103 protein-coding genes, 2 tRNA genes and 4 pseudogenes (1 of these 109 running past the window's edge) are annotated in these 114,029 nt (G+C 69.3%); 42 read left to right on the top strand and 67 right to left on the bottom strand.

The genetic code is table 11. The features are described 5' to 3' along the window. Together SPR02S_RS13505 and SPR02S_RS13500 are read right to left on the bottom strand one after the other, a co-directional pair. Positions 1-750 carry the 5' portion of an ABC transporter permease gene (locus tag SPR02S_RS13505; protein ID WP_019057499.1) on the bottom strand. Its footprint begins 600 nt before the window's first position, so the window shows 750 of its 1,350 coding nt (coding positions 1-750); the start codon lies at positions 748-750; its stop codon lies off the left edge, out of view. Further along, the gene (locus SPR02S_RS13500) at positions 747-1,721 is read right to left on the bottom strand and encodes an ABC transporter ATP-binding protein (RefSeq protein WP_019057498.1); all 975 of its coding nucleotides are present in this window, start codon (positions 1,719-1,721) and stop codon (positions 747-749) included. Before SPR02S_RS13500 ends, SPR02S_RS13505 begins: the two co-directional genes overlap by 4 nt. A gap of 405 nt (positions 1,722-2,126) precedes the next feature. Here SPR02S_RS13500 and SPR02S_RS13495 point away from each other — a divergent pair, with 405 nt between their 5' ends. The 4 genes from SPR02S_RS13495 (at position 2,127) to SPR02S_RS64840 (ending at position 4,335) form a co-directional block, all read left to right on the top strand. Beyond that, on the top strand, positions 2,127-2,609 hold the full coding sequence (locus SPR02S_RS13495) for a hypothetical protein (protein ID WP_019057497.1): 483 nt from the start codon (positions 2,127-2,129) through the stop codon (positions 2,607-2,609). A 90-nt stretch (positions 2,610-2,699) separates the two neighbouring features. Further along, positions 2,700-3,686, top strand: coding sequence for a hypothetical protein (locus tag SPR02S_RS13490; protein ID WP_026150500.1), 987 nt, complete (start codon positions 2,700-2,702; stop codon positions 3,684-3,686). Beyond that, complete coding sequence (locus SPR02S_RS63010; protein ID WP_052346974.1) at positions 3,683-3,937, top strand: hypothetical protein; 255 nt, start codon at positions 3,683-3,685, stop codon at positions 3,935-3,937. The genes SPR02S_RS13490 and SPR02S_RS63010 overlap by 4 nt, the downstream gene beginning before the upstream one ends. A gap of 5 nt (positions 3,938-3,942) precedes the next feature. Further along, a complete protein-coding gene (locus SPR02S_RS64840; protein WP_245607560.1) occupies positions 3,943-4,335 on the top strand; it encodes a maleylpyruvate isomerase N-terminal domain-containing protein in 393 nt (130 codons plus the stop codon). Positions 4,336-4,470: 135 nt separating this feature from the next. Here SPR02S_RS64840 and SPR02S_RS64835 read toward each other — a convergent pair whose 3' ends face one another. The 3 genes from SPR02S_RS64835 to SPR02S_RS13465 all read right to left on the bottom strand — a co-directional run bounded on the left by SPR02S_RS64835 (position 4,471) and on the right by SPR02S_RS13465 (position 6,789). Then, a complete protein-coding gene (locus tag SPR02S_RS64835; protein ID WP_245607559.1) occupies positions 4,471-4,911 on the bottom strand; it encodes a DUF6023 family protein in 441 nt (146 codons plus the stop codon). A 41-nt stretch (positions 4,912-4,952) separates the two neighbouring features. Continuing rightward, positions 4,953-5,603 carry a hypothetical protein gene (locus SPR02S_RS63005; RefSeq protein WP_158697810.1) on the bottom strand — a complete coding sequence of 217 codons (651 nt, stop codon included), beginning with the start codon at positions 5,601-5,603 and terminating at the stop codon, positions 4,953-4,955. Positions 5,604-5,904: 301 nt separating this feature from the next. Beyond that, on the bottom strand, positions 5,905-6,789 hold the full coding sequence (locus SPR02S_RS13465) for an aminoglycoside phosphotransferase family protein (RefSeq protein ID WP_019057492.1): 885 nt from the start codon (positions 6,787-6,789) through the stop codon (positions 5,905-5,907). 243 nt (positions 6,790-7,032) lie between these two features. On the opposite strand from SPR02S_RS13465, the pseudogene SPR02S_RS60110 reads away from it, so the two are divergent. After that, positions 7,033-7,158, top strand: a pseudogene (locus SPR02S_RS60110) (RidA family protein); the annotation flags it as partial. Here SPR02S_RS60110 and SPR02S_RS13455 read toward each other — a convergent pair. From SPR02S_RS13455 to SPR02S_RS13440, 4 genes are all read right to left on the bottom strand, one after another. Then, positions 7,155-8,000, bottom strand: a complete 846-nt coding sequence (locus tag SPR02S_RS13455; RefSeq protein WP_019057490.1) for a DMT family transporter — start codon at positions 7,998-8,000, stop codon at positions 7,155-7,157. The pseudogene SPR02S_RS60110 and the gene SPR02S_RS13455 sit on opposite strands and share 4 nt — an antisense overlap. Further along, positions 7,997-8,509 (bottom strand): YbaK/EbsC family protein, encoded by a 513-nt coding sequence (locus SPR02S_RS13450; protein ID WP_019057489.1) that lies wholly within the window; start codon positions 8,507-8,509, stop codon positions 7,997-7,999. Before SPR02S_RS13450 ends, SPR02S_RS13455 begins: the two co-directional genes overlap by 4 nt. 786 nt (positions 8,510-9,295) lie before the next feature. Continuing rightward, a complete protein-coding gene (locus tag SPR02S_RS13445) occupies positions 9,296-9,484 on the bottom strand; it encodes a DUF397 domain-containing protein (protein WP_019057488.1) in 189 nt (62 codons plus the stop codon). Further along, complete coding sequence (locus tag SPR02S_RS13440; RefSeq protein WP_019057487.1) at positions 9,481-10,326, bottom strand: helix-turn-helix domain-containing protein; 846 nt, start codon at positions 10,324-10,326, stop codon at positions 9,481-9,483. The genes SPR02S_RS13445 and SPR02S_RS13440 overlap by 4 nt, the downstream gene beginning before the upstream one ends. Positions 10,327-10,463: 137 nt before the next feature. On the opposite strand from SPR02S_RS13440, the gene SPR02S_RS13435 reads away from it, so the two are divergent. Beyond that, on the top strand, positions 10,464-10,862 hold the full coding sequence (locus tag SPR02S_RS13435; RefSeq protein ID WP_019057486.1) for an ATP-binding protein: 399 nt from the start codon (positions 10,464-10,466) through the stop codon (positions 10,860-10,862). 14 nt (positions 10,863-10,876) lie between these two features. On the opposite strand, the gene SPR02S_RS13430 is transcribed toward SPR02S_RS13435, so the two are convergent. The 3 genes from SPR02S_RS13430 to SPR02S_RS13420 form a co-directional block, all read right to left on the bottom strand. Beyond that, on the bottom strand, positions 10,877-11,431 hold the full coding sequence (locus tag SPR02S_RS13430; RefSeq protein WP_019057485.1) for an isochorismatase family protein: 555 nt from the start codon (positions 11,429-11,431) through the stop codon (positions 10,877-10,879). 141 nt (positions 11,432-11,572) lie between these two features. Further along, positions 11,573-13,795: an MMPL family transporter gene (locus SPR02S_RS13425; RefSeq protein ID WP_019057484.1), complete on the bottom strand. Its 2,223-nt coding sequence runs from the start codon at positions 13,793-13,795 to the stop codon at positions 11,573-11,575. Between the two features lie 136 nt (positions 13,796-13,931). After that, positions 13,932-14,540, bottom strand: a complete 609-nt coding sequence (locus tag SPR02S_RS13420) for a TetR/AcrR family transcriptional regulator (RefSeq protein WP_019057483.1) — start codon at positions 14,538-14,540, stop codon at positions 13,932-13,934. Between the two features lie 200 nt (positions 14,541-14,740). Between SPR02S_RS13420 and SPR02S_RS13415 the strand changes: the two genes are divergently transcribed. After that, on the top strand, positions 14,741-17,968 hold the full coding sequence (locus SPR02S_RS13415; protein ID WP_019057482.1) for a S41 family peptidase: 3,228 nt from the start codon (positions 14,741-14,743) through the stop codon (positions 17,966-17,968). A 156-nt stretch (positions 17,969-18,124) separates the two neighbouring features. Here SPR02S_RS13415 and SPR02S_RS13410 read toward each other — a convergent pair whose 3' ends face one another. The 4 genes from SPR02S_RS13410 to SPR02S_RS55665 form a co-directional block, all read right to left on the bottom strand. Further along, complete coding sequence (locus SPR02S_RS13410; protein ID WP_019057481.1) at positions 18,125-18,322, bottom strand: hypothetical protein; 198 nt, start codon at positions 18,320-18,322, stop codon at positions 18,125-18,127. Between the two features lie 91 nt (positions 18,323-18,413). Then, a complete protein-coding gene (locus tag SPR02S_RS13405) occupies positions 18,414-19,313 on the bottom strand; it encodes an SDR family oxidoreductase (RefSeq protein ID WP_019057480.1) in 900 nt (299 codons plus the stop codon). Beyond that, on the bottom strand, positions 19,310-20,245 hold the full coding sequence (locus SPR02S_RS13400) for an alpha/beta fold hydrolase (protein WP_026150498.1): 936 nt from the start codon (positions 20,243-20,245) through the stop codon (positions 19,310-19,312). Before SPR02S_RS13400 ends, SPR02S_RS13405 begins: the two co-directional genes overlap by 4 nt. Continuing rightward, positions 20,242-21,774, bottom strand: coding sequence for a flavin-containing monooxygenase (locus tag SPR02S_RS55665; protein WP_019057478.1), 1,533 nt, complete (start codon positions 21,772-21,774; stop codon positions 20,242-20,244). Before SPR02S_RS55665 ends, SPR02S_RS13400 begins: the two co-directional genes overlap by 4 nt. A gap of 132 nt (positions 21,775-21,906) precedes the next feature. Here SPR02S_RS55665 and SPR02S_RS13390 point away from each other — a divergent pair, with 132 nt between their 5' ends. Continuing rightward, the gene (locus SPR02S_RS13390; protein WP_019057477.1) at positions 21,907-22,593 is read left to right on the top strand and encodes a MerR family transcriptional regulator; all 687 of its coding nucleotides are present in this window, start codon (positions 21,907-21,909) and stop codon (positions 22,591-22,593) included. Here SPR02S_RS13390 and SPR02S_RS13385 read toward each other — a convergent pair. After that, the gene (locus tag SPR02S_RS13385) at positions 22,581-23,384 is read right to left on the bottom strand and encodes an exodeoxyribonuclease III (RefSeq protein WP_026150497.1); all 804 of its coding nucleotides are present in this window, start codon (positions 23,382-23,384) and stop codon (positions 22,581-22,583) included. The two genes, SPR02S_RS13390 and SPR02S_RS13385, sit on opposite strands and share 13 nt — an antisense overlap. A 76-nt stretch (positions 23,385-23,460) precedes the next feature. Here SPR02S_RS13385 and SPR02S_RS13380 point away from each other — a divergent pair, with 76 nt between their 5' ends. Next, on the top strand, positions 23,461-23,937 hold the full coding sequence (locus tag SPR02S_RS13380) for a GNAT family N-acetyltransferase (RefSeq protein ID WP_019057475.1): 477 nt from the start codon (positions 23,461-23,463) through the stop codon (positions 23,935-23,937). 67 nt (positions 23,938-24,004) lie between these two features. Here the strand turns inward: SPR02S_RS13380 and SPR02S_RS13375 are convergent, their stop codons facing one another. The 4 genes from SPR02S_RS13375 to SPR02S_RS13360 are packed head-to-tail and all read right to left on the bottom strand — an operon-like array spanning position 24,005 to position 27,523. Next, a complete protein-coding gene (locus SPR02S_RS13375) occupies positions 24,005-25,204 on the bottom strand; it encodes an ABC transporter permease (RefSeq protein WP_019057474.1) in 1,200 nt (399 codons plus the stop codon). Continuing rightward, positions 25,201-25,878 (bottom strand): ABC transporter ATP-binding protein, encoded by a 678-nt coding sequence (locus tag SPR02S_RS13370; protein ID WP_019057473.1) that lies wholly within the window; start codon positions 25,876-25,878, stop codon positions 25,201-25,203. The genes SPR02S_RS13375 and SPR02S_RS13370 overlap by 4 nt, the downstream gene beginning before the upstream one ends. Beyond that, the gene (locus tag SPR02S_RS13365) at positions 25,875-27,005 is read right to left on the bottom strand and encodes a peptidoglycan-binding protein (protein WP_019057472.1); all 1,131 of its coding nucleotides are present in this window, start codon (positions 27,003-27,005) and stop codon (positions 25,875-25,877) included. The genes SPR02S_RS13370 and SPR02S_RS13365 overlap by 4 nt, the downstream gene beginning before the upstream one ends. Beyond that, entirely contained in the window at positions 27,002-27,523 is a 522-nt protein-coding gene (locus tag SPR02S_RS13360; protein ID WP_019057471.1) for a hypothetical protein, read from the bottom strand. Before SPR02S_RS13360 ends, SPR02S_RS13365 begins: the two co-directional genes overlap by 4 nt. A 225-nt stretch (positions 27,524-27,748) precedes the next feature. Here SPR02S_RS13360 and SPR02S_RS13355 point away from each other — a divergent pair, with 225 nt between their 5' ends. Together SPR02S_RS13355 and SPR02S_RS13350 are read left to right on the top strand one after the other, a co-directional pair. After that, positions 27,749-28,408 (top strand): response regulator transcription factor, encoded by a 660-nt coding sequence (locus SPR02S_RS13355; RefSeq protein WP_019057470.1) that lies wholly within the window; start codon positions 27,749-27,751, stop codon positions 28,406-28,408. Then, complete coding sequence (locus SPR02S_RS13350; protein ID WP_019057469.1) at positions 28,402-29,724, top strand: sensor histidine kinase; 1,323 nt, start codon at positions 28,402-28,404, stop codon at positions 29,722-29,724. Before SPR02S_RS13355 ends, SPR02S_RS13350 begins: the two co-directional genes overlap by 7 nt. Before the next feature lie 139 nt (positions 29,725-29,863). On the opposite strand, the gene SPR02S_RS13345 is transcribed toward SPR02S_RS13350, so the two are convergent. The 7 genes from SPR02S_RS13345 to galU all read right to left on the bottom strand — a co-directional run bounded on the left by SPR02S_RS13345 (position 29,864) and on the right by galU (position 35,514). Next, a tRNA-Ala gene (locus tag SPR02S_RS13345) sits at positions 29,864-29,937 on the bottom strand. A 61-nt stretch (positions 29,938-29,998) separates the two neighbouring features. Next, positions 29,999-31,327, bottom strand: coding sequence for a divisome protein SepX/GlpR (gene sepX, locus SPR02S_RS13340; protein WP_019057468.1), 1,329 nt, complete (start codon positions 31,325-31,327; stop codon positions 29,999-30,001). Between the two features lie 207 nt (positions 31,328-31,534). Next, positions 31,535-32,149: a GNAT family N-acetyltransferase gene (locus SPR02S_RS13335; RefSeq protein WP_019057467.1), complete on the bottom strand. Its 615-nt coding sequence runs from the start codon at positions 32,147-32,149 to the stop codon at positions 31,535-31,537. A 20-nt stretch (positions 32,150-32,169) separates the two neighbouring features. Then, positions 32,170-32,712 carry a MogA/MoaB family molybdenum cofactor biosynthesis protein gene (locus SPR02S_RS13330; RefSeq protein WP_019057466.1) on the bottom strand — a complete coding sequence of 181 codons (543 nt, stop codon included), beginning with the start codon at positions 32,710-32,712 and terminating at the stop codon, positions 32,170-32,172. After that, a complete protein-coding gene (gene moaC / locus SPR02S_RS13325) occupies positions 32,709-33,221 on the bottom strand; it encodes a cyclic pyranopterin monophosphate synthase MoaC (RefSeq protein WP_026150494.1) in 513 nt (170 codons plus the stop codon). Before moaC ends, SPR02S_RS13330 begins: the two co-directional genes overlap by 4 nt. 62 nt (positions 33,222-33,283) lie before the next feature. Beyond that, positions 33,284-34,606, bottom strand: coding sequence for a molybdotransferase-like divisome protein Glp (gene glp / locus SPR02S_RS13320; protein ID WP_019057464.1), 1,323 nt, complete (start codon positions 34,604-34,606; stop codon positions 33,284-33,286). Positions 34,607-34,611: 5 nt separating this feature from the next. Continuing rightward, positions 34,612-35,514 (bottom strand): UTP--glucose-1-phosphate uridylyltransferase GalU, encoded by a 903-nt coding sequence (gene galU, locus SPR02S_RS13315; protein ID WP_026150493.1) that lies wholly within the window; start codon positions 35,512-35,514, stop codon positions 34,612-34,614. Positions 35,515-35,646: 132 nt separating this feature from the next. Between galU and SPR02S_RS13310 the strand changes: the two genes are divergently transcribed. Then, entirely contained in the window at positions 35,647-36,228 is a 582-nt protein-coding gene (locus tag SPR02S_RS13310; protein WP_078622882.1) for a 5-formyltetrahydrofolate cyclo-ligase, read from the top strand. Between the two features lie 67 nt (positions 36,229-36,295). Here SPR02S_RS13310 and SPR02S_RS13305 read toward each other — a convergent pair whose 3' ends face one another. Next, positions 36,296-39,046 carry a penicillin acylase family protein gene (locus SPR02S_RS13305; RefSeq protein WP_026150492.1) on the bottom strand — a complete coding sequence of 917 codons (2,751 nt, stop codon included), beginning with the start codon at positions 39,044-39,046 and terminating at the stop codon, positions 36,296-36,298. A 194-nt stretch (positions 39,047-39,240) separates the two neighbouring features. Here SPR02S_RS13305 and SPR02S_RS13300 point away from each other — a divergent pair, with 194 nt between their 5' ends. From SPR02S_RS13300 to mscL, 6 genes are all read left to right on the top strand, one after another. Beyond that, entirely contained in the window at positions 39,241-40,821 is a 1,581-nt protein-coding gene (locus tag SPR02S_RS13300; RefSeq protein WP_019057460.1) for a potassium/proton antiporter, read from the top strand. A 277-nt stretch (positions 40,822-41,098) separates the two neighbouring features. Further along, on the top strand, positions 41,099-42,373 hold the full coding sequence (locus SPR02S_RS13295; protein ID WP_026150491.1) for an MFS transporter: 1,275 nt from the start codon (positions 41,099-41,101) through the stop codon (positions 42,371-42,373). Positions 42,374-42,443: 70 nt separating this feature from the next. After that, on the top strand, positions 42,444-42,773 hold the full coding sequence (locus tag SPR02S_RS13290; RefSeq protein ID WP_019057458.1) for an FmdB family zinc ribbon protein: 330 nt from the start codon (positions 42,444-42,446) through the stop codon (positions 42,771-42,773). 98 nt (positions 42,774-42,871) lie between these two features. Beyond that, positions 42,872-43,705 carry an S-methyl-5'-thioadenosine phosphorylase gene (locus SPR02S_RS13285; RefSeq protein ID WP_019057457.1) on the top strand — a complete coding sequence of 278 codons (834 nt, stop codon included), beginning with the start codon at positions 42,872-42,874 and terminating at the stop codon, positions 43,703-43,705. A gap of 166 nt (positions 43,706-43,871) precedes the next feature. Beyond that, positions 43,872-44,444: a CpaB family protein gene (locus SPR02S_RS13280; protein WP_063746253.1), complete on the top strand. Its 573-nt coding sequence runs from the start codon at positions 43,872-43,874 to the stop codon at positions 44,442-44,444. Between the two features lie 159 nt (positions 44,445-44,603). Continuing rightward, positions 44,604-45,065: a large conductance mechanosensitive channel protein MscL gene (gene mscL, locus SPR02S_RS13275; RefSeq protein WP_019057455.1), complete on the top strand. Its 462-nt coding sequence runs from the start codon at positions 44,604-44,606 to the stop codon at positions 45,063-45,065. 44 nt (positions 45,066-45,109) lie between these two features. Here mscL and SPR02S_RS63965 read toward each other — a convergent pair whose 3' ends face one another. Next, positions 45,110-45,286: a hypothetical protein gene (locus tag SPR02S_RS63965; RefSeq protein WP_019057454.1), complete on the bottom strand. Its 177-nt coding sequence runs from the start codon at positions 45,284-45,286 to the stop codon at positions 45,110-45,112. A gap of 49 nt (positions 45,287-45,335) precedes the next feature. On the opposite strand from SPR02S_RS63965, the gene SPR02S_RS13265 reads away from it, so the two are divergent. The 4 genes from SPR02S_RS13265 to SPR02S_RS13250 all read left to right on the top strand — a co-directional run bounded on the left by SPR02S_RS13265 (position 45,336) and on the right by SPR02S_RS13250 (position 50,636). Beyond that, positions 45,336-46,565 carry a low temperature requirement protein A gene (locus SPR02S_RS13265; RefSeq protein WP_019057453.1) on the top strand — a complete coding sequence of 410 codons (1,230 nt, stop codon included), beginning with the start codon at positions 45,336-45,338 and terminating at the stop codon, positions 46,563-46,565. A 689-nt stretch (positions 46,566-47,254) separates the two neighbouring features. Then, positions 47,255-48,283: a P1 family peptidase gene (locus tag SPR02S_RS13260; RefSeq protein WP_026150490.1), complete on the top strand. Its 1,029-nt coding sequence runs from the start codon at positions 47,255-47,257 to the stop codon at positions 48,281-48,283. Positions 48,284-48,505: 222 nt separating this feature from the next. Continuing rightward, a complete protein-coding gene (locus tag SPR02S_RS13255) occupies positions 48,506-49,732 on the top strand; it encodes a L,D-transpeptidase (protein ID WP_019057451.1) in 1,227 nt (408 codons plus the stop codon). A 157-nt stretch (positions 49,733-49,889) separates the two neighbouring features. Beyond that, a complete protein-coding gene (locus SPR02S_RS13250; protein WP_019057450.1) occupies positions 49,890-50,636 on the top strand; it encodes a DUF6227 family protein in 747 nt (248 codons plus the stop codon). Between the two features lie 10 nt (positions 50,637-50,646). Here the strand turns inward: SPR02S_RS13250 and SPR02S_RS13245 are convergent, their stop codons facing one another. From SPR02S_RS13245 to SPR02S_RS13215, 7 genes are all read right to left on the bottom strand, one after another. Then, positions 50,647-50,901, bottom strand: a complete 255-nt coding sequence (locus SPR02S_RS13245) for a hypothetical protein (protein WP_019057449.1) — start codon at positions 50,899-50,901, stop codon at positions 50,647-50,649. Positions 50,902-51,027: 126 nt separating this feature from the next. Next, positions 51,028-53,109 (bottom strand): PTS fructose transporter subunit IIABC, encoded by a 2,082-nt coding sequence (locus SPR02S_RS13240; RefSeq protein ID WP_019057448.1) that lies wholly within the window; start codon positions 53,107-53,109, stop codon positions 51,028-51,030. A 136-nt stretch (positions 53,110-53,245) separates the two neighbouring features. Next, positions 53,246-54,193, bottom strand: a complete 948-nt coding sequence (pfkB, locus tag SPR02S_RS13235; protein ID WP_019057447.1) for a 1-phosphofructokinase — start codon at positions 54,191-54,193, stop codon at positions 53,246-53,248. Beyond that, on the bottom strand, positions 54,190-54,951 hold the full coding sequence (locus tag SPR02S_RS13230) for a DeoR/GlpR family DNA-binding transcription regulator (RefSeq protein ID WP_019057446.1): 762 nt from the start codon (positions 54,949-54,951) through the stop codon (positions 54,190-54,192). The genes pfkB and SPR02S_RS13230 overlap by 4 nt, the downstream gene beginning before the upstream one ends. 192 nt (positions 54,952-55,143) lie before the next feature. After that, on the bottom strand, positions 55,144-55,617 hold the full coding sequence (locus SPR02S_RS13225) for a hypothetical protein (RefSeq protein ID WP_019057445.1): 474 nt from the start codon (positions 55,615-55,617) through the stop codon (positions 55,144-55,146). 101 nt (positions 55,618-55,718) lie between these two features. Further along, entirely contained in the window at positions 55,719-56,450 is a 732-nt protein-coding gene (locus SPR02S_RS13220) for a Crp/Fnr family transcriptional regulator (RefSeq protein ID WP_019057444.1), read from the bottom strand. A 1,430-nt stretch (positions 56,451-57,880) separates the two neighbouring features. Continuing rightward, positions 57,881-59,413, bottom strand: a complete 1,533-nt coding sequence (locus SPR02S_RS13215) for an MFS transporter (RefSeq protein WP_019057443.1) — start codon at positions 59,411-59,413, stop codon at positions 57,881-57,883. A 102-nt stretch (positions 59,414-59,515) separates the two neighbouring features. On the opposite strand from SPR02S_RS13215, the gene SPR02S_RS13210 reads away from it, so the two are divergent. Continuing rightward, positions 59,516-60,481, top strand: coding sequence for a helix-turn-helix transcriptional regulator (locus SPR02S_RS13210; RefSeq protein WP_019057442.1), 966 nt, complete (start codon positions 59,516-59,518; stop codon positions 60,479-60,481). 7 nt (positions 60,482-60,488) lie between these two features. On the opposite strand, the gene SPR02S_RS13205 is transcribed toward SPR02S_RS13210, so the two are convergent. Further along, positions 60,489-61,121: a TetR/AcrR family transcriptional regulator gene (locus tag SPR02S_RS13205; RefSeq protein ID WP_019057441.1), complete on the bottom strand. Its 633-nt coding sequence runs from the start codon at positions 61,119-61,121 to the stop codon at positions 60,489-60,491. Positions 61,122-61,683: 562 nt separating this feature from the next. Further along, a complete protein-coding gene (locus tag SPR02S_RS13200) occupies positions 61,684-62,682 on the bottom strand; it encodes a sigma-70 family RNA polymerase sigma factor (RefSeq protein ID WP_019057440.1) in 999 nt (332 codons plus the stop codon). Positions 62,683-62,852: 170 nt separating this feature from the next. Between SPR02S_RS13200 and SPR02S_RS13195 the strand changes: the two genes are divergently transcribed. After that, entirely contained in the window at positions 62,853-63,383 is a 531-nt protein-coding gene (locus SPR02S_RS13195; RefSeq protein WP_043258256.1) for a GNAT family N-acetyltransferase, read from the top strand. A 76-nt stretch (positions 63,384-63,459) separates the two neighbouring features. Here SPR02S_RS13195 and SPR02S_RS13190 read toward each other — a convergent pair whose 3' ends face one another. Then, positions 63,460-64,263: a dioxygenase family protein gene (locus SPR02S_RS13190; RefSeq protein WP_026150488.1), complete on the bottom strand. Its 804-nt coding sequence runs from the start codon at positions 64,261-64,263 to the stop codon at positions 63,460-63,462. Positions 64,264-64,398: 135 nt separating this feature from the next. On the opposite strand from SPR02S_RS13190, the gene SPR02S_RS13185 reads away from it, so the two are divergent. Beyond that, positions 64,399-64,926, top strand: a complete 528-nt coding sequence (locus tag SPR02S_RS13185; protein WP_019057437.1) for a MarR family winged helix-turn-helix transcriptional regulator — start codon at positions 64,399-64,401, stop codon at positions 64,924-64,926. A 112-nt stretch (positions 64,927-65,038) separates the two neighbouring features. Here the strand turns inward: SPR02S_RS13185 and SPR02S_RS13180 are convergent, their stop codons facing one another. Both SPR02S_RS13180 and SPR02S_RS13175 read right to left on the bottom strand, forming a co-directional pair. Continuing rightward, on the bottom strand, positions 65,039-66,619 hold the full coding sequence (locus SPR02S_RS13180) for an MFS transporter (RefSeq protein ID WP_078622884.1): 1,581 nt from the start codon (positions 66,617-66,619) through the stop codon (positions 65,039-65,041). A 148-nt stretch (positions 66,620-66,767) separates the two neighbouring features. After that, a complete protein-coding gene (locus SPR02S_RS13175) occupies positions 66,768-67,403 on the bottom strand; it encodes a TetR/AcrR family transcriptional regulator (RefSeq protein ID WP_052346976.1) in 636 nt (211 codons plus the stop codon). Positions 67,404-67,759: 356 nt separating this feature from the next. On the opposite strand from SPR02S_RS13175, the gene SPR02S_RS13170 reads away from it, so the two are divergent. The 3 genes from SPR02S_RS13170 (at position 67,760) to SPR02S_RS13160 (ending at position 70,944) form a co-directional block, all read left to right on the top strand. Next, positions 67,760-69,043 (top strand): M6 family metalloprotease domain-containing protein, encoded by a 1,284-nt coding sequence (locus SPR02S_RS13170; protein ID WP_086021613.1) that lies wholly within the window; start codon positions 67,760-67,762, stop codon positions 69,041-69,043. Positions 69,044-69,099: 56 nt separating this feature from the next. Beyond that, positions 69,100-70,776, top strand: a complete 1,677-nt coding sequence (locus SPR02S_RS13165; RefSeq protein ID WP_019057433.1) for an IclR family transcriptional regulator domain-containing protein — start codon at positions 69,100-69,102, stop codon at positions 70,774-70,776. 95 nt (positions 70,777-70,871) lie between these two features. Continuing rightward, a tRNA-Arg gene (locus tag SPR02S_RS13160) sits at positions 70,872-70,944 on the top strand. Between the two features lie 281 nt (positions 70,945-71,225). On the opposite strand, the pseudogene SPR02S_RS13155 reads toward SPR02S_RS13160, so the two are convergent. From SPR02S_RS13155 to SPR02S_RS13120, 8 genes and pseudogenes are all read right to left on the bottom strand, one after another. Next, positions 71,226-71,438: pseudogene (locus SPR02S_RS13155) on the bottom strand (helix-turn-helix domain-containing protein); the annotation flags it as partial. Next, a pseudogene (locus SPR02S_RS55660) lies at positions 71,410-71,971 on the bottom strand (DUF6879 family protein). The pseudogenes SPR02S_RS55660 and SPR02S_RS13155, both read right to left, overlap by 29 nt. A 56-nt stretch (positions 71,972-72,027) precedes the next feature. After that, positions 72,028-72,153 carry a hypothetical protein gene (locus tag SPR02S_RS65705; RefSeq protein WP_266858064.1) on the bottom strand — a complete coding sequence of 42 codons (126 nt, stop codon included), beginning with the start codon at positions 72,151-72,153 and terminating at the stop codon, positions 72,028-72,030. 102 nt (positions 72,154-72,255) lie between these two features. Beyond that, positions 72,256-72,507 (bottom strand): hypothetical protein, encoded by a 252-nt coding sequence (locus SPR02S_RS13140; protein WP_043258259.1) that lies wholly within the window; start codon positions 72,505-72,507, stop codon positions 72,256-72,258. 336 nt (positions 72,508-72,843) lie between these two features. Beyond that, entirely contained in the window at positions 72,844-74,019 is a 1,176-nt protein-coding gene (locus SPR02S_RS13135) for a Fic family protein (RefSeq protein ID WP_019057428.1), read from the bottom strand. 309 nt (positions 74,020-74,328) lie between these two features. Then, positions 74,329-74,622 (bottom strand): hypothetical protein, encoded by a 294-nt coding sequence (locus SPR02S_RS13130; RefSeq protein ID WP_019057427.1) that lies wholly within the window; start codon positions 74,620-74,622, stop codon positions 74,329-74,331. A gap of 63 nt (positions 74,623-74,685) precedes the next feature. Next, positions 74,686-75,058, bottom strand: a pseudogene (locus tag SPR02S_RS55655) (6-pyruvoyl trahydropterin synthase family protein). A 55-nt stretch (positions 75,059-75,113) separates the two neighbouring features. Continuing rightward, on the bottom strand, positions 75,114-77,822 hold the full coding sequence (locus SPR02S_RS13120) for an AAA family ATPase (protein ID WP_019057426.1): 2,709 nt from the start codon (positions 77,820-77,822) through the stop codon (positions 75,114-75,116). A 210-nt stretch (positions 77,823-78,032) separates the two neighbouring features. On the opposite strand from SPR02S_RS13120, the gene SPR02S_RS13115 reads away from it, so the two are divergent. Continuing rightward, on the top strand, positions 78,033-78,488 hold the full coding sequence (locus SPR02S_RS13115) for a hypothetical protein (RefSeq protein ID WP_019057425.1): 456 nt from the start codon (positions 78,033-78,035) through the stop codon (positions 78,486-78,488). Positions 78,489-78,516: 28 nt separating this feature from the next. Here the strand turns inward: SPR02S_RS13115 and SPR02S_RS13110 are convergent, their stop codons facing one another. The 3 genes from SPR02S_RS13110 to SPR02S_RS60105 form a co-directional block, all read right to left on the bottom strand. Further along, positions 78,517-79,629 carry a DUF475 domain-containing protein gene (locus SPR02S_RS13110; RefSeq protein ID WP_019057424.1) on the bottom strand — a complete coding sequence of 371 codons (1,113 nt, stop codon included), beginning with the start codon at positions 79,627-79,629 and terminating at the stop codon, positions 78,517-78,519. Between the two features lie 174 nt (positions 79,630-79,803). Further along, positions 79,804-80,925 (bottom strand): GNAT family N-acetyltransferase, encoded by a 1,122-nt coding sequence (locus tag SPR02S_RS13105; protein WP_019057423.1) that lies wholly within the window; start codon positions 80,923-80,925, stop codon positions 79,804-79,806. Between the two features lie 150 nt (positions 80,926-81,075). Beyond that, complete coding sequence (locus tag SPR02S_RS60105) at positions 81,076-81,318, bottom strand: M23 family metallopeptidase (protein ID WP_078622881.1); 243 nt, start codon at positions 81,316-81,318, stop codon at positions 81,076-81,078. Between the two features lie 235 nt (positions 81,319-81,553). On the opposite strand from SPR02S_RS60105, the gene SPR02S_RS60100 reads away from it, so the two are divergent. Then, positions 81,554-82,174 carry a hypothetical protein gene (locus SPR02S_RS60100; RefSeq protein ID WP_078622880.1) on the top strand — a complete coding sequence of 207 codons (621 nt, stop codon included), beginning with the start codon at positions 81,554-81,556 and terminating at the stop codon, positions 82,172-82,174. Between the two features lie 142 nt (positions 82,175-82,316). On the opposite strand, the gene SPR02S_RS13095 is transcribed toward SPR02S_RS60100, so the two are convergent. Continuing rightward, positions 82,317-83,504, bottom strand: coding sequence for an MFS transporter (locus SPR02S_RS13095; protein WP_019057421.1), 1,188 nt, complete (start codon positions 83,502-83,504; stop codon positions 82,317-82,319). A 71-nt stretch (positions 83,505-83,575) separates the two neighbouring features. On the opposite strand from SPR02S_RS13095, the gene SPR02S_RS13090 reads away from it, so the two are divergent. From SPR02S_RS13090 to SPR02S_RS13080, 3 genes are all read left to right on the top strand, one after another. Further along, complete coding sequence (locus SPR02S_RS13090) at positions 83,576-84,541, top strand: ArsR/SmtB family transcription factor (RefSeq protein ID WP_019057420.1); 966 nt, start codon at positions 83,576-83,578, stop codon at positions 84,539-84,541. A 100-nt stretch (positions 84,542-84,641) separates the two neighbouring features. Continuing rightward, entirely contained in the window at positions 84,642-85,145 is a 504-nt protein-coding gene (locus SPR02S_RS13085) for a glutathione peroxidase (protein WP_019057419.1), read from the top strand. A gap of 99 nt (positions 85,146-85,244) precedes the next feature. Further along, positions 85,245-86,129 carry a MerR family transcriptional regulator gene (locus SPR02S_RS13080; protein WP_019057418.1) on the top strand — a complete coding sequence of 295 codons (885 nt, stop codon included), beginning with the start codon at positions 85,245-85,247 and terminating at the stop codon, positions 86,127-86,129. A 28-nt stretch (positions 86,130-86,157) separates the two neighbouring features. Here SPR02S_RS13080 and SPR02S_RS63000 read toward each other — a convergent pair whose 3' ends face one another. The 4 genes from SPR02S_RS63000 to SPR02S_RS13060 form a co-directional block, all read right to left on the bottom strand. Further along, positions 86,158-86,436, bottom strand: coding sequence for a hypothetical protein (locus tag SPR02S_RS63000; RefSeq protein ID WP_158697809.1), 279 nt, complete (start codon positions 86,434-86,436; stop codon positions 86,158-86,160). Positions 86,437-86,625: 189 nt separating this feature from the next. Further along, the gene (locus tag SPR02S_RS13070) at positions 86,626-86,811 is read right to left on the bottom strand and encodes a DUF397 domain-containing protein (RefSeq protein ID WP_019057416.1); all 186 of its coding nucleotides are present in this window, start codon (positions 86,809-86,811) and stop codon (positions 86,626-86,628) included. A 229-nt stretch (positions 86,812-87,040) separates the two neighbouring features. After that, a complete protein-coding gene (locus tag SPR02S_RS13065) occupies positions 87,041-87,898 on the bottom strand; it encodes a helix-turn-helix domain-containing protein (RefSeq protein WP_026150486.1) in 858 nt (285 codons plus the stop codon). 421 nt (positions 87,899-88,319) lie between these two features. Further along, positions 88,320-89,072 (bottom strand): GOLPH3/VPS74 family protein, encoded by a 753-nt coding sequence (locus SPR02S_RS13060; RefSeq protein WP_026150485.1) that lies wholly within the window; start codon positions 89,070-89,072, stop codon positions 88,320-88,322. A gap of 471 nt (positions 89,073-89,543) precedes the next feature. Between SPR02S_RS13060 and SPR02S_RS13055 the strand changes: the two genes are divergently transcribed. Further along, on the top strand, positions 89,544-92,141 hold the full coding sequence (locus SPR02S_RS13055; protein WP_019057413.1) for a D-alanyl-D-alanine carboxypeptidase: 2,598 nt from the start codon (positions 89,544-89,546) through the stop codon (positions 92,139-92,141). A gap of 198 nt (positions 92,142-92,339) precedes the next feature. Next, positions 92,340-94,274 (top strand): DUF8823 domain-containing protein, encoded by a 1,935-nt coding sequence (locus SPR02S_RS13050; protein ID WP_019057412.1) that lies wholly within the window; start codon positions 92,340-92,342, stop codon positions 94,272-94,274. An 87-nt stretch (positions 94,275-94,361) separates the two neighbouring features. Here the strand turns inward: SPR02S_RS13050 and SPR02S_RS13045 are convergent, their stop codons facing one another. Then, complete coding sequence (locus SPR02S_RS13045) at positions 94,362-95,201, bottom strand: hypothetical protein (protein WP_019057411.1); 840 nt, start codon at positions 95,199-95,201, stop codon at positions 94,362-94,364. Between the two features lie 81 nt (positions 95,202-95,282). Between SPR02S_RS13045 and SPR02S_RS13040 the strand changes: the two genes are divergently transcribed. Both SPR02S_RS13040 and SPR02S_RS13035 read left to right on the top strand, forming a co-directional pair. Then, a complete protein-coding gene (locus SPR02S_RS13040; protein WP_019057410.1) occupies positions 95,283-96,071 on the top strand; it encodes an SDR family oxidoreductase in 789 nt (262 codons plus the stop codon). Between the two features lie 135 nt (positions 96,072-96,206). Continuing rightward, complete coding sequence (locus tag SPR02S_RS13035) at positions 96,207-97,796, top strand: sodium:solute symporter family protein (RefSeq protein WP_019057409.1); 1,590 nt, start codon at positions 96,207-96,209, stop codon at positions 97,794-97,796. Positions 97,797-97,803: 7 nt separating this feature from the next. On the opposite strand, the gene SPR02S_RS13030 is transcribed toward SPR02S_RS13035, so the two are convergent. Then, positions 97,804-98,922: an ADP-ribosylglycohydrolase family protein gene (locus SPR02S_RS13030; RefSeq protein WP_019057408.1), complete on the bottom strand. Its 1,119-nt coding sequence runs from the start codon at positions 98,920-98,922 to the stop codon at positions 97,804-97,806. Positions 98,923-99,684: 762 nt separating this feature from the next. Then, complete coding sequence (locus SPR02S_RS13025) at positions 99,685-100,110, bottom strand: ATP-binding protein (protein WP_019057407.1); 426 nt, start codon at positions 100,108-100,110, stop codon at positions 99,685-99,687. Between the two features lie 113 nt (positions 100,111-100,223). Between SPR02S_RS13025 and SPR02S_RS13020 the strand changes: the two genes are divergently transcribed. Then, on the top strand, positions 100,224-101,036 hold the full coding sequence (locus SPR02S_RS13020; RefSeq protein ID WP_019057406.1) for a helix-turn-helix domain-containing protein: 813 nt from the start codon (positions 100,224-100,226) through the stop codon (positions 101,034-101,036). Next, positions 101,033-101,224 carry a DUF397 domain-containing protein gene (locus tag SPR02S_RS13015; RefSeq protein ID WP_019057405.1) on the top strand — a complete coding sequence of 64 codons (192 nt, stop codon included), beginning with the start codon at positions 101,033-101,035 and terminating at the stop codon, positions 101,222-101,224. Before SPR02S_RS13020 ends, SPR02S_RS13015 begins: the two co-directional genes overlap by 4 nt. 17 nt (positions 101,225-101,241) lie before the next feature. Here the strand turns inward: SPR02S_RS13015 and SPR02S_RS13010 are convergent, their stop codons facing one another. Then, complete coding sequence (locus tag SPR02S_RS13010; protein ID WP_106436950.1) at positions 101,242-103,662, bottom strand: tetratricopeptide repeat protein; 2,421 nt, start codon at positions 103,660-103,662, stop codon at positions 101,242-101,244. A 135-nt stretch (positions 103,663-103,797) separates the two neighbouring features. On the opposite strand from SPR02S_RS13010, the gene SPR02S_RS13005 reads away from it, so the two are divergent. Further along, the gene (locus SPR02S_RS13005) at positions 103,798-104,298 is read left to right on the top strand and encodes a DUF2165 domain-containing protein (RefSeq protein ID WP_019057403.1); all 501 of its coding nucleotides are present in this window, start codon (positions 103,798-103,800) and stop codon (positions 104,296-104,298) included. On the opposite strand, the gene SPR02S_RS13000 is transcribed toward SPR02S_RS13005, so the two are convergent. Together SPR02S_RS13000 and SPR02S_RS12995 are read right to left on the bottom strand one after the other, a co-directional pair. Continuing rightward, a complete protein-coding gene (locus SPR02S_RS13000) occupies positions 104,291-104,842 on the bottom strand; it encodes a hypothetical protein (protein WP_019057402.1) in 552 nt (183 codons plus the stop codon). The two genes, SPR02S_RS13005 and SPR02S_RS13000, sit on opposite strands and share 8 nt — an antisense overlap. Positions 104,843-104,952: 110 nt before the next feature. Then, entirely contained in the window at positions 104,953-107,538 is a 2,586-nt protein-coding gene (locus SPR02S_RS12995) for a bifunctional FO biosynthesis protein CofGH (RefSeq protein WP_019057401.1), read from the bottom strand. A 292-nt stretch (positions 107,539-107,830) separates the two neighbouring features. Between SPR02S_RS12995 and SPR02S_RS12990 the strand changes: the two genes are divergently transcribed. After that, the gene (locus SPR02S_RS12990) at positions 107,831-109,357 is read left to right on the top strand and encodes a CehA/McbA family metallohydrolase (RefSeq protein ID WP_019057400.1); all 1,527 of its coding nucleotides are present in this window, start codon (positions 107,831-107,833) and stop codon (positions 109,355-109,357) included. Between the two features lie 69 nt (positions 109,358-109,426). Here the strand turns inward: SPR02S_RS12990 and SPR02S_RS12985 are convergent, their stop codons facing one another. Then, positions 109,427-110,293, bottom strand: a complete 867-nt coding sequence (locus tag SPR02S_RS12985; protein ID WP_019057399.1) for an endonuclease/exonuclease/phosphatase family protein — start codon at positions 110,291-110,293, stop codon at positions 109,427-109,429. A gap of 44 nt (positions 110,294-110,337) precedes the next feature. On the opposite strand from SPR02S_RS12985, the gene SPR02S_RS12980 reads away from it, so the two are divergent. Continuing rightward, positions 110,338-110,730: a nitroreductase/quinone reductase family protein gene (locus tag SPR02S_RS12980; protein ID WP_019057398.1), complete on the top strand. Its 393-nt coding sequence runs from the start codon at positions 110,338-110,340 to the stop codon at positions 110,728-110,730. 42 nt (positions 110,731-110,772) lie between these two features. Here SPR02S_RS12980 and SPR02S_RS12975 read toward each other — a convergent pair whose 3' ends face one another. Beyond that, positions 110,773-112,248 (bottom strand): aldehyde dehydrogenase family protein, encoded by a 1,476-nt coding sequence (locus tag SPR02S_RS12975; RefSeq protein ID WP_019057397.1) that lies wholly within the window; start codon positions 112,246-112,248, stop codon positions 110,773-110,775. Beyond that, positions 112,245-113,975 (bottom strand): N-acyl-D-amino-acid deacylase family protein, encoded by a 1,731-nt coding sequence (locus SPR02S_RS12970; protein ID WP_026150483.1) that lies wholly within the window; start codon positions 113,973-113,975, stop codon positions 112,245-112,247. Before SPR02S_RS12970 ends, SPR02S_RS12975 begins: the two co-directional genes overlap by 4 nt. Between the last annotated feature and the right edge of the window lie 54 nt (positions 113,976-114,029).

The following is a 114,029-nucleotide window of genomic DNA, read 5'->3' as shown; positions in this document are numbered from 1 at the left end:
GGCCGGGTTGGTGAACAGGCCGTTCCAGGCGATGAAGGCGTAGCCGGGCAGGGCGAGGCGCACGGCGACGGGCAGGGGCAGCATCTGGGCGACCTGCATCGCGAGCGCGACCAGCACGGGCAGCAGCAGTCCCATCGAGGACCGCCCCAGCGCGACCGACCCGAGGAGTCCGATCGCGGCGAGGGCCAGGGTCGGGGCGAGGGCACAGAGCCAGGCGAGCAGGACCCGGCCGGCCGCGTCCCCCGGCGCCAGCAGACGGCCGTCGAGACCGACCAACGGCTGGTTGCCGACCGCCACGAGCCCACCGGCCGCGCTGGAAGCGGCCAGCCCGGCCACCAGCACCACCATGACGGTGACGCTGGCCAGCGATTTCGCCACGAAGATCCGCGCGGGCGAACGCACCGCCACCAGCAGATGCCGCCAGGTGCCGAGCCGGTCCTCGGCGGCGAACACGTCACCGGCGACGAGCGAGGCCAGCAGCGGGAGCGCCCAACTGCCCGCGAACCCCAGCATGACCAACGGCCCGGCCCACCCCGTGGCGTGCATCCAGCGGCCGAAGAGAGTGTCGGAGGGAAGCGTGTCCTGCTGGCTCACCCCGGCGACGAAGAGCGCCGGCGTGATCCAGCAGGCGAGAACCAGCAACCGGACCCGCCACTGCGAGACCAGCTTGACGAGCTCGAAACGGTAGCCGCGTGCGACGGAGACGCGACGGGCAGGGGCGACATGTTCGGCAACGACGGTCGCGCTCACCGGCCGACCTCCTGGTGCTGCGGCTCCCGCTGGTGCTCCTGCTGATCGGGCTCGGTGAGCGCGAGGAACGCGGCCTCCAACGGCGATACCACGGGGGCGAGTTCACGCACCGCGATGCCCGACCGCACGAGCTGGGCCACCAGTTCGTCGAGGGCGGGTATCAGCGCGCGCACGACGAACACCTCGGCGTCCTGCCGTATCCCGGCGTCGTCGACCACGCGGACCCCACCGGTCTCGGCAGCAAGGTCGCGTGCGGCCCGCGCATCGGAAGTCCGCAACCGGTACTCGAGTTCACGGCTTTCGGCGGCCAGCTTGCCCAACGGGCCGGAGAAGACGACCCGTCCGGTGGCGAGGATGGTGACCTCGGAGCACAGCGCCTCCAGGTCGTCCATACGGTGGCTGGAGAGCACCACGCTGGTTCCGTCGGCGGCGAGCCGGGTGAGGACGCGGTGCACATGTCTCTTGCCCGCCGGATCAAGGCCGTTGGACGGTTCGTCGAGCACGAGGAGGCGGGGCTTGGTGAGCAGGGCGGCGGCGAGCCCGAGCCGCTGCCGCATACCGAGCGAGAAGCCGCGGGCCCGGTCGTCGGCGACATCGGTGAGCCCGACCTGGTGGAGCACGTCGTCGATCCCCGCCGTCCGCGCGTCATGGCCGCGCAACGCGGCCAGCGCGGCGAGGTTCTGCCGGGCGGTGAGCGAGGGGTAGAGACCGGGCCCGTCCACGAACCCGGCGACACCGTCGGGGGCGGCGAACGCCCGCCCGACCTGCTTGCCGAGGATCTCCAGGCGCCCACCGTCGGCGACGGCAAGGCCCAGCAACAGCCCGAGCAGAGTGGTCTTGCCGGCCCCGTTCGGCCCGACCAGACCGTGGATCTGGCCCTGCGTCACCTCCAGATCGACGCCGTCGAGCGCGACGACATCGCCGAAGCACTTGGTGATCCCGCCGGCCCGGACCGCGTGGCGTCTCTCCATGAGCCCCTTCTTTCGAATCCTCAGGGACCCTAGGGGCACCACACATCACACACACAGACAGCCGTCTGAACGCGCGGGGAACGGATCGTCAAGTCGTCGGCAAGCCGGGTGAAGGAACGGTCAACCAGCCCGCAACATAAGCCCGATCCCGGCCACGAGCAGCACGGCGGCGGCGATCTACTGCCGGATCTCCCACACCAAGGACGAAGAGCAGGGGGTTCAACACTGGCAGGGTGGGCATCAGGCCGAACCCGCTGGACCAGTCGGAAAGAACGGGAGTGGTGAGTTACGCAGCTCGCTGACGGTGGCCGCACTCTTCTTAACGCCCTCCTATCACCGCCGGCGATCTCTGATATGTCCTCAGGGATAGCCTTGTTCGATCCACGACAACGGGGGCGTGAAAGCATGCCGTTCGATCAGGAGTGGGCGGAGTTGAAGGCGAAGGCCGCGATGCGGCTGGACGGCGCGCCCGACATGGATCCCGGCGGACCGTCGCCCGTCGGCGCCGACCTGATCGTCAAGGCCGACGACATGGGGAAGATCGGCCACGCCGCGTTCCTGCTGCACCAGCACTTGTCGAGCGCCGGCAAGCATGCGCAGTCGCACACCGAGGCCGCCGCGAAGAGCCTGGAGAACGACGGCTTCGACATGGGCGCCGCTCTGGCCAAGGCCGGTGAGGGCTGGCAGGGGCAGCTTCAGGTGCTGCTCGGCGCCTGCGCTCAGATCTCCAGCCACCTCGACTACTCGGTGAAGTCGTCGAAGCAGGATGACCAGTTCGTTGCTGCGGAGATGCAGGTCTCCAAGATCTCTGAGTACCTGGATGTGCCGTCGTCCACCTCGGAGTCCGACGCACCCCTTGTTCCGAAGGCGGAAGGTCCCGTCATGTGACGGCTGGTCAGCGTAGGGATCAGGGATTCCGAAGCGGATCGGAACCCTTCGGAAATCGACGGCGGCAACGCCGGGAACGGCAGGGGGCTGATGCCGACTTTCGAAGAACTCTTCCATGTCAATCTCTCGGCTCTGCAGTCGGCGGCCGACGACTGGGCTGCCATGGCGGTGCTGCTGAACAAGGTCGCCAAGGAGGCCGGGAGCATGCGCAGCCTGGCCCAGGGCACCGAGTGGAAGGGCGAGAACGCCTCCGTCACCAAGCCGTTTGTCGTCCGGGTGTCGGACGAGTTCACCGACACCGTCACTGAAGCGGAGAGCATCGGAAACCTGCTGAGTTCCGCGCACGACAAGATCACGGCGGCGAGGAACGACCTGAAGGTTCTCTGCGAGAATCCGCCTGCCGGCATCACGATCCACGCCGACGGCACGCTGACCAGTAGCGTCCAGCCACAGCGCATGTCGCACGGAGATCCCCAAGTGGTGGTGACGCAGGACGACTTCGACGCCCTGCAGCGACGCATCGACGCCATACTCGGCCGGGCAGCGGAAGCGGACTCGACCTGTTCTTGGGGCCTGTGGCAACTCACCAAGGACAAGCACGAGTTCGGCAGCACGTACTACGGCTCCCTCAAGGACGCGAGGACCGACGCCCGGCAGGCACAGCAGACCCAGACGGACTCGGAGGAGTACACGCCGCCCGCCAAGTGGGGCAGCGGCACCATCAAGCCCGTTGCCGAGTTCCTCAGTTACCGCTCCTGGATGGGTGGTGGCGAGGCGTTCCTGCACGGAGACATCAACGGCGCGATACAGGGCTTGATCGGCGGCGCTCCCTCGGCGGCCGGCGGCGAGGCCAGCAAACACCTCTCCAAGGGCGCGCTCCTGAGCGACGTACGCGGGAAACACCATCGCCCCACGTTCATCAACACGATCGGCAAGTTCGGAGAGAAAGTATTCAGCGCGCCAGTCGCTGCGGTAGCGACGGGGATCGACTTCTACTACTCGCCCAACCAGCCCAGGACCCCGGACGACACCCATGTGGACGCCCCAGCAGAACCGGGAAAGGTGAAATACCCATGACGCACTCCGCCGGCCCACCTACACGCGAGCGCCGCCGTCCGGATCTGCGGCACTGGCTGAAGCCTCGGGGATCTCGGTTTCTCGTCCTCGGCATGAGCATGTCCGTCGGCGGGCTCGCCGGTGGGGTGCGTTCCGCGTTGGACGGCAAGGGGATCTGGACGATCCTCGGCACCTTCGCCGTGGGGATCTTCGGCTTGCTCATAGTCGTGAGCTACTTCGTCAACTACGAGGACCGGCAAGGCCGCCGCTGAGCCCCTTGCCGACGCGGTGTGCACCGTGGAAAGTGAGCGACTTGCTGGCTCACGTCCGGGTGGTGATTGCCTGGCTGCCGGACATGTTGGCCGCGCCGGCACCGACCCATGCCGAGGTCCCGGCAGTGGAGTATTACCAGCCCTACGACCGTTTCGCTCCGGACACCAACGCCGCTCGGGTCGCTCCGGCCCAAGATCATGCGGCCGAACCGCTTAGCGGTGCCGCACTCGCCGATGACTTCAACGACACATGGCAGCAGGTGGACCGACTGTGCCGGGCCCAGCCCGAGGGGTGTGTGGTTCGCACGCGGCACGGCGACCCATGCTCCTGTCGGAGTTCCTGCTCACGCGTGTGGTTGAGGTCGCCGTGCATGGCCTGGACCTCGCCGACGCCCTGAGGCACGAGCCGTGGCTGACTTCCCAGGCCGCGGATTTGGTGCAGGATCTTCTGCTCGGGCCGGATGGGACACGCATCGGAATACATGGGCGCCCCAGCGGTCACGCACGCTGGGGCGCTCATGTACGTGCCTAGATCAGGTGGCGTCGATCTGCCAACCGATCACGCCGGTGGCCCCCTTGGCACCGTCGACGTCGATGCGCAACGACTTAGGTGCGGCAATCCGCTGCTCCACCACCGACTGATCACACGGCACCGTGGTCTTGGCACCCTTGATCGTCGGCGTGAACTTCACCTGTGCGCTGCCGCTGCCGACGCATGTGAGGTTCAGCCGGTATGACTTCCCCTCACTCAGACCGGGTTCAGTGTGGATGCCATCGGTCACGCGTTCCGTGCCTGCCTCCACCAGCGTGCCACTGCGTACAGCATCAAGAGCGTCCTGGACCTGTTTGGTCAGCTTGGTCTCGGACGACCCGACTCCGGTACGAGAAGTGCTGGGTGCAGGCGACGATGAGCCGGCAGCCTCGCCATGGTCGCTGCCGGACGTGCACGAGGTGAGCAGGAATGCCGACGCCACCACAGCACATCCAACAAACCGCGCCCGCGTACTCACAGAGGTCATGACGATGTTTCCCAGTAGCGCCAGCCGGTCTCGGACGTAGGCACCGTCGCCGTACCGTGACCTATTTCGACGGCGCCACAGACGCCAGCCGATCGGTACTTCTTCCAAGTCAGCTTGAAGCCCCACGCACCATACTGCAGATGGCCGTACTTGTTGTGGCTGATGTCGTGGGTGTAGTTGTGCCCAGTGGCGATGGTGACACTCGCGCCGACCTTGGCGCTCACCTGAGTCTTGGCCTTCGCGATGATGGCGTTGGTCGAGAACTCGATGCTGCCCGCGATTTCAGCCGAGATGGTGCCGCTCTTGGTCACAGATACGGCCATGGTGCCGCCCGGGCCGTCCTTGAACTTTGTGCCGTTCCACCAAGAAGGAATTTGGTACGACTTGTTGGAGGTGATGCTGTACCACGTCGACGGTTGGTCACACACAGACGGCGCGTCAACGCTGAGCGGCTGATCAGCATCGTCCTCCCAGCCCTGTCTGTCATTGACGTCTGTAGTTTGGTCCGCGGAGATAGCCGTGTCGTCTGTGACGGCCGCTCCGTCAGACGGCAACTCTTCAGCGACGGCAGTCCCCATGCTCCCGAAACAGAGAAGCACTGCCGCGATGGCAGCGCCGGTCGAAGCGCGCCATTTCCCGATGCCCACGTGACACCTTTCTGGTGGACCGCCCCCGTGGCGATCAAGTACGTGAACGCCATGCGAAGGTCATGTACGCGACAACCACGTGATCAATGTTCTGAGGAGAACTTGAGGTGAGGTCGGTCGAGACCGCCTAGTGTCCTGAGTCGTTAGTTCGCTTGCGGTTGCAGAGTGGGGCGGTGCCTGGTCCGAAGCCGTTGCCGCCGGAGTTGTCCGATCATGAACACCGGGTGCTGCGGGGCTGGTTGCGCAAGCAGACCGCCTCTCAGGCGGTGGCCGCGGCGGGTCCGCCCGCCCCTATGACCCCTCAGCCTCGATCAGCGAGGATCTCTGAGAGCACGCGTCGCGCGTTACGGGCGTCAGCGCCGTCCTCGCCCAGGCTGTTGGCGCACGAGACGAGCGTCTTCCACAGGGCCCAGCCGCGTCCGCGCGCCCATGTCGCATCGTCGACGCCGAGCCGCTTCCGGAACAAGCCGCGGCCGTCGGCCGAGAGCAAGGTCCACGCGATCGCGAGGTCGCAAGCGGGGTCTCCCACGCCACACGTACCGAAGTCGATGACGGCGGTGAGCTGTCCGTCCTCAAGGAGCAGGTTTCCCTGCGCGAGGTCGCCGTGGAACCAGACGTCGGCCCCGTCCCACTGCGCATCGAGCGACTGAGCCCACAACTCGCGTGCCGGCGCGACGTCGATGTGGCCGCGCAGCTCGTCCAGCGCACCGAGCGCCTGCGCCTCGTAGGTCCGCAGCGTTGCTCCACGAAACCAGTTGTGCTTGCCAGGCTGTGGCCCCTCCAAGGCATCGATGCTCTGCAACGCGGCGACGAAGTCGGCCAGTTCCTCGGCGAAGCGGATCGGGTCGACGACGGACTCGAACGTCGCGGGCGTGCCGTCGATCCACCTGTAGACCGACCACGCGAACGGGTAGGTCGCACCAGGGCTCCCCTTCGCCAGCGGCACCGGGATCGGCAGCGGGAGAGCGGGTGCCAGTTCGGGTAGCCAACGGTGTTCCTTCTCCACGGCCAAGGCGTACTCCTCCGCGCTGGGCAGGCGGAGCGACATGTTGTCGCCCAAGTGGAAGGTCCGGTTGTCCCAGCCGCCGTTCTCCACAGCCGTCACAGGTAGTGCGGCCCATTGTGGGAACTGTTCGGCCACGAGCCGCCCTGCCTGTTCGGCACTGATGGTGACCCGCTGGGGCATGGGCCCAAGATCTGGAACACCGTTCAACAGGTACACCCTTGTCTAGGATTTATTGTCCTGAGTTGTTCATTCGTGTGCAGTACGCGGCAAGGGTGTCGAGGATGTCGTCGGCGGTCTTCGTCCAGACGAACGGCCTGGGGTTCTTGTTCCACCCAGACACCGCCCCACTCTACGACCGCACGCGAACTAACGACTCAGGACACTGGCGAGCCGAAACGTGCCCAGTTCGTACCCGTGGTCCGCCTGGGCAAGGCCCTGCACGCAAATTTCGGCGACCGCCTACCGACCCAGACCCTCAGCGGGGTCGCGTCCCTCGCCCTCCTCGGGATGCTGTTGGAGGTGGACGCGGTGGCGGTACGGCAGCCCTAACCGGCGCGCAGCATCAGCCCGATGCCGACGACCAGGAGCCCTGCGGCGGCGATACGGGGCGCTCCGAAACGCTCCTTGAAGAAGAGTGCCCCGATCGCCGCGCCGACGATGATCGACGACTCGCGCAAGGCGGCGATGGGAGCGAGTTCGGCGCGGGTCTGGGCCCACAGGACGAGGCCGTACGCCGTCACGGACAGGGCGGCGCCGAGGAAGCCGACGGCGGCGAACGGCCGTAGTTTCGCGATGAATTGACCCCGCCAGCGGTGCAGGGCGTATACCGGGATGGCCAGGCCCTCGATCGCCATCAGCCAGGCGATGTAGCCGAGCGAGGACCCCGAGGCGCGCACGCCCAGCCCGTCGACGACGGTGTACGCGGCGATCGACACTCCCGTCGCCAACGCGGCCCCGATCGCGGGCCAGTTGGGCCGTCGGCCGCGCATTCCCCACAGGGCGACGCCGGTCAGGCCTGTGCACGACAGGGCGATACCGGCGGCGGCCCAGGCGTTGGGCACCTCGTGGGCGAAGACGGCGGCCAGTACGGTCACGAGGAGGGGGGCTGTGCCGCGTGCGATGGGGTACGCCTGCCCGAAGTCCCCCAGCCGGAAGGACTTCATCAGCAGCGCGAAGTACACGACGTGGATGACGCCCGACACGATCAGGTACGGCCATGCCGCAGCCGCCGGGAACCCTCCGAACGGCGCCAGCGCCAACCCGATCAGCGCCCCGCCGCCCGCGATCAGCGTGAAGCCGACCAGTTTGTCCGTGATCTGGTGGGCCAGGGCGTTCCAACAGGCGTGGGTGACAGCGGCGACAAGGACTGCGGCGGCGACCTCCGGAGTCACGCGGTCTGCTCGCGCACGTCCACGAGGGTGGCACCGGCCTGCGCGACGAGTTCCTTGGGCTCCATGGGAAATACGGCGTGCGGGTTGCCTGCGGCGGCCCACACGACGTCGTGCGCGAGCAGGGACCGATCGGCCAACACCCGTGTCTTCGTACGGTGTCCAAAGGGCGGCACGCCTCCGATGGCATACCCGGTCGTCTCCCGTACGACGTCTGCCTTGGCCCGGGTGACCTTCTCTACGCCGAGCTCCTGCCGGACGAGTTCCAGGTCCACCCTTGATGCTCCGTCCATCAGCACCAGTACCGGAATCCCGTCCGCCGCGAAGATCAGGGACTTGCAGATCTCACTCAACTCGCACCCGATCGCTGCGGCGGCCTCGGCTGCGGTGCGGGTGGCGTCCGGGAAGCGCCGAGTACGACCGACCAGCTCCGCGAGCCCCAACTCCCGTAGCGTGTCGGCGAATCGGGGGTTGGCGCCGGAGTTGTCGTCTTCGGTGTTGTTCGAGGTCATGGAGGCACGGTAGCGGCGGGTGTACTGGGCCTGCGACTGAGTTCTGAACGTTGGGCCACTCGCTTCTCAGCCAGTGTCGGGCTTCCACGGCCCGAGTAAAGGGCGCTCCCTGCGGTCGCGTCGGCTACGCCGATTCCGCTGCGCTCCACCCTTGACTCGACCCGCTCCAGCCCGTTTCAGAAGCGAGCGAGCGGCCCGGAGGAACGGGTGGCCAGGCACGCATCCCCTTGCCTGAACTGTGTTGCCGCCCGGTGTGGAGGGTGCGCGCTGCCGTCTCGCCAGCACGCCACCTCGGCTCAGCGGCCAGCCCCGGGTGGGGGTTGCGGGAAGCCGGGGGCAGGGCGCCACGGCGGGAACAGGAACAGGGCCGGGCGGTAGGTGGGTTCGGGGAAATGTGACACTTCTACCCGGGACTGTCACATTTCTGCGGACCGGGTCCCCCGGGGAGGGCCGATCCACAGGCTGACGGAGTTCGGATCGGGGGTCGGGGGGCGGGTCGGGGTCGTTGTCTGTTGCTCAAGTCCCCTCCGGGCCGTAGCCGCTGAGCCCGCCCGGCGTGCAGACGAGACGCGAGCGCGCCCCCACGCACCGGCCCACAACCCAGTACAGGCAAGGGCGTTCATGGCTGGGCCACCCACCCCTCGGGGCCGCCCGCTCGCTTCTAAGACGGGCTGGAGTGCACCGAGTCAAGGGTGGAGCGCAGCGGAATCGCCGCAGGCGACGCGTAGCGCCCTTTACTCGGGGCGCGGAAGCCCGACACTCACAAAGAAGCGGGCGGCCCGACGTTCACTTCGAAACGAACGTGACGAACTCGCCCCAAACGGGAGCGGAGAGAGCGAGCTGCGCACCCAGCTTGTTCTTCGAGTCGCGGATGCGGATCGTGGCGGCGGGGGCTACAGCTACCTCAACGCAGTCGTTGATATCGCCGCTGTCGCTGTAGCTGCTCTTGAACCAGTGGAGTTCTGGCGTATTCATAGTCTCCCCAGCGCTTGCTCGATGAAGGCCAGCGACTCCCTGGGCGTGAGAGCCTGCGACCGGATCATCCCATGCCGCATTTCCAGGATACGAAGATCCTTGGGGTTTGAGACCGGCCGACCGTTGAACGCGCCGTCGGAACGCCCGACCGCCGAGCCGTCAGCGAACTTCATCACCTGGATCATGCCGTGCACCCCGCCGTGCTCTTGGCTGTCGGTGGGCATGATCTGAAGCGAGACATTCCGCAACTGTCCTACCTCCAGCAGGTGTTGGAGCTGTCGACGCAGCACGGCCGCCCCACCGTAAGGCCGTTCCAGCGTCACCTGTTCCTGGATGAACATGAGCATCGGCGCCGGGTCGCGCTCGAAGATCGCCTTCCTCGCCATACGTCCGGCGATCCCTCGCTCCACCTCGTCCGTGGAGTACGGGGGCAGCACCATCCCGAACAGCGCTCGCGCGTACTCCGGCGTCTGCAAGAGGCCATGCAGGTTGTGGTTGTTGTAGACCAGCACCTCAACGGCCCGGTCTTCCAACTCCTTCAGCTCCCGCACCTTCTTCGGGTACCGAGCCTTCTCCATGTCCTCCATGAACGCCCTCAAGTGGCCGCCCGCGTTCACCAATTGATCGACCCTGTCCAGGAACTCCGGCCTGGGAATCCGCACCCCGCGCTCTATCTTCCGGATCATGTCCTCGCCGTAGCCCATGGCGACTGCCACGTCGGCCACCCGTAGCCCCGCCAGCTCCCGGAAAACCCTGAGCATCCGACCGACCGCCTGCACCAACGGCTCGATCTCGTCCCCCGGTTCGACATCCCAACCGGCCTCGTCCTCAACCTCGTTCATGCCCCACCTCCATCGCGCACCCGTACCCGTACAACCTCCGAGACTGCCGAGACAACGCGGGACAAAGCCGAGACAGTAACGCTACGCACCGACGCCATCACTCACCCAGGGAAGCAAACCCCGCCACGCTGAGTGACATGAATCAAGAAATCGCCGCCCCTCCCAACTTCACCGTCCTCCTGTCCCCCACCCCCAGAGGCGCACGTCTCGCCCGGCTCCTCGCCACGGAGCAACTCCGCGCCTGGGACGTCCCGTTGGACCGAGCAACCCAAATCGTCGCCGAGCTCGCCGCCAACGCATCGACCCACGGACGCGTAACCGGCCGCGACTTCCGGCTGACCCTGTACGTCGTCGCCGGAACCCTCCGTATCGAGGTGTCGGACACGCGCGGCGACCAACTGCCCCGGCTTCAACGGGCAGACCCGTGTGGTGAATCGGGGCGGGGGCTGCTTCTCGTGGATGCCCTGGCCGACCGTTGGGGTGTCACCCCGGGGCCGCGCCCGCGCAAGACGGTCTGGGCCGAGGTGAGGACGTGAGTGAAGAGTGGGGTTCAGCCTCCGAGTGCCACGTCCTTCGTCTCCTCGACTCCCGCCGTACGACCCGGTGCCGTGTGGTACTTCCAGTACAGGTTCGTGTGCGCGATGACCTGCTCCGGCGGCGGCGCACCCCACTTGCTCAGGTCCGACGTGGTGTGGGCGTCGCCGACGAGGGTCACGTCGTAGCCGCGTACGAACGCGCCGTGGAGCGTGGAGCGGATGCACGCGTCGGTGGACGCGCCCGCCACCACCAGGCGGCCGACCTGGGCGGCTGCCAGCACTTCTTCGAGGGAGGTGTCCTCGAAGGAGTCGGGGTAGTGCTTGGGGACGAGGGGCTCGCCGTCCCAGAGGTGGAGTTCGGGGACGTACTCCCAGTCCTTGCTGCCTGCCGGCACCTCCTCGTCGGAGTGCTGGACCCAGACAACCTGGACGCCTTCCTCGCGAGCCCTGTCGACGAGCGCGGAGATGTTGGCGACGACCGCGTCACGCTCGTACGCGTCGGCCACGACACCGACCTGGACGTCGATCACGAGGAGTGCGGTGTTGGGGCGTTCTGTGAGTGTGGTCATGCCCAACACGCTAGTCCGGCCCACTGACATCCGCGCGGTCCGGAGCGGTCCCTCCGTCACTGACGCGAACTGCCGCGCCACCCGAACTCGGTGACGCGGCAGATCAGTTGCCCGATGCCTCAGTGCCTCGCGGCAGCCGCCTCAGGCCCGGACCAACTCCCGGTCCTCGTCGGGATCCGAGTTCTTGGAGTCCAGCTCGCGCAGGCCCTCGCCCTCGACGTCCACGTTGGGGAGGATCCGGTTCAGCCACTCCGGGAGCCACCATGCCCGCTTGCCGAGCAGGGCCAGCACCGCGGGGACGATCGCCATGCGGACCACGAACGCGTCGAAGAAGACCGCGACCGCCAGACCGAAGCCGATCATCTTGACCATGGACTCGCTGGAGGTGATGAAGCCCGCGAAGACCGCCATCATGATGACCGCCGCCGCGGTGACGACCCGCGCACCGTGCCTGAACCCGGTGACGACGGCCTGGCTGGGCTTCTCGCCATGGACGTACGCCTCACGCATCCGGGTCACGAGGAACACCTCGTAGTCCATCGCCAGGCCGAAGACCACGCCCACCAGGAAGATCGGCATCATCGACATGATCGGACCGGTCTCCTCCACGCCGATCAGGCCCGACAGCCAGCCCCACTGGAAGACGGCGACGACAGCGCCGAGCGAGGCGAGCACGCTGAGCAGGAAGCCGAGGGCCGCCTTCAGCGGGACCAGGATCGAGCGGAAGACCACGATCAGGAGGAGGAAGGCCAGACCGACGACCAAGGCCAGGTACGGGATCAGGGCGTCGTTGAGCTTCTGCGAGAAGTCGATGTTCATCGCCGTGGTGCCGGTGACCAGCACCTGCGCGTCCGTGTCGGCCTTGATGCCGGCGCCCTCGTCACGGATGGAGTGCACCAGGTCCTCGGTGGTGACCGACGACGGCTTGGAGTCGGGCACGACGGTGATCGTCGCGGTGTCGCCGGCCTTGTTGAACATGGCCGGACTGACCGAGACCACGTCGTCGAGGCTCTTGATCTTGTCGGTCACCGTGGTGACGGCGGCCTTGGGCGCGTCGCTGTTCTTGGCGTCCACGACGATCATCAGCGGGCCGTTGAAGCCGGGGCCGAAGCCCTCCGCGAGGAGGTCGTAGGCCCGTCGCTGGGTGGTGGACGTCGGCTGCGAGCTGTCGTCGGGCAGACCCAGCTGGAGCTGGCTGGCCGGCAGCGCGATCGCGCCGAGGCCGAGCACGCTGAGGATCAGGACGGCCGCGGGACGCCGTACGACGAAGCTCGCCCAGCGGGTGCCCATGTTCGGCCTGGCCGCCTTGGCCGCTTCCTTGGCGCTGCCGCCGCCCAGCCACTTGGCCTTCTCGCCGGTGGGCTTGATCCTGCGGCCCGCGTAGCCGAGCAGCGCCGGGATCATGGTCAGCGCGATGAACACCGCGACCACGACCGTGCCCGCCGCCGCGACACCCATCTTGGTCAGCATCGGCACGTTGACGACCGCGAGACCGGCCAGCGCGATGACGACCGTGAGGCCGGCGAAGACCACCGCCGAACCCGCGGTGCCGACGGCCCGCCCGGCCGCGTCCTCGCGTTCGCGGCCCTCGGCCAGTTCGGCCCGGTAGCGGGACACGATGAACAGCGCGTAGTCGATGCCGACGGCGAGGCCGATCATCATCGCCAGCGTCGAGGTCGTCGAGCCCAGGTCCAGCGTCTTCGCCAGGGCCGTGATCGTCGAGACGCCGATCCCCACCCCGATGAGCGCCGTCAGCAGCGGCAGGCCGGCCGAGACCAGCGAGCCCAGGGTGATGACGAGGACAACGGCGGCCAGGGCGATACCGATGATCTCGCCGACGCCCATCTCCGCGGCGGCCTGGAGCGCGTCACCGCCGACGTCGACGGTCAGCCCGGTGGCCCGGGCCTCGGCCGCGGCGTCCTCCAGGGCGTCCTTGCTGGCGTCCTTGAGTTCCATGCCGGCGACGTCGTACTTCACCGAGGTGTAGGCGACCGTCCCGTCCTTGCTCACGGCGTTCGTGGTGAACGGGTCGGTGACGGAGACGACTTCGGAGCCGTCGGCCAGCTCCTTCACCGTCTTCTCGACGGTCGCCTTGTTGCCGGCGTCGATCATCTTCTCGCCGCTCGGCGCCTTGAAGACGACGCGCGCGGTGCCGCCGTCCGAACTGGAGCCGGGGAAGCGCTGGTCCAGCAGGTCGAAGGCCTTCTGGGCCTCGGTCCCGGGTATGGAGAAGGAGGTGGAGCCCGCTGCGGGCGCGTTGGCCGCGCCGACTCCCGCGAGGGTCAGCAGCGCGATCCATAGGAGGGCGACGTAGTGCCGTCGCCTGAAGGCGAGACGGCCGACTTTGTAGAGGAACGTGGCCACGAGGGCGTACTCCCGGTCAGGTCGTGGGGTTCTTCGGGGCAGGGGTGATCAACCGGTTGGGGACACGGGTGATCGGCCCGACGACGTGAGCGGTTACGTCAGGTGGGCGTGCAGGGTGACTACAGGGGTGGGTGAATCAGGTGGTGGGTACCGGTGCGCCCAGTGCGGGGAGCACCACGGCGTCGATGTACGACAGCAGGAAGGCCTGGGTGGGCGGCTGCTCGTCGATCATGGTGCGGGCGGCGAACCCGCCGATCATCATGTGCACGATGTACTCGATCGCCGGGTTGTCGGCACGGACCTCACCCCGGTCGATCGCCCGCTGAAGCATCGTCTGGAACTCCGCCATCTCGGGTTCGACGAGGTGTTCCCGGAACGCCTTGAGGAGGTCCGGGTTGCCGTGCATCGCCATGGCCAGGCCCCGCATGAGCGCGGAGTTCTGCTCCATCTCGCAGTCGTCCGACCGCATCGTGAGGGCGTGGAAGTCGCCCCTGAGCGAACCGGTGTCGACGGCGGCGGCCGATGCGCCCGGCTTGTTGTGCCGCACCGCTTTGGCCACCAGCTCGGCCTTGCCGCCCCACTGGCGGTAGAGCGTCGCCTTGCTGGACTTGGTGCGGGCCGCCACGGCGTCCATGGTCAGGGCGTCGTAGCCGACTTCCCGGAGCAGGTCGAGCACGGCCGCGTACAGCTCGGCCTCGCGCTCGGGTGTGATGCGACTGCGACGCGCCGTTGCGACTTCAGTCATGCCACTCACCTCTCCGGATCCGAACGAGACGGTTTCGTACCGCCTCGCTTAGTCATGAATGTAGCGCACCTTCCAACGAAACGAAACCGTTTCGTACGTGTGGAGAGTCACCCAACGGGTCGCCGTCGGGTCACGCGCTGAGCCAGCCCGGCGATTTTTCATAAGTTGCTCTGGTCCGTCCCCCGGAAAAGCATAGGGAGGTGAGCTATCTGCGCCTGCCGCACCTCAGTGGCGACCTCCTGAGCTTCGTGGCCGAGGACGACCTCTGGCTGGCCCCTCTCGACGGCAGGGGCCGCGCCTGGCGCCTCACCGTCGACCGTACGAAGGTCGGTCACCCCCGCTTCTCCCCCGACGGCCGCCATATCGCGTACACGACCTGGCACAGCCTGGTCCCGGAGATCCATCTCGCGCCGGTCGAGGGCGGTCCCGGCCGCCGGCTCACGTACTGGGGCAGCGCCGACACCCAGGTCTGCGGCTGGACCCCGGACGGCGACATCCTCGCCGTCGCCTCGCACGGCGAGCCGTTCTCGTACTTCACCTGGGCCCACAAGGTCCCCACCGACGGCGAACCCGGCGGCCGGCTCCCCTGGGGCCCGGTCTCCGACATCCAGCTCGCCGACGTAGCCGGCGAACTCCAGACCCTGCTCCTCACCGGCACCCCGCCGCACGAACCGGCCGCCTGGAAGCGCTACCGCGGCGGCGCGATGGGCCGCCTCTGGCTGCACGGCCGCCGCCTGCTGGCCGACCTCGAAGGCCACCTCCATTCCCCCATGTTCGTCGACGGCCGCATCGCCTTCCTCTCCGACCACGAGGGCATCGGCAACCTCTATTCCTGTTCCTACGACGGCTCCGATCTGCGGCGCCACACCGACCACGACGCCTTCTACGCCCGGCACGCGGCGAGCGACGGCACCCGGGTCGTGTACCAGTGCGCCGGTGACCTGTGGATCGTCGACGACCTCTCCCCGACATCGGTCCCCCGCAAGCTGGACGTGCAGTTGAGCGGGCCGCGCGCGGGCCGCCGTACGTACCAAGTCCCCGCCGCCCAGCACGTGGACGGCATCTCGGTCGACGAGACGGGCCGCGCGAGCGCCGTCGTCGTACGCGGCAGCCTGTACTGGCTCACCCACCGCGACGGCCCGGCCAGGACCATCACCGACACCCCGGGCGTACGGGTCCGTCTCCCCGAGATGCTCGGCTCCGGCGGACAGGTCGCCTACGTCACGGACGCGGACGGCGAGGACGCGATCGAGATCGCCTACCTCCCCCGCGCCACCGGCGACCGCGAGCCCCGCCGACTCGCCTCCGGCGAGGTGGGCCGCGTACTGGAGCTGGTGTCCGACACGGCGGGCGAGCGCCTGGCGATCGCCGCGCACGACGGACGGCTCCTGCTCCTCGACGCCACGGAGGAGACGAACGGTGAGGTGACGGAGCTGATCTGCTCGATCAACGGCCCGGTCTGCGACCTCGCCTTCTCCCCCGACGGCAGCTGGCTGACCTGGTCCCACCCGGGCATCGGCCGCTCGCTCCGCCAGATCAAGATGGCCCGCATAAAGGACCGTTTGATCGTCGACGTCACCAACGGCCGCTTCGAGGACGAGAATCCGGTCTTCACACGGGACGGCCGCTACCTCGCCTTCCTCTCCTGGCGCGGCTTCGACCCGGTCTACGACGTCCACACCGGCGACCTCTCCTTCCCGCTCGGCTGCCGCCCCTACCTGGTCCCGCTCTCCTCGGCCACGCCCTCCCCCTTCGCGCTGACCCCGGAGGGCCGCCCGGCCGCCGGTGGCCTGGACGCGGCGGAGGACGACGAGGGCGCGGACGGCGCGGTGACGGTGGAGGTGGAAGGACTGGAGAACAGGGTGACGCCCTTCCCCGTCTCCGCCTCCAAGTACTCGGCGCTGTACCCGGTTTCGGGCGGCGGACTGGTCTGGCTGCGCTGGCCGATCTCGGGCGCGCTGGGCGAGACCTTCGCCAACCCGGACGACACCAGCGGCCGGCCGACCCTCGAGTACTTCAACATCAGCAAGGCGAAGAAGTCCGAACTCGTGGACCACTTGGACTGGTTCGCGGTGAGCGGAGACGGCACACGACTCGTCGTGGTCGACGAGGACGAACTACGAGCGGTCCCCTCCACCGAGTCCGGTGACAGCGACTCGACGGTCTGGATCGACCTCCGCCGCATCCTCCACGAGGTGGACCCGCCCGCCGAGTGGCGCCAGTCGTACGAGGAGGCGGGCCGCCTGATCCGCGCGTACTACTGGGACCCGCAGATGTGCGGCATCGACTGGACCGGGGTCCTGGACCAGTACCGCCCGCTGGTCGAACGGGTGGCGTCCCCCGACGACTTCGCGGACCTGCTCCGGGAAGTCCTGGGCGAGTTGGGCACGTCCCACGCCTACGTCACCGCGTCCCGCCGCAACGAGGGCCCGCCCCACTACCAGCGCCGACAAGGTCTGCTGGGCGCCAACTTCGTGCGCAGGGAGGGTGGTTGGACGGTGGCCCGCATCCTCCCCGGCGAGTCCTCGGACTCCAAGGCCCGCTCCCCGCTGGCCGGCACGGGCATCCGGGAGGGCGCGATCCTGACCCACGTGGACGGCCGCCCGGTGGACGAACTCACCGGCCCCTACCCCCTGTTGGCAGGCGCGGGCGGCACAACGGTCGAGCTGACCTTCACCCCGGCGGAGGGCGAAGGCAGGGCCCGCCGAGTCGCCGTGGTCCCCCTCATCGACGAACGCCCCCTCCGCTACCAGGACTGGGTGGCCAAACGCCGGGCGGTGGTACGGGAGTTGAGCGGCGGCCACTGCGGCTACCTCCACATCCCCGACATGGGCGGCTCCGGCTGGGCCCAGTTCAACCGCGACCTACGCCTTGAGGTGTCCCGCCCGGCCCTCATCGTCGACGTACGCGGCAACGCGGGCGGCCACATCAGCGAGCTGGTGGTGGAGAAACTGACCCGCACGATCCTCGGCTGGGACCTGACCCGCAACGCCCAACCGGTGTCGTACGCGTCAAATGCCCCCAGGGGTCCGGTGGTTGCCCTGGCCGACGAGGCGACATCCTCGGACGGCGACATGATCACCGCCGCCTTCAAGCTCCTCAAACTCGGCCCGGTGGTAGGCCAACGCACCTGGGGCGGAGTGGTCGGCATGACCGGCCGCCACCAACTCGGCGACGGCACGGTGATCACGGTCCCGATGAACGCCGCCTGGTTCGACGCGTACGGCTGGTCGGTGGAAAACAGGGGCGTGACCCCAGACTTGGAGATCCTCCGCACACCGCTGGACTGGGCGGAGGGGCGACATGCGCAGCTGGACGACGCGATCAGGCTGGCCCTGGATCTACTGGCTCTCCACCCAGCGGCAACCCCGCCGGACTACAGCGCGGTGCCGGACCGCAGCAGGCCGAAGCTACCGCCGCGTTCTTGAGAGGGGAGGGGGCCAACTCCCTTTCTTTTAGGGGCGCGGGGCTGTATCTATTTGCGGCTCCGCCGCGTGGGCGCGCCCAGCCCCCACCGCCCCGCACCCGACAACGAAACGTGGGGCGCCCCCAAACACAGGGCGCCCCACGCAAACAGACCTCAACTACACGTCGTAGTCCTGGTCCATCTCCTGGTCCATACGCTCCCGCGCACCCTGACCCTGCCCCTGACCCGAACGCTCAACGTCCTCGTCCCGCTGCTGACCCCGGTCCCGCGCCTGGTCCTTGCCCTGGTCCATACGGTCCTTGGCCTTGTCAGCGAGGTCCTTGGCCTTGTCCTGGAACTGGTCCTTCATACCCATGTGGGTTCACTCCCGTACTGAGGGGGGACTTGTGGGCCCCTTGCTGGGGCCTCGACCAGATTCACACGCCAGGACAAACACCGCATTTCGATCAGTCACCCTCCGTGACACGCGCCGCAGCCCGAGCCGCTTCGTCCGCCGCCCCACCCGCCCCCACAAGCCCCGACCGCATCCCCTCCAACCGAGACCCGAACCGCCGCATCTCCCGCTGCCCCACCGACCCGATGACCCCCGGCAGATACCCCCGCACCCCCTGCATCCCCCGCAACCACCACTGCCCGTACACATGACTGGACCGCCGCTCGATCCCGGCAACGATCCGATCCACGGCCGGCCCCAGCGGATACGTCTTGTTCGACGGCCAGGGCAACCGCTCCCTCAACTCCCGCATGACCGCGTCCTGATCAGCCCCGCGCACCATGTCCGTGTCGGTCCACGACAGATACCCGACCCCGACCCGCACCCCCTTGTAACCGACCTCGGCCCGCAGGCTGTGCGCGTACGCCTCGACCCCGGCCTTGGACGCGCAGTACGCGGTCATCATCGGCGCCGGAGTGATCGCGGCCAGCGAGGCGATCTGCAGCAGATACCCCCGGCTCTCCATCAGCACCGGCAGAAACGCCCGCGCGGTCACCGCGGACCCGATCAGATTGACCTCGATCACCCGCCGCCAGGCGACCGGATCGGAGTCGAGAAAAGGCCCACCACTCGCGACACCCGCGTTGGCGACGACGATGTCGACCTTCCCGAACCGCTCCTTGACCTCACCCGCCACCCGAGCCATCGCCTCGTGATCGGTGACATCGGCGTACCAGTGATCGCTGTCGGTGTGCAGCCGCTCGGAGACCTGCTTCAGCGCATCCGGTTCCAGCCCGACGAGCGCCAACTTGGCCCCGCGCGCGGAGAGTTTGCGGGCCAGCAACTCACCGACGCCCCGCGCGGCCCCGGTCACGACCGCGACCTGCCCTTCCAGACTGGCCCTGCTGCTCATGCGCCCTCCTTGACCTGATCGCCCTGACTGAACTGCACGTACGTCGCGGCCAGTTCACGAATCCTCGCGCTGACCAGCTCCGGCGCCTCGACGGGCGTCATATGACCGAGCCCGGGAAGTTCGTTGATCCCGATGCAGTTGGGCAACGCGGCGACCAGCGCCCGCGCATGCACCGGCGGCGTCATCCGATCCGCCGTACCGACGAGGACGGCCGTCGGAACCGCCAACTCCCGTACGCCGCCGTCGAGATCGAGCGTGTCAAGCACCCGCGACCACGCGTACCGCACCGGCGCAGGACACGCGTGCACGATCCGCGCGCACGCCTCGACCATGTGCGGGGCCGAACCGGGGCCCATCGTCCCGTACTTGAGGATCCGCCGCGCGACCGGCGTGACCGGCCCGAGCGGTGCCCGCGTCCCCAGTATCTTCCGGGTCAGCCGGGTCCGCATCCGCCCGGCCCGCAACGGCACCACGAGCGACTCGTCGACCAGCCGCGAACTCCCCGTACTGCACAGCAGAACGGCCACCGCGTGCTCCCGGAACCGCGCCCGCCCGGCAGCCGCCAGCACGGTCATCCCGCCCATGGAGTGCCCCGCGATCACCACCTTCTCCCCGGGCGCGAGCGTCTCCTCCAGTACGGCTTCCAGGTCGTCGGCGAGCGCGTCGGTACTGTGCGCGACGGCCACCGGACTGCGCCCGTGCCCCCGTTGGTCGTAGACGATGACGCGGTGATCGGCCGCCAAGTCCCGTACCTGCGCGGCCCAGAAGGCCGTGGAACAGGACCAGCCGTGCGAGAGGACGACGGCGGGCGCGTCCTCGGGTCCGTGCACCTCGACGTGCAGCCGGGAGCCGTCGGCGGAGGTGACGGTGAGCTCGCGGGCGGGGACGGGCGGGGCGTACGGCCCGGACGAGGCGTGCATAAGACGACTCACGCGCTGGCCACCTCCGTCTCCGTTACTGTCTCCGTCGCTGTCTCCGCCTTCTTGTCGGCAGAAACCCGTACGACCTCGTACTCCGTGAGGTCAACTCTCCTTGTGGCCTTGCGGAATTCGGCCGTGGTGCCGGGCCAGATGGTGGTGTTGAGGCCGGAGGCGTCCATGTACCAGCTGGTGCAGCCGCCGGTGTTCCACACAGTCCGCTTCATCCGTTCCTGCACACGCCGGTTCCACGCGCTCACCGCGCTCGGCCGGGCATCGAGGGCGACGCGGCCACCCAGGACGTCCAACTGCCGGATGTAGTCGGCGAGATAGTTCAGCTGGGACTCGATAATGAAGATCATGGAGGAGGTCCCGAGACCGGTGTTGGGCCCGATGACGCTCACCCAGTTCGGGAACCCGGCCGCCGAGGACCCCCGTAGCGCCTGCATTCCGCCCTGCCACGCCTCGGCCAGCGTGCGCCCTTCCGCGCCGACGACCCGTTGGGCGATCGGCATGTCCGTGACGTGGAAGCCCGTACCGAAGACGATCGCGTCGACCTCGGCCTCGGTGCCGTCGGCGGCGACGACGGTCGAGCCGCGGACCTCACTCAACCCGCTTGCCACGACGTCGACATTGGGCTGGGCGAGGGCGGGATAGTAGGTGCGGGAGAGCAGGATGCGCTTGCAGCCGATGCGGTAGTCGGGGGTGAGTTTGGCGCGCAGAGCCGGGTCCTTGATGGAGTGGGCCATGTTCCGCTTGGCCAACTGCTCCACCAGGACAAGCTCGTTGGGCCGCTTGGTGAAGGCCTGCGTCTGCAACTCCCTTATGCCCCACAGGAGTCCCCGCCGCGCCTTGGTGGTGAAGGGCAGCGCGCGGTGCAGGGCGCGTTCGGCGCCGCTGATGGGGCGGTCGACGCGGGGCATCACCCAGGGCGGGGTGCGCTGGAAGAGGGTGAGGCGCCGCACGTCGGGCTGGATCGCCGGCACGATCTGGATCGCGGAGGCGCCGGTGCCGACCATGGCGACGCGCTTGCCGCGCAGGTCGTAGTCGTGGTCCCAGCGGGCCGAGTGGAAGACCTTGCCGGGGAAGGAGTCGAGCCCCGGGATGTCCGGGATCTTGGGGTCGGAGAGCGGCCCGGTGGCGGAGACGACGAGGTCGGCGGAGTAGGAGCCGCCGGTGGTCTCGATGTCCCAGCGCAGCCGCTCCGCGTCCCAAGTCATCATCTTGACCTCGGAGTTGAAGCGGATGTGCGGCCGGAGCCGGAAGACGTCGGCGACGTTCTCCAGGTAGGCGCGGATGTGCTCCCGCCGGGAGAAGGTGCGCGGCCAGTCGGCGTTCGGCGCGAAGGAGAACGAGTACAGATGCGACGGTACGTCGCAGGCGCAGCCGGGATAGCTGTTGTCCCGCCAGGTCCCGCCCACGCTGTCGGCGCGCTCCAGGACGACGAAGTCGGTGACGCCCTCGCGCCGCAACCGCACCGCGGCCCCCAGCCCACCGAACCCGGACCCGATCACCGCCACCCGCACATGCTCGCGTTCGGTCATCCCCTGTCCTTCCCTACGGTCACGCAACCGCGCCAGTGAACACTGGCGCAATCGGAGCGTAGAGCAGCTCCGTACTCATGGGTAGGGGGCGGGAGGCGGAAAGTTACCGAGGGTACGACGTAGGGTGCGGGCGTGGCGGAGAAGGCAGAACAGAAGCGCGAGTACCGCATGGAGGAGCTGGCCGAGGAGGCCGGCATCACGGTGCGCACCCTGCGCTTCTACCGCGAGCGCAAACTCATCCACCCGCCGCGCCGGGAAGGCCGTATCGCCTGGTACGACGAGACCCACCTGGCCCGCCTGCGCACGATCTCGGCGCTGCTGGAGCGCGGCCACACCCTCAACGGCATCGCGGAACTGGCGGAGGCCTTCGACCACGGCCGCAACGTCGGCGAGCTGCTGGGGCTGGGCGCGCCGACCGAGGAGACCCCGGTCCGGCTCACCCCGGAGGCCCTCGCCGACTACTTCGGCGACCAGGCCACCCCGGAGAACTTCGCCGCCTCGCTCGAACTCGGCTACCTCGGCACCGACGGCGGCGAGATCGTCCACATCAGCCGCCGCCTCCTCGACGTCACGGCCGCGCTGGTCCACGAGGGCATCCCCCTCGCCGACGTCCTCAGCGCGGGCCGCCGCGTCCGCGCACACACGGACGCCCTCGCGGAACTCTTCGCGGACATGGTGCTGACACAGGGCGGCCGCACGACGGAGGACCTGCAACGACTGCGCCCGCTGGCGAAGAGCGTCGTAGAAGCGGAACTCTCGATGGCGATGGACCGCCGGCTCCAGGCCGGAGGCGGCGGTCAGGGACCTCAGAGGTCGTAGACCACCGTCACGGGCGCGTGGTCCGACCAGCGCTCGTCATGCGTGGCCGCGCGCTCGACGTACCCCTTGACCGCCTTGGCGGCGAGCCCGGGCGTCGAGACGTGGTAGTCGATCCGCCATCCGCTGTCGTTGTCGAACGCGCGCCCGCGGTAGGACCACCAGGAGTACGGCCCCTCGACGTCAGGATGAAGCGCGCGGACGACATCCACGTACCCACCGCCCTTGGCGTCGAGGACGCTGCCGAGCCACTCCCTCTCCTCCGGCAGGAAGCCGGAGTTCTTCTGGTTGGCGCGCCAGTTCTTGAGGTCGGCGGGCTGGTGGGCGATGTTCCAGTCGCCGCAGACGACGACCTCGCGCCCGTCGGCGGCGGCCCGCGCGCGCAGCTCCTTCAGATGGACGAGAAACTCGCCCATGAAGCGCACCTTCTCGTCCTGCCGCTCGGTGCCGACCTCGCCGGAGGGCAGGTACAGGCTCGCGACGGTGACCCCGGGAAGGTCGGCCTCGACGTACCGGCCGCTCCCGTCGAACTCGGCCGACCCGAAGCCGACTTGGACGCGGTCCGGCTCGCGGCGGGTGTAGAGGGAGACGCCGGCGCGGCCCTTGGCGGCGGCCGGGGCGTGCACGACATGCCAGCCCTCGGGGGTGCGGACGTGCTCCGGCAGCTGCTCCGGCTCGGCCCGCACCTCCTGCAGACAGAGCACATCGGCGGAGGTCCCGGCGAGCCACTCCACGAAGCCCTTCTTCGCGGCGGCCCGCAGTCCGTTGACATTTACTGAGGTCACAGTGAGCACTCCGGCACGATACCGGCACACTGGACGGAGTCCGGATACCCCTTACGAGCTCACGAGTAGGCATACGAGTTTTCGCATGAACATACGCACCGTCCCCTTCGACCACCCCGACGCCGTGAAGCTGAGCGACCAGGTTCAGGCGGAGTACCACGTCCGCTACGGCGACGGCGGCGACGCCACGACCCTGGACCCGACGGACTTCGAACCCCCGAACGGCCTGTACCTGATCGCGTACGACGCCAACGACGACCCCGTCGCCACCGGCGGCTGGCGCTCCCAGGACGCCAACGGCGAGGGCAACGAGGACGGCGACGCCGAGCTCAAGCGCATGTACGTGATCGAACAGGCCCGCGGCCTGGGCCTCGCCCGCCGCATGCTGGCCGCCCTGGAGGAGAACGCCCGCGCGGCCGGCCGCACCCGCATGGTCCTGGAAACCGGCACCAAGCAGCCGGAGGCCATCGCCCTCTACACGTCCAGCGGCTACGAGCCCTGCGTGAAGTTCGGGTACTACCGCTTCCATGACGACAGTCGGTGCTTCGCGAAGGTGCTGTGACCGCGACCACCCCCGGCCAGGGCCTGCCACACAGGACGCATACGGATCACCGTCGGCCGGGTTCTCGTCACGGGCTGGAGAGGGCTTCCCGGGGAGCGAGGCGGGCGGCGCGGACCGCGGGCCAGAGGCCGGCGAAGGCCCCGATGGCGATCGTGGCGCCGACACCGACTCCCAAGGCCCACGGAGGTATGACGACCTGCCAGCCCTGGTAGACGGCGTAGCCCGCCGAGGCTACGGCGCCCAGTGCGGCGCCGCTCGCTCCGCCGAGGGTGGACAGCAGTACGGACTCGGTCAGGAACTGGGTGCGGATCTGGGCGCGGGTGGCACCCAGGGAACGGCGCAGGCCGATCTCGCCGCGTCGTTCCAGGACGGCGATGACCATGGTGTTGGCCACGCCGACGCCGCCCACGAGCAGGGCGATGCCGCCGATGCCGACCAGCAGGCTGGTGAAGGCGTTGTTGGCGGCCTGTTTGGCGGTGAGCGCGTCGGAAGGTCGGGAGACGGTGACCTCGCTGGGGTTCTCGGGGTTGACGGTGGCCGCGAGGACGTCGCGGACCTGGCCGACCTTGCTGTCCGCGCTGCGGAGGTAGATCTGGGTGGGCCTGCCGTCGAAGCCGAGCAGGCGCTTCGCTGCGTCCCAGCCGACCAGGGCCGAGGTGTCCAACTCCGGCGCGAGCGGCGCCTTGTGCAGGATGCCGGTGACGGTGAACCACTGGCCGCCGAGCCAGATCCGGTTGCCGGGGTGGGTGATGCCGAGGAGCTCGGCCGTGGTGGCGCCCAGCACGACGGTCGGGTAGCGGGCCTGCGCGGCGTTGAGCCAGGTGCCGGCCGCCAGGTGCAGACCGACTGTCGTGGGGAGGTCGAGCCCGGTGGCGAGGACGCCGATGCCGCCGCTGGCGTCCTGGGGGATGTGGTCGTTGCGGTAGACATGGGCGTCGTCGACGCTGCCGGTGGCCGAGGCGGAGTCGACGGGAGCGATGCGTTCGACCATGCCCACGGAGCTCTCGGGCAGCGGGGCCGGTTTCCCGAGGAAGTCCTTTCCGGGGGTCACGGTGAGGAGATTGGTGCCCACGGAGGCGAGCCGGGCGTTGAAGGCAGCCTGGCTGGAGGAGGAGATGGCGATCACCGCGACCATGGCGGCGATCCCGATCGCGATGCCGAGGGCGGAGAGCACCACTCGGGCCGGGCGGACCCGCAGGCCCGCGCTGCCGACGCGCACGGTGTCGGCGGGACCGAGGCGGTGGGGGACGAGTTGCCCGGAGCTCACGACCTCACCTCCTCGTCGACCCGGCCGTCGAGGACGCGGACCCGGCGCGGGAGCGAGGCGGCCAGCTCCTGGTCGTGGGTGATCAGGACGACGGTGGTGCCGGACGTGTTGAGCTCCCGCAGGAGTTCCAGCACCGATGCCCCCGAGGTGGTGTCCAGGGCGCCGGTCGGCTCGTCGGCGAGCAGCAGCGGTGGGTCTCCGACGACCGCGCGGGCGATGGCGACGCGCTGCTTCTCGCCCCCGGACAGTTCGTGCGGGCGGTGGTCCAGGCGGTGGCCGAGGCCGACCCTGCGCAGCGTCCGCTCGGCGCGTGCGCGGCGCTGCCCGCGGGCCACGCCGGCGTACAGGAGGCCGTCGGCGACGTTGTCCAGGGCGCTGATCGAGGGAGCGAGGAAGAACTGCTGGAAGACGAAACCGATGGCGCGGGCCCGTAGCGCGGAGACCTGGCGCTCCTTGAGGGTGGCGATGTCGTGGCCGTCGATGGTCACAGTGCCGGAGGTGGCCGTGTCCAGGGTGCCGATGAGGTTGAGCAGGGTGGATTTCCCGGAGCCGGACGGGCCGACGATCGCGAGGAGTTCCCCGTGCCGGACGCGCAGGGACACCTCGTGCAGCACTCTGGTTCCGCCGGGGTAGACGTGGCCGACGTCGCGAAGTTCCACCAGGGGGCCGGTCATTGGGCGACTCCGACCCGGGTGCCGGCCGTCAGGCCGTGGCCGCTGACCTCCACCCTGCCGTCGGCGAACATGCCGAGGGTGACGGAGATGATGGTGGACCGTCCGCCGGAGCCGATGACTTCGACGCCGTAGCCGCCCTCGCTGAGTGCCAGCAGTGCGGTGACCGGCACCGTGAGCACGTTCTTCTTCTCGGCGGTCCGCAGGGCGACGGTGACCGGTGCCTGGGTGTAGGTCCCGGCGGCAGCGCTGTCGAGTGCGATGTCGACGCCGATGGTGGACCTGTCCGAGCTGCCGTCGGTGCCCGGGGTCACCGTGACGACCGTTCCGACCGAGGTGATCGTGCCCTGGACGGTCCTGCCGCCCGGGAGGGAGACGGTCACCTTTTCGTTCTTCCTGGCGAGCGACTGGTTCGCGACGTCGAGGTCGACGTGCACCTGCCTCTTGTTCGAGGTGGCGACCAGCACCGGCGTTCCGGGTGCGGGACCGGAGCCGACCGGGGTCTTGTGGGCGCTGATCCGCAGCGCTCCGGACGCGAAGACGATCCGGCCCAGCGCGACGGTTCCGGTCCGCTCGCCCGTCGGCAGCCCGAGGTCCTTCTGCCAGCGTTCTACGGCCCTCGCGGTGGCGGCGGTATAGGTGTCGTCGGCGGTGAAGCCGTCGTAGCCCATTGCTTGGAGGTTGGTCTCCAACTGCCGTACGTCCTGGCCCTCGTCGCCGGGTTTCATCTCGCGGTAGGCGGGACTGGTGCCGTACATCAGGACGACCGGGGTCTCGTCGACGCTGTAGAGCGGGTGGCCTCGGGTGACGGTGCGGCCGAGGCCCGGCAGAGCGGTGACGATGCCCGGCAACTGGGCGTTGACGGTGGTGGAACCGGAGTAGCCGAGGGTCCCGTCGACCTGCTGGGAGTTGACCAGGGTCTGCCGGGTCACCGTGGTGGTGTCCTCCTTCGGCCCGTCGGTGGTGGTGGCGGTCGTCCGGCCCGGGGCGGCCACCGCGTAGAGCGCGCCACTGCCGATCACCGCGATCGCGACCGCCGCGACGGCCCAGGTGGTCAGGCGCCTTCGGCGGCAGGGACGGCGGGTGGCGTCGTCCTGCGGCGGCGCCGCGGTCCTGTCGAGGGCGGTCACTGGCCGGCCCTTCCGGAAACCCCGCCCCCGCACGCCTTCATGGCGTCCTGAGTCTTCTGCGACTCGGCGTCGGGGATGTTCAAGGGCTTGTCCGCGGAGGGGTCCGGCACGTCGATTCCCTTGCCGCGCAGGCACCGTGCCAGCTTCAGCGCCTGGGCGTTCGCCGAAGCACTGTCGACAGAGCCCTGACCGTCGGCGCTGGGCATGTACTGCTTGCACTTCTCGACGGCGCTGCTGAACTTCGCGGGGTCGCTGGGCATGGTCAGCTTCGTCCCGTCGGCACCGGGGTCCGGCATGTCGACACCGTTGCGGCGCATGCAGGCCGCGAACTGCAGCCGGGCCTTCTGCGCGTCCTTGCTCTTCGCGGAGGCGCCGACGGTGGGCGTCCGGCTTCCCTTGGCACTGGCGACGTCGTCGCCGGTGTCGTGTGCGCCGCACGCAGACAGGACCAGGACCAGCGACACGGCGCCGGCCGCGAGGACGGCGCGGGTCCACGGAACAGCGGACAGGGTGGGCATCGGGAACCTCACAGGGTGGGTGGGAAGGCAACGTCCCCGTAGGACAACAGGGCGCCGTTTACAGGGAGATAAGGACCACGCAAGGCCGGGCCGGCTCCGTGCCGACGCTTATCCCCCTGCAATCGCGCGCCTGGTTGGATGACCGGGCAACCGCCTGATCTGCCTGCTTTCCGTACGTCGGTCACCGTTGCGCGCCCCCGCGAGAGAGCAAGGAACCCACGTGCCATGAGAGTTCTGATCGCCGAGGACCACCAGGTCCTGGCCCGTACGATCGCCACCGGCCTGCGCCGTGAGGCCATGGCCGTCGACGTCGCCTCGTCGGGGGACATGGCCGAGCAGCAGTGCCTGCTCAACGACTACGACGTGATCATCCTCGACCGCGATCTGCCGGTGCTGAGCGGTGACGAGGTCTGCCGCCGGCTGGGCGAGCTCAGGGATCCTCCGCGCATCCTGATGCTGACAGCGGCCGGCTTACCGGAGGACAAGGTCTACGGCCTTGATCACCTCGGTGCGGACGACTACCTCACGAAGCCCTTCGAATTCTCCGAACTCGTGGCACGGGTAAGGGCCTTGAGCCGACGGGTGACCGCACTTCCGGTGACGCCACTGCGGCACAAAGGGATCGAAATGGATCGAAGTTGCCATGAGGTGCTCGTTCATGGCCGCGCCGTCGAACTGACCGCCAAAGAATTCGCGGTGCTGGAGTTCCTGCTGGAGACCCGGGGCGAACCGGTCACCCACCGCGAGCTCCTGGACCGGGTCTGGGACGAGAACCTCGACTCGCGTACCAGCGCGGTGCGTGCCACCGTCAGCCGGCTGCGTACCAAGATCGGAGGAAGTGACGTGATCTCCACCGACACGGGAACGGGTTACCGGCTGTGCTGACTCGCCTGCGGCCGCGCACCGTCCCGCGCGGCCGGCTGACCTTCCGCGCCAAGCTGGCCACCACCTTCGCCTCGATCTGCTTCCTGGTCGGCGCCGCCGTGCTGGTCCTGGTCGCGCTGCTCGCGCGGCACGGAACCATGGCGGAGGCGTCGGGGCTCAAGATACGGATGGTGGAACCGGCGGCGACCACCTCGCCACCGACGGACACCTCGCAACCGGCATCGGGGCGCACCTCATCGGCCGGAGCCGGAGCGCACACCGGAGCGAACCCGGAGCTGGACCTCGTGCACATGGAGATCACCAAGAAACTCCAGGACGCGGCGCTGCGGCAGTTGATCCTGTGGCCTGCCGTCGGGCTGGTCCTCATGGCAGTCCTGTCCTGGACCACGGCCTGGTGGCTGGCAGGCCGCGCCCTGCGTCCTGTGCGAGAGGTGACCCGTGCCGCCCGCAGAATGAGCGGGGAGAACCTCCATGAGCGGCTGCGGCTCTCAGGACCTGACGACGAGTTGCGGGAACTCGCCGACACCTACGACGCCATGCTCGACCGGCTGGAGAAATCCTTCACCAGCCAGCGCCGTTTCGTCGCGAACGCCTCCCACGAACTACTCACCCCCCTGACCGTCCAGCGCACCAGCATCGAGGTGGGCCTCGCGGATCCGCTTCCGCACGGCCTCGCCGAGGTCCGCGAGGAACTGCTCACCGCCAACCGCTCCGCGGAGAGACTCGTCGCCGCGCTACTGGTGCTCGCGCGCAGCGACCGCGGACTCGATCAGGTCCAGGACACCGACGTCTCCGTGCTGGTCGCCCAGGCCGTGGCCGAACTGCGGTCACTCGCGGACGAGAACGCCGTCAACGTTTCCACGCACATCGAGCCGCTGACCGTCAGCGGTGACCCGGCGCTGCTCAAGCAACTGGTCTCCAACCTGGTACGCAACGCCATCCAGTACAACCACCCCCAGGGCGACGTTGTCGTCCACACCGGAGAAGACCGGCTGACCGTGACCAACACCGGCCCACTCGTCGACCCCGCCCGAGTCGATGCCCTCTTCGAGCCGTTCCGCAGGCTCGCCCCGGACCGCACCGGCACCGACGGACACGGCCTCGGCCTGTCCATCGTCCAGTCGATCGCCGACGCCCACGCGGCCACGGTCACGGCGGAGCCCCGCGCCGTCGGTGGGCTCACGATCGAAGTCCGCTTCGCGCATGAACCTGCCCATCCGGGGCCGCGACTCCATGAATCGCCTCGCGTTCCGTCACCCGACGCTCGCCCGGAGTCGGGCCCAGAGCCCGTCGTTCTCACGCTCCGTCCGGAGTGATGTGCGATCAGCCAGGCAGCGACGACCTCTGTCGGGCACCCATCCAACAACCCCCGGAAAACCAAAGATCCCGCCCGATCAACAGATCGGACGGGATCTCGTCAACTATCCCTGAGCTAGCTCAAGAACAGTCATGCGGTGGACCTGTGGGGATTTGAACCCCAGACCCCCTCGATGCGAACGAGGTGCGCTACCAGACTGCGCCACAGGCCCCTGCAACGAGTGAAACTCTAGCATCCCCGTCAGGGTGCTTGGAAATCCGTTCCTTGCCTGGTCACTCGTTGGCCGCGCGGGGCCGTTCGCCGTCCTCGTACTGGTCGAACAGGGGGGTGCGGCCCCGCTCTCGGGCCCGGCGGGCGGACGCGGCGCGGCGGGCGTCGGTGCGGCCGTCCGCCGTCCCTTTGTCCTCCGACGGGTCCTCCGCGTCCTCGTCCCGAGCGTCGCGGGCGTCCATGGCGTCCCGTCCGTCACGGTCGTCCCGCGCGGTGGACTGCGCCTCCTGCTCCGGCGCTACGGAACTGGAGCGTGCCGAGCTCCACGCGTCCGGTGCCCCGAGGTCCACGTCGGACGTGGCGCGCGGTGCGACCGGCGCGGTGACGTACGTCGGCAGCGGTACCGGTACCGGGTCCCAGCTGTCGCCCTGGCCGGGCCGGCGCTGCCGCTCGCGCTGCTGGTCGACCCACTCGGCGTGGTCGGTCTGCTCGACGAGGGCGCGGCGGTCGGCGGCGAGCGCGGACATCCCGGGGTCCGTCGCCGGTTCGGGTGCCTCGTCGGCGTCGTCGATCCCGGCGTCCACGGACACGCGCCTGCGCGGCTGACGCTCCCGCAGCCGCTGCGCGGCGACCTCGGCCTGGCGCCGGTCCATCTGGTAGGCGAAGCGGCGGCGTTCCTGCGTACGCAGGTAGGCGATGTACCCGCTGAGCAGGACCGCCGGTACGCCGGGCGCCCAGAGCAGGGCGAGCCCGCCGACCGCCGCGACGATCGCGCCGAGCGTGAAGGCGAGGAAGAGCATCACGGTGGTACGCCTACGGCGCGCGAGCACCTTCACCCGCCGGGCGCGCGCCGCCGCGGCTTCCTCGGCGGGCGAACGCCGCGCGACCGGCGCGCGCTTGCGCGCAGGCGCGGACGCGGGTGCGGACTTGGCGGACTTGGGCGCCGCCTGGGCCGACGCGGAGCCCTGCTGGGGTACCGGTTTTGACGCCTGCTCACGCGCCGGTTCACGGACCGGCTCGCGCGCCGGTTCGCGGACCGCCCCGCGCTCCGGTTCGCGCGCCGCTTCCGGGCGCTCCTGGCTCTGCTGCCGGACGGGCGCGTGCACCTGGGGACGGACCGGGGGCATGGCGAAGGCCCGGACGTCCACCGAATCGGTGACGGCGTCCGGCACTACGGCGCTGGGCTCCCCCTCCTCGGTGGAGCGCGCCCGCAGGTCCTTGGCGTACCGGCGCTCCATCCCCGCCCGTCCGGACAGCAGCCGGATGGCGGTGCTGAAGCGTTCCGTCGGACGGGCCTCGTTCAGCTCGTCCTGCCTACGGAGCCACATCGGCACCAAGTAGGCGGCCCAGGCCCCGACAATGACTGCGTAGATGAGGCCGCTGCTGCTCACGCCTCACACGGTAGAGGGGTTTGCGTGAGGCCATCTGCCAATTGAGCCGGTGTGTCGCACGATCTGGCTGATATTTCGAGCTTTTTTTGTGATGGATGCGATCAACAGGCCGCTCGGTTGGCGAATTCATTGCCCCAAGACGGTCATTCGTCGATCACTTTCGAACACTTATTCCATTCCTGGGCTTCGGGTCCAACGGGCTTGCCGCTATGCGGGATTGTCGTGCGGGGTGCTCCGGGAGCGTGCCCGCTGCCAGCGGGCCAGCAACCCCTCGGGCACCTCTTCCGCGGTGAGGGCGAAGACGAGGTGGTCGCGCCAGGCGCCGTCGATGTGGAGATAACGGGGCCTGAGGCCCTCCTCGCGGAATCCGAGTTTCTCGACGACCCGGCGGCTCGGGCCGTTCTCCGGGCGAATGCAGACCTCGATGCGATGTAGTCCCACGGCCCGGAAACAGTGGTCGACGACGAGCGCCACGGACGTCGGCATCACTCCGCGCCCTGCCACCGATTCGTCCACCCAGTAGCCGACGTGACCCGAGCACATCGAGCCCCAGGTGATCCCGGCGACCGTCAACTGCCCGACCAGGCGCCCCTGGTATTCGATGACGAACGGCAGCATCCGGCCCGAGTTCGCCTCGGAACGAAGATGCCGGACCATCTGCCGGTAGGTCGGCCGGTGTGCGATCGGCCCGCTGGGGGTGGGCGGCGGAATGGTCGCCTCCCAGGGGCGCAGCCAGTCCCGGTTGCGCCGGTTGACCTCGCGCCAGGCCCGCTGGTCGCGGAGCTTTATCGGCCTCAGGACGATGTCGCCGTCCACCAGCACGGCGGGCCAGGATGGGCTGTTCAGCTCGCACCCCCACTGGTGTCGGCGGGTCTGGGGTGATCGCCGCCTCGGATCTGGTCGACGGCGTGCGCCAGCAGGGGCTCCAGGACGGCGAGGCCGTCCCTCACCCCGCCGGTGGACCCCGGCAGGTTGACGATCAGTGTGCCCCGGGCGACTCCGGCCAGACCTCGGGAGAGCGCCGAAGTCGGCACCTTGTCCCGGCTGTACGCCCGGATGGCCTCGGCGATGCCGGGCACCTCGTAGTCGATCACCGCGCGGGTCGCCTCGGGGGTGCGGTCGGTGGGCGAGACGCCGGTGCCGCCGGTGGTGACGACGGCGTCGTAACCGGCTTCTACGGCGGCCCGCAGCGCGGCCTCGACCGGGTCTCCGTCGGGGACCACCTGCGGCCCGTCGACGGCGAAGCCGAAGCCCTTGAGGCCGTCCGCGATCAAGGGACCACCCTTGTCCTCGTAGACCCCGGAGGCAGCGCGATTGGAGGCGGTGACCACCAGTGCGCTGTACGGCGCGAGCAGCGCACCGCCGACCGAATCGTCGAGCGTCATGTCCGGCTCCAGTCCCCCGACTTGCCGCCCGTCTTCTCCTCCACGCGCACGTCCGTGATGACCGCCCCCTTGTCGACCGCCTTGACCATGTCGATCACGGTGAGCGCGGCGACGGAGACCGCGGTGAGGGCCTCCATCTCGACGCCCGTGCGGTCCGTCGTCTTCACGGTGGCCCGGATTCGTACGGAGTCGTCCGCGACCGACAGATCCAGTTTCACACCCGACACCGACAACGGGTGGCAGAGCGGGATGAGGTCCGGGGTGCGTTTGGCGCCCATGATCCCCGCGATGCGCGCGGTGGCCAGGGCGTCGCCCTTGGGGACCCCTTCGCCGCGCAGCAGCTCGACCACGCGGGGCGAGACGAGGACGCGTCCGCTGGCGGTGGCGGTGCGCGCGGTCACGTCCTTCGCGGACACGTCGACCATCCGGGCGGCGCCCGCGTCGTCGATGTGCGTCAGTCGGTCGTGCGCAGGGGGTCCAGGGGTTTCCCCCCGGAAAGGCTCAGTCATGCTGTGTGGCGCTCCCGGTCCGGGCGTGTTGTGCGCGACACGGTACCGCCAACTCGGAGTACTCAGCCGAGCAGGACCACCTGGACCTCGGTGCCGGGCTCCACGGACTCGACGTCCTCGGGGACGACGATCAGCGCGTCGGCGAGCGCGAGGGCCGCGATCAGGTGCGATCCGGCGCCCCCTACAGGGGTGACTTCGCCATCGGCGTACGTCCCGCGCAGGAACTGTCTGCGGCCCTTCGGGGAGGTCAGCGCCTTGTCGGTGGTGAGGGTGGCCCTGGTCGTCGGGCGGTGCACGTCGTCCAGGCCCATCAGGGCGCGGATCGCGGGCCGAACGAACAGCTCGAAGGAGACGTACGACGACACCGGGTTGCCGGGAAGGGCCAGCAGCGGGATGTGGTCGGGGCCGATGGAGCCGAAGCCCTGGGGTTTGCCGGGCTGCATGGCGAGCTTGCGGAAGTCGATCCCGGCGCCCTCCTCGTCCTCGTCGCCCACGGAGGACAGCGCCTCCTTGACGACGTCGTACGCCCCGACGCTCACGCCGCCGGTGGTGACCAGGAGGTCGGCGCGGACGAGCTGGTCCTCGATGGTGTCGCGGAGGGTCTCGGCGTCGTCGGCGACGGCGCCGACCCGGTAGGCGATGGCTCCGGCGTCGCGGGCGGCGGCGGTGAGGGCGAAGCTGTTGGAGTCGTAGATCTGGCCGTCGGCCAACTGCTCGTCGGGCTGGACGAGTTCGCTGCCGGTGGACATGACGACCACGCGCGGGCGGGGGCGTACGCGCACCGTGCCGCGGCCGATCGCGGCGAGCAGGGCGATCTGCGGCGGGCCGAGGACGGTGCCGGCGTCCAGGGCCCGGTCGCCCGCCTTCACGTCGCTGCCCTTCGCGCGTACGTGCGCGCGTGCCTGCGCCGAGCGGTACACGTGCACGTGCCCGCCGGCGCCCTCGGGGGCCTGGCTGCGGGCCCGCATGCCGGTGACCGGGCCGCCGCCGAGGCCTCCGTCGGTCCACTCCACGGGGACGACGGCCTCGGCGCCGGGCGGGAGCGGGGCGCCGGTCATGATGCGGGCGGTCTCACCGGGGCCCACGTGGAGCGGCTCGGCCCGGCCCGCCGCGACGTCGCCGATCACCGTCAGGACCGCCGGGAACTCCTCGCTCGCGCCCGCGACGTCCGTGACCCGCACCGCGTACCCGTCCATCGAGCTGTTGTCGAAGGGCGGGAGCGAGACCGGCACCGTGATGTCCTCGACCAGGACGCAGCCCTGAGCGTCGAGCAATTGCAGCTCGATGGGTTCCAGGGGGCGGACGGTCGCGAGGATGTCCTCCAGGTGCTCGTCCACCGTCCAGAGGTGGTCGGGTCCTGCGGTGCGGTTCGCGGCGGTGCTCAACGTTGCTACATCTCCTCGGCTACGTAACTGCGAAGCCAGGCGCGGAAGTCCGGGCCCAGGTCTTCACGTTCGCACGCGAGTCTGACAATGGCACGCAGATAGTCGCCCCGGTCGCCGGTGTCATAGCGGCGGCCCTTGAAGACGACGCCGTGCACGGGGCCGCCGATCTTCTCGTCGGTGGCCAACTGCTGGAGGGCGTCGGTGAGTTGGATCTCGCCGCCGCGGCCGGGCTCGGTCTTGCGCAGTATGTCGAAGATGTGCGGGTCGAGGACGTAGCGGCCGATGATCGCGTAGTTCGACGGGGCGTCGGCCGCGTCCGGCTTCTCGACCAGGCCGGTCACCTTGACGACGTCGTCGTCCGCGGTGGCCTCGACGGCCGCGCATCCGTAGAGGTGGATCTGCTCGGGTGCGACCTCCATGAGCGCGATGACGCTGCCGCCGTGCTGCTCCTGGACCTCGACCATGCGCGCGAGGAGGGGGTCGCGGGGGTCGATGAGGTCATCCCCGAGGAGGACGGCGAAGGGCTCGTGGCCAACGTGCGGGGCCGCGCACAGGACGGCGTGACCGAGGCCCTTGGGATCGCCCTGGCGGACGTAGTGCATGGTGGCGAGGTCGCTGGACTCCTGGACCTTGGCCAGCCGACTCGCGTCGCCCTTCTTCTGGAGGGCGGATTCGAGCTCGTAGTTGCGGTCGAAGTGGTCCTCTAGGGGGCGCTTGTTGCGTCCGGTGATCATGAGGACGTCGTCGAGCCCAGCCGACGCGGCCTCTTCGACCACGTACTGGATCGCGGGCTTGTCCACGACCGGCAGCATCTCCTTAGGAGTTGCTTTGGTGGCCGGCAGGAACCTGGTGCCGAGACCGGCTGCGGGGATGACAGCCTTGCTGATCCTGGGGTGCGACTGAGTCATGCCCGAACCTTATCCGGTGCCTTTGTGGTGAATCTGTGGCTCCGGTTAAAACGCTCTCATATGAGCACATTAGGAAGGGTACGGGTGGGACCTGTGCGTCACCTAGGACATGAACCTGAGCCTGACAAGCGAATGTTGCGACGAGAGTTCGTCACGGTGAGGAACAGGTTGACGGCCGATGACGTACGAGAGGCCGCCGTCGCGCTCGCCCAGCGCGCCCTGGAACTGCCCGAGTTGGCGCACGCGCGCACGGTGGCGGCGTACGTCTCCGTAGGGAGCGAACCCGGAACGCCCGTACTCCTGGACGCACTCCGCGCGCGGGGCATCGACGTCCTGCTCCCCGTACTGCTCCCGGACAACGACCTGGACTGGGGTTACTACGACGGCGAAGGTTCGCTCGCGCGGGTCCGACACGGCGGAAAGATGGCCCTGTTGGAGCCCTCCGGCGAGCGGCTCGGCCCGGACGCCGTGAGCGGCGCCGACGTCGTTCTGCTGCCCGGTCTGGCGGTCGACGGGCGCGGGATGCGCCTGGGGCGCGGCGGGGGGTCGTACGACCGCGTGCTGGCGCGGCTGGAGCGGGCGGGTGTCCATCCCTCACTGGTGGTGCTGCTGTACGACTCCGAGGTCGTCGAGCACGTGCCTACGGAGGAGCACGACCGGCCGGTGCGGGCGGTGGTGACGCCTTCGGGTGTGCGGCGGTTCGCGGGGAACTGAAGGGCAACTGAAATGGCCCTCCACGCGTGCGTGGAGGGCCATTTCAGTTGTTCCGTCGTTCAACGATTCATGGTTTGAGCACCAGGGTGTCGCTCGTGCTGCCGTCGACCGCCTTGGACGAGAACGACCAGGGCAGCAGCTCACCGTTGACCCACTTGCTGGTCTGGTCGGTGTAGTGCGCGCTGTAGGCGTGCCCGGAGGCTCCGGTGAGGTTGATCCACTTGGACTTGTCGAAGTCGTCGAGGTTGACCACCATGCGCATCGACGGCACCCAGACGACTCCGTAGCCGCCGGCCGCGTTCCAGCCGGTCGCGTTGACCGTGGCCTCGCCGCCGCTGAGCTTCCAGGGGCCGCGGTTGAGGACGTACTGGACGATGCCGGGGCCGCTGGTGCCCAGGGTCTGGTTCTTCAGGAACAGGCGGTGCAGCCGGCCCCAGCTCCAGGTGTCGATGTCCTTGCCGAGCTTGGCGGTCAGTTCCCAGCGGGCGTCGATCATGGCGCGCTTGAACAGCTGGTTCATGTTGCTCGCCGACGGGCGGTTGCCCGACGCGGGGGTCTTCCACCAGTCGCTGTTCGGGTCGTCCATGAGCTTGCGGACGACCTCGAACCAGCGGTCGCCGCCGTCCGGTTGGGCCTCGTCGGCGTCACGCTCGCCGCACTCGCGCACCTTCTGGTTGTCCTCGTCGGCGGGACCGGTGGTGTCGACCGGCGCGACGTACAGACACTGCCCCTCGACCCGCAGCTCCTTGGGCAGCTTGTTGCCGAAGGCGAGCTTGAGGATGTTGCGCCAGACCGAGTTGAAGTAGGCGGCCGCCGCCGAGTCCGCGTCCTGGGTGTAGTCCCAGCCCTCCAGGAGCTTCTGCGCCTCGCGCACGTCCGGGTCGGGCTCGTCGATCTTCAGCAGCTTGGGCACGAGCAGCTTGGCGATCTCACTGCTGTCGTCGAGCTGCATCTGCCGCATGTCGTCGGTGGAGATCTTGCCGCCGCCGTCGATCTTCGACTGGATCAGATCGGTGATGCGCTGACTGCGGGTGCCGTAGCCCCAGTCCGTGGTGAGCGTGTACGGGTACTTGTCCTTGTCGATCACGGCCTGGTTGGCGGTGACGATGTAGCCGCGCTTCGGGTTGTACTCGTACGGCAGCGCGGCCTGCGGGATGTAGCCGGTCCAGTCGTACTTGGAGTCCCAGCCGGGCACGGGCAGCGAGCCGTCGCCCTTGCCGCGGATCGGGATCCGGCCGGGCAGGGTGTAGCCGATGTTGTTCTTGGTGTCGGCGTAGACGAGGTTCTGCGAGGGCACGTCGAACTTGGCGGAGGCCGTGCGGAACTCGCTCCAGTCGGACGCCTTGTCGATGGCGAAGACGGCGTCCATGGTGGTGCCCGGGTCCTCGGCGGTCCAGCGCAGGGAGATCCCGTAGCCGTCGCCTCTGTCGGGTGCCGCGGTGTCGACGGCGGCCTTCTTGCCGACCTTCACCAGTTCGTCGTTGCGGTCCGAGAGCAGCGGTCCGTTGTCGGTCGACCGGACGACGATCTTCTTGGACGCGCCGCCGGCGACCTTGATGGTCTCCGTGCGGGTCGTGAAGGGCTTCGTGGTGCCGTCGACCAGGTAGCCGTCACCGGAGAGCTTCTCCAGGTAGAGGTCGGTGACGTCGACCCCGGAGTTGGTCATCCCCCAGGCGATGTCCTGGTTGTGGCCGATGACGACGCCGGGCATGCCCGCGAAGGTGTAGCCGCTGACGTCGTACTGGCACTTGCTGGAGATCGCGCGGCAGTGCAGGCCCATCTGGTACCAGACGGACGGCAGCGACGCCTCCAGGTGTGGATCGTTGGCCAGGAGGGGCTTGCCGGTGATGGTGTTCTTCCCGGCGACGACCCAGGAGTTGGAGCCGATGCCCTGACCGTTCACGCCGACGGCCGTCGGGAGGTCGTCCAGGACGTTCGAGAGGCCCGCCAGCTGGCTCGTGAGGGCCGAACCGGACGAGGACGACGTCGAGCCCGTCGTACCGCTCGTGGACGTGCTGGAGGAGCTGTCACCGCCGTCGAAGGTCTTGGTGTACTCGTCGTACTCGCCCTCGGTGACGATCGCCTGGTTGCGGCTGTACGGGTAGTCCGGGTACAGGTCCGCGATCTGCTGGGGGCCGAGGCGACTGGTCATCAGGGCGCGGTCGATCTCGTCCTTCATGTTGCCGCGCAGGTCCCAGGCCATCGCCTTGAGCCACGCGACCGAGTCGACCGGGGTCCACTTCTGGGGCTTGTAGTCGTTCTTGAAGCCGAGGGCCGCGTACTCCAGGGAGATGTCCTTGCCATCCTTGCCCTGGAGGTAGGCGTTGACTCCCTTGGCGTACGCCTGGAGGTACTTCTTCGTGGAGGCCGACAGTTTGGTGTCGTACTCCTTCTGAGCCACCCGGTCCCAGCCCAGGGTGCGCAGGAACTCGTCGTCCTTGACCTGGTCCTTGCCGAACATCTCGGACAGTCGCCCGGCGGTCATGTGCCGGCGCACGTCCATCTCGTAGAACCGGTCCTGCGCCTGGACGTAGCCCTGCGCCATGAACAGGTCCGCGTCGGAGGACGCGTAGATCTGCGGGATGCCGTAGCTGTCACGCTTGACGTCGACGGGCCCCGACAGGCCCTCGAGCGTGATCGAGCCCGTGGTCTGCGGAAGGGAGGCACGGACCGTACTGACGGACCAGTACGCGCCGTAGGCGATGCCACCGATGATGGCCATTACCAGAACAAGCACCAGTAGACGGGCTTTGCGCCCCTTTTTCCTGCCGGACTTGCCGGGCTTATGACCCGATGAGGCGGTGGTGTTGGGGGGCATCGCTGTCCTTGCTGTCCTAACGCGAGCGGCAGGGCGGGCTGTGCTTTTGACTGAGCGCTGGAGCAACCATAGGCGCAGGGTCCCGAGCGACTTGACGCGGAGTCGGGTACCGACGCGGACGGGCGTTCGATCTTGCCTCGCGAAGTGTCAAGAAAGCGTCAAGAGTTAGGTAAGGTAACGAAGTACTTGGATGCATGGCGCCGCAGCCTCGCGTCCCCTGTACATGTGCTGCCGCCCTGTACGCGCGTCAGCCGAGGAAGGGAAGGCCACTGACTGTCCACCACCTCGACCAGCTGCTGCTCGTCTGCTCGCTCGTCCTGCTCGTCGCCGTCGCGGCGGTCCGGATCTCCTCGCGCAGCGGGCTCCCCAGCCTGCTCGTGTACCTGGGGATCGGCGTCGCCATGGGCCAGGACGGCGTCGGCGACATCCACTTCGACAACGCCGAGCTGACCCAGGTCATCGGGTACGCGGCCCTGGTCGTGATCCTGGCCGAGGGCGGCCTCGGCACGAAGTGGAAGGAGGTCAGGCCGGTCCTGTCCTCCGCCGCCACGCTGGCGCTGGCGGGAGTGGCGGTGAGCGTCGGCGTCACAGCCGCGGGCGCGCACTATCTGGTCGGCCTGGAGTGGCGGCAGGCGCTCATCATCGGCGCGGTGGTGTCCTCGACGGACGCGGCGGCGGTCTTCTCCGTGCTGCGCAGAATCCCCCTCCCCGCGCGCGTGACGGGCACCTTGGAGGCCGAGTCCGGCTTCAACGACGCTCCGGTGGTCATCCTGGTCGTCGCCTTCTCCACGGCGGGCCCCGTCGAGCACTGGTACATGCTGGTGGCCGAGATAGCCCTGGAGCTGGCCATCGGCGCGGCCATCGGCCTCGCGGTGGGCTGGCTCGGCTCCTGGGGGATGCGGCACGTGGCGCTGCCCGCCTCCGGCCTCTACCCGATCGCCGTCATGGCGATCGCGCTCACCGCGTACGCCACGGGCGCCCTGGCGCACGGCAGCGGCTTCCTGGCGGTCTATCTCGCGTCGATGGTGCTCGGCAACGCCAAGCTGCCCCACTGGCCCGCCACACGCGGTTTCGCCGACGGGCTCGGCTGGATCGCCCAGATCGGCATGTTCGTCCTGCTCGGCCTGCTGGTCACCCCGCACGAGCTGGGGGACGACGTCTGGCCCGCGCTCCTCATCGGCCTGGTGCTGACGATGGTGGCCCGGCCGCTCAGCGTGGTGGTGAGCCTCACGCCGTTCCGGGTGCCGTGGCAGGAGCAGACCCTCATGTCCTGGGCCGGACTGCGCGGCGCCGTGCCCATCATCCTGGCGACGATCCCCATGGTGAACGGCGTCGAAGGCAGCCGCCGCATCTTCAACATCGTCTTCGTCCTGGTCGTCGTCTACACCCTCGTCCAGGGGCCGACGCTGCCCTGGCTGGCCCGCAAGCTGAAGCTGGGCGAGGGGGCGGAGGCCGCCGACCTCGGCATCGAATCGGCGCCCCTGGAGCGACTGCGCGGGCATCTGCTGTCCGTCGCGATCCCCGGGGAGTCGAAGATGCACGGCGTCGAGGTCAACGAGCTCAGGCTGCCGGCCGGAGCCGCGGTCACCCTCGTCGTACGCGACGGAAAATCGTTTGTTCCGCTGCCTTCCACGGTCCTGCGGCGCAGTGACGAACTCCTCGTGGTCGCCACGGACCCCGTCCGGGACGCGGCCGAGCAGCGGCTGCGCGCGGTGGGCCACGGCGGCAAGCTGGCGGGGTGGCTGGGCACGGACGGCGCGAGCGCCAGTCGTTAAGGGCATGTTTCGTACGGTTCACACGTTCACCAATCGCAGGTGAACGCGCGCGTGGTGCCCGTTTTCACAGGCTCACCGGGTCTGATCACCTGTACGATGAAGGCACATTCTGATCGAACCAACTCTGCCTGACGCAGTGCTGGCGCGACCGTATGGCGGCCGAATCCCTCTCCGCGTGGGCACCGGTATCTACCGCAGTTCCGCGCAAGAGGACAGCTCTCGGCGCCGCCCGGTTAAAACAGGGGTCGCGCTACCAGGTGGCAGAAAGGCACGGGCCGTGGCATCCACGGTCTCCTCCCGCCCGGGATCACGTCCTGGATACGGGCAGTTGCTGCGCACGCGTGGCGCCTGGACGTTCCTGCTCCCCGGCTTCGCGGCACGCCAGCCGTTCGCGATGCTCACCATCTCCATCGTGCTGCTGGTGCAGCACACCACCGGCTCCTACGGCGCGGCGGGCGCCGCGGCGGCCGCCACCGGCGTCTCCATGGCCCTGTTCGCGCCCTACAGCGGGCGCCTGGCCGACCGTTACGGACAGCGGACCGTGCTGCTCCCCGGTGTCCTGGTGCACACCCTGTCGGGCCTCACGTTCACGGCCCTCGCGCTCGGCCACGCGCCCCTGTGGGCGCTGTTCGTGGCGGCCGTGCCGACCGGCGCCTCGGTGCCGCAGATCGGGCCCATGGTGCGCGCCCGCTGGGGCGTGAAGCTCCAGGACTCGCCCCTCATGACGACCGCCGCGGCCTTCGAGTCCGTCACCGACGAACTGACCTTCGTCTTCGGCCCGCTGCTCGCGACCGCCCTGTGCACCGTCGTGAACCCGGCCGCGGGTCTGATCACGGAGGCCGCGCTCACCCTCGTCGGCGGTCTGCTGTTCGCCGCCCAGAAGGGCACCCAGCCCAAGGTGGCCGTCGTCGGGCACGCACGCGTGGAGCACGTTTCCGCGCTGAGCATCCCCGGGGTGCGCGTACTGATCGTGACCTTCCTGGGCATCGGTTCCGTCTTCGGCGGGATGCAGGTCTCCCTGGCCGCCTTCAGCGAGTCGATCGGCGAACCCGGCCTGAACGGCGTCCTGTACGGCACGTTCGCCGCCGGCAACATGCTCTCCGGGATCGTCTGCGGTGCCGTCGCCTGGAAGGTCGCCCCGCAGCGCCGTCTCCTCGTCGGCTACGCGGCCCTCGCGCTGACCGCGTCCGCCCTGTGGACCGCCCACTCGGTGCTGCTGCTGGCCGCCCTCGGCCTCCTGGTCGGCATGTGCATCGCGCCCGCGCTGATCACCGGCTACACCCTGGTCGAGGGTCTCGTCCCGGCCGGCGCCCGCACCGAGGCCTTCACCTGGCTGACCGGCGCGGTCGCCCTCGGCCAGGCAGCAGCCGTCACGGTCGCCGGACAGCTGGAGGACCGCCTGTGGGGCGGCGTCGGATTCCTGGTCCCGATGGCCGGCACGGTGCTCGCCCTGGGGACCCTGGTGGCCCTGCGGTCACGCCTCGCGACCCGACCCCGCAGCCGCACCGTGGCACGTGGCGTCGGTCACCGCGTGCCGGTGGCAGTGGACTGATCCCCGGGAATAGGTCACTATGGACGCTCGTTAGCACTCATTGAGTGAGAGTGCCAGGAGGAAGACAACAGTGCCGACCTACCAGTATCAGTGCACCGAGTGCGGCGAGGGCCTCGAGGCGGTGCAGAAGTTCACCGACGACGCCCTGACCGAGTGCCCCAACTGCGGTGGCCGCCTGAAGAAGGTGTACTCCGCGGTCGGCATTGTCTTCAAGGGCTCCGGTTTCTACCGGAACGACAGCCGCGGCTCCTCGTCGAGCAGCTCGCCGGCCACCGCGAAGCCGTCGACGTCCTCGGACTCGAAGCCGTCCACCCCGTCGACCACTTCGTCGTCCTCGGACGCGAAGTCGAAGTCGTCGAGCTCGGGCTCCTCGTCCGGCAGTAACAGCTCCGCCGCGTAGGACTTTTCCGCGGGACCCTGTCGTCGTACGACGACAGGGTCTTCGGCGTTTTCAGAGCCTCTTCCTACGCCTTTTCGACGGCGGCTAGGGTGCTGGCCATGGCGAACGCAGAGATCGGCGTAATCGGTGGCTCCGGGTTCTACTCGTTCCTCGACGACGTGACCGAGATCCAAGTGGACACCCCCTACGGACCGCCCAGCGACTCCCTGTTCCTCGGCGAGATCGCCGGCCGGCGGGTCGCGTTCCTGCCCCGGCACGGACGCGGCCACCATCTGCCGCCGCACCGCATCGACTACCGGGCCAACCTCTGGGCGTTGCGCTCCGTCGGGGTGCGCCAGGTCCTCGGCCCGTGCGCGGTGGGCGGGCTGCGCCCCGAGTACGGGCCGGGCACGCTGCTGGTGCCGGACCAGCTGGTGGACCGCACGAAGTCCCGGACGGGCACGTACTTCGACGGACTCCCGCTGCCCGACGGCACCGTGCCGAACGTGGTGCACGTCTCCCTGGCCGACCCCTACTGCCCCACCGGCCGGACGACCGCGCTGAAGGCGGCGCGGGGGCGGGACTGGGAACCGGTGGACGGCGGCACGCTCGTGGTGATCGAAGGGCCGCGCTTCTCGACCCGCGCCGAGTCATTGTGGCACCAGGCACAGGGCTGGTCGGTGGTCGGCATGACCGGCCACCCCGAGGCGGCACTCGCCCGTGAACTGGAGCTCTGCTACTCCTCGTTGACCCTGGTCACCGACCTCGACGCGGGCGCCGAGACCGGCGAGGGCGTCTCCCACGACGAGGTGCTGCGGGTGTTCGCGGCCAACGTGGACCGGCTGCGGGGCGTGCTGTTCGACACGGTGGCCGCGCTGCCGGAGAGCGGGGCGCGGGACTGCCTGTGCGCGAACGCGCTGGGCGGGATGGATCCGGGCTTCGAGCTGCCGTAGGCCTCGTGCGGGAGGGGGCGCCGAGGGCTTCCGCGAGGCGGAACTTCCCGTTCGGGTGAGGGAGTTGTCCACAACCGGCGGGTAACACACGGGCTCCGGCAGGCCTCGGCGGATTGCCGCATCGTGGGACCGCAAGCCGATCCCTCGTCGCAGGTGGTGGTCCCCCATGTCCCTCTCCCCTCCGTCCTTTCCCGGCCCGTTGGGTACGGATTCCTTTCCGCGCCCGTTGGGCACCGACGCTCCGCCCACGTGCGAGGTGCCGCACTTCGCGCCGGTGCGGGTGCGCGGCGGTCGCCACCAACTGCGCCGGCTGCTACGGCACCGGAGGCGGGCCGTGGCCGCGGGGCTGGCGCTGACCGCGGCCGCGCTCGTAGCGGCGGGACCACGTGACGCCGCGGAGGCGCGGCACAGCGAGCGGCCTCGCGGGCGCCCGGTGGCCGATCCGGTACGGCAGCGCCGGGCGGTGGAGTGGGTGTCGGCGCCGGTGCGGATCGCGGACGCCGGTACGGTCCGGCTGCTGCGGGCCGGCGACCGGGTCGATGTGATCGCCGCCGAGGAGTCGACGCCGGGCGGTGACGCCCAGGTGGTCGCGCGCGGGGCGCGGGTGACGAAGGTGCCCGAGCCGCTCGAAGTGCCGGACGGTGGCGGGGCGTTGGTGGTGCTGTCGGTGGAGCGCTCCACGGCGGCGCGGCTGGCCGGCGCGAGCGCCACGGCACGGCTGGCGGTGACACTGTGGTGAACCGTGCGCTCCGTACCGTGATCCGGGCCTTCCGTCGCCTGTGCGAATTCGTGTCAAGTCCCTCGTTGGAGTTACTGAATTGGACAGGGCGGCCGGGCCTTGACGTAGGTTGCGGAGCTGTTGGTTCCACACCTTGCACGTGCGAGAAGAGGCTCCGAGTTGAGCGAGAAGAAGAAGGAATCGGGCGTCTGGCAGGGCTTCAAGGCCTTCCTGATGCGCGGGAACGTCGTCGATCTGGCAGTCGCGGTCGTCATCGGCGCCGCCTTCACGAACATCGTCAACTCGGTGGTGAAGGGGATCATCAACCCGCTCGTCGGGGCGATCGGCACACAGAACCTGGACACCTACAGCTCGTGTCTGAGCAGCAGTTGCTCGGGCGACAAGGGCATCCAGCTGATGTGGGGCTCCGTCCTGGGAGCCGCCCTCAGCTTCGTGATCACCGCGGCGGTCGTCTACTTCCTGATGGTCCTGCCGATGTCGAAGTACCTGGCCCGCGCGGAGGCCCAGCGCAAGGCCAAGGAAGGCACGCAGGAGGTCATCGAGATCACCGAGCTGGAGGTGCTCAAGGAGATCCGCGACGCGCTCGTCGCACAGCGCGGCGAGGGACACCGGGAGCCGTAGCCGAGGGTTCAGCCGCGGCCGACGGCTCGGGCGTGGCCGAGGGCTCAGATGTGGTGGGGCGGCTTCTCGTCGAGGAAGCGCTTCAGGTCGGCCGCGCTGTCGCCCTCGGGCCGCTCGCCCCACCCGCGGTCCGTGTCGTCCGAGGACGGTCGGCTCAGCGGGTCGTCGAAGACCAGCGCGGGCTTCGGATCGCGCGGCTCGGGGGCGGTGGGAGTACTCATGCCTCCAGGGTACGGCGCCCGGCGGGCGTCATCTGCTGTGCTTGGCCCCATGACGTCCGAGACTCACAGCCCCCCGCGCCCCCTACGGCCCCTGCGCCCGCTCACCGCCCGAGGCCGGGACGAGCCGCACCGGGTCGCCTCGCCGCTGGAGCTGTTCTTCGACCTGTGTTTCGTCGTGGCCATCGCGCAGGCGGGCCTCCAGCTGGCGCACGCCGTCGCGGAGGGGCACACGGGCGAGGGCGTACTGAACTACGCGATGCAGTTCTTCTCGATCTGGTGGGCCTGGATGAACTTCTCCTGGTTCGCCTCGGCCTACGACAACGACGACGTGCTGTACCGGGTCGTGACGCTGGTGCAGATCGCCGGCGTCCTGGTCCTCGCGGCCGGGGTCTCACGGGCCTTCGACCAGCACGACTACGTGGTCGTCTGGCTCGGCTACCTGATCATGCGACTGGCGATGGCCGCGCAGTGGCTGCGGGCGGCGAAGGACGCCGCGGGCCCGGAGCGGACGATGGCATTGCGGTACGCGGGCGGCGTGCTGCTCTGCATGGTCGGCTGGACCGGCCTGGTGGTCCTGCCGGAACCGGCCCGAGTCTGGGTGTTCCTCGTGATGGTGATCGCCGAGCTGTGCGTGCCGCGCTACGCGGAGAAGGACTTCCCTACGCCGTGGCATCCGCACCACATCTCGGAACGGTACGGGCTGTTCACGATCATCGTGCTGGGCGAGACGATGGCGGCGGCGACGGTCGCCGTGAAGTCGGCGGTGGACGAGCACGACGCGCTGGGCGAGCTGTTGCCCATCGCTGCGGGCGGACTGCTGATCGTGTTCGCCGCCTGGTGGATCTACTTCGTGGTGCCGATCCACGGCCATCTTCGCTCCAACAAGCAGGCGTTCCTGTGGGGCTACGGCCACTACCTGATCTTCGCGTCGGCGGCCACGATCGGCGCGGGCCTGGAGGTGGCGGTCACGCAGGCGGTCGGCAAGGCGCACATCTCCACGCTGGCCGCGTCCGCCGCCGTGACCCTGCCGACGGCGCTGTACCTGCTCAGCGTCTGGGCCCTCCACGCCCGCCACTACAAGGTGGGCATCGCCCAGCAACTAGTGCTGCCGGTGGCCGCGTTGCTGGTGATCTGCTGCACGTTCCTGGGCCGCTGGGCGGTGCTCGCGGCGGGCCTGGTGTCGGCACTGACGGTGGCGGTCGGGGTGACACTGACCGCGCGGGCGGCGGCCGGCGGGTCCGGGGGAAGCGGGGCTGGAGTGGAGGCGGCGGGGGAGTGACTGCGGCTGGGGCGGCGAGGTGCAGTGGGCCGGCCCCGGCTGGGGCAACGGAGTGCGGTGAACTGGCTGGGTGCGGTGGGCCGGCCGGGACTGGGTCGGCCGGGTGCGGTGGGCGGACCGGTAGGGCAACGGCAACGCGCGCTGGCAGGAAGATCGCCACAGCGACGGCAACAGGCGACGGACCGACCGCCGCTGCGACCGCCGCTGCGACAGCCACGCGCGCTGGGCCGACTGCCGGCGGGTCAGCCAGGTGCACTGGACCTGCCGCCACCGGATCAGGCACGTGTGCTGGACCACCTAGCCCGGGATCAGCCACGCGCACCGGCCCAACTGCCCCCGGATCAGCGGCGCGTGCGGGACCCACTGCCACCGGAGCAGCCATGTGCACTGAACCGCCTACCCCCGGATCAGGCACGCGGGCCCGCCCAACTGCCCCCGAAGCAGCGGCGCGTGCTGAGCCGACCGCCCCCGAATCCGCAGCGCGTGCTGAGGCGACCGCCCCCGGATCCGCCACCCAAACCGACCCGACCCACCCCACCACCACCGAAACAAGCGCCGAAACAACTGCCGACACCCAGCCGACCCCCATCGAAACAGCTGGCCAAGCCAGGCCGAACGTCCCCGGATCAGCGGTGCGCACCGTGCCGGGCGTCGCCGGATCAGGGGCTCGCTGGGCAAGACTGAGCTCCATGACAGTAGACGCGTTGACGGATGTTGCCGGGGTGCGGGTGGGCCATGCGACGCGGGCGGGGGACGGTTGGCTCACCGGTACCACCGTCGTGCTCGCGCCGGAGGGCGGGGCGGTGGCCGCCGTGGATGTGCGCGGTGGTGGACCCGGTACTAAGGAGACCGACGCGCTCGACCCGCGCAACCTGGTGCAGCGGGTGGACGCGATCGTGCTGACCGGCGGCAGCGCGTACGGGCTCGACGCCGCGTCCGGGGTGATGGCCTGGCTGGAGGAGCAGGGGCGCGGGGTACGGGTGGGCGTGGATCCGGCGCACGTCGTGCCGGTGGTGCCCGCGGCCTGTGTCTTCGACCTGGGGCGGGGCGGAGACTTCAAGGCCAGGCCGGACGCGGCCACCGGGCGGGCCGCGGTCGAGGCCGCCGCGATCAGCGGGCCCGGGGTGCGGGTGCGCGAGGGGTGTGTGGGCGCGGGTACGGGGGCGGTGGTCGGGGCCTTGAAGGGCGGGGTCGGGACCGCGAGCATCGTGCTGGAGTCAGGGATCACGGTGGCGGCCCTGGTGGTGGCCAACGCGGCGGGGTCGGCGACGGACCCCGAAACGGGCGTGCTGTTCGGGGAGTTGTTCCAGGGGCGGGTGGAGTATCCCGAGCCGCACGTTCACGAGGCAGCCCAACTGCGCCTCACCGAGGCCGCCGAGAAGAACGCGCCGCCCCCGCTGAACACCACGCTCGCGGTGGTCGCCACGGACGCCGAACTCACCAAGGCGCAGGCCCAGAAGCTGGCGGGCACGGCGCACGACGGCATCGCGCGAGCCGTACGACCGGTACACCTCCTGAACGACGGTGACACGGTGTTCACGCTCGCCACCGGAACCCGCCCGCTCGACGCCGAGAACCCCCTCGCCCTCAACGAGATCCTCGCGGCCGGCGCGGAGGTCGTAACCCGCGCGATCGTCCGCGCGGTACGCGCCGCCGAGCCGGTGGACGGGCCGGGCGGAACGTGGCCGTCGTACGAGGAGTTGTACGGGAGACGGTAGGCATCCTGCAGCGACGGGCACCCCGGGCTCGTCCCGTTCCCTGCTCCGACCTTGCCACCTCTGGAGGATGGGATCGAACGCCGCCCCCGCATATGTCCCGGTTCTGTCACCGGACGGCGTTCATGGAGAACGCCGGGAACCCGCACGGGGGTGCGAACCCTCTTTGTCCACGCATCGCAGCGGATCACGCATCACATACATCACACGAACCTGGAGCAGCCCGTGACAACGCCGGACATAGCAGCGCGGCGCGTACTGGGGGCCATCGCCGCCCTGGTGGTCGGCACCCTCACCCTCAGCGCGTGCGGTGGCAACGCCAGCGCGGACGCCAACACCGACAACAAGGGCGGCAGCAACACGACCGCCAAGACGTCCACCGCGAAGATCACCATCTCCGCCAAGGACGGCGCGACGAACGCGTCCATCAACTCCACCGGCGTGAAGGTCAGCGACGGCACGTTGACCGACGTGAAGATGACGGTCTCCGGGTCGGGGGAGGCCGTGGACGGTGCGATATCCGCCGACGGCGGGAGCTGGAAGCCGAAGGAGCAGTTGGAGCGCGGGACCAAGTACCAGATATCGGCCACCGCGAAGGACGACAACAGCAAGACCGCCGCCGCCAACTCCATCTTCACGACCGTCACTTCGAGCAACAGCTTCATCGGGACGTACACCCCGGACAACGGGACGACAGTCGGTGTCGGGATGCCGGTGTCGTTCAACTTCGACAAGGTGATCAGCGACAAGAAGGCCGTGCAGTCGCACATCACGGTGACGTCCAGCAGCGGACAGCAGGTCGTGGGGCACTGGTTCGGGACGCAGCGGCTCGACTTCCGGCCGCAGGAGTACTGGAAGGCCGGCTCCAAGGTCACGATGAAGATCGACCTGGACGGCGTGCAGGGCGCGAGCGGCGTCTACGGCGTGCAGAAGAAGACGGTCACCTTCACCATCGGGCGCTCGCAGGTGTCCACCGTCGACGTCAACACACAGACGATGATGGTCGTACGGGACGGACAGACCTACAAGTCGCTCCCGATCTCCTCGGGCAGCCCGGAACACACCACGTACAACGGGCAGATGGTGATCTCCGAGAAGTTCACGCAGACGCGGATGAACAGCCAGACGGTCGGTCTGGGCGGGGAGTACGACATCCCGGACGTCCCGCACGCGATGCGCCTGACCACGTCGGGGACGTTCATCCACGGCAACTACTGGTACAACAAGTCCAATCCGCCCTTCGGGCAGACGGGCACCAGCCACGGGTGCGTCGGACTCGCGGACGTACAGGGCGCGCAGGGTGCGACGAACGCCAAGTGGTTCTACGACAATTCACTCATCGGGGACGTCGTGATCGTGAAGAACTCCCCCGACAAGACGGTCGCCCCGGACAACGGGCTCAACGGCTGGAACCTCGGGTGGAGCGAGTGGACCGCCGGAAGTGCCGCCTGACCGGCGGGTTTTGACGGAACTTCGGGCCGCGCGGGAACATCTCGCGCGGCCCGCGCGTTTTCCGGGCATACGTTTTCTCGGTTCACAGACATGATGTCCGACCGAGGGGCTACGGTATGCACCCACAAGGTGACATGCAGCAACGCCGGGAGAAGCCTTGAGCGTTCCGTACGACACGGCAGCGTACGAACAACCCGAGTCGCCCGAGTCTCCGGAGGAGCATCTCGCGCGACTCCTCGGCCGTGCCCTGAACTCCTTCGAGCTGCCGGACGAGACCATAAGGCGTCTCGACTGCGCGCTGGCGCACGACAGTTCGCTGCACTCCGCGCACCACAGCGCGGGCCTGCACCGGGAGACGTACCGGCACACATGGCTGCTCGCGGACGGCTCGGCGCTCACTCTCTGGGAGCTCATCCACAACACCGTGCTGGGCCGCGACACCCAGCACGAGGTGTACGTCGACGAGGAAGAGCTGCGCACCGCGACCGTGCGCCTGCCGCTGCCGCCGGACACCCCGGACTTCGAACTGCCGGTGCTGGTGCAGCTGTCGCCGATCCCGGAGCCCCGGCACACGTATGTGGCGGACGACTCCGCGGACCACGCACGCAGGTTATTGCGCCGCGCGGAGAACACGGACCGCCCGGACCCGGAGACGGCAGCGCTGCTGGAGTCGGCGTTCGCGCACCAGATCACGCAGGCCTTCGGCCGCCCGTTCCGAGCGGGCCGTGCCGCGCTGTGCTTCTCGCTCTACGAGCACGCGTTCCTGCTGTGCGACGGCGCGGAGATCTCCCTGTGGGAGGTCGAGCACACGGCGACGCCTGACGGGCGGCACATGTGCGAGGTGTACGTCAGCGAGGACGCGGCCCGCGACGCGATGGAACGGCGAGCCGCGCAGGTCTTCTGACCGGGAAGGCTCAACGCCCGTCGCTGAGCTGGCGTACCAGACCCGCGAAGGCGTCGTGCTCCGCCGGGGTCAGTTCGACGGACTCGCGGTGGGGGGCGGTGTCCCGCTGGTTCGGGAGGCCGTGGAGCGGGTGGGCCGGGTGCCATGCGGTGGGCTCGGCGAGGGAGCGGCGCAGGACACGCGTCAGGCCGAACACCCAGACGACACTCGCCAGGGCGAGGACGGCCACACCGGTCAGCTGGAGGATCGAGACGTGCTCAGGCATGCGTTCCAGTAGACACCACGGTCCGGGACCGTGGTCCCGGACCGTGACGTATCTCGCAGTTGCCGTGAACACCTCACGGCGGCCCAAAAGAGGCCAGACATCGGCCAGACAGAGGCCGGAAAGCGGCTAGGCCGCGACCGGATGCTTCGGCTCCGCCGCCGGGGCGGCTATGTCCTCCGGCGCTCCGGGGGCCGTACCGCCGACGGACTGCTTGCGCATGCCCTTCAGTACGACGACCAGGGCCGCCGTGACGCACATGCCGACCGCGATGGCGATCAGGTAGAAGAACGCGTGGCCGATCAGCGGGACCACGAAGATGCCGCCGTGCGGGGCGCGCAGGGTCGCGCCGAAGGCCATCGACAGGGAACCGGTGATCGCGCCGCCCACCATCGAGGACGGGATGACCCGCAGTGGGTCGGCCGCCGCGAACGGGATCGCGCCCTCGGAGATGAAGGAGGCGCCCAGGACCCAGGCGGCCTTGCCGTTCTCGCGCTCGGTCTCGGTGAAGAGCTTGCCGCGCACGGTGGTCGCCAGGGCCATCGCCAGCGGCGGGACCATGCCGGCCGCCATGACCGCGGCCATGATCTTCATCGCCGAGTCACTGGGGTTCGAGACCGCGATGCCCGCCGTGGCGAAGGTGTACGCGACCTTGTTCACCGGGCCGCCGAGGTCGAAGCACATCATCAGGCCGAGCAGGGCGCCCAGCAGGATGGCGTTCGAGCCGCTGAGGCCGTTCAGCCAGTCGGTCATGCCCTTCTGCGCCGAGGCGATCGGCTTCCCGATGACCACGAACATCAGGAACCCGACGATCGCCGTGGAGATCAGTGGGATCACCACCACCGGCATGATCCCGCGGACCGCCTTGGGGATCTTCACCTTCTGGATCGCCAGCACCACACCACCGGCGATCAGACCAGCGGCCAGACCGCCGAGGAAACCGGCGTTGATGGTGGAGGCGATCATGCCGCCGACGAAGCCGGGCACCAGACCGGGCCGGTCCGCCATGCCGTAGGCGATGTAGCCGGCCAGCACCGGGACCAGGAAGCCGAAGGCGACGCCGCCGATCTGGAACATCAGCGCGGCCCAGCTGTCGGTCTGCGTCCACACGAAGTGCTGCATGACCGAGGGCGCCGACTTGATCTCGTAGCCGCCGATCGCGAAGCCGAGGGCGATCAGCAGACCGCCCGCCGCGACGAATGGGACCATGTAACTGACGCCGGACATCAGCCACTTGCGCAGCATCGAGCCGTAGCCCTCGCCCGCCTCGCCGCCGCGCTCGACCGGGGTCGGCGCGGATCCGCCGGTGACCTCGCCGCGCTCCGCCTTGCCGCGGACCTCGGTGATCAGCTCGGCGGGGCGGTTGATGCCCGCCTTCACGCCGACGTCGACGGTGGGCTTGCCTGCGAAGCGGTCCTTCTCCCGTACGGGCACGTCGTGGGCGAAGATCACGGCGTCCGCCGCCGCGATCACCGCCGGGTCGAGCCGGGTGAAACCGGCCGAGCCCTGCGGCTCCACGACGAGTTCGACACCGGCGTCGCGGCCCGCGTTCTCCAGCGCCTCGGCCGCCATGTAGGTGTGCGCGATACCGGTGGGGCAGGAGGTAACGGCGACGATACGGAACGGCTGCGCGTCGGCGCCCGTGTCGGCACCGGCGCCCTTGTCAGCCGTAGAGCTGTCCGGCGTGGAACCGTCTGCCGCTGAACTGCCCGTCGCGGCGCCGGCGGAGGCCGCCACCGGCGTCGCGACGGAGTCTGTGCCGCCCTCGGGTTCGTCGCCGCGGATCAGGGCCGCCGCGCTCTCCGCGTCGCCCACCGCGCGCAGCGCGGAAGTGAACTCGGCGTTCATGAGCTGACGGGCGAGCGCGGAGAGGATCGTCAGGTGGGCGTCGTCGGCCCCGGCGGGCGCGGCGATCAGGAAGATCAGGTCGGCGGGGCCGTCCGGGGCGCCGAAGTCGACGCCCTCGGCGCTGCGGCCGAAGGCGAGCGACGGCTCGGTGACGTACTCGCTGCGGCAGTGCGGGATGCCGATGCCGCCGTCCAGGCCGGTCGGCATCTGCGCCTCGCGGGCGGCCACGTCGGCGAGGAAGCCCTCCAGGTCGGTGACCCGGCCCTGGGCGACCATGCGCTCGGCGAGGGCACGTGCCGCCGCCTCTTTGGTATCGGCGGACAGGTCGAGGTCGACCAGGTCCGCGGTGATCATCTCGCTCATCGCGGGCTCCTTCGCACGCGTATCGCCCGGGGACTGCCGTGGGCGGGGGTGGGGACGGGGGTACTACGGGACTGCCGGAAGGGGGCGGCGGTTAACGGGGAGCGGGGGCGGGCGGTCGTAGAGACCATGAGCGGGCTCATGTCACCGGCTCCGTCAGGACGCGGTCCACCGGGACGTCCGCCGTGACCGTCACCGCGGCCGGGTCCAGGTCGGCCGGGGTGGGCATCACACTGCCGGGGAGCTGGACGGCGGCGGCGCCGTGGGCGACCGCCGAGGCCAGGGCTTCGGGGCCGTGGCCGCCGGCGATCAGGAAGCCGGCCAGCGAGGAGTCCCCCGCGCCGACATTGCTGCGTACGACGTCGACGCGCGCGCTGCCGAACCAGGCACCGGAGCCGTCCACGAGCAGCTGCCCGTCCGCGCCGAGGCTGGCGAGGACCGCACCGGCGCCCAACTCCCGTAGTTCTTCCGCCGCCTTGACCGCGTCGCCCACGGTGGCGAGCGGGCGGGAGACGGCCTCCGCGAGTTCCTCGGCGTTGGGCTTCACCACGTCCGGGCGTTCGCGCAGGGCCTCGATGAGCGCGGGGCCGGAGGTGTCCAGGGCGATACGGACGCCGGCGGCGTGCGCGCGGGCCACCAACTCGGCGTACCAGGACGGCGCGAGGCCGCGCGGGAGGCTGCCGCAGCAGGCGATCCAGTCGGCGTCACGGGACTGCCGGCGGACCGTCTCCAGGAGCAACTCCTGTTCGGCGGCGGTCAGTTCGGGGCCGGGGGCGTTGATCTTCGTGAGGACGCCGTCCGCCTCGGCGAGGGCGATGTTCGAGCGGGTGGCCCCGGCGACCGGGACCGGCGCGACCTCGATGCCCTGCGCGTCGAGCAGGTCCGCGACCAGCGCGCCCGGTGCTCCGCCAAGAGGCAGGACGGCGACCGTACGGCGGCCCGCGGCGGCGACCGCGCGGGAGACGTTGACGCCCTTGCCGCCCGGGTCCATGCGCTCGCCGGTGGCCCGTATGACCTCGCCGCGATCCAGCGAGGGGACCTCGTAGGTGCGGTCGAGGGAGGGGTTCGGGGTGACGGTGAGGATCATGCGCGCACTACTTCCATGCCGCCGCGCTCCATGGCGGTGGCGTCTTCTGGGCTCAGCCCGCTGTCGGTGATCAGGAGGTCCACGTCGCTCAGGGCGCCGAAGCGGGCGAAGTGCTCCTGGCCGTGCTTGGCGGAGTCGGCGAGCAGCACCACGCGGCGGGCGGCGCCGACCGCGGCGCGCTTGACCGCGGCCTCGGCGAGGTCGGGGGTGGTCAGCCCGTGCCCGGCGGAGAAGCCGTTGGCCGCCACGAACACGACGTCCGCGCGGATCTCGCTGTACGCCCGCAGCGCCCAGGCGTCGACGGCCGCGCGCGTACGGTGCCGCACGCGCCCTCCGACGAGGTGGAGCTGCATGCCCGGGTGGTCCGCGAGGCGGGCCGCGATGGGCAGCGAGTGAGTGACGACGGTGAGCTCGGCCTCCAGCGGGATGATGCCCGCGAGGCGGGCGATCGTCGTACCGGCGTCGAGGATCACCGTGCCCTGCATCGGCAGCTCGGCGAGGGCCGCCTTGGCGATGCGGTCCTTCTCGTCGGCCGCCGTCGACTCGCGCTCGGCGAGATCCGGCTCGAAGTCCAGCCGCCCGGCGGGTATGGCACCGCCGTGCACCCGGCGGACGAGTCCCGCGCGGTCGAGGGCCTTCAGATCCCGGCGGATCGTCTCCGCCGTGACCTGGAACTCCTCGGCCAGCGAGATCACGTCCACCCGGCCGCCGTCACGGGCCAGCCGGAGGATCTCCTGCTGCCGCTCCGGTGCGTACATGTCTGTTCGCCTCCGACCTGTGCCCGAACTTGTGGTTTCGCTCGGAGGCTACGCCCGGATTTCCGGAAAGTAAACAGGTTCGGGCATTAGGTGGACATGAACGGGCAGAGCGATCTTTATAGCGCCCTTCATTGGGGGTGCTCTGCGGTGTGAGGTGTGAGGTAGAAGGTAGGAGGTGCATGCGGTGTGCGGTCAGCTGTGGCGCAGGTCCTTGATCCGTTGCTCGGCCGCGAGGATGGCGTGCGCCAGTTCGTCGCGGGCGGCCTCCTGGCGCATCGCCTGTTCGAGCCGGGTGCGGTGCTCCGGGAGGCCGACGCGTGCGGCCGGGCCCTGCGCGGGCAGGGCGGTGGCGACGTAACCCCGCACGCTCTCGACGACCCTCGTCAGCTCGAACCGGACGCCTTCGGTGTGGTCGGCTATGCCCGCGAGCATGTTGCCGATCGTGGCGATGTCCTTGAAGTCCTCGGCGGCACAGGGCTTCTGGGCGAGGCCGCACTGCGCCGCGTAGAGGTCGGCGAGCCACGCGGAGGGCTTGTCGTACTCGGTGTTCGTCTCGTCCTTGCGGCGCATCCTCCGCGTCCAGGCGAAGACCTGCCTGTGGTGCCGGTACATCAAGGCCCCGAGAAGGGCAGAGGCGGCGGGCACCAGGAAGGTGCTGGTCATCATGCGGTGATCCGTTCGGGGATGGAGCGCGAGCGGGGAGGGGAACGGTGCGGCGGGGCGGGGGTCCGGCGGGGCGGGGCGGGGGTCCGGCAGGCCTGGCGGTGTCAGTTCCCGGTGTCGAGGTGACGCAACGCGTCGACGTCGTGCACGACGAACTGGCGGTACCGCGCTTCGATGACCCCGGAGTAGCGCAGGGTCCGGAGCGCGTTCTCCGTGGTGGATACGGCGAGTTGGAGGGCGGCCGCGATGTCCTTCTGGCCCGGGCCGGTGATGGTGGTGGAGCCCGTCCGGGGGTCGGGGGTGCCCGCGGTGTCGGCGAGATGCGCGAGGAGTCTGCTGGTGCGCTCCAGGGGCGACCGGGTGGTGAGGGTGTAGACGAGTTCGTCGCTGCGGTTGCGGTCCTCAAGGCTGCGCAGCAGTGCGAGCTCGACCTCGGTCCTGCGGCTCAGCAGGACGTTGAAACGGCGCGCGCTGCAGGGGATGACCACGGTCCTGGTCAGGCACCGGGTACGGACGGCGGAGTCGGAGGCGATGAGCTTCGCCTCGCCGACCAGTTGGCCGCCACCCCGAAACCGGGTGACGGTGGGGGCGCCGGCCCAGTCGCCGAGCGGGAAGCGGTCCTGTCGTACGACGCCGTCCCAGATCATGTACACGTTCCGGTCGTCCCGCCCCAGCGGCAGGTGCTCGTCCTGGGCGAAGCTGCGGCCGCGCAGATCGCCCTCCAGCAGAAAGCGCCAGTCCTCGGCCGACAGGCGCCGCAGGAAGCTCCCCTCGGGCTTTTTCTCGTGGCCCAGGAGAAGGTCGGTCGGCCGGTTGGCGGCAGCGATCGAGGGCACGCTCACTCCCCCGTGCCGACGGCCGTGATGGCGCGTGTATCGGCGTACACGCCCTGAGGCGTACGAAGGTGACGGTGTGTCACGGGCAGGGGGCCGCGGCGGTCGCGGCACGACGGCGGGAATACGCCGTCGTCGTGGACGGTACGCATCGAGTCCGATCCTCGTGGTGTCTACGCGTGGGAGCCCCGCTGGTCAGCGAGGTTCCGGGTGGTGGGTCCGGAACATTCCGGGAGGTGCGGCACCGCCCGGCTGGTGTGGGCCCGGCGGGTGGAAGCGGTGGGAAACAGTGACGCGGGATAGACGGTACCCCTCGCCAGGAGTGAAGAGCCAGTCGTGTTTTCGAGGACGCCCGCGAAGAATGTGGATCTTGCCCGGAACCCCTGACCGTGGGGCTTTATTACAGAAGATCACGGGTAATTCGAGAGGGAAATCAATTGCCCTCCGCCCAATTACCGATCGCGCCCACCTCGGTTATCCGCACCCTTCTCAGGGGCAGGACAGGGCCCTTCTCAGATGGCCGACATATGACACCCACGCAAACCGACGGCAAAAACAGGAGGCCCCGGGGCACCACCCCCAGGACCTCCCGAAATGGTCCGGACCCACCAAGGATCAGACCGGTGCCCAGTAAACACCACGGATGCCGTTTGGGTCACTCCCCGTCTGCCAACATCGAGCCCACCGGCGGTGGATAACCGGGCGAAAACCCCTCCCGCGGGGATTGTCACCGACAGCACACCTCCCCGCACACGCCGTCGGAACACCCCGACCGGCCGCGCTTTTTGCCCCTTTTTTCCGCACGAGAGCAAGGCACTCCCGCCCCGCGCGAGGACATGACAGCGTTATCAAATGATTGCCCTCGATCAAGAGTAAACAGTTTCGGCCACCCCGAACCCGTCCGGCCGACAGCCCCGCCGCACAGAAGCGCGCCCGGCAAAACATGTGGAGCGCACCGCTCCGACCCGCTCGACTAACCGGCCGCCTCCGCAGCAATTTCTTTTCGCGAGGCAATCCGGGCCGACGGAAAATGCGGTGAGCCAGGGCTACAGGTGGAATACTGAACGGAAATCAGCGGTTCGCCGCCGCACATTGTAAAGGTCGACAAACGAATAAGGCCACTACTCCCGGCTCCGCGCCGACACCCCCACCACGCACCCCCGACCCGCCCGCCACGCCGACAACTTACGCTCTGTCAGTTCTCTTGCGGCGCAGGTCAGTTGAGCACACGAGACACCCGAAGTCGGCCTGTTCCCCACAGAACCGACTATTCAGGTACGTAGTACGGCGTTCGCCCCGGAGTGCCCCACCGGGCCGCCCGGCGTACGCCTCCCCTCACGCACCGGCGTACGCCATCGTCCGGCGGTTTGCGTCGAGCGCCCCGCCCCCGTACGACCTCGGGGCGGGGCGCTCTCCTGCGTAACCGAACCGCGTCAACTCCCGCTCGGTTCACCCTCCTTGGCCACCGGTCCCGCCGCCGGCCCCGCCACTTGCCCGGCTCGCTGCCCCGGCAACGCGAACATCAGCAGGAAGATCACGCCCATCACCCCGGCCACCCAACCCAGCGCGTTCTGGAAGGCGTTGACGAACGCGGGCCCCACCTCCGCCGGGGTCAGCCGGTCCCCGATCGAGCCGAAGAAGACCACCGACACCAGCCCCAGCCCCAGCGCATTGCCCATCTGCTGAACGGTGTTGATGAGCCCGGACGCCGAACCCGCGTGCTCACGCGGCACTTCGGAGAGGATCGTGTCGGTGAGCGGGGCGAAGATCAGGCCCATGCCGGCGCCCATCACGACCAGCGGCAGCGCCATCTGCCAGGAGGCGATGGCCAGTTGGTACCGGTCCGCCTCCCAGAGGTAGAGCAGCACGCCCACGACCATCACCAGCGCGCCGGTCTGGAGCACATTGCGTCCGCCGAGCCGCGGCACCAGTTTCTGTACGGACATCCCGGCCGCCACGGAGACGGCGATCGAGAACGGTACGCCGGTCAGCCCCGCCCGCAGCGGGCTCCAGCCAAGACCGATCTGCATGTACAGCGTCCAGACCAGGAAGAAGATGCCGAGCCCGATCCCGAAGACCGTCTGTACGGCGATGCCCGCCGCGAAGCTCTTCACCTCGAACAGCGACAGCTCGACGAGCGGCGAACCGTCCCGCGCCGCCTTCCGCCTCTCGTACGCCACCAGCGCGGAGAAGACCCCGATCGATCCGGACATCGACACGAACCCCCAGGCGGGCCAGCCCAGTTCATCGCCCCGGGTGAGCGGATAGAGCAGCATCAACAGCCCGAGGGTGACCAGCGCGACGCCGACGATGTCCAGCTTCAGCGCGCGCGGCGCCTTCGACTCGGTGATGAAGCGGCTGCCGAGGACCAGTCCCGCGATGCCGACCGGCAGGTTGATCAGGAAGATCGGGCGCCATTCGAGACCGAAGAGGTTCCACTCCGTGAGCAGCGCGCCGAGCAACGGGCCCGAGACCGCGCCCAGGCCGACGATCGCGCCGAACAGCCCGAACACCTTGCCCCGTTCGTGCGCCGGGAAGGTCGCGTGCACGATCGACAGCACCTGCGGCACCATCATCGCCGCCATCCCGCCCTGCAGGACGCGCGAGGCGACCAGCATCTCCGGGTTCGCGGCGAAGCCGCACAGCGCGGAGGCGAGCGTGAAGCCGCCGATCCCGAGGAGGAACAGCCGCTTGCGGCCGTAGATGTCACCGAGCCGCCCGCCGGTGATCAGCCCGGCGGCGAAGGCGAGCGCGTAACCGGCCGTTATCCACTGGATCTGGCTGAACGAGGCGCCCGCGTCCCGCTGGATCGACGGGATCGCGACATTGACGATCGTGACGTCGACGAGGTCCATGAAGGCCGCGGTCATCACGATCGCGAGGGCGAACCAGCGCCGCCGATCGGCCGCGGCGGTCACGGGGACTGCGGGGGCCGGGCTGTCCACAAGGGTTTCGGTGGAGGTCATGGCTTGAAGCTATGACCCCATTAGGTCAGATCGTGTCCTACTTCTACGGCATCCTCGAATCCATGACGACGACAGCGAGCTCATGACTACGACGGAGGGCTCATGACGACGGACACCCCGGCCCGGCTCCTCCAGCTCCTCTCCCTCCTCCAGACGCCCCGCGAATGGCCCGGCGGCGAGCTGGCCGACCGGCTCGGGGTGTCCCGGCGCACGGTCCGGCGGGACATCGACCGGCTCCGCGAACTCGGCTACCCCGTGCAGGCGACGCTCGGCTCCGACGGCGGCTACCGGCTCGTCGCGGGCAAGGCGATGCCCCCGCTGGTGCTGGACGACGAGGAGGCGGTGGCGATCGCGGTCGGCCTGCGCGCGGGCGCCGGACACGCGGTCGAGGGCGTCGACGAGGCGTCCGTACGGGCACTGGCGAAGCTGGAACAGGTACTGCCCTCGCGGCTACGGCACCGGGTCGCCACCCTCCAGGCCGCGACCACCCCGCTGACCAGTGGCGACGGCGCGAGCATCGCCCCCGAGACACTCACCGTGATGGCCTCGACAGTGGCCGGCCAGGAGCGGCTGCGCTTCGCCTACCGCGCCAAGGACGGCACCGAGTCCCGCCGCCTGACGGAGCCGTACCGCCTCGTCTCGACCGGTCAGCGCTGGTACCTCGTCGCCTACGACCTCGACCGCGAGGACTGGCGGACGTTCCGGGTCGACCGGGTGAGCCAACCGTTCGCCACGGGTTCGCGGTTCACCCCGCGCGAGCTGCCGACCGGAAGCGCGGCGGAGTACCTGCGGCAGTCGATGTACCGGCGGCAGGAGACGTACGAGTACGTCGTGACCTTCGCCGCCCCCGCCGACGCCATCGCGGCGCGCATCCCGGCCTGGCTCGGCACCCCGGAGCCGCTCGACGCCGACACCTGCCGCTTGCGGGCCACGACCGGCGACGCGGTGCACTGGCTCGCCGTACGGCTGGCCATGCTGGGGTGTGAGTTCACGGTGCAGGAGCCGGAGGAACTGGTGCGGTACGTACGGGAGTTGGGGGAACGGCTGACTCGGGCGGGCGGTGCCTGAGCCGGGCTCAGGCGGGGCCCGGTGCCCGTCCGATCTCCGCCCACGGAAGGTGCCGCAGCACCCGTAGGTTCCGCAGCGCCAGTTCCGCGGGGCCCGCCTGCGCACCGGCTCCGGTCTGCTCCTCGCCGAACGCCCAGCCCTCAACGGCCGTCCGTACGGCGACACTTGCCGCGGCGGCGGCGAAGCGCAGTTCCGGGGAGGTCACGGACGGGGTCCGGGCGGCGGTGACATCGTTGCCCTTGGCCATGCGTTCCGCCAGCACCTCCCCCAGGGCGCGTTCTCCCGCCTGGCAGACCTCCGCCCACACCTTGCGCAGGCCGGAGTTGGACTCCGCCATGCGGATCAGCGGGCGGACCCAGGTCCAGGAGTTGACGGAGACGCCCACCCCGGGGGTCAGCGTGTGGCGTACCCCGTGTTCCAGGGCCTCCGGCACGGACAGTGCGGGCGGGGCCGCGCGGACCGCCTCCGCCCAGCGCTCGGCGCCGGCCGCGTAGAGCGGGGCGACGGCCTCTTCCTTGGTGGCGAAGTAGCGGTAGAAGGTGCGGGGGGCGATGCCCGCGGACTGGGCGATGTCCTCGGCGCGGGTGGCCCGCAGCCCGTGTCTCACGAAGAGTCCGGCCGCCGCCCGGGCGATCGCCATCCGGGTCTCCGCCTTGCGCCGCTCGGTCAGCGAGAGCGGTGCGGACGGGGCGGAGGAGGGGGCGGAGGACGGTGCGGAGGGGCCAGAGAGGGAAGTAGGGCTGGAATCCGGTGCTGGGGTGGGGCTGCTCACACCGGCAGGTTATGCCTCTGTGGCACAATCTGCCATTCGGCGGGCCACCCCGGGGTTCAGGTACGGGGTGCCCCGCCATCCCAGCGTGCCCGCGCCGCACCGACCCCGCAGGTCCGTCCCCCCGAAGACACCTGACCCATAAAAAGAACCGGGCCCCGACGCCTGGGGGGTAGGCGCCGAAGCCCGGTTCGGGAGAGTCCCGGCGCCGGGGGGGGTGGTGCGTCGGGACTTGGCTCAGGGGATCTCGGGGCATCGCCCCGGACCCGAACTCCTGGGCCCTGAAGTCTTGTTCCCAGGGCCCAGCAGCTTGAAGCGGCGTTACACAGCCATGTTCGCGCGGCCTCCAGCCACCCGGCGTACGCGGTCCGGCGCGTACGGAAGCCGTACGCGCCCCCGCGTCCACCGGGCCGGAGCCGGGCGGCGGGGCGTCTTACGCCGCCGCGTCGAAGCCCGTCTGGCTGGCCAGCTTCTTCAGTTCCAGCAGCGCGTGCTTCTCGATCTGGCGGATCCGCTCGCGGGTCAGGCCGTGCTCCTTGCCGACCTCGGTGAGCGTGCGCTCCCGGCCGTCCTCCATGCCGTACCGCATCTTGATGATGGAGGCCGTGCGCTGGTCGAGGCGGCCGATCAGGTCGTCCAGTTCCTCGCTGCGCAGCAGGGTCATCACGGACTGCTCGGGCGAGACCGCGGAGGTGTCCTCCAGGAGGTCACCGAACTGCGTGTCACCGTCGTCGTCCACCGACATGTTCAGCGAGACCGGGTCACGCGCCCAGTCCAGGACGTTCGTCACGCGCTCCGGAGTCGTGTCCAACTCGGCGGCGATCTCCGCGTGTTCGGGCTCCCGCCCGTTCTTACGGTTGAACTCGCGCTGCACCCGGCGGATCCGGCCCAGCTCCTCCACGAGGTGGACGGGCAGGCGGATGGTCCGGGACTGGTCGGCGATCGAGCGGGTGATGGCCTGGCGGATCCACCAGGTCGCGTACGTCGAGAACTTGAAGCCCTTGCGGTAGTCGAACTTCTCGACCGCGCGCACCAGGCCCGCGTTGCCCTCCTGGATCAGGTCGAGCAGGGGCAGGCCGCTACGGGGGTAACGGCGGGCCACGGCCACGACCAGGCGGAGGTTGGATCGGATGAAGACGTCCTTGGCACGCTCCCCTTCGGCGACCAGGGCCTCGAGCTCGGCGCGGGTGGCGTCCGCCTGGGACTTCTCCTCACCCTCAAGGACCTGGCGCGCGAACACGCCCGCTTCGATGGTCTGCGAAAGCTCGACTTCCTTGGCGGCGTCGAGCAGCGGTGTGCGCGCGATTTCGTCGAGATACATGCCGACCAGGTCGCGGTCGGCGATCTCGCCGCCATGGGCGCGAACACTGCGCGCCACGCCGGAGGTCTCGCCGGAGGCGGACTTACGACGGGCGACGGCACGGGTTGCCATGCGTGCTCCCTTGCGATGGTGGGTCAGCAGGTGTTCGTCTGATGGCTAGGCACTCTTCTCGTGTGCCCTGCATCTGATGGAAACAACGACTGGAATCCGGACAGAATTCCCAACCCGCTCCCCTATTTTTCTGATCTTGCAGTACCCTGTCCGGCCACAAGGGGGTAACGATGCCGTCGGAACATACAGAGGTGCAGGTCAGGCCAGGAGTCGAGAGTGACCTCGACGCCCTCACCGAGCTCTACAACCACTACGTACGCGAGACCCCGATCACCTTCGACACCGTCCCCTTCTCGCCGGAGGAGCGTCGCCCTTGGCTGCTCTCCCACCCTGAAGACGGGCCATACCGCCTGAAGGTTGCCGTGGACGGGACCTTCCAAGGGAACTCACAGCGAATCCTCGGCTACGCCACATCCAGCCCTTACCGGGTGAAGCCCGCCTACTCGACCTCGGTAGAAGTCACGGTCTACCTCGCCCCGGACGTCGGCGGCCGGGGTATCGGCACGCTGCTCTACAAGGCCCTGTTCGAGTCCCTGGCGGACGAGGACGTCCACCGGGCGTACGCGGGCATCGCACAGCCCAACGAAGCGTCCACGCGGCTGCATGAACGCTTCGGGTTCCGGTACATCGGCGTCCACCGGGAGGTGGGCCGCAAGTTCGGCCGCTACTGGGATGTCGCCTGGCACGAGAAGGAGTTGTAGCCCTTCCCTTCGGGAAGGGCTTTTCGGCCCGGGCTCGGCCTCAACCTCGGCCTCAACCTCGGCCTCAACCTCGGCCTCAGCCGAACTGCACCGACCGCTTCGCCATCCCCATCCAGAACCCGTCGATCACGGACGGGTTCAGCGCCTCCGGCGTATCCAGCTCGCCGCCCGCGTCCGCCGCGCCCAGGGTGACGAACAGCGGGGCGAAGTGCTCGGTGCGCGGATGGGCGTAGCGCCCGGCCGGTGCCTTGTGCAGGAAGTCCAGCAGGCCGTCCCAGTCCCGGGACTCCAGCGCCCGCCGGCCCCAGTCGTCGAACTCGGAGGACCAGGTCGGCACGCCCCCGCCGGTGTGGCGCAGTGCGGCCAGGTTGTGGGTGAAGAAGCCGGAGCCGACGATCAGGACGCCCTCGTCGCGCAGCGGGGCGAGCTTGCGGCCGATGTCCATCAGCTTCGCCGGGTCGAGGGTCGGCATGGACACCTGGAGGACCGGGATGTCGGCGGCCGGGAACATCTCGACGAGCGGGACGTACGCCCCGTGGTCGAGGCCGCGGTCCGGGACGTCCTGCACGGGGATGCCCGGGGCGCGCAGCAACTTCCGTACGGACTCGGCGAGTTCGGGGGCGCCCGGGGCGTCGTAGCGGACCTGGTAGTAGTGCTCGGGGAAGCCCCAGAAGTCGTAGACCAGGGGAACGGGGTCGACCGCGCCGAGGGCGAGGGGGGCCTCCTCCCAGTGGGCGGAGACCATGAGGATCGCCTTGGGGCGGGGGAGGTCGGCGGACCAGGCGGCGAGTTCGCCGGGCCAGATCGGGTCGTCCGCGAGGGGCGGGGCGCCGTGGCTGAGATAGAGGGCGGGCATGCGCTCCGGTGCGGCGGTGGACATGACGGTCACTCCCCTGGATCGAACCTTGGTCGAACTCGGTACTCGAACTCGATGCTTGAACTCTCAAACTTCTCACGTGGGAGCTTACGCCCCATTTGTTTAACCTTCAAGGAGAGCTCTCGTACAGTGGAGTGCATGAACACGGCACCCGCACCCGCTGACACAGCGGCACCCTCCGACGAACCCCGCTGGCTCACCGCCGAGGAGCAGCGCGTCTGGCGTTTCTACATGCACGCCAGCACCCTCCTGGAGGACCATCTGGACCGCCAGCTCCAGCGGGACGCGGGCATGCCGCACATCTACTACGGCCTTCTCGTGCAGCTCGCCGAGGCGCCGCGCCGCCGGCTGCGGATGACCGAGCTGGCCATGAACGCGAAGATCACCCGCTCCCGGCTCTCGCACGCGATCGCGCGGCTGGAGAAGAACGGGTGGGTGCGCCGCGAGGACTGCCCCTCCGACAAGCGCGGCCAGTTCGCGGTGCTGACCGACGAGGGCTACGGCGTGCTGCGGCGCACCGCGCCGGGCCATGTGGCCGCCGTACGGCAGGCGTTGTTCGAGCGGCTCACCCCGGAACAGCAGAAGTCCCTCGGCGAGATCATGGAGATCGTCGCCGAGGGACTTCAGCCGAACGAAGCGGGTGCGGACCTGCCCTGGCTCCGCTGAGCCGCTCAACTCAGGCGAGAACCAGGGCAGTTCCTGGGAGTCGTACGTACGGGGCGTCCCCTTCCCCGTACGTACGGATGGTGCGAAGGGGGTACGACCGGGCCGGGCGTCGTCAGTGGGCGACGACCGGGATCTTGAACTCGTCCTCGACACCGTCACCGTCACCGGAGGCGACCGGGTCGGAACCCTGCTTGCCCGCGTTGACGAGGACCGAGACGATGACCGCGGCCGCGACCAGCATGCCGACGGCGAACCAGATGGCGTTGGTGTAGCCGTGCACCTGACCCTGCAGCGCGACGAGCTGCTGCTGGGTCTTGGAGGAGCCCGCGCCGGCGATGTGGTCCTTGATGTACGCGGTCGTCGCGGACGCGGCGATCGTGTTCAGCAGGGCCGTACCGATGGCGCCGCCCACCTGCTGCGAGGTGTTGACCATCGCGGAGGCGACACCCGCGTCCCGGGGCTCGACGCCCAGGGTGGCCAGGGACATGGCGGGCATGAACGCCGTACCCATGCCGAGGCCGAGCAGCAGCATCGCGGGCAGGATGATCGAGGCGTACGACGAGCCGATCTCCAGCTGCGTCATCAGAAGCATGCCGACCGCGGCGACCAGGAAGCCGGGGCCCATGAGCAGGCGGGCCGGCAGGCGGGTCATCAGGCGGGTGCCGATCTGGGTCGAGCCGACCATCATGCCGACGATCATCGGCATGAAGGCGAAGCCGGTCTTGATCGGCGAGAAGCCCTTCACGACCTGGAGGTAGTAGGTGAGGAAGAGGAACGTGCCGAACATCGCGATGATGGCGATGCCGAGCGAGAGGTAGATACCGCCGCGGTTGCGGTCGGTGATCACGCGCAGCGGCAGCAGCGGGGCCTTGACCTTGGACTCGACGATGACGAACGAGACCAGCAGGACGGCCGACGCGATGAAGAGCGCGATGGTGGAGGAGTCGCCCCAGCCGTTGGACTCGGCGCGGGTGAAGCCGTAGACGAGAGACACCAGGCCGAGGGTCGACAGGAGGACGCCCGGGATGTCGAGCGGGTTGCGGTTGCGGCCGCCCTCCGGCTCGCGGATGACGAAGTACGCGCCGAGCGCGGCGACGATCGCGAACGGGATGTTCACGAAGAACGTCCAGCGCCAATCCAGGTACTCGGTCAGCACACCGCCGAGGATGAAGCCGACGGCGCCGCCGCCACCGGCGATCGCGCCGTAGATGCCGAACGCCTTGGCACGCTCCTTGGCGTCCGTGAACATCACGGCGAGCAGGGAGAGCGCGGCGGGCGCGAGCAGGGCACCGAACGCGCCCTGGAGGGCACGGGCGCCGAACATCATGGCGCCGGTGGTGGCGACACCGCCGAGCGCGGACGCGGCGGCGAAGCCGGTCAGACCGACGACGAAGGCGCGCTTACGGCCCCACAGGTCGGCTATCCGGCCGCCGAAGAGGAGGAGTCCACCGAAGGCGAGGGCGTAGGCCGTGACGACCCACTGCCGGTTGCCGTCGGAGATGCCCAGGTCGGTCTGGGCGGACGGGAGGGCGATGTTCACGATGGTCGCGTCCAGCACGACCATCAGCTGGGCGAGCGCGATGAACGCGAGCGCCTTCCAGCGGTTGGAATGGGCTTCGTGTTCGGCGGCGGCCTGCGAGGCCTTGTCGCCCTTGTCGAGAGCGCCTGGGGCGCTTCGAGCTGATTCAGACATGGTGGTACCCACTTCGGGACTTCGTGACGGAAAAATACGGAAGAAGAACGTCGAAGAACGCGGAGAACGTGGTCGGGGACGGCTCGTCTACGTCGACGAGAGCCGGAAGCTTGTTGTTGAGACAGGCGTGCTGCTCTGAACTAATCGGTCAGGGCTGCCGGAGATCCTCCATGGTCGCGGCGGTGCCGGGCAGGACCGAGCGGGCCGGGGCCCGTAGTCCGTCCAGGAACAGCTGCAGGTGTCGGTGTACGAAGCGGTCGGCGCTGAGGCAGCCGGTGCCGGCCGGGGGCCGGCTGAGCTGGGCCACGGCGACCATCAGATCGCCGACGCCCACGTCGGACCGGAGCTGCCCGGCCCTCCTGGCCCGTTCCATGACCTCGTCGATGAGCTCCTCGACCCGCTCGCGGGCGGCTTCCAGGTCCGGGTGGAACTGGTCGAAGGTGCTGGAGATCATCGGGCACAGCGCGCTGATCCGCTCGTCCGCGGAGACGTGCACGAAGCGCTCCAGAGCGGCGAAGGCGTCGCCGGTCTCGTTGAGCGCCTGTTCGGCGGCCTCCGCCGTACGGTCCATGACCGAGACGACGACCTCGCGGACGAGGGCGTCACGGTCCGGGAAGTTGCGGTAGAGCGTGGCGTTGCCGACGCCGGCCCGGCGGGCGATCTCGTCGAGCGGCACATCGGGGCCGAACTCGACGAACATCTCGCGGGCGGCGGTGACGATCCGCTCCCGGTTGCGCAAAGCGTCGGCGCGCGGCCGGGTCACCTTTCGCTGTACGGGGGTCATCGCGGTCGTCACGGCGAACTCCTGAAGGTCTTGGACGTGAACGTCCTGGATTCCTGGACTGCTGAGGCGATCCGGGGAAGGACTCCCCGTTTCGCTCGGACACATGGCTAAACGGGGAGACGCTCCCCGGTTATTTCCACCTCCGCGATTGTTCTGATGTGACCTGAGTCACATTCACCGGGATCTCGGTTCGGATCTCCGCCCGGCGCTCCCGCAGACCTGCCCATTCGGCCCCCTACCAGCGAGAACCACACGGTCGGTCTCCTCCAGCGCGCGCCCTCGCGGCACACGACACAGGGTGATCGAAAGGGTGCAGCCGGAGACCGGCGGCTGCCGTTGGCGCGAAGGGTCCCTGCATGCAGCCCAGCCGTCGGATACGCCCGCGCCGCGTGGCCGCCCTCGCGTCCGTGACCGTCCTGACCCTCGCGGTCAGCACCTCGGCCGGTACCGGACACCTCACCCCGGGCGCCACGACGGCGGCGGGCCCGGTCGCGCTCGCCCGCACCTCCGCACTCGGCTCCTGCATGATCAACGGCCCCCTGGACGTCCAGATGTCCGAGGGCATCCCCACCCCCGGCGGCTACTCCCGCTCCACCGGCACGGTGCACGCCCTGACCCTGATGGTCGACTTCTCCGACGCCCCCGGCCAGGGCACCGCCATGGACCGCTACCACGAGTTCTTCCCCAAGACCCAGGAGTGGTTCGCCACCAGCTCCTACGGCCGCCTCGACTACCGCCCCGAGACCCCGGTCACCCACTGGCTCCGCATGCCCAAGCCCTTCAGGTCCTACGGCATAGAGCGCGGCGCGCCCTTCGACCCCGGGTACCGGCAGCTCGTCCAGGACATCGTGGCCGCGGCGGACCCGACGGTGGACTTCCGCCAGTACGACCTCCTGAACGTCCTGGTCACCCCGAACGCGGGCCCCTCCGCCCTGGACACGGTCCTGTCGGTGACGTTCGCGGGAAACACGGAAGCCCCGGTGGCCGACGGCGTCCCGGTCTCCAACGCCTCCTTCGTCTACTCCCGCCAGGACGACGGCTCCGGCTCCTACGCCCAGACCGGCTACCGCGTCCTCCCCCACGAGAACGGCCACGTCTTCGGCCTGCCCGACCTCTACACCCAGGAGGGCGGGGGCGCGGTCGGCCACTGGGACATCATGAGCGAGGACTGGGGCGCCAACAACGACTTCCTCGGCTGGCACAAGTGGAAACTCGGCTGGCTGGACCCGTCCCAGGTCAACTGCGCGATGACCAGGGGCACTTCGGAGTACACCCTGACTCCGCTGGAACACCCCGGCACCGACGGCACCCGCCTGATCTTCGTCCCCCTCACCCGACGGACGGGCTACGCCCTGGAGCTGCGCACCCGCGAGGGCAACGACGAGGCGGTGTGCCGCCCGGGCGTCCTCATCTACAAGGTCGAGGCGGACGTCGACACGGGCATGGGTCCGGTGAAGGTGTACGACGCGCATCGGGACAGCGGGGGCTGCACGCGGAGCCCCAATGTGCACGCCGAGTTGTCGGACGCGCCGTTCACTGCGGGCGAGAGCTTCAATGACCCGGGGAGGGGGATCCGGGTGACGGTGACGGGGGCGGATGCGGCCGGGGACTATGGGGTGACGGTTACGCGGACGCGGTAGCCGTGCCGGCCTCGGGCTTACCGTAGGGCTGCCGAGACCGCCGTACCGGAGAATCGATGCCCGCAGACACCGCCGACGCCCGCCCGCTCGCCGAACCCATGCCCGCCGAGGCGGTCGCGCCGCTGATCCGTGGGGTCGCGGTGGTGCGTCAACTGACCGAGGCGGGTGGCATGTTGAGCCTCAGCGGGCTCGAACGGGCCACCGGGCTCGCCCGTTCCACGGTCGACCGGATCACCGCGACGCTCGCGCGCATGGGGTACGTCCGTCTCGACGGCCGGGACGCGGTTCTCACCCCTCGGATCATGGAACTGGGCAACGCCTACCTGGCCGCCCTGCGCCTGCCCTCCCTCCTCGACGCCCGCGCGGACGCCCTCGCCGACGAGCTGGACGAGTCGATGTCGCTCGCGGTCGCCGACCGGGACGGCATCCGCTTCATCCACCAGGCGACCCGCCGCCGCGCGATGTCCCTCAGCTTCCGCATCGGCGACCTGCTCCCGGCCGAACGCACCGCGCCGGGACCGCTGTTCGCGACGGAGTGGACAGAGCGGGAGTGGCGGCGCTGGCGGGAGCGGCGGGCTGCGGATCCGAGGGACGAGGGCTTCCCGGCCGTTCCCGAACGGCCGTCGCCGGGACCCGACTTCGAGCGGTGGGCCGTACAAGTGCGGCAGGACGGCTGGGCGTTGGACGACCAGTTGATCGAACCGGGGCTGGTGGCGGTGTCCGTGCCCGTACGGGACCCGCGTACCGGCACGATCGCGTGCGTGGCGAGCGTCGTGAGCCACACGAGCCGGCACACGGCGGAGGATCTGCGCAACTCCCTTCTGCCGAGGCTGCGTTCGGCGGTACGGACGATGGAGGAGGACCTGGCGGCGGACCTGCGCGAGGCATCCCAGGGGGAACCCGTCGCCGCCCCCTCCGGACTCGCGACCTGGACGGGGGCCTCGAAACAGGAACTGGGCCGGGAGTTCGTGGAGTCCCTGGCCCGCGGTCTGACGGTCCTGACGGCGTTCGGCGAGGGCCGCGCCGAACTGACCCTGACGGAGGTCGCCCAGGCGACGGGCCTGGCGCGGGCGACGGCCCGCAGGGCGCTGATCACGTACGAGCACCTGGGCCTGATCGCCACGTCCGGCGACCGCCGTTTCGCCCTCACCCCCCGGGTCCTGTCCCTCGGCTTCCCGCCCCTCTCCCGTACGACCCTCCCCGAGCTGGCGCTCCCCCACCTCACCGCCCTCGCCTCGCGCATCCACGAGTCGGCGTCCCTGGCGATCCTCGTGGGCGGCGACATCCAGTACACGGCCCGGGTCGCCACGAGCCGGGTGATGAGTGTGAACATCGCGGTCGGCACACGTTTCCCGGCGTACGCGACGGCACTGGGGCGGGTGCTGCTGGCGGACAGACCGCCGGCGGAACGCCCGCACCTGGGTGAGCTGCGTGCGCTGACCCCTCGCACGCTGACGGATCCGGTGGCGTTGGAGGCCGCCCTGGAGACGGTCCGGTCACAGGGCTACGCCCTGGTCGACGAGGAGCTGGAGGCGGGCCTGCGCTCGATCGCGGTACCGGTCCGCGACCGCACGGGCCGGGTGGTGGCCGCCCTGAACACGGCGACCCATGTGACCGGGCGGACGGTCGAGGAGTACGTCCGGGACATCCTGCCGGAGCTGACCGCGACGGCGACCGCCATCGAGGCGGACGTGCGGGTGGCGGGGCGCTTCACACGGCTGTCGGCGTCCTGAGCCGGGAGCCCATCCCTGCCTTGCCCTCCCCCACCGAAGCGTCCCGCCCAAATCCGCTACCCTGTCCTGGACCGCCTTCCGGGGCGATCGGTCCCGCCTTCGTAGCTCAGGGGATAGAGCACGGCTCTCCTAAAGCCGGTGTCGCAGGTTCGAATCCTGCCGAGGGCACAGTGTTTTATGTCGCTGACCTGGTGATTCTTCCTCCCAGAGAGGCGTTCCATCCGGCCTCGGACTATCCGTCCGGGGCCGTTTGCCTGGGTGGCCAGGGAGCTGATCGACCAAATATCGCCTAAAGGATCAGCATCACCCGGCGAGGATCCCGGGCTCGGACTACACCCGCGCAGCAGCCCCTGACCGGCCTCCGCAACACTTTCCGCGAACTCGCGTTCAGCTACGGATGCCGCCCAGCCAAAGGAGGTCGCGCGCTCGCGTCATGGCGATGAAGCGCACCGCAACTCGTCTGCGACGTCGGGGCGTTCAGCGCCTTGGGCCCACGTCTCGGCGTCGACCTCGGTCTGCTTACCGTTCTCCAGGCGGGAAACCTTCGAGCGCTGCCAGCCGAGGCGTCCGGCGAAGCCCTTGCCGTTCAGCCCGGTCTCGGTGCGCAGCTCACGAAGCCGCGCACCGAGCGCCTCACGGGCCTGCTGGTAGTCGATGCTCACACACTCGAAGCCACTGCGCCGCGAAGTCCCTGCGCCGGATCGCATGAGGCCAGGCGGCATCCCGGATCCGGATGAACTCCGCGATGCACACGGGGTCTTCAACGAGCTCGGCGCCGAGGTATTCGTCAGCATCGTCGAAGTGGAGCACCAGGGCGCGGCTGGTCGCCGAAGAGCCAGAAGTCGACCGTCGGTCCTCCGAGGCGGTTGGCGTCCGCACACCACATGTTCCGCATGTCCTCGCCAGCCGTCTCGTTGCTCGGAGCCGGGGCGAGAAGGAACAGTTGTCCCTCGGTGGGCGGGTCCTCGACGAGGCGGATGCGCTCGATCCGCTTCCCCGCTGTCGTCCGGCGCTGGATGTTCTCCCGCCACGCGCTGGACGGGTCGTGGCCGACGTCCTCGCCTGCCTTCCAACGTGCCCAGTGCGCGCTCTGGCGATCGGAGGCGTAACCGCGACGGGCCTCCAGTCGCCACGCTGTGCGCTCGAAGGTCTCGAAGTGAGTGCCGAAGGTACTGTCGTCGATGAACTCCGGCACGCCGTCTACTCCTTGGGGGCGAAGCGGGTGAGCAGTTCGCGCGGAATGCGGACGAACTACTCGCCGTCGAGGACGTTCCGCAGCAGCGCGATGTCCTCCGCGTCCATGACGATGCAGGCCATGGCCAAGCTCCCTCTGGTGCCCGTGGGTTGAGTGCCCAGGAGGGGCCGGATGGGAGGCACCGCGCAGGGAGATTGAGGAGAATTGCGCGGAGGCATTCGACTGCGTAGGAGGTTGCGTGCAATCGGTGTCGCCAACATGCCCCTGGAGGTCGGGCACTGTGTCTACAGGTCGCCGAGTACTTCCCTGCGGGCTGCCTCGGCCTTGCGGTTGAGGACGTTCGTCATGCGCACCGCGGTGATCGTGAAGAGGACACCGCCGACGAGGAACAGCACCTCGGTGATGATGCCGAGGATCGCGATGTTCTTGGTGCCGTTGGCGATGATCAACATGATGATGCCGCCGGACACCCACGCGAACCAGATCCGGAACTTCTCGACGCGTACGGCCTTCTGCACGTCGCTGTAGCTCGACACCCTGCCCCCTGAGACCAGTTGCTGGCAGGGGGCGAGCATGCCGCGCCGGCGACTTTCAGGGGAGGCGTACGGCCGGGTTGCGACCCGGTCGGGTGCACGTCTCTCGTCGCCCGGCTGGAGCGTCCCAGCCACAGCCGGGCGACGGGCAAGGGCACCGCTCCGTGTCCCTCACCTCTGATTCGGAGCCGCCGTCCGCGCGGATGGGTGCGGATGTTGACTGCCTGCGGCCGGGCGTACGGGCTGCAGGACATCGCGGAGTTCCTGCGTCGGGCCGGGAACGGGAACGCCTTCAGGCGTATGTGGCAGCGTCCGGGCTGTCCCGACCAGCCAGATAGTTCAACCAACCAAGACCTGCAGCACGGCATCGTTGATGAAGATTCGGCCGTACTTTCCTTCAGAGAACTGGCGAAGCAGGCCAAGGCTGACGAGTCTGTTCACTGCGTTGCTCGCCGCCTGGTAACTAACGGAGTACTGCTCGGCGGCAGAGGTGATCGTGAGCATGGGGTAGCCGACCAGATCCTCGACGATGCGTCGGGTGATGCCCTTGGAGCCTGCCTGGTGGAGAGTGTCGAGCATGCCTTTCTTCAGGTTGACGAGCGTTCCGACCCGCTCGACCGCTTCTCTGGCCTGCGCGGTGACCGCCTCACAGAAGAAGTTGATCCATGGCTCGAAGTCTCCTGTAGCGCTGACTTCGAAGAGCTGCTCCTGGTAGGCCGTACGCCGTGCCTCCAGCCAAGGTGACAGTGCGATGACGTGAAGCGCGAGCTCTCCGGCGGACATCAGCTGAAGCATCGCGACGAGCCTGCCTAGGCGGCCGTTCCCATCATTGAAGGGGTGCAGCGTCTCGAACTGGTAGTGGCCGATTGCCATACGCACCAAGAGCGGCATGTCATCACTTGACTTGTTGATCCAGCCTTCCCATTGGAGCAGCCCGTCTCGCAGGTGAAGGCCATGAGGGCAGGGGATGAAGCGGGCATCCTCGACACGGGCAGTCTTGGAGCCGATGAACACATCCGTGGTGCGTACATGGCCGGCCTGGCTGGTGTCACTGGAGGTCCCCCGTACGAGGATGCCCTGCAGGTGTTCCAGCAAGGAGATCGTGACGGGACGATCCTTGATCCATTCGGTTGCAGCCTCTGCGGCTCTGACGTAGTTCTGAATCTCGGCGACCTCTGGGCTGATGCTGGACACATCCTCGAAGTCGGCCTTGAGGACGTCTTCCATCGCCGCGTAGGTGCCTTCGATGGCAGAGGTGCTGAGAGCCTCGCGGCGGAGCGCCAGTCGCGCCAGCAGATCAGGGTTGGGAAGTTGGGTCACGGCCTGGTCGGCGCGAGCGACCATGCTCGTGGCCCGGGTCACAGCCATGTAGGTCTTGGCACTCAGCACCACTTCATCCGGAAGCGGGTCGGGGAGGAAGGCGTGCGCTTTGTACTCGCGCTGGTTGCGCGGATCGAACCCAGTGATGGGAACGAGGGAGCCGATGGGCGACTGCGCGAGGCTAGAGGTCTCCATGAAATTCAACTTTAGCGGCAAAAACTTGAAAAGTTAGCTCCCGTTTTCAAGTCTCCTTGAGTGGGGGCACAGGCTCGCTGACCTTGTATTTACCTCAGTTACGGGCTCGTTGCGCTGATGCAAGTGGACTTGAGAACCCAGGGTTCAAATTCAAGCCCGCCAGCATGGGGAGCGGGGCTCGAACCTGTGAGAGGGCGACGACGAGCGGGCGCACAGCCGGTGTGCGGACGCAGTCAGGTGTGCTTCTTCTCGGGTGGCCACACCTCGTGCCCAGGGTCCCATCAGAGGACGGAGAACTCGTTCTGGTTGCTAGCTGATCTTCTTCCAGGCTTTGCAGCCGGTGGTGGTGAACGCCTTGTCGGTGGCCTCGCGAATGGTGGTCGCTGTCACGGTGACCGCCGCTGAAGGGGCTGTTTTGTTGGTGCTGGAGTTGCTCGTGACGCCGATCGGCACGCCGACGAAGAGACCGACGAGAGCCGCGCCCGCATGGGTGAGGATCTTCCAGTGGGGGCGCGCGGGACGTGGCTCCGACCGGGTGCTGTCGCCGTGGCCCGGGGGCTGCAGTGGCCCGTTCGGAGGGCCTGGCGGGATCCGGCTGTTCATGGCTTCAGCGTGCGTCCGCCAGCCTGCCTCCGCACACGGAGCGCGGGGAGGGGTACTCGCCCTTCATCGCGACGGCCGGTACTCCGCCCATGTCTTGAGGGTCTCGGAGACCTTGACCGCTGTCAGTTCCGGGAAACGGTCGGTCCAGAGGTCGAAGATCCATACGGCCAGATTCTCGGCCGAGGGCGAGATACCCCCCCCCCATCGCCTCATTGAGGTGACGGTGGTCGAGGGTCTCGTCCATCCATTTCTTGAAGGCATCGAGTTCGCGATAGTCACGGACGAATCCGGCCTCGGTGAGGTCTTCCAGGGGCGCGGACAGTTCCAGTACGACGATGTAGTTGTGGCCGTGCATGCGGGCGCAGGGGTGCCAGCTCGGGAGCCGGTCGAGGACATGGCTGGCCGAGAAGTGGAACTCCTTGGTGATGGTCAGCATGGCGGTTCCAGTCTGCCACCTGCCGGCATGACCCCTCGTCGACCGTCCTCCCTGGTCACTGACCGATCCCTTCGCCGTCGAGGATGGCGCTGTTGAGCGGGACCTGCGTGAGGAATCGATCGCGCAGTGAGTCGTCGGTGATCATGTCCGCCTTGCGGGCGACCTCGCGCCGGGCCCGGTCGAGGAGTGCGAGCGCTTCGGTACGTACTCCCCCAGCGGCCTGCACCACGGCAGACCTGTACAGGACCTCCTCCGTGCGGAGAGCGGGCATGTCCCCGACCTCGTCGAGGATGCGAACCGCCTGTCGGGCCTGGTCCAGGGCACCTGCCGTGTCGCCCTGCCGAAGCAGGACGCGGCTGCGCAGGGAGTGCGCGGCGATCTCGCTGCGGATCATGCCGCTGCGACGGGTCTCGACACAGGTGGTCACCGCCAAGCGGTCCGCCTGATCCAGGAACTGCCCGGATGCGTCCGAGGCGAGGAGCAGGATCTCTCCGTACAGGTTGCGGACGATGGGAACGAGGTTGGCCAACCAGGTCCGCTCCGTCTCGGCCCACGCGTCGGCGATCAGCTCCAGGGCCTGGTCACGGCTTGCCGGCCGTTGGACGAGGAGGTGGGCGAGCAGTGCCTTGTTGTAGGCGTGCCAGCCGCTGTCACCGCCCCGGCCGGCCTCGAAGTCGAGAGCCTCGCGCAGAACCTCCTCGGCGTCCCGGTACGAGCCGACGCCCGTGTGTACCTGCGCCAGGTAATTGAGAGCTATGGGCAGCTCGGCCTTCAGCGGTTCGTCCCGCAGACGCTGGACGCAGCGGGTCAGCCTGGTCAGCGCGTCGCTGAGGTGTCCACTGTCGAAGAGGGTGATGCCGAGTTGCATCTCTCCCAGGTTGCGCGCGTGCTGGAGAACCGGGTCGGCCCTGTCGCCCAGGCGCGGGGCGGAGGCGTACATCCGCTCCGCCTCCAGCAGTTGGGCCAGGCCGTCGGCGAGCCGTCGCTTGGAGACCTGCCGCCCGTATTCGACCCGGGCCACGAAGAGGGCGACCGGATCGCCGTGCCGCTCGGCCAGTTCGACAGCCTCGCGCAACTTCTCCAGCGACGGCACCAGGCCCTGGGTCGCCAGCAGGGTCTTGCCCCGCAGGAGCGTCGTACGGATCGCCGGCCCGGGCGATCCACAGCGCTTGGCCGCGGCTTCTGCCTCGGCGGCCAGGGCATCGATGTCCGGCCCGCCGGCCGGCCGGTGCTGGCCGCGCCACCGCACTTCGGTCAACGACAGCAGCAGTTCCACGGCCTGGATGAGCCACCGGTCCCGGCTCTCCTGCTGCGGCAGGTCATGGACCGCCTTGATCACTTCTTCGCAGTGCCGTTCCGCCTCGGCGAAGGAGAGTCCGTCCATCGCCGCGTCCCGGGCCAGCCCGTAGTGGACCTCGGCCGAGGCGAGCAGACACTCAGTACCGCCCTCGCGGAGATGCCGGGCGATCTCCAGCCGGCGTTCCAGCGGCATCCCGTCCACCGGGCCGGAGGTGAGGGCCGCCGCGATACGGGCGTGCCGAGACCTCATCTGCTGTGGGGTCTGCCGGTTGACCACCACACCCCACAGGGCACTGTGTACGAACCGGTAGCCGTCGGACGCGTCCATTCGCGCCCATTCGGGAGGCTGCGCCGGCAGGATCAGCCGGTGCCGGGTGGCGACGAGTCGTAGCCGCTCCATCACTTCGTCGTGCGACGCTCCGCTGACCTCGGCGACGGTCCGTGACAAGAACGTCTCACCCTGGGTCGCCCCGATCGTGAGCAGCTCACGGTCCGGCTCGGTGAGGAGCCGGAGACGGTCCTCCACTACACGCGACAGACTGCCGGGCAGTTCGATGACGGGCCCAGAGTCCGGGCGCCACTCCTCCAGACAGAGGGTGACGAAGACAGCGTGGCCGGAGGTCAGCCGGCTGAGTTGTTCCGGGAGAGTCGGCGGAGCCTCGGGGTGCCGGGAACGCACCAGCTCCGCGACGGCGTCCTGTGGCAGGCCCGCCAGCGCCCGCCGTCGCAGCAGGCCACTCTTCGCCCAGTCGTGCAGCAGTTCCTCGACCGCCGAGCCAGGACCGTCGGCGTAGGCGCCGTCCGTGGTGTGGCTGAGGACGAGGCCGAACGGTTCTCCTGGCAGCCGCCGCAGCAACCGGTCGAGGACCAACAGGCTGCTGGGATCGCTGTGTTGGATGTCGTCGATGAGCACGACGGTGGGCGGGCCCTGCCGTACGAGAGCCAGCAGGGCGTCCACGATCTGTACGGCCGCTCCCTGCTGGAAAGGCAGCAGGCTGTCGAACGGCATCGATCCCGAGGCGAGGGACGCTTCCGCGACCTCCTTGCCGAGGGTGAACAGCGCCCCCAGTCCGGGCACCATCGCGGACAGCACCTCCGGCGCGGAACGGACAACACCCTGACCGGTGAAGCTCAACAGCCTGCGGATGACACCCGGCTGTTTGACCTCCTGGTCTGCGGCCAACTGCAGGAGGACCTCGACGATCGCTCCGTACTGCAGTCCCGATCCGATCGACGGCTGACAACGCGCGGACACGACGCGGCACCCGCCTGGACTGCGGGAGGAGCCAACCTCTGCCTCAAAGGCCCGAAGCAGCGCCGACTTGCCCATGCCCGACGCACCGTCGACCACGATCGCCCGGCCACCACGCTCCGCGATCAAGTCCGCCGTCAGCGAACGCAACTCGTCCATGTGCTCCACGCGGTCGACAAACCCGGTTTGCACCACAGCCCCCGTCTTGGTCATCCGTTGAGGAACTTCCGTATGCACAGCGTCACTTGCTGCCTACGGTAGATCATGCCGAGCGCGTTGCCCCGGCCATCGGCCGTCGTCGACGGCACGGAGAAGTCCCGGTCTGTATGAAGGACGCATGGCCGTCGGCAGACATCTGTTCTCGTCACCCGCCCCGGAATCCGCCGGGAATCAGGTAGCACCCCCGCCCGCCACAATCCGAGCATGTCCACCGATGTGAGCGGAATGATCGAGTGCAGGCCGGGCGCCCGGATCTGGGGCGTGGACGACGAGGACTCCGTCTGGGTGAGCGCGATCGATCTGATCGTTCTCCACACCGGCAACGCCTACGACGCGCTCGCCTGTCTCTTCGGGGTGCGCAATTCCTTCGGGTTCCGGCCGTTGGCCGAGGGGCGGGGGCTGCCGGTGGACGCGTCCGACGAGGTGCGCGCCACCTTCGCCGGGTACGGCGGGGCCGACGCGGGTGTCCACGGCGCCACCTGGATCACCGGGGAGGAACCGGCCGGCGCCGACTGGGACGAGACCGACAGTTCCGGCACGCGCAGCCGTCGTGCGGTCGCGGGAGACGCCAGCTACTGGCGGCCCACGTGGGAGGTCATGCGGACGCTGGGCGGACTCCACGGCGCGGAGAACGTGCGGCTCGTCGTCTGGTTCCACTGACCGTGGAGTAGGGGGTATGGAGTGGCAGCTAGGGAACCCTCGCCGTATCGGCAGGCTCCGCCGCCCCCTCCCCCGTCTCCGCCAACGCCCGGTTCCGCCGCACCGAAGACCAGAACGACCAGCCGATCAGCACCACGCCCACCAGTCCCGTGATGACCTCGTTGATCTGGTACTGGATGGTCACCATCAGGATCACCGCCAGCGCGCCGATCGCGTAGTGCGCGCCGTGCTCCAGGTAGACGTAGTCGTCGAGCGTGCCCTGGCGGACCAAGTACACCGTCAGGGAACGGACATACATCGCGCCGATGCCCAACCCCAGTGCCATCAGGACGATGTCGTTCGTGATCGCGAACGCGCCGATCACGCCGTCGAAGGAGAAGGAGGCGTCGAGGACTTCGAGGTACAGGAACATGAAGAACGCGGCCTGGCCTGCCAGCACCACCGCCGAGCGCTCGCTCTCCCGCTCCCGTTCCTCCTCCGCCTCCAACCGGTCCTCGAAGAAGCCCGAGAGGCCGCCGACGATCATGTACGTGATCAAGCCGGCGATGCCGGAGATCAGGACCGTCTGGGCCTTGTCCGCGTGGGCGCCGCCGTGTTGGTGGGCGTGGGCCGCGAAGGTGAACGAGGTGATCAGGAGGACGATCAGGGCGATGCAGACCGACAGCATGTCGACCTTGCCGAGCTTGGCCAGGGGGCGTTCCAGCCAGCCGAGCCACTTGATGTCGCGCTCCTCGAAGATGAAGTCGAGGAAGATCATCAGCAGGAACATGCCGCCGAAGGCCGCGATCGCCGGGTGGGCGTCGGTGACCAGCTGCTGGTAGCGGTCCTTGTCGGTCAGGGCCAGGTCGACCGCGTCGAACGGGTTCTTCTTCGCCGTGACCGCGACGATCACGACCGGGAAGGCGAGGCGCATTCCGAAGACCGCGATCAGGACGCCGATCGTGAGGAAGATCTTCTGCCAGAAGGCCGACATCTTCTTCAGGATCCCGGCGTTGACCACCGCGTTGTCGAACGACAGCGAGATCTCCAGGACCGCCAGGATCGCGATGACGCCGAACGCCGTCCAGCCGCCGTACCAGACTCCCAGGGCCAGGCCGAGCGCGGTGACCGCGAACGACCAGCGGAAGGTCTTCAGAAGCACGGTTTCCCCTTCCTGTTGTCGCGCGGTCGCCCGCGGGCCGGGCACAACAGCCCCGACCATCATCGGCGTTGTCTACCACGACCGCCTGTCGTACAGGTGACGGGGGAGGCATCAGGAGCGCGGCCGGGGCCCTGGACCGGAAGGTCGAGGGCCCCGTAATGACGTACTGCGCCGTCACTTCTTCGGCGGCACCTTGCCTGTCGTGCGCAGCGTGCCCACCGTCTTGAGGAGGCGGTCCGCCGGGTCGCGCAGGGACTGGTGGGCCAGGACCGTGTTGCGCAGGCCGCGGACCGGGCGGCGCCACAGGCGGTGGGCCGCCGCCACCGGGTGGGGGCGGGTGGCGAAGCCCTCGGCGACGCGCAGTTCGCGGGTCTTGAGCCAGTCCTTCCACTCCTTGTCGCCGCGGCCCAGGTCCATGAGACGTACGCCGTGCCGGCCCGCCTCCTCGGCCATCCTGAGGTGCATGATCAACCCCGGTGAGTAGTACCGGAGTTCGGGGTCGTACGCCGTGAACCACGCGGCGAACAGGGTGCGGGACGTCGGGCCGAAGTGGGCCGCCACGGGGCGGTCCCCGGCGTAGAGGACCGACAGGATGCCGGTGAAGTGTTCCTCGCGGACGTGGAACAGATGGTCCACCAGGTCTACGATCCACGGGCGCGCGAAGCGGTCCATGCGGCCGGTCCTGCGGTACTGGGCCGACTTCCAGCGCATCAGCGTGTGCAGGACTTTGGGGTCGCGCTCGTCGTAGACGAAGCGCATCTCGCCGAGGTCGCGGCCGAGGCGGCGTTCCTTCTTCAGGGTCGTCTTGGCGATGCCCGGGTACGCGCCGCGCAGCCACTCGGGGTAGGGGACCTCGCCGTCGCCGTCCTTCAGGTCGATCACCGGGGACGCGAAGGTGCCGGTGACATGGCGGCCGAACGGCTGTTGTTCCTCGACGAGATGGTCGAACTCGAAGACCGACAGGCCGCAGGCCCGCAGGAGTTGCTGGACGTCCCAGGTGACACCGGGCCGGTGCACCAGGGCCTGGCAGTCGGAGAGGCCCAGGCCGATCGCCCGGCCGACGCCGACGGGGTTGCGCTCGTACGGGAAGAAGCCGACCGGCTCTCCGCCCTCGTGCAGAACCGCCACCTGCGCGCCGCCGCGGTGGCGGCCGACACCGTCCGCGAACTCCGGTGCCAGGAAAGGGTTCGCGTAGTCCGGCGACTCGTCCATCGCCTTGTGCCAGGCCTGGCGGAGCGTGGTGGTGAGCTCCTCCGGTCTGTGGATCGTGATGTCCGCCTTGCCGGCGGATCGCATGGATCGCATGGGCGACCGTCCCCCCACATTTCCCCCACGACGCGTCGTCCGCGTCCTGCCTACGTATCCCAAGGTACGACGAGACACGAACAGTTCGGCAGGGCTCAAACGTCGCGAAACAGTACGGACGCTGTCAAGGGATGCCCGCGGTCACGGAAAGGCACGGATCACCCTCCCCCGGTACAGCCGCCCCGCCATCCCCGTGAACCGCAGGTCCAGCCCGACCCCGTCACGCTCCGCGTGCAGGTGGAGGTGGGGCTCGGTGGTGTTGCCGGAATTGCCTGTCTCGCCTATGGGTCGACCCACGCGCACCATGTCCCCCTGGCACACCGCCAGTGAACCCGGCCGCAGATGAGCCAGTTCGACGATCTCCCGCCCGGTGTCGATGAACACGTGGTTCCCGTAGGCGGGTTGGTAGCGGGCGCGCCCGCCCGTAGGCGGCGAACGCGGTCAGTTCGCGGTCGCGGCGGGTACGGGTGCCGTAGCGGCCCAGCCCCACCAGGTCGACCGCGCCCCGCTGTTCGGGCACACGGGCGTGGTGGTTGAGGGGCCGGCCGCCGCCCTGGACGACGTACCAGATGCCCTCCAGCGGGAACGTCAGCGGCTGCGAGAGAGGCGCGCGCCAGGAGTGCGTCCGCGCGACGGCCACCAGCACGACGAGCGCCATCAGGAGTACGGCCGCGCTCGCGAGCCCCAACTCGCCGTGCCCCGACGGCAGTCCGGGCAGCCGGGACGCGGAGACGAGGGCGGCTACGGCGGCTCCCGCCTCGACGGTACGGCGCGGGAGGCGTGGCTGTTGGGCGGGGGCGCCGAGGCCTTCGGCGAGGACGTAGCAGGCGGCGAGGATCGTCAGGTCGGTGAACCAGGCGGTGCGGTCGGGGGCCGTCCAGAGGGCGAGGACGTTCCAGAGGGCGAGGAGAAGGGCCAACAGGCCGTACGGCAGGCGGAGTCGGCGGCTGCGGGGCGTGGCGTGGCGGGTGCCTTCGAGGTACAGGGCGGTCAGTTCACCGTCCGGTGCCGCGCGGGCCCAGGCGCGCACCTGGCCCTGCTCACCGGTCACCAGCAGGCCGTCGGGGCTGTCCGTCACGGTGACGGGGCGGCCGGTGCGGGTCAGGGTCGCCTGGACGATCCGTTCCAGGGTCTCGGGTCCGACCGCGTCCGTTACGCGTGGGGCGAGGTGGGGTCGCTGCTCCGGGGCCGCCGTGAGGAATCTCAACAGGGCGGCGGATTCGGGTGGTTGGGGCGGTGACGGCTCGGGGGTCAACGGGGGCTCCCTCGGCGTGCGTGACGATGCGGTGGCCGACGCAAGGAAGACGGCGGGGCGCCCGACACGGTTCTCCCCCTTCCCGCCGGGCGCCCCGACTCCCCGCCCGCCCCAACTCCCCTCCCCCTCAGGCCGTTTGCACCTCCGCGACCTCCCTCCGCACCTGCCAGCCGAGCACCGCCAGCACCAGGGTCACCGCTACCGACGCCACGGCCACCAAGGTCATCGCCGTTGCCGGTGAGGTGAGTTGGGCGACCGTGCCCGCGATCGTCGCGCCCACGCCCTGCATCGTGAGCATGCCCGCGGAGCGCAAGCCGAGGGCGTGGCCCGCGAGTTCGTCGGGGGTTAGTTCCATCAGCCGTTCCTGGAGGACGAGGCTCGCGCCGTAGCCGATGGAGGCGACGCAGACCGCGATGGCGGACCAGGGCAGGCCCGGATGGAGGGCGAAGAGCAGGTACGGGGTGGCCAGGAGGAGGCGGAGGGGGATGTCCAGGCGGGCGCGCAGGGTGCGGGGTACGAAGCGGCCCAGGGTCAGGTCGCCGACGAACATGCCCAGGGCCGCGCTCGCGAACAGGACGCCGGCGGAACCGGAGTCGTAGGAGACGTAGAGGGATTCGCAGCCGACGATGAGGCCGTTGGGGACCCACATGCCGAGGTAGGTGAGGCGGCGGGGGCGGGAGGACCACAGGAGGGCGTTCGTGTGCCAGGTCGCGGCGACGGAGGGGCGGCCCGCGGCGCGGGGTGGGCGGGCTGTCAGGCCCAGGCGGAGGACGAGGGCCGTCGTCGCGTACAGGGTCGCCGCGAGGAGGAGACAGGTGCGGGGGGAGAGCAGGGCCAGGAGGGCTCCGCCTGTTGCGAAGCCTGTTACCTGCATCAGGCCCGAGGCCATGTTGAAGACCGAACGGCCCAGCAGATAGCCGTCCTTGGAGAGGATCTCGTTCAGGAGGCCGCCGCTCACCCCGCCGCCCAGCGAGGCGATCAGGCCCTGGAGGAACACGACGGCGAAGACCGCGCCGATCGGTAGGCCGGGGAGGGCGAGGACCGCCGTACAGACGGCGAAGGCGGTGTTGATGCCGGTCAGGGTGACCCGTGGGGGCAGGCGGTCCGCGCCCGAGAGGAAGAAGGTCGCGCCGAGCATCTGGGCGAGTTGCGGGCCGAACATGCTCACGGCGGACAGTAACGGGGACTCCGTCGCCTGGTAGACGAGGGTGGCGAGCGCCAGGCCGCTGATCGTGAGGGCCGCGTTCTGGGCGGCGAAGGAGAAGAAGAACGGGGTGTATTCGGGGGTGCGGAAGAGCTCGCGGTAGCTGCGCATGCGGGGAGTCTGCGGGGGCGCGGGCGGGGGTTCTATTCTTTCGCGCGGACGCGAAACACGGGGGGGTGTGCATGGGGTTGTGGCAGCTCAACGCGGACACCCTTGCCCGGAGCCGGTTCGTGGTGTCGTCGTTCGCGGAGACCTTCGCCTCGCTGAAACTGCTGCACTCCGGGGTCGCCACGCACCCCGGTGAAGAGGTGTGGCTGCGGGAGCATCTCCCTTCGTACCGGCGGCTGTTGGCGGACGATCCGGTCACCGGGCTGCTGGTGCGGGCCGGGCTCGGGCGGGCCTGGATCGCCGACTTCCTCTGCCCGACCCAGACGGACCGGGAGTCGTTCGCGGAGACCGTCGCCCGGGTGCGGGCGACCTCGCCGCAGGACGCGCGCGCCGACCTGCGCGTCTCGCTCGCCGGACCGCTCCCCGCCGCCCTGGAGCGCGACGACCTGCCCGAGCGGGCGGCGCGCGTCCTGGAGTACGTCTGGGAGGAGACCGTACGGCCGTACTGGGCGCGGCGACGGCGCGTGCTGGAGGCCGATGTGGTCGCGCGCACCGCGCGGGTGAGCCAGGGCGGCTGGGCGGCCGTGCTGGACGCGTTGCGGCCCGGGCGGACGCGGTGGCTCGGGGAGAACCGGCTACAGGTCAATCTGCACGAGTATCCGCCGCGCGAGATCTCCGGCGCGGAGCTGCTCCTGATGCCGGTCACGGCGAAGAGCGGGTGGGTGTCGTGGGAGGAGCCGGACCGGTACGCCATCGTCTACCCGTGCTCGGGCGCCCTCGCCGACCATGGCGGGCAGCCGGTTCCCGAGAGCCTGGGGGCGCTGCTGGGTCCCTCGCGGGCGGACGTGCTGATGCTGCTCGGGTCACCGATGAGTACCAGCCAGCTGACCGCCGTGACCGGGCAGGCGCTGGGCTCGGTGGGGCGGCATCTGCGGGTGCTGCTGGACGCGGGGCTCGTGGAGCGGCGGCGGGCGGGGCGGTCGGTGCTGTACTCGCGGACGGCGGCGGGGGAGGTCGTGGTGAAGGCGGCGGGGCTGTAGGCGGCTTCCGGCCGGTAAGTACGAGGGTGGGCGGGCCCGTGAATACGGAGGCTCATGGCCCCGTGGGGAGAGCGACATTTACCGGAGTTAGCATCCGGTTATGACGACTACAGAGAACACGGGTCCCCTCGGTGTCGAGATCGGGTCGCTCAAGGGCGGCTCGGCGGACCTCTCGCAGTACGCGGGCAAGGCCGTCCTCGTGGTGAACGTGGCCTCCAAGTGCGGGCTGACCCCCCAGTACACGGGCCTTGAGCGGCTCCAGGAGCGGTACGCGGCGCAGGGCTTCACCGTGCTGGGCGTGCCCTGCAACCAGTTCCTCGGGCAGGAGCCCGGCAGCGCCGAGGAGATCGCCGAGTTCTGCTCGGCGACGTACGGCGTGACCTTTCCGCTGACCGAGAAGGTCGAGGTCAACGGGGACGGCCGGCACGAGCTGTACGAGCGGCTCGTCGGCTTCGCGGACGGCGAGGGCCACACCGGTGACATCCGCTGGAACTTCGAGAAGTTCCTGATCGGCCGCGACGGCACGGTGCTCGCCCGCTTCTCCCCGCAGACCGAGCCGGAGTCGGCGGAGGTCGTGGCGGCGGTGGAGACCGCCGTCGCCTAGGACTGTCCAGGACTGTCGTAGGCAGGTGTTGACCTTGCCCCTGGGGCAGGGCTGAGCGTCCTTGTCGCCGGGCGGACAGATACCGCCCGGTGACGGAGGATGGCTGAGGTGGACGCTGTGGACTCTGCGGACGACGAACTGCTGACCATCGGCGCGTTCGCGGTGCGGGCGCGGCTTTCGGCCAAGGCGCTGCGGCTGTACGACCGGCTCGGGCTGCTGTCCCCGGCTCACGTCGACGAGGTCAGTGGTTACCGCTACTACCGCGCCGACCAGGTCGAGCGGGCCCGACTCGTGGCGCTGCTACGGCAGTTGGACATGCCGCTGGCGCGCGTCGCCGAGGTGGTCGAGGCCGACGGGACCGACGCGGCGGAACTCCTCGCCGCGTACTGGACGGACGTCGAGACCCGGATCGCCGGGCAGCGCACGCTCGCCGAGTACCTCCGTGCACGCCTTTCGGGGAGGAGCTCCGAGATGTACGGAAAGTTCGTGGTCGAGACGGTCGAGGTACCGGAACAGGTGCTGATCACCGAGACCCGGCACACCCTCGCGGACGAGTTGCCGGCCTGGATCGGCGCCTCGCTGGGGCGACTTGAGGCGGCGGCGGAGGAGTGCGGGGGCGTGAGCGGTGCGCCGTTCGTCGTCTACCACTCCGAGGTGTCGATGGAGAGCGACGGTCCGGCCGAGGCCTGCGTACCGGTCGCCGACGAGGCGGCGGCGCGGGCCTGGGCGGCGGGGCAGGGGCGGGCCCGGCAGACGGCGGTACGGGTGGAACCGGCCCGGACGCTGGCGTACACCCGGATCACGAAGGCGCAGGTGGCCCATCCGCAGATCCTGGCCGCGTTCGAGGCGGTGGAGCGGTGGGTGGCCGCGGAGGGGCTGCGGTACGCCGGTCCGTGCCGCGAGGTGTATTTCGCGGACTGGGGCGCGGCGGGCGCCGGGGATCCGGTGTGCGATGTGGCGTTTCCGGTGGAGGAGGCCCAGTAGCCGCGCTCCCCCTCCCTCCGAGCCGGGGTCACTGGGGATGGCACACGCACGTCGTGGAGTCACCCACGGCGATCAGCGACATCGCCTGGTACGAGGCGTTGGTGAGCCAGAAGCCCCACGACAGGGCGTTGCCGCAGCGCAGTTCGTACAGGGCGAGGCCGAACCTGAACTCGTCCGGGATGAACGTGCGTTGCTGAACGGGGCACATCACGGGGGCGCAGGCGTCGAACTGCTCACGCAGCCAGCGCAGCGCTTCCTCGGGCGTGGCAGGTGCGGCCCTGATGAGGCGAGCCGACGATGAAGTCACTGACCACCGATGTCGCGCTGCCGGTCGAGGAGTCCGTGCGGCTCCTCGAAAGGCTGAACTCGTGAATCGCGACAAAAGCCGAGCCCTCTCGGCAAGGACGGCGGCCAGTCGAGAGGGCTCTTCGGTAATGCATGTTGAGTTGTCTTGAGGTCTGTCGAGTTGTTGGGCTGTCGGATCTTGTCCCTACATCTAGACCGATGCCACGAAGGCCTTCCACGCGTCGGCGGGGAAGGCCAGAGTGGGTCCCTCGGAGACCTTCGAGTCCCGGACGGCCATCGCCGACAGAACGGGCGACTTGATCTCGACGCACGCGCCGTTGCCCTGCGAGTAGGAGGACTTGACCCACTCGCCCGCGGCACCCTGCTTGATTGCCATTTTCGCTCCGATTACCAGTTGCTGAGTTGCTGTCGCCGTGCCCCGCGCATCACTCCATCCGCAGGACACGGTTTGCGCCAACGTTGTTGCTCGATGGCGTGATCGACGCTACTCGCCAACATCGGTGGGCGAAGCGGCCATTCACTCGACCGGGTGGCATATACCCCTGGTGTCTTCCATCCCGCCTGGCGGAAGGTGTACGGTGCGGCACCTTCCCCGGAGGAGCCCCTCAGCGCGCGTATTCCTTCGCCACGTCCGAGATGAACTCACGGCTCTGGTCGGCATTCAGGGCCTGGGCCCTGAGGTGCTCGTACATCACGCTGTACTTCTGTACGTCCTGCGCCTTCTCCAGATACAGGTCGCTGGTGACGCCCTCGATGTAGACCACGCTCGAGTCGGCCGCGTCGGGGAACTCCAGGATCGCGTACTGACCGCTGACTCCTGGGTGCGCACCCATCGCGAACGGGATCACCTGCACGGTGACATGCGGCAGTTGGGACATCTCGATGAGACCTTCCAACTGCCCGATCATCACCTGCTTGTTGCCGACCTCGCGGCGCAGCGCGGCTTCGTCGAGCACCGCCCACAGCCGCAGCGGGTTCTCCGCGGCCGAGATGCGCTCCTGCCGGCGCAGACGCACCTGGACACGCTTCTCCACGTCCGCCGGAGCCGACTCCGGCAACGCCCCGGTGATCAGCGCCTCGGCGTACTCCCGGGTCTGCAACAGCCCCGGGACGACCTGCGGATCGTAGACGCGCAGGCTCGCCGCGTCCGTCTCCAACCCGATGTAGACGCTGTACGGGATGTCGCCGAAGGAGTGCCACCAGCCCTGCTGGCGTGAGTCCTTGGCCATCTGCATGAGCGAGTCGACGATGCGGACGTCCTCGACCTCGTAGACCCCGCACAGGTCGCGGACGTCGCGCTGGCTGATGCTGCGCCGCCCGTTCTCCAGCCGGCTGATCTTCGACTGCGACACCAGCAACCGCTCGGCGACCTCTTCGGCCGTCATGCCCTTGAGCTCGCGGAGCCGACGCAGCTCCTGGCCCAACCGGCGTCGCCTGACGGTGGGATTGACACTTGACGCCACGGAACGTGCACCTCCGGCTGCATGCCTCTACTTGCCACTGCTTACTGCTACTTGCCGCTACTTGCTGCTCACTGCTTGCCACTTTGCGTATCTGCTGTTGAGCAGACTGCCACCAAGATGGTTTCTACCGCTGGGAAACGGTGGATATGCGGCAGGTACGAGCCAGGTTCGGGTTGCCGGAGGCGGCCGTAGATGCGGCCGAGCGGGGTGGAGTGACGTTACGTCTACTCCACCCCGCTCGGACCAGCGGCTCCCGAACCGGGTCTTGGGGACTGGCGGTGCGGCGTGCGTGTACTGCGGTCGTGCGGTGGTGCGTTGACGCCTTGGTGCGGTGGTGCGTTGGCGCCAGTCATACGGTCGTGCGGTGGTGCCGGTCGTGCGAACCGCTCCGCGGTGTTGGCGCGTCCCGTGGGACTGCGGCTCAGTGAGCCACGGCGCGCGCCATGGTGCCGCGGTGCGGCTGCATCGGAACACCACGAGCCGGTTCCGGTGGCCTTGATCCGGGCGCGGCCTGACGGCCGGCCGGGGCCGGGCTGCGGCGTGGCTGTGCAGCCACTCCGTTCTGGACGTCCATCACGGCGTGCGCCACGAGTCCGCCCATGGGGTCGTGCCTGATCAGGTCCCGCAGCCGGGAGCGGGACGAGCGTCCCTCATTACCCGGATACAGGTGTTTGCCCAGACCGACCGCGTGCGCCAGTGCGGCGAGCGCGGCTGTCCGCGGGTCCGGCGGTACGCCGGTGCGGATCGCGGAATCGAGTCGGCCCCTGATCTCGCGGCTGATCTCGTTGTCCGTCGCTTGGTAGCGAGTCGTCGGCAGCACCCCGCACATCTGTCCCGCCACGGCATGCACCATGCCGCACCGCTCCAGATGCGAGAGGTAGGTCTGGCGAAGTCCCAGTCGGGGTCCGCCAATCCAGTTCACTGCACGTACAGGAGCGCCACGCCTTCGCAGCAACTCCAACGCGCAGTCCAAAGTTGGATCTCCGGTCGGCCGTGGCACGACCACGGCGATACGATCCCCGTCTGGGGCTATCCGTCCGGCCAGCGCCAGCTCCACTAGCTGTGCTCCGGCCAGACCGAGGTCGAGCGACTGCGGCTGTGCAGTGGTACCCGTGGCCGGGTCCAATGCCAGCAACAGAAGCTCTTCCGGAAGAGTTCTGCGGCTCCTGCCCATCCATGCCTCCCCGCGTGGATGAATGACAGGGTGACCCCTCTCACATTGGTCTGTCGAGGGTGCGTGACCGCTTCGTGATGGAACCGGCAGGTATGTCGTTCTCGTCTACCGCAGGGGTTAAGCCCGCACACAGGACACTGGTACATGGTTCGGACAGCGGTGTTGATGCGTTGTCCGGACTGCGGGTAAGAGATTTTCCAGCTGACTTCCAGCTGATTTTCCAGCTGTTTTTGTAGCTAACTCGGTTATCTCGGTCGGTTCGGTTGACGCACGCGGCGCGTGCGGCGCATGGAGGAGGCATCGGTGGCGGGCGAGTCCCCCGACAGGTCGAAGCAGCGCGAGTCGTCGGGAGAACCGACGCCGGGGAGCGCGAGTCCGGTTCCTGAGGCACGGGGTGAACGGGACCCCCGGCTGGCGGTGGCCCGAGAGGCCACGCCGCCGGCCACGGCCGCCCAGGGCGGGGGCGGAGGCGTGGACACGGCTACGAAGGTCTTCTCGATCCGGGAGTTGCGGGCGGCGGAGGCGGAGGCGGCCGAGACGGGTCGATCGGCCGAGGCTGGCAAGTCGGATGAGGGTGACGGGGCCGGTGAGGGCAGCACCGTCGTCGATTCCGAGCCCACCAGCACGCAGAACCCTTCCGCCAAGGGGGGCGCAGGGGGCGATGCCCGGTTGCGTGAGGCCGTGGCGGCTTGGGTGGCGTCGGCGGACGAATCCGGGGAGGCCGATGAGCCGGATGCGTCGGACGGGGCGGATGCGTCGGATGCGTCTGACAGCTCGGAGCGGGTTGCTGACGCCGAAGGCCCTGAAGACGCTGAAGGCCCTGAAGCCGCGGAGGACGCTTCCGCGGACGAGGACGCCGAGGGAGACCCTGAGGAGCCCGCTGAAGGCGCGGAGGCCGAGGACGCGAGGGAAACGCCCTCGACCGGCGCTACGGACGCAGAGAGCGCCGAGGGCGCCGTAGAGGCCGTAGAGGCCGGTGGTGGCGACTCTGGGGCCACTGGCGGCTCCGGCTCCGGCTCCGGGGACAGTTCCGCCGAGGTCGAGCCGGACGGCGGCGACGAGGCGCGCGATGCGGCTGACGCCGAGCCCGAGTCCGAGTCCGACGACGACGTGACCGAGGTCGATCAGGTCGCCGACGCAATCGCGGACGCACGCCCGGAAGCCGCTGACACCGACTCGGGCGATGCGCCTGAGGACACGGTTCCTGAGGCGGGCGAGTCTGCTGCGGCCGAGGTCGGGCAAGCCGACGCGGACGACGCCGAGGCCCAGGCGGGCGCCGAATCCAAGGCTGCCGAAGGCGACGCGACCGGCACACGGCCTGACGGCGCCAAGCCTCACGCCGAGCCGGAAGCCGCCGAAGGCGACACGGACACGGACGCGGAACTCCCGTCTTCAGCCGCAGGCACCGGCACCCCCGCCGACCCCGAACCGAAAGCCGCCGACGACGAGTCCGCCCCACAGGGGCCACCCGCAGCCGACGACGAGACCCGCACGGGCGGTGCGGGTGGGAACACCAAGGCGGCCGAGCGCGAAGCCGAGGCCGTCGATCACCCCACCAGCGTCTTCAAGGCCGTACGCCCGCCCAAGCCTGCGGTGGACCAGCCAACCACCATGCTCAAGGCCCCCACCGCCCCCACGGCGCCGAAGACCCCCGAGTCCGCCCCCGAGCGCACCAGCAAGTTCGTCGCCCTCAAGCCCCTCGACGAGCCCCGCAGGGAAACGCCCCGCAGGGACACCACCCGCCCCGTCCCCCAACTCGGCCCGGAACACACCACCCAGCAACCGCTCCCCCCGAAGCCCCCGCTGGACCTCCTCGCCGAGCTGACCAACACCCCGCCGCCCCCGGAGACCCCGGTCCGCACAGCGATCCGCAGGGTCAAGATCTGGACCCCGCTGGTCATCCTCCTGGCGATCGTCTTTGCAGTAGTACAGGCCGTACGCCCCCTCCCCACCCCCTCCCTCAGCCTCACCGCCGACGACTCGTACACCTTCGACGGCGACAAGGCGAACCTCCCGTGGCCGAGCGAGGGCCAGGGCTGGATGGACGTCAACGGCATCGGCACGATGGGTAACTTCGGCAAGCAGACGCCGGTCGCCATCGGGTCCGTAGCGAAGGCGATGACCGCGTACATCGTCCTCAAGGACCACCCGCTGAAGGCCGGCACAGAGGGCGAGAAGATCACCGTCGACGCGACCGCCGAGAAGGAGGGCGGCTACGACAAGGACGGCGAGTCCACGCTCAACACCGTGAAGGCCGGTGACGTCCTCACCGAGAAGCAGGCGCTGTCGGCGATCATGATCCCGTCGGCGAACAACATCGCGCGCCTGCTTGCCCGTTGGGACGCGGGCTCCGAGGCGGCGTTCATCAAGAAGATGAACGACACCGCGAAGTCACTGGGGATGACGAACACGACGTACACCGACGCGTCCGGTCTCAAGGAGACCACCGTCTCCTCCGCCGAGGACCAGGTGAAGCTCGGCAACCAACTGGTCAAGATCCAGGCCCTGATGGACATCACCAAGCTGCCCAGCTGGGTCGACCCGTCCGGTCACAAGTGGACCAACTACAACCGCCTGGTGCCGTACAACAACTCGCTCGGCATCAAGACCGGTACCACCACCGCGGCCGGCGGCAACCTGCTGTTCGCCGCCACCAAGGAGGTCGGCGGCGAGACGGCCGTCATCGTCGGCGCGATCCTCGGCCAGCACACCGCGCCGATCATCGACACGGTGAACGCGGTCAGCAAGACGGCGATGCTCGCGGCGCAGGACGCGATGACCTCGGCGAAGATCCTGAAGAAGGGGACCGTGGTCGGGTACGTCGACGACCAGCTCGGCGGGCACACTCCCGTCGTCGTCACCAAGGACGTCGCGGCGGTCGGCTGGGCGGGCCTGAAGGTGAAGCTGTCCTTCGCCCCCGACGCAGTACCGCACACCGCGAAGGCCGGCACCCAGGTGGGCACGCTCACCGTGGGCGACGGTTCGAGCGGCGCCGTCAAGGTGCCGGTCGCTCTCCAGAAGGATCTCGCCGAACCGGCCTTGACGTCCAAGCTGACCCGCCTCGGCTGACCCACGAGGCGCTACGCGTCACCGCGCGCGTCACCGCGTCCCGTCGGCGGCCCCCACCCGGGAGCCCGTCGGCGGGGTGCGTGCTAGCGTCGCGAATCGGGGCACGTCGCCGGTCGAGGGAGACGCGGCGTCGAACAGGCCGGGAACGGGACGGAACGCGGCCGGGAACAGAAGACGGGACACGGGGAGTGCCTTCAGGTGGCCACAGCGGAGCCGACACGCGCCGACGATGCCGATCCGGGCCCGGTGACCGGCCCGCGAATACGCGTACCCGCGCACACCGCGACAGACAAGGCGGATGACGCTGCGGTCGGCGCCCAGCACACGGACGACGGCGGGACCCGCGAGGTCGAAACCCGTGAGGTCGAAACCTGTGAGGTCGAAACCTGTGAGAACAGCACCCGCCTGACGCGGTTCGTCGACCGCCTCCGCGCACCCTTCCTCGCTCACCCGGTGATCGGCTTCACGCTCCTCTCCGGTGTCCTCCACGTCGTCTGGTTCTTCACGTTCGCGAACAGTGGCGGCGACCTCGCGGCGCAGGATGCCTGGGCGGAGTTCGTCGGCCGCCATCCGGACTCGGCGTACAACCTCGCCTGGTACGGCGGCATGCACCCGGTGTCGTACAGCGTGGTCTCGCCGTATCTGATGTCGGTGCTCGGTGTCCGTACGACGATGATGATCGCCGGGACCATCTCGGCCGGCCTGCTCACCATGATCCTGATCCGCAGCCGCTCGGTGAGGAACCCGCTGTGGGCCTCGCTCGCGGGTGTGTTCGCGCTGCTGTGCAACGCGGCGTCGGGCCGGGTGACGTACGGCCTTGGCCTGGTGTTCGGGCTCGGCGCGGTGGCCGTGGTGTTCTGCTGGCCCTACCGCTGGCGCTACAAACGCTGGGCGAAGGCCCTGTGCGCGGCCCCGCTGGCCGCGCTCGCGACCATGTCGTCGCCGGTGGCCGGACTGTTCGTGGGGCTGGTGGCTGTGGCCCTCTTCCTGCAGAAGCGACGGCCGGGCGCATGGGCTCTCGGCCTCGCACCCGCGGCCGTAGTAGCCGTGTCCGCCTGGCTGTTCCCGTTCTCCGGGACGCAGCCGATGCTGTTCGGCTCGATGATCCTGCCGCTGGCCTCCGGGGTGATCGTCTACTTCCTGGTGCCGCGCGAGTGGAAGACCGTACGGATCACGGCGGCCGTGTACAGCATCGGCGTCATCCTGGTCTGGCTGGTCAGTTCGCAGATCGGCTCGAACATCAGTCGGCTGGCGATGCTCTTCGCCGGGGTGGCCCTGATCGCCGCGCTGCCCTTCGCGGTGCCGCGCTCGCGCAAGTGGTACGCGATCGCGCTGGCCTTCGTCGGCTTCAACGGCTGGATCGGCTTCAAGTCGGTCGACGACGTCATCAACACCGCCCCGGCCGCGTCCTGGTCGCACGAACTCGCCCCGCTCGTCAACGAGTTGCAGACGGTCGGCGCCGAGCGCGGACGCGTCGAGGTCGTCCCGGCCGCGTCCCACATCGAGGCCTCCGCGCTCGCGCCCTATGTCAACCTGGCCCGCGGCTGGAACCGCCAGGCCGACATGGAGCGCAACCCCCTCTTCTACGACGACACCCTCAACTCGGCGAACTACCACGAGTGGCTCCAGCGCTGGGCCGTCCACTACGTCGTGCTGCCGAAGGACAAGCTGGACGGCGACGGGGGCGAGCGCGAACGGGCCCTGGTCCAGCGCGGGATGCCGTATCTGAAGCAGGTCTGGGGCGACACGAACTGGCAGCTGTTCCAGGTCACCGACCCGACGCCGCTCGCCGAGCCGAACTCGGTCGTGGACCGGGCGGAGCAGGGCGAGTTGACCATCGAGGTGAAGAAGAAGGGCCGGATCCTCATCCGTATCCCGTACTCGCCGTGGCTGAGCATCGTCGACGCGAAGGGCAAGAGCCTCAAGGCCCCGCAGGAGACCGACGCGTCCAAGCACCGTGCGGAAGGCACGCCGAAGACGTACGACAACCTCAACGGGTGCCTGATGGAGACGGAGGAGGACTTCAAGGGCGACAAGTGGACGATGTTGCTGGCACCGAAGACGGGGACGTATCGGCTGGCGGCGCCTTATCAGTTGCCTCGGGGTACTCCATGTCCGGACGAGTTGAAGTGAGCGTTTGTTGATGCGGGCGTTGTCGGCCTGAACGGCCTCGTCCTCAAGCGCCGGACGGGCTGAAAATGACTGAACCTCGTTGAACAGTCAGCGGAGTTGGTCCACGTACCTGTCCGTACCCGGCACCGTAGGGATGAACGGTGCCACCAACTCCACCCGCCCCAGCCCCGATTCGGCCACCGGCGTCTCCAGGTCCGCGAAGTACTCCTCCCAGCACTCCCGCGGATCCGCCTCCAGGAACCACAGCAACGTGAGCCGGGTGTCGACCCCCTCGACCTGCTTGACGTAGGTCATGCGGTCGCCCGGCAGTGGGGTCGGTCGGAAGACGGTCACCATCGCGGCCGGTGACCCGGCGAGCCGCTTGGGCAGGTGGCGGGAGCGGAGCCACTCCAGCAACTCGGCGCGCTGCTCGGCCGATTCGCTGTCGACGACCTCCAACACCAGCCCGGCGTAAGGGTGGTCGAGGGCGTGGAAGTCCCTCGGCCCGGCCGCGCCGTCGCGGTAGACGGTCGCCTCGTGGTCCTGGAACGCGGTGAAGACGTGTGTACGGTCCTGGTACACCCGCCCATCCCGATTGAGCCGTTTGTTGATGCCGACGGTCCACTTCATGTGGTCGTCGTAGCGGCCCTCGGTGACCCAGTACGTGGAGAGGTAGCAGCCGGCGGTGACGGGCTCGGCGATGGCCGACTTCTCGGGCCGGCGCAGGAGTTGGAGGTCGCGGGTGGCGACCCAGCGGCGGCCCGAGTACATCCAGGGCATGGCCATCGCGCCGGCGTAGTAGTGGTCGTCCTCGTACCAGCGGTTGTAGGCGTACTCGTGGCCGGGACGCGGTTCGACCATGGTGATCAGCGCATGCCCCGGCCGGACTCCGTACGGTCCTACGGCGGCCAGTTCGGCGTACACGTCGCTCCGGGTTTCCTCGCTCACGTCGCTCCCCTTCCGTCCTCCGCCGGTCGCCCATACTCTGACGCCCCGTCAGATAAACCGCCAGACCCCGGGAGGGATCGGATGTCGCTGCTCGCGGGCAAGACCGTCGTCGTCTCGGGGGTCGGGGCCGGACTCGGCCACCAGGTCGCCGCCGCCGTCGTACGGGACGGAGGGAACGCCGTGCTCGGCGCGCGGACGGAGGCGAATCTCGCCAAGTCGGCCGCCGAGATCGATCCGGACGGCACGCACACGGCGTACCGGGCGACGGACATCACGGACGAGGTGCAGTGCGAGGCGCTTGTGGCGGTGGCGCGGGAGCGGTTCGGGCGGGTCGACGCGGTGGTCCAAGTGGCCGCGTGGGACAGCTACTTCGGCGGGGTCGAGGACGCGGACTTCGCGACCTGGCAGTCGGTGATCGACGTGAATCTGCTGGGGACGCTGAAGATGACGCGGGCCTGCCTGCCGGCGTTGAAGGAGGTGGGCGGCGGCTCGGTGGTATTCATCGGGACGCAGTCGGCCGTGGCCGCGCCCTCGCAGGTGCGGCAGGCGGCGTACGCGGCGTCGAAGGGGGCGCTGACGAGCGCGATGTACTCGCTGGCAAGGGAGTTGGGGCCGTACCGGATCCGGGTGAACACCGTGCTGCCGGGGTGGATGTGGGGGCCGCCGGTGGAGGCGTTCGTGCAGTTCACCGCGCACACGGAGCAGGTGCCGGAGGCGGAGGTGCTGAAGCGGCTGGCCGACCGGATGGCGTTGCCCGAGCTGGCGACGGACGGGGATGTGGCGGACGCGGCGGTGTTCCTGGCGTCGGAACGGGCGCGGGCGATCACGGGACAGTCGTTGCTGGTCAACGCCGGTGAGCTGATGCGATGAGTTCACATAGCTGAACGCGGAACATCAATCCGAACGATTTTACTCCCCCTTGACCGTGCGCTTACTTGTCGTGCTCACGCGCGACCGCCCACGATGAGCCCCGGGCTGAACCGGCTCAATCGTGGGAGGGCGCATATGAACGGGCTCGACTGGGCCGTGCTCATCGGCTATTTCGGCGTGATGGTGGCGATCGGTGTGTGGTCGCACAAGCGCGTCGACAACGTGAGCGACTTCTTCACGGCCGGCGGGAAGATGCCGTGGTGGCTGTCCGGCATCTCGCACCACATGTCGGGCTACAGCGCGGTGATGTTCACCGGCTACGCGGGCATCGCCTACACCTACGGCGTCACGTCCTTCATCACCTGGTCGTTCCCGATCGCGCTGGGCATCGCCATCGGCTCCAAGCTGTTCGCGCCGCGCATCAACCGGCTGCGCTCACGGCTCCATGTGGCATCCCCGCTCGAGTACCTGAAGAACCGCTACAACCTCAAGACCCAACAGGCGCTCGCCTGGTCCGGGATGCTGCTGAAGATCGTGGACGTGGCGGCCAAGTGGGCGGCGATCGCGACCCTGTTGTCGGTGTTCACAGGTGTGTCCCTGAACCAGGGCATCCTCATCACCGGCGCGATCACGGCCGTCTACTGCACGATCGGCGGCCTGTGGGCGGACGCGCTGACCGAACTCGGCCAGTTCATCATCCAGTTGCTGGCCGGCGTCTCCATGTTCGTGGCGGTCGTACTGAAGTTGAACGACAAGGGCATCGGCTTCCTCGGCGCCTGGGACGAACCGGCCCTCCAGGGCCACGGCAAACCGCTGGTCGGTCCCTACGGCACGGTGTTCCTGCTCGCGTTCCTCTTCATCAAGCTCTTCGAGTACAACGGCGGCATGCTCAACCAGGCCCAGCGCTACATGGCCACCAAGACCCCCCACGAGGCCGAGCGTTCGGCCCGCCTGTCGGCGGCTCTGTGGCTGATCTGGCCGACGGTCCTCTTCTTCCCCATGTGGATGTCCCCGCTCCTGGTCCACGCGCAGAAGCCGGACGGCTCCGACTCCTACGGCCTGATGACCGAACAACTCCTCCCACACGGCCTGTTGGGCCTGGTGGTCGTCGGCTTCTTCTCGCACACGATGGCGATGTGCTCGTCCGACGCGAACGCGATCGCGGCGGTCTTCACACGGGACGTGGCACCGGTCGTATCCGCCAAGGCCCGTGCGTGGAACGACCGTTCGGGCCTGATCGCTGCCCGCGTGACCACGGTCGTCTTCCTCGGTCTGTCGATGGCGGTGGCCACGCAGATCAACTCGCCCACCTTCAAGGACATCATCACCGTCGTCATCAAATGGGTCGCGGGTCTCATGGGCCCGATCGCGATCCCGATGATGCTCGGCCTGCTCCGCCCCTTCCGCAAGTCCGGCCCCACGGCGGCCCTCACGAGCTGGGCGGCGGGCCTGTTCGCCTTCTGGCTGGTCAACTACCCGATCAACTGGGAGGTGGACGGCGGAGTCCCGCTCCAGTACCAGGTGTCGATACCGCTGGCCGTATCCCTGATCCTCTACATCCTCATCGGCTACGTGAAGCCCGAGGACACCCCGGAACGGGACGCGCTGATCGAGCGGATCAACGGCGGCGGGGACGACGACGGCGAGGCGGCGGCGGTCGCGGTACCGGCGCGGGCCGGGGTGGCGGACGACGTACAGGACGACGTGGTGGGCAGGCAGTCGTAGTACCTGCTCAGCCCCCTCGCGGATACCGGGCGATCCAGCCGGGAGCCGACCCGGCGGGCCCGTGCAACGCGGGCCCCTGGGTCATCTCCACGGCGAAGTCGTCGGCGAGCACAAGCAACGTGGGACGGCCCTCCAGTTCGGCCAGCCAGGCCGGCGGGAGGGCCGTCTCGCCGTACAGGGCCCCGAGCAGCCCACCGGTGAGCGCCCCGGTGGCGCCCGAGGGCCCGCCCTGATTCACGGCGAGACACAGCCCATGCCGTACGTCCTCCCCGACGAGCGCGCAGTAGACGGCCCCGGCGAGCACCCCTTCCGCGCTCCCCTCCCCCACCAGCTCCTCGACCCGCCCGGAGGTGGGCATCCCCTGCCGTACGGCACCGAGGGCGCGCTGAAGGGCGTCGGAGACGGGCGGATGCCCGGGCCGCGCGGCGAGCTGGGCGAGCGCCCGCTGCACGGCGGCGTCGAGGCTCTCCCCCCGGGCCAGCCCATGCACGATGACAGCGTAGGCACCGGCGGAGAGATACCCGACGGGATGCCCATGAGTCTGCGTCGCACACTCCACGGCGAGCTGCATCACCAGCTGAGGCTCCCACCCCACGAGCAACCCGAAGGGCGCGGACCGTACGGCAGCCTCACTCCCCACCTCACCGGGATTCTTGGGCGCGTCGAGCGTCCCCATCCGCTCATCCCCAAGTCCCAACAAGCAAGCCCGAGTTGGATCCCGCCGAGCGTAGAGCCACTCCTCCCGCGCGAGCCATCCGTCGTCCTTACGACGCTCATCGGGCCCCCAGTCGTGCTGGGTGGCGGCCCACCGCAGATAGGCCCGGTGCAGATCGGTGGGCGGATGCCAGGCCCCGGTATCCCGTCTGACCTGCGCCCGGATCAACCCGTCCACGGTGAAGAGAGTGAGCTGCGTGAGATGAGTGACGGCGCCCCGCCGCCCGTACCCGAAGGCGAGATCCACGACGCCCTCCGCACCGTAGGCCTCCCGGATCTCGTCGATCGCCAACAGATCGACGGGCGCACCAAGGGCATCCCCCACAGCGGCCCCGAGCAGCGCCCCCCGCACCCGACTCCGAAAATCCTGCTGCTCGACCCGGCCCCAGACGGCCGCGGTTGCCGTACTCACCCAGGCCTCCTCAGGGCTCCGTCGTACGTACGAGTCAGTTCAGCACTGTAATCGAACGGGGACGGTGGGTTGAGAGGGTGGATCGGTATACAGGGGTTGGGCTGGTCGGGGGTTGGTGGGTGGACGTTGGGCCAGGCATGAACACCCTTGCCTGAACTGCGTTGCGGGCCGGAGTGAGGGATGCGCGCTCGCGTCTCGCCAGCACGCCGGGCCGGCTTAGCGGCGACCGGCCGGTGGGGGGAGAAGCGAGAGGGCAGGGTCGGCAGCACGGCGGGGCGGGTGGGAGGCCGCCGGGGCGGTGGGTGGGTCGGGGAAGTGTGACACTTCCGCTGAAACTGTCACACTTCTGCGGACCGGGTACCCCAGGGAGGGCCGGTCGGTGGGGGCTGTCGTCCGGGCCGTCGCCCAGAACCGGCCCGATCCGCCCACAGGCCATGGCCCCATGCCTATGGCTCAAGTCCCCACTCACCGCTGGCCGCTGAGCCGGCCCGGCGTGCAGGCGAGACGCGAGCGCGCACCCTCCGCACCGGCCCACAACGCAGTACAGGCAAGGGGACTCACAGCCGGCCACCCATCCCTCGGGGCCGCCCGCTCGCTTCTCCAACGGGATTGCGTGAGGCGAGTCAAGGGTGAAGCGAAGCGGAATCGGCGCAGCCGACGCGACCGCAGGGAGCGCCCTTTACTCGGCTCGCGCAATCCCGACACTCACAAAGAAGCGGGCGGACCGACGGTCACTCCACAGCTCAGGGCCACAGCATCCCCTCACTCCCGCCCCAACACGAGTTCGGCCCACACGGTCTTGCAGGGGGTGGGTGTCTCATCAACACCCCAACGCTCCGCGTACGCGGCCACGAGCAGCAGCCCGCGCCCCGATTCCGCGCACACCGAGGCCGAGTTCGGGACACGGGGGACCCGATCGCCTCGGGCGTCCGTCACCTCGATACGGAGCGTGCCGAATGCGTCGAGCCGTAGAGTCAGCCTGAAATCGCGCCCGGGTACCCGCCCGTGCACGACAGCGTTAGCGGAGAGTTCGGCGACGACGTGTTCCGCGGCCTCGGACGGCAGCCCCCAGTCGGCGAGTTGACGTTCCGTGAGGAGACGGGCGAGGCGGGCTCCCCGGCGCGTTGCGGACAACAGCACGGTGAAGTGCCGTACCAGGGTCGCGGCTTGAGTGATTTCTTCATTCACATCACTCAGCGTGGCCACTCCTGTCTACCCTGAACAGCATTCATGTCGGTACGGAGCGCGACTGTCCGGCTGCTGTCCGGGGTCGTCCGGCTCGTGCACGAGAGGTGGGCGGTGTGGAGGACGAGGAGTCGGCGGCCGTACTGAAGGCGGTAGGCCGTCAGATCAAGATGTGGCGGGAGGCCGCCGGGCTGTCACAGGCGGAGTTCGGGGTCGAGATCGGGTACAGCGCGGAGATGGTCTCGTCGGTGGAGCGGGGGCGGCGAGCCCCCAAGCCGGAGTTCCTCGACAAGGCGGACAAGGTGTTGAAAGCGGGCGGCAAGATCTCCGCGATGAAGGAGGACGTGGAGAAGGCCCGGTACCCGAAGAAGGTCCGGGATCTGAAAAACCTGGAGGACGAGGCCGTAGAGCTGGGAGCCTACGACAGCCACCAGATTCACGGGCTGCTGCAAACCCCGGACTACGCCAGGGAGTTGTACGTCATGCGACGGCCCGCGTACACGGAGGAGGAGATCGATCGGCACGTCACCGCGCGTGTGGCACGCAAGGCCGTCTTCGAACGCAAGCCATCGCCGCTGCTCACCTTCGTCCAGGAAGAGGTGACGCTACGGCGGCCCCTCGGAGGCAGAATGGTGCTGCGCAAGCAGCTTGAACACCTCCTGGAGATCAGTAAGTTGCGCCATGTCGAGATCCAGGTGATGCCCACAGACCGTGAGGACCACGCGGGTATGGCGGGCTCGATCCGGCTGCTGAAGCTCCTCGACGGCAAGACACTCGGCCACTCGGAGGGCCAGCTCCACAGCCGACTGATCAGCGATCCCAAGGAAGTTCAGGTCCTCGAAATGCGCTATGGCATGATCCGGGCGCAGGCTCTCACGCCACGGGATTCCCTGGCCTTCATCGAGAAAGTAATGGGAGAAGAGACATGACCTCCGCGCTGAAGTGGTTCAAGAGCAGCTACAGCAGCAACGACGGCCCTGATTGCGTCGAGGTCGCGATAGTCGCCGCCGATGCCACGGTCCACGTACGCGACTCCAAGAACACGCAGCGCGCCCAACTCGCCTTCGCGGATACCTCGTGGACCGAGTTCGTGTCGTTCGCCGGAGTATCCCGGTAACTCGCTTACCCCGAAGCTCAGTTGGCGGCGGACGGGTGATCATCGGGCCCGTCGTTCGAGGTGGACGCACCGAGTCGCCGGCGCACGGTCATCCGCCACTCCGTGGCCCAGGCATACGCGGGTTTGAGTTCCAGAGCGCGGTCCAGGTCGGCGAGCGCCTCCTCGTCGCGGCCCAGATTGGCCAGGCTCGCGCCGCGGCTGGCGTACGCCGACGCGTAGTCAGGGTCGAGGGCGAGGGCACGGTCGTAGTCGGCGAGCGCCTCCTCGTCGCGGCCGGCCGTACGGAGGGCGTCGCCGCGTTCGCAGAGTCCCCAGGCCCAGTCGGGTTGCAGCGGGAGCGCGCGGTCGAGGTCGGCCAGTTGGCGTTCGTGGTCGCCGAACGCCCGCCACACCCGTGCCCGGCGGGCAAGTGCCCAGGCGTAGTCGGGCTTGAGTTCCAGCGCACGGTTCAAGTCCGAGAGAGCCATGTCGAGTTCGCCGAGGAATAAGCGGGTGGCGCCTCGGGACGCCCAGGCGAAGTCGCTGGTCGGATCGAGGCGGATGCCCTCGTCCAAGTCCCGCATCGCTTCGGCATGGTGGCGCGCGATGCGGTGGTGTTCACCGCGCAGGATGACGTTGTACGCGTTGTCCGGCTCCAGGGCCACGACCCGGTCAAGGTCACGGAGTGCGGCATCGTAGTCGCCCATTCCACCTCGGGTCACCGCCTTCGCCCGGTGGGCTCGCACGAGGTCCGGGTCGAGCGCGAGGGCACGGTCGTAGTCGTCCAGGGCCTGCTCGTAGTCACCGGCCCGGCCGAGGGCGTCGCCTCGGTGCGCCCACGCCTCCGCTCGCCACCGTTCGTCCCCGCGCGCGCGGCTCAGCAGCAACTGGAGCAGACCGGCCACACCTCCGTCCGCGAACGCCTCCGCCAGGGCACGCCCATACGTCCGTACGGCTTCCGCGTCCGTGTCCTCACCCGCATCGGCCACGAGCCGTACCCAACGGCGCACCACGTCCTCCCCGTAGGAGCAGGCAGCGACGATGTCGGCGGACACCGTCGCGGGCGCGGTCCGAGGCAACGCGCACATGGAGTGGTAGGACTCGGCCAGCCGCAGTTCGCGCCACTCCTCGTCCGACCGGAACTCGTGGGATTCCCTGGTCTCTTCGGACTCTCCGCGCCACCTGGCGAAGACCTCGGCGAGCCGTGCGTGCCGCTCGGTCCACCCGCGTGGGGAGCGGCGGCGCTGCAGGCGGAGCATCGGCTCGCGCACCAGGTGGTGATAGCGGACACGGTCGCCCCGGTCATCCACGAAAGGCAGCCCGCGCAGCCACGTGAACAGCGCCTCCGCCTCCTCGTCCGGGCATTCGACAGCGGCCCGGAACACGTCCATGTCCAAGCTCCGGGGCAAGGCGCACGCGAGCGCCACCGCCCGGCGCACCGGGTCGTGTTCCCATCTCAGGAAGCGTTCGACCGCCGTGGCGCTGGGGTCGCCCACATCGTGCGGATCGGCAGGACGCTGTTCGGCCAGCGTCGACACCAACACCGGCAGTCCGCCCGTGAGACGCAGCACCTCCTCGACCACGGGCTCGGCCACGACCCCCTTGCCGGCGAGCAGTCCCCGGGTCTCCGCCTCCGTGAACGGGCCGAGCGGCACATCGGCCACGAAGTCCGCGAAGCCGCCCCAGCGAGCGGTGTCGAAGGAGTGCTGGCCGGCGGTCACGACAACGACCGTGGCCGGGAGAAAACCGTACAGGTCGCCCGTCATCACCTCATGCAGCCAGCCGTCGAGAAACGGCCCCGTCCGCTCGTACGTGTCGAAGAACAGGACGATCCAGGGGACCCGGGACGCCACGTCGGCGAGTTCGCCGAGCAGGACCGGCGTGAGGACTCGCTCCGGTGACAGAACCAGTTGCACGTCCTCCTGATTGCGGAAGCGCGCACTGAGGCCCGCTCTCAACCGATCCGCTCCCTGGGCGAGTTGGGCGGCGTCGAGCGCACCCGCGAAAGCGCCGGCCCCCGGCACCATGCCGAGTCCGACCAGTCCGGCCCGCGCCGCCACCATGCTGCTCGCCGACGGCCCCTCCGGCGCCGGTTCGAGCATGGCTACGACAGCCGCCTCCGCCTCGTGCCGCCGCTCTCGATGCGCGGCGAGCAGTCGCTCCAGCTCCTTGAACCTGTGTCCCTGCAGAGCGAACTGACGACTGATCACCGCCATCGCCTCCGGCACACTCCCGACGCTCTCGTCGACGTACGCCGTCAGCGCGCCCATCTCCCGCGCGACCTGTTCCAACTCCCGCACCAGGAACGTCTTCCCGACTCCCGCGTTGCCGTGCACGTGGAAGAGGAACCGGTGCCGCTCGTCCTCGGGCGCGATCCCGAAGTTGGCCCGGAACGCGGCCCGTTCAACACCCCGCCCCACGAAACCGGCCCGCCTGCGCTGCCGGATCAGCTCCTGCATCGACGGCCGCGCCTGCGCCACCCGTACGCCCCCTCGTCAGCACGCCCACCGGAGTCCGTGCGGCACCATTCTCGCCCAACGACCGCGGACCTCAACAGGTGAGGCACTCCCTCCCGCACGGGGAAGGAACCTGTCATGACCGCCCCCACCTCGCGCACCGCGACCACCCTCGCCGCCACCCTCCTCACCGCCACCGTCGCCCTCTACATCGCCCTCGTCGCCTTCGGGAACATCACCGACTTCGGGACCAACCAGCAGTTCGTGCGGCATGTGCTGGCCATGGACACGACGTTCAAGGACGACGATCTGATGTGGCGGGCGGTCAGCGGTAAAGGGCTGCAGGATGCCGTCTATGTCGCGATCATCGCGTGGGAGACCCTTGCCGCGCTCGTGCTGATCTACGGAACCTGGCTGTGGGTCCGGCGGGACGATGAGCGGGCCCGGCGTTTCTCCACGTACGGGCTGCTCATGCTCATGGTGTTGTTCGGGGCCGGGTTCATCGCGGTCGGCGGCGAGTGGTTCTCGATGTGGCAGTCGAAGGACTGGAACGGGCTGGAGGCCGCGACGCGGGTGTTCCTGTTGAGCGGGGTCGTGCTGCTCGTCGTGCAACTCCCGACCAAGAGTTCCGCTACTTGACCACGATCACCTTCGTGCTCGTCGTCCCGAACGCCCACAGCGCCGCCCCGTCCGCCTTGCCCATCCGTACGCCGCCCGTCTGCTTGCCCACCGCCGGCGGGGGCGAGGAGCCGTCCACCGCGTTGGAGAAGGCGATGTTGAGGCCGGACTTGGTGGCGAAGTAGACGATGTTCGCGATCTGGACGCCGTCGGAGCCCGTCGTGGCGTCCTTGCGGACCGACACCGTGTACGTGCCCGGGTCGGGGCTCACCGTGCCCGGCCAGACCGCGAACGTACGGCCCGCCTTGTCGCTCGCGTCGACCAGCCAGACCCGTTTCTGGCCCACGGCGTAGACGATGCGCCGCCCGGTACCGGAGGAGGCCGGTACCGCGGCGGCCGTCGCGTGCGGCTTCGGGGACGTGGACGCGTGCGCGGACGCCGAGGCGCGCGGCTGGGCGACGGGCGCCTTCGGGTGCGGCCCCTTGTTGGCCTGGACGGCCAGGACCGTGACCGCGGCGATCGCTCCCACCGTCAGACCGGTCACCCAGACCTTGGAGGCAGGCACGGGCACGCATCTCCTCAGCTACTCACAGCCCCCACATCCCGATCGAACAGGGGTCGGATCATCGTACCGGCCCCCATCCCGGCACCCGCCCCATCCAAGCCCCCGCCCGCTCAGTCCAGCACCGGCAGCAGCTCCGGCAGATGCCCGTCCGAGACGGAAGCGGCCAGCTGTCGTTCCTCCGGCACCTCGCCGTACAACGTCGTCCGCGGCCTTGCCGGCCTGCCCGCCAGCTCCGCTACGGCGACCAGGTCCCGCACCGACTTGTACGAGCCGTACGACGAACCCGCCATCCGCGAGATGGTCTCCTCCATCAACGTGCCGCCGAGGTCGTTCGCCCCGGAGCGCAGCATCTCCGCCGCGCCCTCCGAGCCCAACTTCACCCAGCTCGTCTGGATGTTGGGGATGTGAGGGTGGAGGAGCAGCCTTGCCATCGCCACCACCGCCCTGTTGTCCCGCATTGTCGGGCCGGGGCGAGCGATCCCCGCCAAGTACACGGGTGCGTTGGTGTGGATGAACGGCAGCGTCACGAACTCAGTGAAGCCGCCCGTGCGTTGCTGGATGGACGCCAGGGTGCGGAGGTGGCCCAGCCAGTGGCGCGGCTGGTCCACGTGGCCGTACATCATCGTCGACGACGACCGGATGCCCAACTCATGGGCTGTCGTGACTACTTCGATCCATGTCGCCGTCGGCAGTTTCCCCTTCGTCAGGACCCACCGCACCTCGTCGTCGAGGATCTCCGCCGCCGTGCCGGGGATGGTGTCCAGGCCCGCTTCCTTCGCCGCCGTCAGCCACTCGCGGATCGAAAGGCCGGTGCGCGTCGCGCCGTTGACGACCTCCATGGGAGAGAACGCGTGGACATGCATCCCGGGAACCCGCTCCTTCACCGCCTTCGCGATGTCGAAGTACGCCGTGCCGGGCAGGTCGGGGTGGATTCCGCCCTGCATGCAGACCTCAACTGCCCCGACCTCCCAGGCCTGTTGGGCCCGGTCCGCCACCTGGTCCAGCGACAGCGTGTACGCGTCCGCGTCCGTACGGCGCTGCGCGAAGGCGCAGAAACGGCAGCCGGTGTAGCAGACGTTGGTGAAGTTGATGTTCCGCGTGACGATGTACGTCACCTCGTCCCCGACCACCGACTTCCGCACGTCGTCCGCGATCCGCGTCAGCGCGTCCAGCGCCGGGCCGTCCGCGTGCAGCAGCGCCAGCGCCTCCGCGTCGGTGAGCTTCGTCGGGTCGTCGGCCGCCGTCGCCAGCGCCTGCCGTACGTCCGTGTCGATGCGCTCGGGGACCATGCCGGGTGCCGCCGCCTCGCGCAGGGCGCCCCAGTCGCCGTAGACCTCGTCGAAGTCGTCACGGCGGTCGGACGTACGGCCCTCCGTGTCGATCGTCGTGTGGAGATCCGTGCGGCCGGATGACACGAAGGCCTCCTCCGGCTCCTGCCACGCGTGGCCCTCGACCACCGCGTCCTCACGGGCCAGGCCCGTCTCCGGGTCCGCCAGTGCCCGTACGTGCGGCAACAGGCGGGGGTCCAGCCAGGGTTCGCCCCGCCCTACGAACTCCGGGTACACACACAGCCGTTCGCGCAGTTCGAAGCCCGCCTCCGCCGACTCCTCGCGCAGCAACTCGATCTGTGGCCACGGGCGTTCGGGGTTCACGTGGTCGATGGTGAGAGGGGAGACCCCGCCCCAGTCGTCGATGCCCGCGCCGATCAGGCGCTTGTACTCCGAGTCGACCAGGTTGGGCGGGGCCTGGATGCAGGCCGACGGGCCCATGATGTGGCGGGCCACCGCGACCGTCGCCACCAGCTCGTCCAGCTCCGCGTCCGGCATGCCGCGCATCGCCGTGTCCGGCTTGGCGCGGAAGTTCTGGATGATCAGTTCCTGGATGCCGTGGTAGGAGCGAGAGATCTTGCGGAGCGCGAAGAGGGAGTCCGCGCGCTCCTCGTACGTCTCGCCGATGCCGATCAGGATGCCGGAGGTGAAGGGGACGGACGAGCGGCCCGCGTCCTCCAACACCCTTAGGCGTACGGCGGGTTCCTTGTCCGGGGAGCCGTAGTGCGGGCCGCCGGGCTCGGACCAGAGCCGGGTCGCGGTCGTCTCCAGCATCATGCCCATGCTCGGCGCCACCGGCTTCAGGCGCTGGAAGTCCGTCCAGGTCATCACCCCGGGGTTGAGGTGCGGGAGCAGGCCCGTCTCCTCCAGGATGCGGATCGAGATGGCGCGGACGTACGCGATCGTGTCGTCGTAGCCGTGCGCGTCGAGCCACTCGCGCGCCTCCGGCCAGCGGTCCTCGGGCTTGTCGCCGAGGGTGATGAGGGCTTCCTTGCAGCCGAGGGCCGCGCCCTTGCGCGCGATGTCGAGGACCTCGTCCGGCGACATGAACATGCCGTGGCCGGCGCGGCGGAGCTTGCCGGGGACGGTGACGAAGGTGCAGTAGTGGCACTTGTCGCGGCACAGGCGGGTGAGGGGGATGAAGACGCTCTTCGAGTACGTGATCACGCCGGGGCGGCCGGCCGTCTCCAGGCCCGCGTCGCGCACCCGGGCGGCGGACGCGGTGAGGTCGTCGAGGGCCTCGCCGCGGGCCTGGAGCAGCACCGCCGCTTCCGTGACGTCGAGGGCGACGCCGTCACGGGCCCGTTTGAGGGCGCGACGCATGGAGTTCTCGGTCGGGCCGGTTCCGGAGCTCGCGGGAGTCGTCATCCTTCGAGCATACGATCGGTGTGATCAGGCCAAAGAGGGGCGCCCGATGCATTCCGGCCGGGCAGGTCGTTACACGGTGTCACTGGCAACGGGACCACTCCACCCTTCCTCGTACCGGCGCCACCCTCCCCCGTACGGGCTCCGCCCTCCCCCATGCCGACTCCTGTTTCCCGACACCCGCCGATTCCCTGTCCTTGCACGGGAGTTCACAGCCGACTATCAGAGTCGTACGGGTCACCTCCGCTCACCTCCGCGCCATCCCTGTCCCTCACGACACCCCGGGAGCAGCAGCATGTGCGACGACGATCACGGAAACGGCCTCAACCGACGTGCGCTGATCGTGACGGGCGCCACCGCCGCGCTTACGTTGGGGAGTGTGACCTTCGCAAGCGGTGCGACGACTCCCGCAAGCGGTGCCCAGGAGACGCGGACGGTCCGGGGCACGCTCCCGACCGGTTCGCCCGACTACGTGTACGTGCCCGTCGAGATCCCCACGGGGGTCAACGAGATCAGGGTGGCCTACACGTACGACAAGCCGTCCGTCCCGGCCGGTACCCAGGGCAACGCGCTCGACATCGGCATCTTCGACCAGCGCGGCACGGACCTGGGCGGCCGGGGTTTCCGGGGCTGGTCGGGCGGGGCGCGCACGGAGTTCTTCCTCCGGGTGGACGACGCGACCCCCGGCTACCTCCCCGGCCCGGTGCACGCCGGCGTCTGGCACATCGCGCTGGGCCCGTACACGGTGTCCCCGCAGGGCCTGTCGTACGAGCTCACGATCACGCTCACCTACGGCGAACCGGGCGTCGCGCCGCGGCCGGTGTATCCGCCGGAGCGGGCGAAGGGGCGCGGGCGGGCCTGGTACCGGGGTGACTGCCATCTGCACTCCTGGTACTCCGACGGGCGCCGCACCCCCGCCGAGATCGCGGCGCTGGCGCGGGCGGCGGGCCTGGACTTCATCAACTCCTCCGACCACAACACCCCGTCCTCGCACCCCCATTGGGCCCCGGAAGCGGGCGACGACCTGCTCATCATGCTCGGCGAGGAGATCACGACCCGTAACGGTCACGTGGTCGCCCTCGGCACCGAGCCCGGCACCTTCGTCGACTGGCGGTACCGGGCGCGCGACAACCGCTTCGGACGGTTCGCCCGCGAGATCCGGCGGGCCGGCGGCCTGGTCGTCCCCGCCCATCCGCACGCCACCTGCATCGGCTGCGCCTGGAAGTTCGGCTTCGGCGAGGCGGACGCCGTCGAGGTGTGGAACGGCCCCTACACACCCGACGACGAGATCGCCCTCGCCTCCTGGGACGCGACGCTGGTGGCGTCCGTACGGGAGGACCGCGAGAACCCGGGGTGGCTCCCGGCGATGGGCAACAGCGACGCCCACCGCGACCCGGACGCGATCGGCCTGCCCCAAACCGTCGTCCTGGCCGAGGACTTGACGAGGGAGGCGATCCAGGACGGCATCCGCGCGGGCCACTCCTATGTCGCCGAATCCAAGAACCTCTCCCTCACCTTCACCGCGTCCGGCGGCCGGGCCCAACACGCGGGAATCGGCGACCGGTTGAGGGTCGACACGGACACCCCGGTCACGGTACGGCTGGAGGTCACCGGCGCCCCGCGCTGCACCGTCCGCTTCGTGACCGACCAGGGGGTGCTGTTCACCAGCGATCCGCTGCCGGTGGGTGGGGCGGGGGTGGTCGAGTGGGGTACGACGGCGGCCTACGCGGCGTACGTACGGGCCGAGTTGAGGCACGAGACGGCGGCGGGGGCGGTACCGGGGGCGCTGGCGGCGTTCACCAATCCGATCTTCCTGGGCTAGGCCAAGCGGTGAACCGGTGAGGTGGTGAACCGGTGAGGTGGTGAACCGGTGAGGTGGTGAACCGCTGGCCTAGGCGCTCAGATCCACGACAACCGCCGCGTGATCGGTCGGCCACACCCCGTCGACCGACCCGTCCCCCGCCCGCCGTACGCCCCGCACATGGCCGGGCGCGCCCTTCCCGGTCGGCTCGACGAAGATGTAGTCGATGCGGACGCTCGGCCCGAACGTGCCCGCGAGGTACGGATTCGCGAGGTCCCAGGTGGCCGAGGGCGCCCCCGGCTCGGCGAAGTCCCAGGCGTCGATGAGGACTTGACCGGCAACGGGCGGCGCGGTCTTGTACCCGCCGAACAACCGCACCTCGTCCGAGTCCGGCCAGGCGTTGAAGTCACCGGTGACGACGGCCGGGAAAGGCCCGTCGCCTCGATGCTCGGCGACGAACTCCGCGAGCGCGGTGACCTGTTGGCACCGTACGGCCGAGGCCTCGGTGGCGGAGGAGAGGTGGGCGGTGAAGAAGGGGACGCGGTACCCCGGCGCGTCCAGCCCCGCGTACAGCGCGAGCCGGCCGCCGTCACCGGCGCCGGGCGGCAGCGGCAGTACGGCCCGCTCGGCGACGGGCCAGCGGCTGAGGACGGCGTTGCCGATGCCGACGGTGGGGTCGCCGAGCCGCCGCTGCCAGAACCCGGGGTCGTGAGAGGCTCCCCAGGTCCAGTGCATGCCGAGTTCCGAGGCGAGCCAGGCGGCGAGGTTCTCACCGCTGGAGCCATCGGTACCGCCGGTACCAGCAGCACCGTCCGCGCCCCCGGTGTCCCACACCTCCTGCAACCCGACGACATCGGGCCGCAGTTCCCGCAACACGGCGAGAATCGCCTTCTGCCGGGCCTCCCAGGGCCCGTACCGCCACCACAGGTTCCACGTCACGATGCGCACGGGGATCATTGAAGTCCACGAACGCAGCCAGCCGACAGGAGATCCGGAAACCGATGCCGAGCACCCCCGAGTCCAAGTACCGCAATGTCGCGAGATTCCAGCGCCTGCTGAACTCGGCCATGCGCCACCTCCCCACCCAGACCGTCCTGGAGACCACCGGCCGCGTCTCCGGCCAACCCCGCCGCACCCCGCTCGGCGGCCGCCGTGTCGGCGACACCTTCTGGCTGGTCTCGGAGTTCGGCGAGCTCTCCCAGTACGTCCGCAACATCAAGGCGAACCCGAAGGTACGGGTCCGGATCATGGGCCGCTGGCACACCGGCACGGCCCACCTGCTCCCGGACGACGACCCTCAGGCCCGCCTGCGCACCCTGCCCCGCTTCAACAGCGCGGCGGTGAAGGCGATGGGGTCGAGTCTGCTGACGGTGCGGGTGGATCTGGACAGGTGACAGTGGGCGGGGGATGCGACCCGGCGGGCGAGGGGCTTCGCGTCACCCCGGCCAAACGATCGCCTGCACCTCGCTGTACGCGTGCAGCGCGTAAGACCCGACGTCCCGTCCGACCCCGCTCCTCTTGAAGCCCCCGAACGGCGCCTCCATGTTGCGCCCCACGGTGTTGACCCCGACCCCGCCGGCCCGCAGCAGCCGGGCCACCCGGAAGGCGCGGGCCACGTCCCCCGACCACACATAGTCGATGAGGCCGTAGTCGCTGTCGTTGGCGAGGGCGATCCCTTCCTCCTCGTCGTCGAAGGGGACGACCACGACGACCGGCCCGAAGATCTCCTCACGGACGACCCTCATCTCGGCGGCGCAGTCGGCCAGGACGGTGGGCGCGACGAGGAACCCCGGTCCGTCGGAGGGCCGTTCACCACCCGCGACCACGACCGCCCCTTCCTTCCGGCCGAGTTCGACGTACGACTCGACGCGCTCCCGGTGCGCCGCCGAGATGACCGGCCCGACGACCGTGTCCGGCGAGCGCGGGTCGCCGACCTTCAACGCCCCCGCGTATCCGGCCAGTTGCTCGACCAGCCGGTCGTAGACACCCCGCTGCGCCAGCACCCGCGTAGGCGCCGTACAGATCTGCCCGCTGTAGAAGGAGAAGGTCGTACCGATACCGGACACGGCCGATGCGAGATCCGCGTCGTCGAAGACGACAGCCGCGCCCTTCCCGCCCAGCTCCATCAACTGCCGTTTCATCCCCCGCCCGCACACCTCGGCGATCCGCTGCCCGACGGCCGTGGAACCGGTGAAGCTGACCATGTCGACGTCCGGCGACTCCACAGCCGCCTCACCGACCTCCACCGCACACCCGCCGACCACGTTCACGACCCCGCGCGGCACCCCGGCCGCCTCCAGCGCCTCCGCCATCCGGTAGACGGACAGCGGGTCCTGCGGCGCCGGTTTCACGACCACCGTGTTGCCCATGGCAAGGGCGGGGGCGATCTTGCCGGCGGGGTTCGCCCAGGGGTTGTTGTAGGACGTGATGCAGGTGACGACACCGACCGGCTGCCGTACGGCAATCGCCCCCATGACGGCCGCCCGCCCGAACGAGCCCGCCTCGTTGACCTGCGGCGCGATCGCCCACTCGGCCGGTTCGACGGTCGCGTACCGCCGGAACCGGGCCGCGGCGACGCCCACTTGCATGCCCCGCGCGGTCCCGGTCGTGGCGCCGGTCTCCGCCTGTGCGAGCTCGGCGTACGACACGAGCCCGCGACGGATGAGGTCCGCCGCCCGCCCGAGAATCGCCGCACGTTCCTCGGCCGGCGTACGCGACCACGCCCCGAAGGCGTCCCGGGCGGCGGCGGCGGCGGCGAACACCTGCGCCCGCGAGGCCTCCGGCGCCCACCCCACGGTCTCCTCGGTAGCGGGATCGACCACGGCGTAGTGCCCACTGTCCGGCGCGACCCACTCGCCCCCGACGAACAACCTTTGCTCGCCCGCGACTTGAGGGCCGACTTCGGAACTCACTTCGTGCTCACCGTCCTGGTGTCCCGCCCCGACCGCAGCACCCGCCCCGGCACGGACCCGCTCACCACGTCGTCCCGGAGGGCCTCAACCCCGTTGACCCACACGGCCGTTATCCCGATCGCCTTGGAGTCCAGGCGCGGACTGTCACCCGGCAGGTCGTGCACCAGGGTGGCCTTGCCGGCGTCGATCCGTTCCGGGTCGAAGAGCACCAGGTCCGCATGCCAGCCCTCCCGCAACTGCCCCCGCTCCCGCAGCCCGAACAACCGAGCCGGATCATCGGTGAGCATCTTCACGGCCTGCTCGAGCCCCACCAACTTCCGCCCCCGCAGACAGTCCCCGATGAAGCGGGTCGTGTACGGCGCCCCGCACATCCGGTCCAGATGCGCCCCCGCGTCGGACCCACCGAGCAACACGTCCTCGTGCTGCCAGGTCTCGGCACGCAGCGCCCAGGAGGCCGGGTCGTTGTCGGAAGGCATCGGCCACAACACCGTCCGCAGCTCATCAGCCGCACAGATCTCGACGAGACACTCAAAGGACTCCTGCCCACGTTCCTCGGCGATGTCCTTGACCACCCGCCCGGTGAGCCCCTCATTGGCCGCGCTGTACGTATCCCCGATCACATACCGCCCGAAGTTCGCGAGCCGCCGAAAGACGCCCGCCTCCTTGCTGTTGGCGTTCCGCAGCATCTCGGCCCGTGCGTCGGGTTCGCGCAGCTTGGCGATCCGCTCGGGCACGGGCAGGCTCAGGATCGGCCCCCACCCGGGTATCAGGTTCAGCGCGCAGAAGGTGCCCAGCGACATGTTCATCGGCGTGAGGATCGGCATGGTCAGCGCGACGACCCGCCCCCCGGCCTTCCGCGCCCGCTCACTGGCGAACAGCTGCCGGGGCACGCGCTCAGGCACGGCGGCGTCGATGGTCAGCACGTTCCAGTTCAACGGCCGCCCCGCCACCGCGCTCATCTCGACGAACAGATCGATCTCCGCGTCACTGAACTGATCCAGACACCCGGCGACGATCGCCTCGATCTGCGTCCCCTCGTGTTCCCCAACAGCCCTGGAAAGCGCGATGAGTTCGGCGGGCAGCGCATGCCGGGAGGCGACGGGCTTCCCGTCACCGTCGGAGTGGGTGGAGGACTGGGTGGTGGAGAAACCCCAGGCCCCGGCATCCATGGCCTCGTGGAACAACCGCAACATCTCGGCGAGTTGCTCCTCACTCGGCTGCCCACCAACAGCGTCCGCGCCCATCACATACCGCCGCAACGCACAATGCCCCACCATGAAGCCCGCGTTGACAGCGATCCGCCCTTCGAGAGCGTCCAGGTAGTCCCCGAAGGACTGCCACGTCCAGGGCGCCCCCTCTTCGAGAGCGACCAGAGACATGCCCTCGACCTTGGACATCATCCGCCGCGTGTAGTCGGCGTCGGCGGGCCGGGATGAGTTCAACGGGGCAAGGGTGAAGCCACAGTTGCCGGCGGCGACGGTAGTGACTCCGTGATTGAGGGACGGCGTGGCATACGGGTCCCAGAAGAGCTGGGCGTCGTAGTGGGTATGGGGGTCGACGAACCCCGGCGCGAGGACAAGTCCGTGCGCGTCTTCGCTGCTTCGGGCTTCCTCTTCTATGGACCCGATCTCGGCGATGCGACCGTCCCGTATGCCGAGGTCGGCGGTGTAAGCGGCCGCTCCCGTCCCGTCCACGACGGTCGCGCCTTTGATGACGTGATCAAGCACGAGGGTTACCTCCTCAAACTCCGGCCCGGGGCACCTGCTTAGGGGCGCGGGGCT

Source organism: Streptomyces prunicolor NBRC 13075 (assembly GCF_000367365.1).
GTDB classification, from domain to species: domain Bacteria; phylum Actinomycetota; class Actinomycetes; order Streptomycetales; family Streptomycetaceae; genus Streptomyces; species Streptomyces prunicolor.
Note: the sequence above shows the minus strand (reverse complement) of the source record. Positions and strands in the feature narration are given on the sequence as shown.

Bases quoted from the DNA above. Each gene is read 5' to 3' on its own strand.
- galU (WP_026150493.1), bottom strand. From the start codon at position 35,514: ATGACTCAGTCGCACCCCAGGATCAGCAAGGCTGTCATCCCCGCAGCC.
- SPR02S_RS13010 (WP_106436950.1), bottom strand. From the start codon at position 103,662: ATGCAGGAGCTGATCCGGCAGCGCAGGCGGGCCGGTTTCGTGGGGCGG.
- SPR02S_RS13435 (WP_019057486.1), top strand. From the start codon at position 10,464: ATGAATCAAGAAATCGCCGCCCCTCCCAACTTCACCGTCCTCCTGTCC.
- SPR02S_RS13305 (WP_026150492.1), bottom strand. From the start codon at position 39,046: ATGCCCCCCAACACCACCGCCTCATCGGGTCATAAGCCCGGCAAGTCC.
- SPR02S_RS55665 (WP_019057478.1), bottom strand. From the start codon at position 21,774: ATGACCGAACGCGAGCATGTGCGGGTGGCGGTGATCGGGTCCGGGTTC.
- SPR02S_RS13175 (WP_052346976.1), bottom strand. From the start codon at position 67,403: ATGACCCCCGTACAGCGAAAGGTGACCCGGCCGCGCGCCGACGCTTTG.
- SPR02S_RS13200 (WP_019057440.1), bottom strand. From the start codon at position 62,682: ATGGCAACCCGTGCCGTCGCCCGTCGTAAGTCCGCCTCCGGCGAGACC.
- SPR02S_RS13370 (WP_019057473.1), bottom strand. From the start codon at position 25,878: ATGACCGGCCCCCTGGTGGAACTTCGCGACGTCGGCCACGTCTACCCC.
- SPR02S_RS13225 (WP_019057445.1), bottom strand. From the start codon at position 55,617: ATGATGACCAGCACCTTCCTGGTGCCCGCCGCCTCTGCCCTTCTCGGG.
- moaC (WP_026150494.1), bottom strand. From the start codon at position 33,221: ATGACTGAGCCTTTCCGGGGGGAAACCCCTGGACCCCCTGCGCACGAC.
- SPR02S_RS13405 (WP_019057480.1), bottom strand. From the start codon at position 19,313: ATGAGCAGCAGGGCCAGTCTGGAAGGGCAGGTCGCGGTCGTGACCGGG.
- SPR02S_RS13380 (WP_019057475.1), top strand. From the start codon at position 23,461: ATGAACATACGCACCGTCCCCTTCGACCACCCCGACGCCGTGAAGCTG.
- SPR02S_RS13070 (WP_019057416.1), bottom strand. From the start codon at position 86,811: ATGGCAATCAAGCAGGGTGCCGCGGGCGAGTGGGTCAAGTCCTCCTAC.
- SPR02S_RS13205 (WP_019057441.1), bottom strand. From the start codon at position 61,121: ATGGCGATCGCCCGGGCGGCGGCCGGACTCTTCGTGAGACACGGGCTG.
- SPR02S_RS13260 (WP_026150490.1), top strand. From the start codon at position 47,255: ATGACAGTAGACGCGTTGACGGATGTTGCCGGGGTGCGGGTGGGCCAT.
- SPR02S_RS13300 (WP_019057460.1), top strand. From the start codon at position 39,241: ATGGCGCCGCAGCCTCGCGTCCCCTGTACATGTGCTGCCGCCCTGTAC.
- SPR02S_RS12985 (WP_019057399.1), bottom strand. From the start codon at position 110,293: ATGATCCCCGTGCGCATCGTGACGTGGAACCTGTGGTGGCGGTACGGG.
- SPR02S_RS13500 (WP_019057498.1), bottom strand. From the start codon at position 1,721: ATGGAGAGACGCCACGCGGTCCGGGCCGGCGGGATCACCAAGTGCTTC.
- SPR02S_RS13355 (WP_019057470.1), top strand. From the start codon at position 27,749: ATGAGAGTTCTGATCGCCGAGGACCACCAGGTCCTGGCCCGTACGATC.
- SPR02S_RS13265 (WP_019057453.1), top strand. From the start codon at position 45,336: ATGACGTCCGAGACTCACAGCCCCCCGCGCCCCCTACGGCCCCTGCGC.
- SPR02S_RS63965 (WP_019057454.1), bottom strand. From the start codon at position 45,286: ATGAGTACTCCCACCGCCCCCGAGCCGCGCGATCCGAAGCCCGCGCTG.
- SPR02S_RS12980 (WP_019057398.1), top strand. From the start codon at position 110,338: ATGCCGAGCACCCCCGAGTCCAAGTACCGCAATGTCGCGAGATTCCAG.
- SPR02S_RS13285 (WP_019057457.1), top strand. From the start codon at position 42,872: ATGGCGAACGCAGAGATCGGCGTAATCGGTGGCTCCGGGTTCTACTCG.
- SPR02S_RS13105 (WP_019057423.1), bottom strand. From the start codon at position 80,925: ATGCGATCCGCCGGCAAGGCGGACATCACGATCCACAGACCGGAGGAG.
- pfkB (WP_019057447.1), bottom strand. From the start codon at position 54,193: ATGATCCTCACCGTCACCCCGAACCCCTCCCTCGACCGCACCTACGAG.
- SPR02S_RS13130 (WP_019057427.1), bottom strand. From the start codon at position 74,622: ATGAACAGCCGGATCCCGCCAGGCCCTCCGAACGGGCCACTGCAGCCC.
- SPR02S_RS13060 (WP_026150485.1), bottom strand. From the start codon at position 89,072: ATGGGCAGGAGCCGCAGAACTCTTCCGGAAGAGCTTCTGTTGCTGGCA.
- SPR02S_RS13360 (WP_019057471.1), bottom strand. From the start codon at position 27,523: ATGCCCACCCTGTCCGCTGTTCCGTGGACCCGCGCCGTCCTCGCGGCC.
- SPR02S_RS13085 (WP_019057419.1), top strand. From the start codon at position 84,642: ATGACGACTACAGAGAACACGGGTCCCCTCGGTGTCGAGATCGGGTCG.
- SPR02S_RS12995 (WP_019057401.1), bottom strand. From the start codon at position 107,538: ATGACGACTCCCGCGAGCTCCGGAACCGGCCCGACCGAGAACTCCATG.
- SPR02S_RS13120 (WP_019057426.1), bottom strand. From the start codon at position 77,822: ATGACCAAGACGGGGGCTGTGGTGCAAACCGGGTTTGTCGACCGCGTG.
- SPR02S_RS13230 (WP_019057446.1), bottom strand. From the start codon at position 54,951: ATGTACGCACCGGAGCGGCAGCAGGAGATCCTCCGGCTGGCCCGTGAC.
- SPR02S_RS13465 (WP_019057492.1), bottom strand. From the start codon at position 6,789: ATGCCCCAGCGGGTCACCATCAGTGCCGAACAGGCAGGGCGGCTCGTG.
- SPR02S_RS13135 (WP_019057428.1), bottom strand. From the start codon at position 74,019: ATGGAGACCTCTAGCCTCGCGCAGTCGCCCATCGGCTCCCTCGTTCCC.
- SPR02S_RS13245 (WP_019057449.1), bottom strand. From the start codon at position 50,901: ATGCCTGAGCACGTCTCGATCCTCCAGCTGACCGGTGTGGCCGTCCTC.
- SPR02S_RS13185 (WP_019057437.1), top strand. From the start codon at position 64,399: ATGAACACGGCACCCGCACCCGCTGACACAGCGGCACCCTCCGACGAA.
- SPR02S_RS13445 (WP_019057488.1), bottom strand. From the start codon at position 9,484: ATGAATACGCCAGAACTCCACTGGTTCAAGAGCAGCTACAGCGACAGC.
- SPR02S_RS13195 (WP_043258256.1), top strand. From the start codon at position 62,853: ATGCCGTCGGAACATACAGAGGTGCAGGTCAGGCCAGGAGTCGAGAGT.
- SPR02S_RS12990 (WP_019057400.1), top strand. From the start codon at position 107,831: ATGTGCGACGACGATCACGGAAACGGCCTCAACCGACGTGCGCTGATC.
- SPR02S_RS63010 (WP_052346974.1), top strand. From the start codon at position 3,683: ATGACGCACTCCGCCGGCCCACCTACACGCGAGCGCCGCCGTCCGGAT.
- SPR02S_RS13440 (WP_019057487.1), bottom strand. From the start codon at position 10,326: ATGAACGAGGTTGAGGACGAGGCCGGTTGGGATGTCGAACCGGGGGAC.
- SPR02S_RS13035 (WP_019057409.1), top strand. From the start codon at position 96,207: ATGAACGGGCTCGACTGGGCCGTGCTCATCGGCTATTTCGGCGTGATG.
- SPR02S_RS13190 (WP_026150488.1), bottom strand. From the start codon at position 64,263: ATGTCCACCGCCGCACCGGAGCGCATGCCCGCCCTCTATCTCAGCCAC.
- SPR02S_RS13015 (WP_019057405.1), top strand. From the start codon at position 101,033: ATGACCTCCGCGCTGAAGTGGTTCAAGAGCAGCTACAGCAGCAACGAC.
- SPR02S_RS13310 (WP_078622882.1), top strand. From the start codon at position 35,647: ATGTTGCGACGAGAGTTCGTCACGGTGAGGAACAGGTTGACGGCCGAT.
- SPR02S_RS13170 (WP_086021613.1), top strand. From the start codon at position 67,760: ATGCAGCCCAGCCGTCGGATACGCCCGCGCCGCGTGGCCGCCCTCGCG.
- SPR02S_RS13080 (WP_019057418.1), top strand. From the start codon at position 85,245: ATGGCTGAGGTGGACGCTGTGGACTCTGCGGACGACGAACTGCTGACC.
- SPR02S_RS13210 (WP_019057442.1), top strand. From the start codon at position 59,516: ATGACGACGGACACCCCGGCCCGGCTCCTCCAGCTCCTCTCCCTCCTC.
- SPR02S_RS13180 (WP_078622884.1), bottom strand. From the start codon at position 66,619: ATGTCTGAATCAGCTCGAAGCGCCCCAGGCGCTCTCGACAAGGGCGAC.
- SPR02S_RS13115 (WP_019057425.1), top strand. From the start codon at position 78,033: ATGTCCACCGATGTGAGCGGAATGATCGAGTGCAGGCCGGGCGCCCGG.
- SPR02S_RS13005 (WP_019057403.1), top strand. From the start codon at position 103,798: ATGACCGCCCCCACCTCGCGCACCGCGACCACCCTCGCCGCCACCCTC.
- SPR02S_RS13040 (WP_019057410.1), top strand. From the start codon at position 95,283: ATGTCGCTGCTCGCGGGCAAGACCGTCGTCGTCTCGGGGGTCGGGGCC.
- SPR02S_RS13240 (WP_019057448.1), bottom strand. From the start codon at position 53,109: ATGAGCGAGATGATCACCGCGGACCTGGTCGACCTCGACCTGTCCGCC.
- SPR02S_RS13450 (WP_019057489.1), bottom strand. From the start codon at position 8,509: ATGACCTCGAACAACACCGAAGACGACAACTCCGGCGCCAACCCCCGA.
- SPR02S_RS13430 (WP_019057485.1), bottom strand. From the start codon at position 11,431: ATGACCACACTCACAGAACGCCCCAACACCGCACTCCTCGTGATCGAC.
- SPR02S_RS13420 (WP_019057483.1), bottom strand. From the start codon at position 14,540: ATGACTGAAGTCGCAACGGCGCGTCGCAGTCGCATCACACCCGAGCGC.
- SPR02S_RS13095 (WP_019057421.1), bottom strand. From the start codon at position 83,504: ATGCGCAGCTACCGCGAGCTCTTCCGCACCCCCGAATACACCCCGTTC.
- SPR02S_RS13410 (WP_019057481.1), bottom strand. From the start codon at position 18,322: ATGGGTATGAAGGACCAGTTCCAGGACAAGGCCAAGGACCTCGCTGAC.
- SPR02S_RS13090 (WP_019057420.1), top strand. From the start codon at position 83,576: ATGGGGTTGTGGCAGCTCAACGCGGACACCCTTGCCCGGAGCCGGTTC.
- SPR02S_RS13330 (WP_019057466.1), bottom strand. From the start codon at position 32,712: ATGACGCTCGACGATTCGGTCGGCGGTGCGCTGCTCGCGCCGTACAGC.
- SPR02S_RS13495 (WP_019057497.1), top strand. From the start codon at position 2,127: ATGCCGTTCGATCAGGAGTGGGCGGAGTTGAAGGCGAAGGCCGCGATG.
- SPR02S_RS13490 (WP_026150500.1), top strand. From the start codon at position 2,700: ATGCCGACTTTCGAAGAACTCTTCCATGTCAATCTCTCGGCTCTGCAG.
- SPR02S_RS13215 (WP_019057443.1), bottom strand. From the start codon at position 59,413: ATGACCTCCACCGAAACCCTTGTGGACAGCCCGGCCCCCGCAGTCCCC.
- SPR02S_RS13280 (WP_063746253.1), top strand. From the start codon at position 43,872: ATGTCCCTCTCCCCTCCGTCCTTTCCCGGCCCGTTGGGTACGGATTCC.
- SPR02S_RS13165 (WP_019057433.1), top strand. From the start codon at position 69,100: ATGCCCGCAGACACCGCCGACGCCCGCCCGCTCGCCGAACCCATGCCC.